106 protein-coding genes and 1 tRNA gene (1 of these 107 only partly in view) are annotated in these 112,209 nt (G+C 69.6%); 54 read left to right on the plus strand and 53 right to left on the minus strand.

Annotated elements, in window-relative coordinates:
* Positions 1-114 precede the first annotated feature (114 nt).
* On the minus strand, positions 115-465 hold the full coding sequence (locus tag ACWDOP_RS21835) for a chorismate mutase (RefSeq protein WP_454201733.1): 351 nt from the start codon (positions 463-465) through the stop codon (positions 115-117).
* Positions 466-795: 330 nt separating this feature from the next.
* On the opposite strand from ACWDOP_RS21835, the gene pcrA reads away from it, so the two are divergent.
* Complete coding sequence (pcrA, locus tag ACWDOP_RS21840) at positions 796-3,222, plus strand: DNA helicase PcrA (protein WP_456346550.1); 2,427 nt, start codon at positions 796-798, stop codon at positions 3,220-3,222.
* Between the two features lie 56 nt (positions 3,223-3,278).
* Here pcrA and ACWDOP_RS21845 read toward each other — a convergent pair whose 3' ends face one another.
* Entirely contained in the window at positions 3,279-4,646 is a 1,368-nt protein-coding gene (locus ACWDOP_RS21845) for a peptidoglycan DD-metalloendopeptidase family protein (RefSeq protein WP_456346551.1), read from the minus strand.
* A gap of 540 nt (positions 4,647-5,186) precedes the next feature.
* On the opposite strand from ACWDOP_RS21845, the gene sucC reads away from it, so the two are divergent.
* From sucC to purH, 6 genes are all read left to right on the plus strand, one after another.
* Positions 5,187-6,353 (plus strand): ADP-forming succinate--CoA ligase subunit beta, encoded by a 1,167-nt coding sequence (gene sucC / locus ACWDOP_RS21850; RefSeq protein WP_456346552.1) that lies wholly within the window; start codon positions 5,187-5,189, stop codon positions 6,351-6,353.
* A gap of 14 nt (positions 6,354-6,367) precedes the next feature.
* Positions 6,368-7,282: a succinate--CoA ligase subunit alpha gene (sucD, locus tag ACWDOP_RS21855; RefSeq protein ID WP_456346553.1), complete on the plus strand. Its 915-nt coding sequence runs from the start codon at positions 6,368-6,370 to the stop codon at positions 7,280-7,282.
* A 196-nt stretch (positions 7,283-7,478) separates the two neighbouring features.
* Positions 7,479-8,477 (plus strand): DUF5336 domain-containing protein, encoded by a 999-nt coding sequence (locus ACWDOP_RS21860; protein ID WP_456346554.1) that lies wholly within the window; start codon positions 7,479-7,481, stop codon positions 8,475-8,477.
* A 163-nt stretch (positions 8,478-8,640) separates the two neighbouring features.
* On the plus strand, positions 8,641-10,206 hold the full coding sequence (locus ACWDOP_RS21865) for a cell division protein PerM (RefSeq protein WP_456346555.1): 1,566 nt from the start codon (positions 8,641-8,643) through the stop codon (positions 10,204-10,206).
* Between the two features lie 49 nt (positions 10,207-10,255).
* Entirely contained in the window at positions 10,256-10,939 is a 684-nt protein-coding gene (purN, locus tag ACWDOP_RS21870; RefSeq protein ID WP_454201843.1) for a phosphoribosylglycinamide formyltransferase, read from the plus strand.
* Positions 10,936-12,519 carry a bifunctional phosphoribosylaminoimidazolecarboxamide formyltransferase/IMP cyclohydrolase gene (gene purH / locus ACWDOP_RS21875; protein WP_456346556.1) on the plus strand — a complete coding sequence of 528 codons (1,584 nt, stop codon included), beginning with the start codon at positions 10,936-10,938 and terminating at the stop codon, positions 12,517-12,519. Before purN ends, purH begins: the two co-directional genes overlap by 4 nt.
* Positions 12,520-12,649: 130 nt before the next feature.
* On the opposite strand, the gene ACWDOP_RS21880 is transcribed toward purH, so the two are convergent.
* On the minus strand, positions 12,650-13,111 hold the full coding sequence (locus ACWDOP_RS21880; protein ID WP_456346557.1) for a hypothetical protein: 462 nt from the start codon (positions 13,109-13,111) through the stop codon (positions 12,650-12,652).
* Between the two features lie 204 nt (positions 13,112-13,315).
* Here ACWDOP_RS21880 and ACWDOP_RS21885 point away from each other — a divergent pair, with 204 nt between their 5' ends.
* Positions 13,316-13,873 (plus strand): LysM peptidoglycan-binding domain-containing protein, encoded by a 558-nt coding sequence (locus ACWDOP_RS21885; protein ID WP_454201742.1) that lies wholly within the window; start codon positions 13,316-13,318, stop codon positions 13,871-13,873.
* Between the two features lie 221 nt (positions 13,874-14,094).
* On the opposite strand, the gene rpsR is transcribed toward ACWDOP_RS21885, so the two are convergent.
* Genes rpsR through rpmB form a run of 4 tightly spaced genes read right to left on the minus strand, consistent with a single transcriptional unit; the run spans position 14,095 to position 15,105 of the window.
* The gene (gene rpsR / locus ACWDOP_RS21890) at positions 14,095-14,349 is read right to left on the minus strand and encodes a 30S ribosomal protein S18 (RefSeq protein WP_454201743.1); all 255 of its coding nucleotides are present in this window, start codon (positions 14,347-14,349) and stop codon (positions 14,095-14,097) included.
* Between the two features lie 31 nt (positions 14,350-14,380).
* Positions 14,381-14,686 (minus strand): 30S ribosomal protein S14, encoded by a 306-nt coding sequence (gene rpsN, locus ACWDOP_RS21895; protein WP_454201744.1) that lies wholly within the window; start codon positions 14,684-14,686, stop codon positions 14,381-14,383.
* Between the two features lies 1 nt (position 14,687).
* Positions 14,688-14,858 (minus strand): 50S ribosomal protein L33, encoded by a 171-nt coding sequence (gene rpmG, locus ACWDOP_RS21900; RefSeq protein WP_454201745.1) that lies wholly within the window; start codon positions 14,856-14,858, stop codon positions 14,688-14,690.
* 10 nt (positions 14,859-14,868) lie between these two features.
* Complete coding sequence (gene rpmB / locus ACWDOP_RS21905; protein ID WP_456346558.1) at positions 14,869-15,105, minus strand: 50S ribosomal protein L28; 237 nt, start codon at positions 15,103-15,105, stop codon at positions 14,869-14,871.
* A gap of 127 nt (positions 15,106-15,232) precedes the next feature.
* Between rpmB and mrf the strand changes: the two genes are divergently transcribed.
* The 3 genes from mrf to rpmF are packed head-to-tail and all read left to right on the plus strand — an operon-like array spanning position 15,233 to position 17,070.
* Complete coding sequence (gene mrf / locus ACWDOP_RS21910) at positions 15,233-16,591, plus strand: ribosome hibernation factor-recruiting GTPase MRF (protein ID WP_456346559.1); 1,359 nt, start codon at positions 15,233-15,235, stop codon at positions 16,589-16,591.
* Between the two features lie 4 nt (positions 16,592-16,595).
* Complete coding sequence (locus ACWDOP_RS21915; protein ID WP_454201748.1) at positions 16,596-16,895, plus strand: type B 50S ribosomal protein L31; 300 nt, start codon at positions 16,596-16,598, stop codon at positions 16,893-16,895.
* A 1-nt stretch (position 16,896) separates the two neighbouring features.
* Complete coding sequence (rpmF, locus tag ACWDOP_RS21920) at positions 16,897-17,070, plus strand: 50S ribosomal protein L32 (protein ID WP_456346560.1); 174 nt, start codon at positions 16,897-16,899, stop codon at positions 17,068-17,070.
* Between the two features lie 235 nt (positions 17,071-17,305).
* Here the strand turns inward: rpmF and ACWDOP_RS21925 are convergent, their stop codons facing one another.
* The 6 genes from ACWDOP_RS21925 to ACWDOP_RS21950 form a co-directional block, all read right to left on the minus strand.
* A complete protein-coding gene (locus ACWDOP_RS21925; RefSeq protein ID WP_454201750.1) occupies positions 17,306-18,325 on the minus strand; it encodes a DUF1906 domain-containing protein in 1,020 nt (339 codons plus the stop codon).
* 126 nt (positions 18,326-18,451) lie between these two features.
* The gene (locus ACWDOP_RS21930; RefSeq protein WP_456346561.1) at positions 18,452-19,270 is read right to left on the minus strand and encodes an MHYT domain-containing protein; all 819 of its coding nucleotides are present in this window, start codon (positions 19,268-19,270) and stop codon (positions 18,452-18,454) included.
* Between the two features lie 39 nt (positions 19,271-19,309).
* Positions 19,310-20,014, minus strand: coding sequence for a GTP-binding protein (locus ACWDOP_RS21935; RefSeq protein WP_454201752.1), 705 nt, complete (start codon positions 20,012-20,014; stop codon positions 19,310-19,312).
* On the minus strand, positions 19,995-20,369 hold the full coding sequence (locus ACWDOP_RS21940; RefSeq protein ID WP_354985268.1) for a DUF742 domain-containing protein: 375 nt from the start codon (positions 20,367-20,369) through the stop codon (positions 19,995-19,997). Before ACWDOP_RS21940 ends, ACWDOP_RS21935 begins: the two co-directional genes overlap by 20 nt.
* Positions 20,370-20,379: 10 nt before the next feature.
* Positions 20,380-20,787 (minus strand): roadblock/LC7 domain-containing protein, encoded by a 408-nt coding sequence (locus ACWDOP_RS21945; protein ID WP_454201753.1) that lies wholly within the window; start codon positions 20,785-20,787, stop codon positions 20,380-20,382.
* Complete coding sequence (locus ACWDOP_RS21950) at positions 20,784-23,876, minus strand: ATP-binding protein (protein ID WP_456346562.1); 3,093 nt, start codon at positions 23,874-23,876, stop codon at positions 20,784-20,786. The genes ACWDOP_RS21945 and ACWDOP_RS21950 overlap by 4 nt, the downstream gene beginning before the upstream one ends.
* 330 nt (positions 23,877-24,206) lie before the next feature.
* Here ACWDOP_RS21950 and ACWDOP_RS21955 point away from each other — a divergent pair, with 330 nt between their 5' ends.
* From ACWDOP_RS21955 to ACWDOP_RS21985, 7 genes are all read left to right on the plus strand, one after another.
* Positions 24,207-24,893, plus strand: a complete 687-nt coding sequence (locus ACWDOP_RS21955; RefSeq protein ID WP_456346563.1) for a response regulator transcription factor — start codon at positions 24,207-24,209, stop codon at positions 24,891-24,893.
* A 74-nt stretch (positions 24,894-24,967) separates the two neighbouring features.
* Entirely contained in the window at positions 24,968-26,359 is a 1,392-nt protein-coding gene (locus ACWDOP_RS21960; RefSeq protein ID WP_454201844.1) for an ATP-binding protein, read from the plus strand.
* A 120-nt stretch (positions 26,360-26,479) separates the two neighbouring features.
* On the plus strand, positions 26,480-28,213 hold the full coding sequence (locus ACWDOP_RS21965; RefSeq protein ID WP_456346564.1) for a trypsin-like peptidase domain-containing protein: 1,734 nt from the start codon (positions 26,480-26,482) through the stop codon (positions 28,211-28,213).
* Between the two features lie 146 nt (positions 28,214-28,359).
* A complete protein-coding gene (locus ACWDOP_RS21970) occupies positions 28,360-28,902 on the plus strand; it encodes a MogA/MoaB family molybdenum cofactor biosynthesis protein (protein ID WP_454201845.1) in 543 nt (180 codons plus the stop codon).
* Complete coding sequence (locus ACWDOP_RS21975; protein ID WP_456346565.1) at positions 28,899-29,114, plus strand: hypothetical protein; 216 nt, start codon at positions 28,899-28,901, stop codon at positions 29,112-29,114. The genes ACWDOP_RS21970 and ACWDOP_RS21975 overlap by 4 nt, the downstream gene beginning before the upstream one ends.
* A gap of 780 nt (positions 29,115-29,894) precedes the next feature.
* Complete coding sequence (locus ACWDOP_RS21980) at positions 29,895-30,575, plus strand: MspA family porin (RefSeq protein WP_456346566.1); 681 nt, start codon at positions 29,895-29,897, stop codon at positions 30,573-30,575.
* Between the two features lie 64 nt (positions 30,576-30,639).
* Complete coding sequence (locus ACWDOP_RS21985) at positions 30,640-31,311, plus strand: MspA family porin (RefSeq protein WP_456346567.1); 672 nt, start codon at positions 30,640-30,642, stop codon at positions 31,309-31,311.
* A gap of 101 nt (positions 31,312-31,412) precedes the next feature.
* Here ACWDOP_RS21985 and mscL read toward each other — a convergent pair whose 3' ends face one another.
* The 4 genes from mscL to ACWDOP_RS22005 form a co-directional block, all read right to left on the minus strand.
* Positions 31,413-31,823 (minus strand): large conductance mechanosensitive channel protein MscL, encoded by a 411-nt coding sequence (gene mscL, locus ACWDOP_RS21990; protein WP_456346568.1) that lies wholly within the window; start codon positions 31,821-31,823, stop codon positions 31,413-31,415.
* A 151-nt stretch (positions 31,824-31,974) separates the two neighbouring features.
* Complete coding sequence (locus ACWDOP_RS21995; protein WP_456346569.1) at positions 31,975-32,634, minus strand: SAF domain-containing protein; 660 nt, start codon at positions 32,632-32,634, stop codon at positions 31,975-31,977.
* A gap of 144 nt (positions 32,635-32,778) precedes the next feature.
* Entirely contained in the window at positions 32,779-33,087 is a 309-nt protein-coding gene (locus ACWDOP_RS22000; RefSeq protein ID WP_456346570.1) for an FmdB family zinc ribbon protein, read from the minus strand.
* A 70-nt stretch (positions 33,088-33,157) separates the two neighbouring features.
* Positions 33,158-33,883 carry a 5-formyltetrahydrofolate cyclo-ligase gene (locus ACWDOP_RS22005; RefSeq protein ID WP_456346646.1) on the minus strand — a complete coding sequence of 242 codons (726 nt, stop codon included), beginning with the start codon at positions 33,881-33,883 and terminating at the stop codon, positions 33,158-33,160.
* 550 nt (positions 33,884-34,433) lie between these two features.
* Between ACWDOP_RS22005 and ACWDOP_RS22010 the strand changes: the two genes are divergently transcribed.
* The 4 genes from ACWDOP_RS22010 (at position 34,434) to sepX (ending at position 38,682) form a co-directional block, all read left to right on the plus strand.
* Entirely contained in the window at positions 34,434-35,372 is a 939-nt protein-coding gene (locus ACWDOP_RS22010) for a UTP--glucose-1-phosphate uridylyltransferase (RefSeq protein WP_454201764.1), read from the plus strand.
* 48 nt (positions 35,373-35,420) lie between these two features.
* A complete protein-coding gene (gene glp, locus ACWDOP_RS22015) occupies positions 35,421-36,680 on the plus strand; it encodes a molybdotransferase-like divisome protein Glp (protein WP_454201765.1) in 1,260 nt (419 codons plus the stop codon).
* 9 nt (positions 36,681-36,689) lie between these two features.
* Positions 36,690-37,340: a GNAT family N-acetyltransferase gene (locus ACWDOP_RS22020; protein WP_456346571.1), complete on the plus strand. Its 651-nt coding sequence runs from the start codon at positions 36,690-36,692 to the stop codon at positions 37,338-37,340.
* 184 nt (positions 37,341-37,524) lie between these two features.
* Positions 37,525-38,682 carry a divisome protein SepX/GlpR gene (gene sepX / locus ACWDOP_RS22025; RefSeq protein WP_454201767.1) on the plus strand — a complete coding sequence of 386 codons (1,158 nt, stop codon included), beginning with the start codon at positions 37,525-37,527 and terminating at the stop codon, positions 38,680-38,682.
* A 276-nt stretch (positions 38,683-38,958) separates the two neighbouring features.
* Here the strand turns inward: sepX and ACWDOP_RS22030 are convergent, their stop codons facing one another.
* Positions 38,959-40,191 carry a hypothetical protein gene (locus tag ACWDOP_RS22030; protein ID WP_456346572.1) on the minus strand — a complete coding sequence of 411 codons (1,233 nt, stop codon included), beginning with the start codon at positions 40,189-40,191 and terminating at the stop codon, positions 38,959-38,961.
* The gene (locus tag ACWDOP_RS22035; RefSeq protein WP_454201769.1) at positions 40,191-40,937 is read right to left on the minus strand and encodes a ParA family protein; all 747 of its coding nucleotides are present in this window, start codon (positions 40,935-40,937) and stop codon (positions 40,191-40,193) included. Before ACWDOP_RS22035 ends, ACWDOP_RS22030 begins: the two co-directional genes overlap by 1 nt.
* Positions 40,938-41,220: 283 nt before the next feature.
* On the opposite strand from ACWDOP_RS22035, the gene ACWDOP_RS22040 reads away from it, so the two are divergent.
* The 4 genes from ACWDOP_RS22040 to ACWDOP_RS22055 all read left to right on the plus strand — a co-directional run bounded on the left by ACWDOP_RS22040 (position 41,221) and on the right by ACWDOP_RS22055 (position 44,787).
* A complete protein-coding gene (locus ACWDOP_RS22040; protein ID WP_456346573.1) occupies positions 41,221-42,165 on the plus strand; it encodes an SMP-30/gluconolactonase/LRE family protein in 945 nt (314 codons plus the stop codon).
* 300 nt (positions 42,166-42,465) lie between these two features.
* On the plus strand, positions 42,466-43,176 hold the full coding sequence (locus ACWDOP_RS22045) for a helix-turn-helix domain-containing protein (RefSeq protein ID WP_456346574.1): 711 nt from the start codon (positions 42,466-42,468) through the stop codon (positions 43,174-43,176).
* Between the two features lie 158 nt (positions 43,177-43,334).
* Complete coding sequence (locus ACWDOP_RS22050; RefSeq protein WP_456346575.1) at positions 43,335-44,201, plus strand: alpha/beta fold hydrolase; 867 nt, start codon at positions 43,335-43,337, stop codon at positions 44,199-44,201.
* Complete coding sequence (locus ACWDOP_RS22055) at positions 44,188-44,787, plus strand: TetR/AcrR family transcriptional regulator (protein ID WP_454201773.1); 600 nt, start codon at positions 44,188-44,190, stop codon at positions 44,785-44,787. The genes ACWDOP_RS22050 and ACWDOP_RS22055 overlap by 14 nt, the downstream gene beginning before the upstream one ends.
* 10 nt (positions 44,788-44,797) lie before the next feature.
* Here ACWDOP_RS22055 and ACWDOP_RS22060 read toward each other — a convergent pair whose 3' ends face one another.
* Positions 44,798-45,673 carry an alpha/beta fold hydrolase gene (locus tag ACWDOP_RS22060; RefSeq protein ID WP_456346576.1) on the minus strand — a complete coding sequence of 292 codons (876 nt, stop codon included), beginning with the start codon at positions 45,671-45,673 and terminating at the stop codon, positions 44,798-44,800.
* A 143-nt stretch (positions 45,674-45,816) separates the two neighbouring features.
* Here ACWDOP_RS22060 and ACWDOP_RS22065 point away from each other — a divergent pair, with 143 nt between their 5' ends.
* From ACWDOP_RS22065 to ACWDOP_RS22075, 3 genes are all read left to right on the plus strand, one after another.
* A complete protein-coding gene (locus tag ACWDOP_RS22065) occupies positions 45,817-46,404 on the plus strand; it encodes a TetR/AcrR family transcriptional regulator (protein ID WP_456346577.1) in 588 nt (195 codons plus the stop codon).
* Complete coding sequence (locus ACWDOP_RS22070) at positions 46,404-47,570, plus strand: NADH:flavin oxidoreductase (protein WP_454201776.1); 1,167 nt, start codon at positions 46,404-46,406, stop codon at positions 47,568-47,570. The genes ACWDOP_RS22065 and ACWDOP_RS22070 overlap by 1 nt, the downstream gene beginning before the upstream one ends.
* An 82-nt stretch (positions 47,571-47,652) precedes the next feature.
* Positions 47,653-48,138 (plus strand): FKBP-type peptidyl-prolyl cis-trans isomerase, encoded by a 486-nt coding sequence (locus tag ACWDOP_RS22075; RefSeq protein WP_454201777.1) that lies wholly within the window; start codon positions 47,653-47,655, stop codon positions 48,136-48,138.
* Between the two features lie 78 nt (positions 48,139-48,216).
* Here the strand turns inward: ACWDOP_RS22075 and ACWDOP_RS22080 are convergent, their stop codons facing one another.
* Both ACWDOP_RS22080 and ACWDOP_RS22085 read right to left on the minus strand, forming a co-directional pair.
* Positions 48,217-48,867: a class I SAM-dependent methyltransferase gene (locus ACWDOP_RS22080; RefSeq protein WP_456346578.1), complete on the minus strand. Its 651-nt coding sequence runs from the start codon at positions 48,865-48,867 to the stop codon at positions 48,217-48,219.
* 47 nt (positions 48,868-48,914) lie between these two features.
* Entirely contained in the window at positions 48,915-49,283 is a 369-nt protein-coding gene (locus tag ACWDOP_RS22085) for a nuclear transport factor 2 family protein (protein ID WP_456346579.1), read from the minus strand.
* Between the two features lie 120 nt (positions 49,284-49,403).
* Between ACWDOP_RS22085 and ACWDOP_RS22090 the strand changes: the two genes are divergently transcribed.
* Entirely contained in the window at positions 49,404-49,586 is a 183-nt protein-coding gene (locus tag ACWDOP_RS22090) for a hypothetical protein (RefSeq protein ID WP_456346580.1), read from the plus strand.
* A 51-nt stretch (positions 49,587-49,637) separates the two neighbouring features.
* Here the strand turns inward: ACWDOP_RS22090 and ACWDOP_RS22095 are convergent, their stop codons facing one another.
* Positions 49,638-50,096, minus strand: coding sequence for a MarR family winged helix-turn-helix transcriptional regulator (locus tag ACWDOP_RS22095; protein ID WP_456346581.1), 459 nt, complete (start codon positions 50,094-50,096; stop codon positions 49,638-49,640).
* Positions 50,097-50,215: 119 nt separating this feature from the next.
* Here ACWDOP_RS22095 and ACWDOP_RS22100 point away from each other — a divergent pair, with 119 nt between their 5' ends.
* Positions 50,216-50,860 (plus strand): nitroreductase family protein, encoded by a 645-nt coding sequence (locus tag ACWDOP_RS22100; protein ID WP_456346582.1) that lies wholly within the window; start codon positions 50,216-50,218, stop codon positions 50,858-50,860.
* A 133-nt stretch (positions 50,861-50,993) separates the two neighbouring features.
* Here ACWDOP_RS22100 and ACWDOP_RS22105 read toward each other — a convergent pair whose 3' ends face one another.
* Both ACWDOP_RS22105 and ACWDOP_RS22110 read right to left on the minus strand, forming a co-directional pair.
* Positions 50,994-52,646, minus strand: coding sequence for a methyltransferase (locus tag ACWDOP_RS22105; RefSeq protein WP_456346583.1), 1,653 nt, complete (start codon positions 52,644-52,646; stop codon positions 50,994-50,996).
* A 43-nt stretch (positions 52,647-52,689) separates the two neighbouring features.
* Entirely contained in the window at positions 52,690-53,874 is a 1,185-nt protein-coding gene (locus tag ACWDOP_RS22110) for a 4-hydroxybenzoate 3-monooxygenase (protein WP_456346584.1), read from the minus strand.
* Positions 53,875-54,105: 231 nt separating this feature from the next.
* On the opposite strand from ACWDOP_RS22110, the gene ACWDOP_RS22115 reads away from it, so the two are divergent.
* Positions 54,106-54,822, plus strand: coding sequence for a hypothetical protein (locus ACWDOP_RS22115; RefSeq protein WP_456346585.1), 717 nt, complete (start codon positions 54,106-54,108; stop codon positions 54,820-54,822).
* A gap of 55 nt (positions 54,823-54,877) precedes the next feature.
* Here the strand turns inward: ACWDOP_RS22115 and ACWDOP_RS22120 are convergent, their stop codons facing one another.
* Entirely contained in the window at positions 54,878-55,549 is a 672-nt protein-coding gene (locus ACWDOP_RS22120) for a DNA alkylation repair protein (RefSeq protein ID WP_456346586.1), read from the minus strand.
* A gap of 169 nt (positions 55,550-55,718) precedes the next feature.
* Between ACWDOP_RS22120 and ACWDOP_RS22125 the strand changes: the two genes are divergently transcribed.
* Positions 55,719-57,254 carry a DUF4185 domain-containing protein gene (locus ACWDOP_RS22125; RefSeq protein WP_456346587.1) on the plus strand — a complete coding sequence of 512 codons (1,536 nt, stop codon included), beginning with the start codon at positions 55,719-55,721 and terminating at the stop codon, positions 57,252-57,254.
* A 12-nt stretch (positions 57,255-57,266) separates the two neighbouring features.
* Here the strand turns inward: ACWDOP_RS22125 and ACWDOP_RS22130 are convergent, their stop codons facing one another.
* The 3 genes from ACWDOP_RS22130 to ACWDOP_RS22140 form a co-directional block, all read right to left on the minus strand.
* Positions 57,267-58,553, minus strand: a complete 1,287-nt coding sequence (locus ACWDOP_RS22130; RefSeq protein ID WP_456346588.1) for an APC family permease — start codon at positions 58,551-58,553, stop codon at positions 57,267-57,269.
* 90 nt (positions 58,554-58,643) lie between these two features.
* Entirely contained in the window at positions 58,644-58,994 is a 351-nt protein-coding gene (locus ACWDOP_RS22135; RefSeq protein WP_456346589.1) for a hypothetical protein, read from the minus strand.
* Between the two features lie 106 nt (positions 58,995-59,100).
* Positions 59,101-59,877 carry a helix-turn-helix transcriptional regulator gene (locus ACWDOP_RS22140; protein ID WP_456346590.1) on the minus strand — a complete coding sequence of 259 codons (777 nt, stop codon included), beginning with the start codon at positions 59,875-59,877 and terminating at the stop codon, positions 59,101-59,103.
* 159 nt (positions 59,878-60,036) lie between these two features.
* Here ACWDOP_RS22140 and ACWDOP_RS22145 point away from each other — a divergent pair, with 159 nt between their 5' ends.
* Entirely contained in the window at positions 60,037-61,296 is a 1,260-nt protein-coding gene (locus ACWDOP_RS22145) for a family 2 encapsulin nanocompartment cargo protein terpene cyclase (protein WP_456346591.1), read from the plus strand.
* A gap of 67 nt (positions 61,297-61,363) precedes the next feature.
* Here the strand turns inward: ACWDOP_RS22145 and ACWDOP_RS22150 are convergent, their stop codons facing one another.
* Positions 61,364-62,533 carry an alanine--tRNA ligase-related protein gene (locus ACWDOP_RS22150; RefSeq protein ID WP_456346592.1) on the minus strand — a complete coding sequence of 390 codons (1,170 nt, stop codon included), beginning with the start codon at positions 62,531-62,533 and terminating at the stop codon, positions 61,364-61,366.
* Between the two features lie 234 nt (positions 62,534-62,767).
* Positions 62,768-64,357, minus strand: a complete 1,590-nt coding sequence (locus ACWDOP_RS22155; RefSeq protein ID WP_454201793.1) for an ArnT family glycosyltransferase — start codon at positions 64,355-64,357, stop codon at positions 62,768-62,770.
* Positions 64,358-65,319: 962 nt separating this feature from the next.
* Between ACWDOP_RS22155 and ACWDOP_RS22160 the strand changes: the two genes are divergently transcribed.
* Positions 65,320-66,249, plus strand: coding sequence for a TIGR03564 family F420-dependent LLM class oxidoreductase (locus tag ACWDOP_RS22160; protein ID WP_456346593.1), 930 nt, complete (start codon positions 65,320-65,322; stop codon positions 66,247-66,249).
* A 334-nt stretch (positions 66,250-66,583) separates the two neighbouring features.
* Here ACWDOP_RS22160 and ACWDOP_RS22165 read toward each other — a convergent pair whose 3' ends face one another.
* Positions 66,584-69,676, minus strand: coding sequence for a BTAD domain-containing putative transcriptional regulator (locus ACWDOP_RS22165; protein WP_456346594.1), 3,093 nt, complete (start codon positions 69,674-69,676; stop codon positions 66,584-66,586).
* 337 nt (positions 69,677-70,013) lie between these two features.
* Here ACWDOP_RS22165 and ACWDOP_RS22170 point away from each other — a divergent pair, with 337 nt between their 5' ends.
* A complete protein-coding gene (locus tag ACWDOP_RS22170) occupies positions 70,014-70,907 on the plus strand; it encodes an NAD(P)-dependent oxidoreductase (protein ID WP_456346595.1) in 894 nt (297 codons plus the stop codon).
* A gap of 126 nt (positions 70,908-71,033) precedes the next feature.
* Positions 71,034-72,344, plus strand: a complete 1,311-nt coding sequence (locus ACWDOP_RS22175; protein WP_456346596.1) for an FAD-binding oxidoreductase — start codon at positions 71,034-71,036, stop codon at positions 72,342-72,344.
* 76 nt (positions 72,345-72,420) lie between these two features.
* On the opposite strand, the gene ACWDOP_RS22180 is transcribed toward ACWDOP_RS22175, so the two are convergent.
* Positions 72,421-72,849, minus strand: coding sequence for a nitroreductase/quinone reductase family protein (locus ACWDOP_RS22180; protein WP_454201799.1), 429 nt, complete (start codon positions 72,847-72,849; stop codon positions 72,421-72,423).
* Positions 72,850-73,164: 315 nt separating this feature from the next.
* On the opposite strand from ACWDOP_RS22180, the gene ACWDOP_RS22185 reads away from it, so the two are divergent.
* Entirely contained in the window at positions 73,165-73,530 is a 366-nt protein-coding gene (locus ACWDOP_RS22185; RefSeq protein WP_456346597.1) for a hypothetical protein, read from the plus strand.
* On the opposite strand, the gene ACWDOP_RS22190 is transcribed toward ACWDOP_RS22185, so the two are convergent.
* From ACWDOP_RS22190 to ACWDOP_RS22200, 3 genes are read right to left on the minus strand one after another with little or no spacing between them, the layout of a single operon-like run.
* On the minus strand, positions 73,508-74,023 hold the full coding sequence (locus ACWDOP_RS22190) for a nuclear transport factor 2 family protein (RefSeq protein WP_456346598.1): 516 nt from the start codon (positions 74,021-74,023) through the stop codon (positions 73,508-73,510). The genes ACWDOP_RS22185 and ACWDOP_RS22190 overlap by 23 nt on opposite strands.
* A gap of 13 nt (positions 74,024-74,036) precedes the next feature.
* Positions 74,037-74,870, minus strand: coding sequence for a TIGR03619 family F420-dependent LLM class oxidoreductase (locus tag ACWDOP_RS22195; RefSeq protein ID WP_456346647.1), 834 nt, complete (start codon positions 74,868-74,870; stop codon positions 74,037-74,039).
* Between the two features lie 2 nt (positions 74,871-74,872).
* On the minus strand, positions 74,873-75,685 hold the full coding sequence (locus tag ACWDOP_RS22200) for an SDR family NAD(P)-dependent oxidoreductase (protein WP_456346599.1): 813 nt from the start codon (positions 75,683-75,685) through the stop codon (positions 74,873-74,875).
* Positions 75,686-75,790: 105 nt separating this feature from the next.
* Here ACWDOP_RS22200 and ACWDOP_RS22205 point away from each other — a divergent pair, with 105 nt between their 5' ends.
* The gene (locus ACWDOP_RS22205; protein ID WP_456346600.1) at positions 75,791-76,408 is read left to right on the plus strand and encodes a TetR family transcriptional regulator; all 618 of its coding nucleotides are present in this window, start codon (positions 75,791-75,793) and stop codon (positions 76,406-76,408) included.
* An 88-nt stretch (positions 76,409-76,496) separates the two neighbouring features.
* Here ACWDOP_RS22205 and ACWDOP_RS22210 read toward each other — a convergent pair.
* The 3 genes from ACWDOP_RS22210 to ACWDOP_RS22220 form a co-directional block, all read right to left on the minus strand.
* Positions 76,497-76,569 (minus strand) — tRNA-Ala (locus ACWDOP_RS22210).
* Positions 76,570-77,748: 1,179 nt separating this feature from the next.
* A complete protein-coding gene (locus tag ACWDOP_RS22215) occupies positions 77,749-78,393 on the minus strand; it encodes a TetR/AcrR family transcriptional regulator (protein ID WP_456346601.1) in 645 nt (214 codons plus the stop codon).
* Between the two features lie 55 nt (positions 78,394-78,448).
* Positions 78,449-79,165: a uracil-DNA glycosylase gene (locus ACWDOP_RS22220; protein WP_456346602.1), complete on the minus strand. Its 717-nt coding sequence runs from the start codon at positions 79,163-79,165 to the stop codon at positions 78,449-78,451.
* Between the two features lie 113 nt (positions 79,166-79,278).
* Here ACWDOP_RS22220 and ACWDOP_RS22225 point away from each other — a divergent pair, with 113 nt between their 5' ends.
* The 7 genes from ACWDOP_RS22225 to ACWDOP_RS22255 all read left to right on the plus strand — a co-directional run bounded on the left by ACWDOP_RS22225 (position 79,279) and on the right by ACWDOP_RS22255 (position 86,925).
* On the plus strand, positions 79,279-79,941 hold the full coding sequence (locus ACWDOP_RS22225) for a trimeric intracellular cation channel family protein (protein WP_454201806.1): 663 nt from the start codon (positions 79,279-79,281) through the stop codon (positions 79,939-79,941).
* Between the two features lie 99 nt (positions 79,942-80,040).
* Complete coding sequence (locus ACWDOP_RS22230; protein ID WP_454201807.1) at positions 80,041-80,484, plus strand: GyrI-like domain-containing protein; 444 nt, start codon at positions 80,041-80,043, stop codon at positions 80,482-80,484.
* Positions 80,481-80,915, plus strand: a complete 435-nt coding sequence (locus tag ACWDOP_RS22235) for an effector binding domain-containing protein (protein ID WP_454201808.1) — start codon at positions 80,481-80,483, stop codon at positions 80,913-80,915. The genes ACWDOP_RS22230 and ACWDOP_RS22235 overlap by 4 nt, the downstream gene beginning before the upstream one ends.
* Before the next feature lie 253 nt (positions 80,916-81,168).
* On the plus strand, positions 81,169-81,924 hold the full coding sequence (locus ACWDOP_RS22240) for a hypothetical protein (protein WP_456346603.1): 756 nt from the start codon (positions 81,169-81,171) through the stop codon (positions 81,922-81,924).
* Positions 81,925-81,926: 2 nt separating this feature from the next.
* The gene (locus ACWDOP_RS22245) at positions 81,927-84,089 is read left to right on the plus strand and encodes an Rv1355c family protein (RefSeq protein ID WP_456346604.1); all 2,163 of its coding nucleotides are present in this window, start codon (positions 81,927-81,929) and stop codon (positions 84,087-84,089) included.
* A 16-nt stretch (positions 84,090-84,105) separates the two neighbouring features.
* On the plus strand, positions 84,106-85,971 hold the full coding sequence (locus ACWDOP_RS22250) for a putative bifunctional diguanylate cyclase/phosphodiesterase (protein ID WP_456346605.1): 1,866 nt from the start codon (positions 84,106-84,108) through the stop codon (positions 85,969-85,971).
* A gap of 102 nt (positions 85,972-86,073) precedes the next feature.
* Complete coding sequence (locus ACWDOP_RS22255; protein WP_456346606.1) at positions 86,074-86,925, plus strand: SDR family oxidoreductase; 852 nt, start codon at positions 86,074-86,076, stop codon at positions 86,923-86,925.
* Here the strand turns inward: ACWDOP_RS22255 and soxR are convergent.
* Entirely contained in the window at positions 86,900-87,433 is a 534-nt protein-coding gene (soxR, locus tag ACWDOP_RS22260; protein WP_456346607.1) for a redox-sensitive transcriptional activator SoxR, read from the minus strand. The genes ACWDOP_RS22255 and soxR overlap by 26 nt on opposite strands.
* 75 nt (positions 87,434-87,508) lie before the next feature.
* Here soxR and arcA point away from each other — a divergent pair, with 75 nt between their 5' ends.
* Together arcA and ACWDOP_RS22270 are read left to right on the plus strand one after the other, a co-directional pair.
* Entirely contained in the window at positions 87,509-88,735 is a 1,227-nt protein-coding gene (arcA, locus tag ACWDOP_RS22265) for an arginine deiminase (protein WP_454201814.1), read from the plus strand.
* A gap of 6 nt (positions 88,736-88,741) precedes the next feature.
* Complete coding sequence (locus ACWDOP_RS22270; protein ID WP_354985214.1) at positions 88,742-89,110, plus strand: GntR family transcriptional regulator; 369 nt, start codon at positions 88,742-88,744, stop codon at positions 89,108-89,110.
* A 54-nt stretch (positions 89,111-89,164) separates the two neighbouring features.
* Here ACWDOP_RS22270 and ACWDOP_RS22275 read toward each other — a convergent pair whose 3' ends face one another.
* Positions 89,165-90,769, minus strand: coding sequence for a dolichyl-phosphate-mannose--protein mannosyltransferase (locus ACWDOP_RS22275; RefSeq protein WP_456346608.1), 1,605 nt, complete (start codon positions 90,767-90,769; stop codon positions 89,165-89,167).
* A 222-nt stretch (positions 90,770-90,991) separates the two neighbouring features.
* Here ACWDOP_RS22275 and rsmI point away from each other — a divergent pair, with 222 nt between their 5' ends.
* Positions 90,992-91,846 carry a 16S rRNA (cytidine(1402)-2'-O)-methyltransferase gene (rsmI, locus tag ACWDOP_RS22280; protein WP_456346609.1) on the plus strand — a complete coding sequence of 285 codons (855 nt, stop codon included), beginning with the start codon at positions 90,992-90,994 and terminating at the stop codon, positions 91,844-91,846.
* A 189-nt stretch (positions 91,847-92,035) separates the two neighbouring features.
* On the opposite strand, the gene ACWDOP_RS22285 is transcribed toward rsmI, so the two are convergent.
* The 7 genes from ACWDOP_RS22285 to ACWDOP_RS22315 all read right to left on the minus strand — a co-directional run bounded on the left by ACWDOP_RS22285 (position 92,036) and on the right by ACWDOP_RS22315 (position 100,786).
* Positions 92,036-94,171, minus strand: coding sequence for an MMPL family transporter (locus tag ACWDOP_RS22285; RefSeq protein ID WP_456346610.1), 2,136 nt, complete (start codon positions 94,169-94,171; stop codon positions 92,036-92,038).
* A 253-nt stretch (positions 94,172-94,424) separates the two neighbouring features.
* Positions 94,425-95,657 carry a peptide synthetase gene (locus ACWDOP_RS22290; RefSeq protein WP_456346611.1) on the minus strand — a complete coding sequence of 411 codons (1,233 nt, stop codon included), beginning with the start codon at positions 95,655-95,657 and terminating at the stop codon, positions 94,425-94,427.
* 34 nt (positions 95,658-95,691) lie between these two features.
* Positions 95,692-96,744 carry an NAD-dependent epimerase/dehydratase family protein gene (locus ACWDOP_RS22295; RefSeq protein WP_456346612.1) on the minus strand — a complete coding sequence of 351 codons (1,053 nt, stop codon included), beginning with the start codon at positions 96,742-96,744 and terminating at the stop codon, positions 95,692-95,694.
* Complete coding sequence (locus ACWDOP_RS22300) at positions 96,741-97,013, minus strand: hypothetical protein (RefSeq protein ID WP_456346613.1); 273 nt, start codon at positions 97,011-97,013, stop codon at positions 96,741-96,743. The genes ACWDOP_RS22295 and ACWDOP_RS22300 overlap by 4 nt, the downstream gene beginning before the upstream one ends.
* The gene (locus ACWDOP_RS22305; protein WP_456346614.1) at positions 97,010-98,824 is read right to left on the minus strand and encodes a fatty acid CoA ligase family protein; all 1,815 of its coding nucleotides are present in this window, start codon (positions 98,822-98,824) and stop codon (positions 97,010-97,012) included. The genes ACWDOP_RS22300 and ACWDOP_RS22305 overlap by 4 nt, the downstream gene beginning before the upstream one ends.
* Positions 98,821-99,732: a hypothetical protein gene (locus ACWDOP_RS22310; protein WP_454201822.1), complete on the minus strand. Its 912-nt coding sequence runs from the start codon at positions 99,730-99,732 to the stop codon at positions 98,821-98,823. Before ACWDOP_RS22310 ends, ACWDOP_RS22305 begins: the two co-directional genes overlap by 4 nt.
* 1 nt (position 99,733) lies before the next feature.
* The gene (locus ACWDOP_RS22315; RefSeq protein ID WP_454201823.1) at positions 99,734-100,786 is read right to left on the minus strand and encodes a 3-oxoacyl-ACP synthase III family protein; all 1,053 of its coding nucleotides are present in this window, start codon (positions 100,784-100,786) and stop codon (positions 99,734-99,736) included.
* 286 nt (positions 100,787-101,072) lie between these two features.
* Here ACWDOP_RS22315 and ACWDOP_RS22320 point away from each other — a divergent pair, with 286 nt between their 5' ends.
* Entirely contained in the window at positions 101,073-102,002 is a 930-nt protein-coding gene (locus tag ACWDOP_RS22320) for an SMP-30/gluconolactonase/LRE family protein (RefSeq protein ID WP_456346615.1), read from the plus strand.
* Between the two features lie 100 nt (positions 102,003-102,102).
* On the opposite strand, the gene metG is transcribed toward ACWDOP_RS22320, so the two are convergent.
* Positions 102,103-103,662, minus strand: a complete 1,560-nt coding sequence (metG, locus tag ACWDOP_RS22325) for a methionine--tRNA ligase (protein WP_456346616.1) — start codon at positions 103,660-103,662, stop codon at positions 102,103-102,105.
* A 68-nt stretch (positions 103,663-103,730) separates the two neighbouring features.
* Here metG and ACWDOP_RS22330 point away from each other — a divergent pair, with 68 nt between their 5' ends.
* Together ACWDOP_RS22330 and ACWDOP_RS22335 are read left to right on the plus strand one after the other, a co-directional pair.
* Positions 103,731-104,558, plus strand: coding sequence for a TatD family hydrolase (locus ACWDOP_RS22330; protein WP_454208917.1), 828 nt, complete (start codon positions 103,731-103,733; stop codon positions 104,556-104,558).
* A 165-nt stretch (positions 104,559-104,723) separates the two neighbouring features.
* The gene (locus tag ACWDOP_RS22335) at positions 104,724-105,851 is read left to right on the plus strand and encodes a transglycosylase family protein (protein WP_456346617.1); all 1,128 of its coding nucleotides are present in this window, start codon (positions 104,724-104,726) and stop codon (positions 105,849-105,851) included.
* A gap of 7 nt (positions 105,852-105,858) precedes the next feature.
* Here the strand turns inward: ACWDOP_RS22335 and ACWDOP_RS22340 are convergent, their stop codons facing one another.
* On the minus strand, positions 105,859-106,623 hold the full coding sequence (locus tag ACWDOP_RS22340; RefSeq protein ID WP_454208967.1) for an SDR family NAD(P)-dependent oxidoreductase: 765 nt from the start codon (positions 106,621-106,623) through the stop codon (positions 105,859-105,861).
* Positions 106,624-106,807: 184 nt separating this feature from the next.
* Between ACWDOP_RS22340 and ACWDOP_RS22345 the strand changes: the two genes are divergently transcribed.
* A complete protein-coding gene (locus ACWDOP_RS22345) occupies positions 106,808-107,968 on the plus strand; it encodes an alpha/beta fold hydrolase (RefSeq protein WP_456346618.1) in 1,161 nt (386 codons plus the stop codon).
* A 156-nt stretch (positions 107,969-108,124) separates the two neighbouring features.
* Positions 108,125-109,015 (plus strand): 16S rRNA (adenine(1518)-N(6)/adenine(1519)-N(6))-dimethyltransferase RsmA, encoded by an 891-nt coding sequence (gene rsmA / locus ACWDOP_RS22350; protein ID WP_456346619.1) that lies wholly within the window; start codon positions 108,125-108,127, stop codon positions 109,013-109,015.
* 33 nt (positions 109,016-109,048) lie between these two features.
* Here the strand turns inward: rsmA and ACWDOP_RS22355 are convergent, their stop codons facing one another.
* From ACWDOP_RS22355 to ACWDOP_RS22365, 3 genes are all read right to left on the minus strand, one after another.
* A complete protein-coding gene (locus ACWDOP_RS22355; protein ID WP_456346620.1) occupies positions 109,049-109,546 on the minus strand; it encodes an LpqN/LpqT family lipoprotein in 498 nt (165 codons plus the stop codon).
* A 209-nt stretch (positions 109,547-109,755) separates the two neighbouring features.
* Entirely contained in the window at positions 109,756-111,996 is a 2,241-nt protein-coding gene (locus tag ACWDOP_RS22360; protein WP_456346621.1) for a heavy metal translocating P-type ATPase, read from the minus strand.
* On the minus strand, positions 111,996-112,209 hold the final stretch of the coding sequence (locus tag ACWDOP_RS22365) for a hypothetical protein (protein ID WP_456346622.1). 656 nt of this gene lie beyond the right edge of the window; only the last 214 of its 870 coding nucleotides appear in the window; its start codon lies beyond the right edge, outside the window — the gene reads right to left on this strand; the stop codon is at positions 111,996-111,998. The genes ACWDOP_RS22360 and ACWDOP_RS22365 overlap by 1 nt, the downstream gene beginning before the upstream one ends.

A 112,209-nucleotide genomic window follows, 5' to 3' on the forward strand; every position in this document is an offset into this window, starting at 1 on the left:
GCCCGCCCGGTTCTGGACTGAGTGGAGCGGGGGAGCGAAGCGGAGGAGCGGAGGGAGGGAAGAACCGGGCCAAAGGGGCCGCGAACCCGCCGTAGCGGAGCGGAGGCAGAGAACTCAGTGGCCGAGGCGGCCTCGGCCGAGGCGGAGCAGGAGCATCGCCAGCGTGTGGCCTTCCTGGCCGAGCTCGCTGAAGCGCTCGAGCACCTTCATCTCGCGCGAGTGCACGAGCTTGGGCCCGCCGTTGGCCATGCGGGTGCGGCCGATGATCCGCGACACTTCGGTGCGGCGTTTGATGGCGGCCAGGATCTCGGCGTCGAGTCTGTCGATTTCCTTGCGCAGCTTGTCGATCTCCGCCTCGGAGGGCAGGGTCCCGGTCGCCTCGAGGTCCTCGGGCAACGCCTCAGCGGGCAGGGCGGCCTCCGCCCCGGTAGCAGGCTCGGATTGTCCCGTCGTCGAGATGCTCATACTTCACTCCTCGTGGTCCAGAACGTCGATCGGTGGGCGGCCCCGACCCGTTACCGATCGGTCCTACAACCAAAAAATCAGACTTATGGGCCTCTATTGTCCCCCCGGCGGCGGGCTCAGTCGCGGGCTGTCACCTGGGCGCCGGTCATGGGTCAGTCTGCCATGTGCCAGGTACAAACCAAAACAGGTTCATTTGTGAATCTCCTGAGTGTTTGTGGGGTTTGTGGGACCGCCCACCGCACCGTGCGAAGACTGCGGACCGGCACTTATCGGACACCTCGGACGCCGGACTGTTCACCTGTCGGTGCCCGCCGGTAGCGTGGATGGGCGATGAAGACGACGGTGGCACAGGACGAGCAGAAGACCGAGCAGTTGCTCGAAGGGCTGAACCCACAACAGCGCGCCGCGGTGACCCACACCGGCTCCCCGTTGCTGATCGTGGCGGGCGCCGGATCCGGAAAAACGGCCGTTCTGACCCGCCGCATCGCCTATCTTCTCGCCGACGGCGCGCGACCCGGCGAAATCCTGGCGATCACCTTCACCAACAAGGCCGCCGCCGAGATGCGCGAACGCGTCACCGGGCTCGTCGGCCCGCGCGCGGCCGGGATGTGGGTGTCCACCTTCCACTCCAGCTGCGTCCGCATCCTGCGCACCCAGGCCGGGCTGGTCGGCGGGCTCAACTCCAACTTCTCGATCTACGACGCCGACGACTCGCGGCGGCTGCTCGCGATGGTCAGCCGGGACTTCGAGATCGACGCCAAGAAGTACACCCCGCGCCTGCTCGCCACCGCGATCTCCAACCTCAAGAACGAGCTCATCGACCCGGACAAGGCCGAGGCCGACGCCGCGGCCGACGACACCGAGCTGCCCAAGCTCGTCGCCCGCGTCTACGGCGAGTACCAGCGCCGGCTGCGCGCGGCCAACGCCCTGGACTTCGACGACCTCATCGGCGAAACGGTCTCGCTGCTGCAGCGGCACCCGCAGGTGGCCGAGTACTACCGGCGGCGCTTCCGGCACATCATGGTCGACGAGTACCAGGACACGAACCACGCGCAGTACGTGCTGGTGCGCGAACTGGTCGGGTACCACCTGCCGAAGGACTCCGAGGACCGCGTGCCGCCCAGCGAGCTGGTCGTGGTCGGCGACGCGGATCAGTCCATCTACGCCTTCCGCGGCGCGACCATCCGCAACATCGAGGAGTTCGAGCGCGATTTCCCCGATGCGGAAACCATTCTGCTGGAACAGAACTACCGCTCCACCCAGCACATCCTGACCGCGGCCAACGCCGTCATCGCGCGCAACGAGAACCGCCGCGAGAAGAAGCTGTGGACCGATCAGGGCGACGGCGATCTGATCGTCGGATACGTCGCGGACAACGAACACGACGAGGCCTCGTTCGTGGCGCGCGAGATCGACCGGCTGGTCGACTCGGGTGACGCCAACTACAACGACGTCGCGGTCTTCTACCGCACCAACAACAACTCCCGCGCGCTGGAAGAGATCTTCATCCGCATGGGACTGCCCTACAAGGTGGTCGGCGGCGTGCGGTTCTACGAGCGCAAGGAGGTCCGCGACATCGTGGCCTACCTGCGCGTGCTGGAGAACCCGGACGACGCGGTGAGCCTGCGCCGGGTGCTCAACACGCCCCGCCGCGGCATCGGCGATCGCGCCGAAGCCTGCGTGGCCGTGCACGCCGAGCAGCGCAACATCGGTTTCGCCCAGGCCCTGCGCGACGCCGCCGACAACAAGGTGGCCCTGCTCAACACCCGCGCCCAGCGCGCCATCGCGGGCTTCCTGGACCTGCTGGACGAGATCCGCGCCGCGGGCGTGCAGGAGAACCTCGACTTCCCCGATGTCGGCAACGTGGTGCAGGCCGTGCTCGACCGCACGGGGTACCGCGCCGAACTCGAGGCGTCCGACGACCCGCAGGACGGCGCGCGACTGGACAACCTGAACGAGTTGGTCAGCGTCGCGCGCGAATTCAGCTCCGAGGCGCGCAACAACGTCGAGGCGTCCATCGCCGAGGGCATCATTCTCGAACCCGCCGAGGGCGAGCCGGAACCGGGTTCACTGGCCGCGTTCCTGGAACGGGTCTCGCTGGTCGCCGACAGCGATCAGATCCCGGACGAGGGCACCGGCGTGGTCACGATGATGACCCTGCACACCGCCAAGGGGCTCGAGTTCCCGGTCGTCTTCGTCACCGGCTGGGAGGACGGCCAGTTCCCGCACATGCGCGCGCTGGGCGATCCGACCGAACTCGCCGAGGAGCGGCGACTGGCGTACGTCGGCATCACCCGCGCCCGCCAGCGGCTGTACCTGTCCCGCGCGGTCATCCGCTCGGGTTGGGGCCAGCCCGTCTCGAACCCGCAATCCCGCTTCCTGGACGAGATTCCGCAGCATCTGCTGGACTGGCAGCGCCTCGAACCCACCCCCTCCCAGTCCCAGCGCGGCCTGCGCCGCCGCGAGGAGAGCTCGGGTTTCGACCGCGACTGGACCAGCCGCGAGAGCTGGAACGAGCCCCGCCCCGGCATCCGCGGCGACCGCCGCCCCGCGCCGTCGAGCACCCCCGCGGGCAAGCGCAACAACACCGGCCTGGTCCTGGCCGTCGGCGACCGCGTCAGCGACGACAAGTACGGCATGGGCAAGGTCGTCGCCGCCGAGGGCTTCGGCTCCCTGGCGACCGTGACGATCGACTTCGGCACCTCCGGCAAGGTCCGCCTGATCCCCCAGTACAGCCGCACCCTCACCAAGCTCTGAAAACGCGAATCGCCCACCCGATCGGATCGGGTGGGCGATTCGGTTGTTTCTGTCCCTCAGTCTCTTTGGACACCCAGGGAGATGCCGCGGGACGCGAGCCACGGCAGGGGGTCGATCTTGTCGGAGCCGTTGAGCCAGACCTCGAAGTGGCAGTGCGGGCCGGTGGAGAAGCCGCGGTTGCCGATCGTGGCGATCTGATCGCCCGCCATGACGCGCTGGCCCTGGGAGACGGTGGCGGTATCGATGTGGCCGTAGATGGTCACGGTGCCGTCGTCGTGCAGCAGGCGAACCCACATGCCGAAACCCGACGCGGGACCGGCCTCGATGACCGTGCCGTCCGCCACCGCGTAGAGCGGCGTGCCGATCGGCGCGGCGATATCGACGCCGGTGTGCTGCACACCCCAGCGCTGACCGAAACCGGAGGTGTAGTTACCCGCGGCGAAGAACTTCGCGAAGATCGGGCGCAGTTTCGCGGCCTCGGCCTCGGCCAGATCCGCGGCGTACTGCGCGCCCTTGGCGAGGATGTCGTTGAACTGATCGAGTCCGGCCGGGGCGCCCGAGGCGAGCACCTGCGGGGAACCGCTGGCCGCCTCGACCAGACCGCCGTCCAGGGTCTCGTTCGAGGAGATCTCCCGAACCTGCGCGGCCGCTTGGTAATCCACGGTTTCCACGGCGGGGGAGGACACCGAGTCCATCCCGGCCTGACCGGCCGCCACGACCGCGCCGGCGGCCACGGCCACCACGGCGGCGCGGCCCTTGAGCGCGGCGGGCGGTGCGGGCAGTCGATGCGCGCCGGCTGCGCGGCGGCGGCCGCCGGAGCGGGTGGGCCGGGCGGCGGCGGAATCGTCTTCGGGCTTTTGCTGATCGACGCGCGCGCCGTCGCCGGAGAATTCGAGCCGGGCGCCGGAGGCGGTGCGGAAGCTGTAGACCGGGCGGTGTTCACCGGAGGGGGCCGGGTCGGCGTCGTCCCAGGCGGACTGCCGCTGCGGGACCCATTCGCCCGCGTCGGGCGCGTTCCAGGTGTCGGCGGGCGCCCCCTGCCAGTCGGAATGCGGTTCGTCCCAGGCGGATTGGTCGGCGGCGCCGGAGTTCCAGGCGGACTGTTCGTCCCAGGCGGCGGCGTTCTCCCAGCGGGGCTGGGCGTTCCACTCCGATTGGGCGGCCTGCCAGGTGGGCTGCGGCTGCCGATCGGCGGGCTCGCCCCAACTCTCGGCGGCGTTCCAGGAGTCGGCGCCGGAGTTCCAGGCGTTCGCACCGGAATTCCAGTCTCCGGCGGGGGCGGCCCAGGACTCCCGGGACCCCCAATCGCCGTGCGAGACCTGCGTGGGGGTGGGCTGTGGCGCCTCGTAAGCGTTGTCGGCGTCCTCGCGGTATCGATGGCCGTGTTTGGCCCGATGGCGCGTGGTGAAGGAATCCGCGCTCATCGGCGCTGGTCCGGGATGTGCCGCGATGCTGACGGAGTGCCTGCGGAGCGGAGCTCTACCTGCGGAGCGCTGTGCTGCGTCAAGCCTGCCGTCCTCCTGTCGTGACCGGGTTGTGACATCGACCGCATCGACGGTAACGAAACGATTGCGGGTCAGCAAGCGATGGACATGGTTCGACGCACCGGTGTGACATTCATCACTCTAGGTGGCGGAATTTCCTCACTGTGCCCGGGGTAACCCAGTGAGCCGCGGCCACTACATTTTGTAGTAGCCGATACCGGTCTCCGGGATTCGCGGGCCCTACCTGGCGGACCGTCAACAAGCTACCGGCGAGTAGCAATTTCGTGCGGTTTTACGGGAGCGGAGACAGCACCGTGACCTGCGCCACTTAGGCTGTATGCGGCTGATTTCGGCTCCGTTCGACTGATTAGAGTCCGACCCGACCCACTGGCCTCGAGCGATCTGCAAGCAGTCGCAAGGGCCGACCGCGGGACGCCAACACAGACGTTGTCACCACAACGCAGACGAGACGGTGAGTACATGGATCTCTTCGAATATCAGGCGAAGGAACTCTTCGTGAAGCACGGAGTGCCTTCGTCGGAGGGCCGCGTCGCGGACACGGCCGAGGAAGCGCGTGCGATCGCCGAAGAAATCGGCAAGCCGGTCATGATCAAGTCCCAGGTCAAGGTCGGCGGCCGCGGCAAGGCCGGTGGCGTGAAGTACGCCGCCACCGCCGACGACGCGTTCACCCACGCGACCAACATCCTGGGCCTGGACATCAAGGGTCACGTCACCAAGAAGGTCCTGGTCGCCGAGGCCAAGGACATCGCGGAGGAGTACTACATCTCCTTCCTGCTCGATCGTTCCAACCGCAGCTACCTGGCCATGTGCTCGGTCGAGGGCGGCATGGAGATCGAAGAGGTCGCCGCGAACACCCCCGAGCGCTTGGCCAAGGTGCCCGTCGACGCCGTCAAGGGCGTCGACCTCGCCTTCGCGCGCTCGATCGCCGAGCAGGGCCACCTGCCCGCCGACGTGCTCGACGCCGCGGCCGTGACCATCCAGAAGCTGTGGGAGGTCTTCATCGGTGAAGACGCCACCCTGGTCGAGGTCAACCCGCTGGTGCGCACCCCCGACAACGAGATCCTGGCCCTGGACGGCAAGGTCACCCTCGACGCGAACGCCGAGTTCCGCCACGCGGACCACGCGGCCTTCGCCGACATCGAGGCCACCGACCCGCTCGAGCTCAAGGCCAAGGAGAACGACCTCAACTACGTCAAGCTCGACGGTGAGGTCGGCATCATCGGCAACGGCGCCGGTCTGGTCATGTCGACCCTGGACGTCGTCGCCTACGCCGGTGAGAACCACAACGGCGTGAAGCCCGCCAACTTCCTCGACATCGGTGGCGGCGCCTCGGCCGCCGTCATGGCCGCCGGTCTCGACGTCATCCTGGGCGACGCCCAGGTCAAGTCCGTGTTCGTGAACGTCTTCGGCGGCATCACCGCCTGTGACGCGGTCGCGAACGGCATCGTGGGCGCGCTGGAGACCCTGGGCGTCGAGGCCAACAAGCCGCTGGTCGTCCGTCTCGACGGCAACAAGGTCGAAGAGGGCCGCAAGATCCTCGCCGACTTCAACCACCCCCTGGTCACCCTCGCCCAGACCATGGACGAAGGCGCCGACAAGGCCGCCGAGCTGGCTGCGGCCAAGTAAGGACACGAACCAACATGTCTATCTTCCTGAACAAGGACAACAAGGTCATCGTCCAGGGCATCACCGGCGGCGAGGGCACCAAGCACACCGCGCTGATGCTGAAGGCGGGCACCAACGTCGTCGGTGGCGTCAACGCCCGTAAGGCCGGCACCACCGTGTCGCACGTCGACGCCGACGGCAACACCGTCGAGCTGCCGGTGTTCGCGACCGTCGCCGAGGCCATCGAGAAGACCGGGGCCGACACCTCGATCGCGTTCGTGCCGCCGGCCTTCTCCAAGGACGCCATCATCGAGGCCATCGACGCGGAGATCCCGCTGCTCGTGGTCATCACCGAGGGCATCCCGGTGCAGGACTCCGCCTACGCGTGGGCCTACAACGTCGAGAAGGGTCAGAAGACCCGGATCATCGGCCCGAACTGCCCCGGCATCATCACCCCGGGTGAGGCGCTGGTCGGCATCACCCCGGCCACCATCGCGGGCAAGGGCCCGATCGGCCTGGTCTCCAAGTCCGGCACCCTGACCTACCAGATGATGTACGAGCTGCGGGACTTCGGTTTCTCCACCGCCATCGGCATCGGCGGCGACCCGGTCATCGGCACCACCCACATCGACGCCATCGAGGCGTTCGAGAAGGATCCCGAGACCAAGCTCATCGTCATGATCGGCGAGATCGGCGGCGACGCCGAGGAGCGCGCGGCGGCCTACATCCAGGCCAACGTCACCAAGCCGGTCGTCGGCTACGTCGCGGGCTTCACCGCCCCCGAGGGCAAGACCATGGGCCACGCCGGCGCCATCGTCTCCGACGGCGCGGGCACCGCGCAGGGCAAGAAGGAGGCCCTCGAGGCCGCCGGTGTGAAGGTCGGCAAGACGCCGTCCGAGACCGCCGCCCTGGCGCGCGAAATCCTGGAGAAGGCGTCCATCACCGCCTGATCCCCGGATCGCACGAAGGCCGCCTTCCCCGCGGGGGAAGGCGGCCTTCGCCGTTCGCGCGCGCTCGCGGCGTCGCCGAATCGGTATGCCGAATCGGGATATTCGCGGCGGGCCGCGCGGCACTACGTGATGACCCCCGACGTCGAGTGCAGTAGCGTCGGTAGGAGTTCGTGAACGACTCGATAGGAGCGACGACATGTCATACCCGACCGGGGGCTCGGGATACAACGGGCCCGCGCCGACGCCTTCCAACGCACCAGGCTACGGCTCGCAGCCCACGGGCGGTCCCGCAGCAGGGTCGAGTACGACGGCGGCTTCGGCCAAGGGCCTGCCTTTCTTTCTGACCGTGGGCGTTGTCGCCCTCGGCGCCATCAACTTCCTGCTCGGCCTGCTGGATTTCGCGAAGGTGGACAAGTCCGCCCTCGCCGATTCCAGTGAGAACGACGCCTTCGGCGGCGGTCTGCTCAGCGCGGGCGGCTCGGCGCCGGTGGCGCTGCTGCTGCTGGCCGCGCTGATCGCCGGTTTCTCGTTGCTGCCCAAGCAGACCAAGCAGACCGGCATCGTCGCCGCGGCGTCGGTGGCGGGTTTCATCACGCTGCTGTTCCAGGTGTTCACGCTGTCGAGCTTCCTGGATCCGGCCGGCGCCGCCTGGGCACTGCTGTTCCTGTCCCTGGTGCAGGCGGTCGTCGCCGTGCTCGCGCTGCTGTTCGAGCTGGGCGTGGTCAAGCCCCCGGCTCCGAAACCGGCTGCGCCGCAGGGCTTCGGCGGGCAGCCCGGCTTCGGCCAGGGCGGCTACGGCCAGCAGGGCTACGGCCAGCAGGGTCAGCAGCCGGGCCAGCAGAGCTACGGCCAGCCCGGCCAGCAGTTCGGCCAGCCCGCGCAGCAGCAGGGTCAGCAGCCGGGCTACGGCACCGGCCCGCAGTACCAGCAGCCGGGGTACTCCCAGCAGCCCGCCGGATACGGCACCGGCTCCCAGCCGACCTACGGCCAGCAGCCGTCGTACGGCCAGCAGCCGGGTCAGCAGAGCTACGGCCAGCCGGGCCAGCAGTTCGGCCAGCCCGCGGGCAGCGCCGACGCCACCCAGCACTTCGGTGGCGCGAATCCGCGTCCGGCGCAGCCGTTCGGCGGCGAGCAGAACGCCGATCCGGCCGCCGACGCCACGCGCGCGTTCCGTCCGGGCCAGGACGACAAGTAGGTCGGTAGCAGTTCGAACGGCCAACGGCCCCCGGGGAAACCCGGGGGCCGTTGCCGTTTCGGCCGATGGACCGACGGAACCACTCGGCGCGCCTGAGTCTTCAGCGTGTCCGAAGCTGCCACGCTGGTTTTCCATGAGTGCTCCGAGAACTACCCTGGCTCGGGTGACCGATGAGGATGTGCGGGCTGTGCCGCGTGGTTCGGTCCGGCCGGGTGGGGGTTTCGGGGGCGGGTTCGGCTCGCTGACCCCCGAACGGGCCAGGGTGCTGTTGATCGTCGCCACGCGGGCTTCGAGCGTGACGCTGCTGATCGTTTTCGGGCTGGTGTTCGGGACGCTGGCGGCCGCGGGGAGCGGCTATTCGGGGGCCTCGGGCGCCATCGCGGCGAGCTGGCTTGCGGTGCATCAGGTTCCGCTGACGATCGGCAAGACCGCGATCGGGCTGTGGCCGCTGCTGCCGACCGGATTCCTGCTGTGGCTGGCCGCGCGCGACTGTGCCGCAGCCGCCGCGCAGTACGCCGATTCGGAGGATCGCGACGGGAACCATTGCACCCCGGTCGATCTGGCCTGGATCGCGGGCGCCGCGGTCGGCGGGCCGCTGCTGATCACCGCGATCTGCCTGGCGGTGGCCGATGACGCGGCGGCCGTGGTGCCGCTGCAACCGCCGAACACGCTGTCCGCGTTCGGCTGGGTGATCGGCCTGCACCTGCTGGCCGTGCTGTTCGGGGTCGGCGCCCGGCACTGGCGCGACTTCGCGGAGCTCGCGCCGATTCCGGTGCCGGACTGGGTGGTTCCGGGCGTCCGCGCGGGATTCCGCGCGGCCTGGCGGCTGGCGGCGGTGGCCGGTGTGGCCGTGCTGGTTTCGTTCCTGGTGCACTTCGCGTCGATCGGCGACACCTACGCGACGGCCGGAAACTTCGTCGGCGTACTGGGTTTGAGCCTGCTGTCGCTGGCGTATCTGCCCAACGCGGTCATCGACACGGTGAGCGTGCTGGTCGGCGGTGAGCTGCGCGTCGGCCCGGGTTCGCTGAGCCTGTTCGGCGTGGAGGGCGCGCCGGTGCCGGCGGTGCCGCTGGCCGCGGCGGTGCCTTCGGGTCCGGCGGCGGGCTGGTGGTTCGCGTTGTTGCTCGCCCCGGCGGCGGTGGCCGTGCTGTGCGGCCTGGATTGTGCTCGCAGCAGCGATGATCGGCCCGGCGCGCCCTGGGCCACGCTCACCGCGGCGGGCGTGGTGGCGGCGCTGTTCACCCTGATCGCCCTGCCCGCCGGTGGTGAACTGGGCACCTTCGGCTGGATCGGCCCGAGCACCGGGGTGTCGGCGGTACTGGTCGCGCTCTGGTTCGCGGCCGGCGGCTTCCTGGGTCTGTTCGGCGCGCGCTGGTTCGCGATCCCGGCGGCGGGCGCCGCGGGCGTCGCGGCCGCCGGTGCCGCGTACGACCCGGTCGCGGACGACGACTACGCGGAGACCGACTACGCGGACGACGACTACGACGACGCCGAGTACGCGGACGACTACTACGAGGACTCCGAGTACGAGGACGATCGCTACGACGACGAGTACGCGGACGACGAGTACTACGACGACTACGAGACCCCGCGCGACACCGACGAGATCGACGGCGAACTCGTCGACGAACCGCTCGCGCTCGACGTCGAATCGCCGGCCGAATCCGAGGAGAACGCCGACATCGTCGACGCGGAAGTGGTAGAGGGAGACCTGCCGGACAAGTCGTAGGTGGGCGGTCGTTAGGCTCTGGGGTGGCGGTCACGCCCCCGCCGTCTCCATTTCCACCCCCGACACAGGGAGTAGTGCGCTGAGTTCCACGCCCGCCCAGCTGCTACCGCCGTCCGCGCCCGCGACCGTCGTCGTGCTCGCCTCCGGCACCGGCTCGCTATTGCGTTCGCTGCTCGAAGCGACCAGGGAGCCGGGGTATCCGGCCCGGATCGTCGCCGTCGGCGTGGATCGCGAATGCGCGGCCGCCGCGCACGCCGAGGAGTTCGACGTCTCCTCGTTCATGGTGGAGCCGGGCGATTTCGAGAATCGCGCGCAGTGGGATCAGGCGCTGACCGAGATCGTGGACGCCTTCCAGCCGGATCTGGTGGTCTCCGCCGGATTCATGCGGATCCTGGGCCCGGCGTTCCTGGCGCGCTTCGGCGGCCGGGTCATCAACACCCACCCCGCGCTGCTGCCGGCGTTCCCGGGCGCGCACGGGGTGCGGGACGCGCTGGCCTACGGGGTCCGGGTCACCGGTTCCACCGTGCACCTGGTCGACGCCGGTGTCGACACCGGCCCGATTCTCGCGCAGGAGCCGGTTCCGGTGCTGCCCTCGGACGACGAGGGTTCCCTGCACGAACGCATCAAGATCGTGGAGCGGCGGCTGCTGGCGGAGGTCGTCGCCGCCGTCGCGAACCGAGGCATTGTCTCCGATGGACGAAAGGCAGTTATCCCAGATGAGGTTCTCCGGTGAGTGAGCGCAAGCCCATCAAGCGGGCTCTCGTGAGCGTCTACGACAAGACCGGCCTGATCGAGCTGGCCACCGGCCTGCATCAGTCCGGCGTGGAGCTGGTCTCGACCGGTTCGACCGCGGGCAAGATCGCCGAGGCCGGTATCCCGGTCACCAAGGTGGAGGACCTGACCGGTTTTCCGGAGACCCTGGACGGCCGGGTCAAGACCCTGCACCCGCGCGTGCACGCGGGCATCCTGGCCGACACCCGCAAGAGCGAGCACGTCGACCAGCTCGCCGAGCTCGGTGTCGAGGCGTTCCAGCTCGTCGTGGTGAACCTGTACCCGTTCACCCAGACCGTGGCCTCGGGCGCGAGCATCGACGAGAGCGTCGAGCAGATCGACATCGGCGGGCCGTCGATGGTGCGCGCCGCCGCCAAGAATCACCCGTCGGTCGCGGTCGTGGTGGACACCGGCGCGTACGACGACGTGCTGAAGGCGGTGCAGGACGGCGGTTTCACCTTCGCGGAGCGAACCGCGCTGGCGGCCAAGGCTTTCCAGCACACCGCGTCCTACGACGTCGCCGTCGCCAGCTGGATGACCAGCGTGGCCGCGCCGTCCGCAGCCGCCGAGGATCCCGAAGCCGAAGCGCCGCAGCGCTTCCCGGAGTGGATCGGCGCGACCTGGACCCGTGACGACGTGCTGCGCTACGGCGAGAACCCGCATCAGGGCGCCGCGGCGTACAGCGCCGAGGCCGGCCCGGAGGGCTTGGCGCAGGCAACGCAGTTGCACGGCAAGGAGATGTCGTTCAACAACTACACCGACGCCGATGCCGCCTGGCGCGCCGCCTTCGATTTCGAGGCGCCCGCGGTGGCGGTCATCAAGCACGCCAACCCGTGCGGTATCGCGGTCGGCGCGGACATCGCCGAGGCGCACCGCCGGGCGCACGCCACCGACCCGGTGAGCGCGTACGGCGGCGTGATCGCGGCCAACCGCGAGGTGAGCGTGGAGATGGCCGAGCAGGTCGCCGAGATCTTCACCGAGGTCATCGTCGCCCCGGCGTACGCGCCCGGTGCGGTGGAAGTGTTGCAGCGCAAGAAGAACGTGCGCGTGCTGGTCGCGACCCCGCCGCAGCGGCAGGGCCCGGAGCTGCGTCCGATCAGCGGCGGCGTGTTGCTGCAGGAGCGCGACGTGCTCGACGCCGAGGGTGACGATCCGGCCAACTGGACCCTGGCGGCCGGCGCTCCCGCCGATGCCGCGACCCTGGCCGATCTCGAATTCGCCTGGCGCGCTTGCCGATCGGTGAAGTCCAACGCGATTCTGCTGGCGAACGACGGCGCGGCCGTCGGTGTGGGCATGGGGCAGGTCAACCGCGTGGACTCCTGCAAGCTGGCGGTGGACCGGGCGGGGGAGCGGGCCGCGGGCTCGGTCGCCGCGTCCGACGCGTTCTTCCCGTTCTCCGACGGCCCGGAGATCCTGGTCGCCGCGGGCGTGCGCGCAATCGTGCAGCCGGGTGGTTCGATTCGCGACAGCGACACCGTCGAACTGTGCAAGGCGGCGGGCGTGACCCTGTACCTGACGGGTGCCCGGCACTTCGCGCACTGAGTTGTTTCCGGCCCCGGGCCGCGCGTAGGCGTAGCGGTCCGGGGTCATTCGAGGCCGGTTGCGGTTCGTCCCGACGAATCCGCAACCGGCTCTTCGTTTTTCGGTGCCCTCCCGAGTCCGGGCGGTGTAACTACTTGACGCTGAGGACCGTTCGATCGCCCACCGGGGACTTCAGCTCGAGCTCCAGGCTGCCGAAGACCATGATCATGGTGCACATCTTGCCGACGGCGTCGGGGCGGGTGCCCGAACGCAAAGCCACAGTGACTGTTTTGTCGGTTTCGGTGGCGGTGGCGTCCACGCCGTAGCACTCGGGCGCGCCGGTCTGGAAGTTCACCGAGATCTTGTTGCCGTCCAGTCGAGTCCAGCTGTCGAACTCCAGGGGGTGCGGGTTCACGATGGCCGGATCGGCGGTGAACGGCCGGCCGATCTGGCCCGGTGACGCCTCGGCCGGGGTGGCCAGGCCGGCGCTGGTCGTGATGCCGGACTGTGGGCTGTCGTCGGCGTTTTCGGTGTTCCCGCAGGCTGCGACGCCGAGGCAGAGCAGCCCGGCGGCTGCGGAGGCGAGGAGGCGGCGTCCCCAATTCCCGTACATGGGCGCCAGCCTAACGGTCCGACCGGTCGGGGCGGATGTGACGGGGTGGCGAATATCCAGCGACAGTGAGCCAAATTATCCGATGACTCGGCGCGTATTCTCTGCGCGGTTCGTCGGGATAGCAGTAGCCTCGATGGCAGATGTGCGAATGCACTTACGCGCCATCGACTTATCTCATGATCTCCCCTCCCGAAAGGACATGCCGTGGGCGACGCATTGAAAGTTGGCGAAGAACTTGGTCTCGGTCAGTCGCTCAAAGGCGGCGCGTACTCGCTGACCCTGCAAGAAGACGGCAACCTGGTGCTGACCGAGCCGGACGGCAACGTCGTCTGGGCCGCGGGCACCAACGGCAAGGGCGTCAAGCGCGCGGCGCTGCAGGACGACGGCAACTTCGTGCTCTACAAGGACGACGGCGCCGAATGGTCCACCGAGACCAACGGCAAGTCCGTGGACCGCCTGGTGGTGCAGCCCGACCGCAACGTCGTGCTCTACGGCTCCGAGGGCGCCGTCTGGTCCACCGGCACCAACACCGACAACCCGATCGTCGTCGAAGAGGAGACGGTGGCCGCCGCGGTCGACGCCCCGCCGCCGGCCGAGGCCCCGCCCGCCGCCCGCACCCACACCGTCGCCCCCGGCGAGACCCTGTGGGCCATCGCCGAGCAGTACTACGGCGACGGCAACCGCTACGGCGACATCGCCGCCGCCAGCGGCGTCGACAACCCGGACCTCATCCACCCCGGCCAGGTCCTGACCATCCCGTAAGGCGCACGCCCCACGGATATCCCGATGGCCCCGGTGCTCTCGCACCGGGGCCATCGCGCGATCCGGGCGGCCTGTCGCGCACTCGCGGTGTGGCACAGCCCATCCGCCTCGCACCAGCGCCTGTACCAGGGGCGCAGCCCACCTCTTCCTCATACACAGTGCCCCTGATGCGAATGCATCAGGGGCACTTGGTATTTCCCCTCCGAGGGGATGAGCCGGTCCTACCGGCTCGTGAACGGCAGCAACGCCATTTCGCGTGCGTTCTTCACCGCGATGGCGACCTGCCGCTGCTGCTGCGGGGTCAACCCCGTCACGCGGCGGCTGCGGATCTTGCCGCGGTCGGAGATGAACGTGCGGAGCAGGTTCACGTCCTTGTAGTCGACGTATTCCACGCCCGCGGCGATGAGGGGATTCTTCTTGGGCTTGCGGCCCTGTTCTGCGCGGGCCTTCTTCGAGGGTGCTCGCTTCACTGCCATGTCAGCGGTTCCTTCTCACGAGATCTTCGGTTTACCAGCTCGATTTGCGTACACCGGGCAGTTCACCCCGGTGAGCCATCTCTCGCACTCGAATTCGCGAGAGACCGAACTTCCGAAGGTGGCCACGCGGGCGTCCGTCCGCGGCGTCCCGATTGCGCAAGCGTACCGGACTGGCATCGCGCGGCAGCCGGCCCAGGGCGGACTGCGCCGCCGCCTTCTCCTCCGGCGAGAAGGAGGGCTTGCGGATGATCTCCTTGAGCTCCGCGCGGCGCTCGGCGTAGCGTGCGACGATCTCCCGGCGCACTTCGTTTTTCATGATCTTCGACTTCTTGGCCATGTCAGCGGTCCTCGCGGAAGTCGACGTGCCTGCGCACGACGGGGTCGTACTTGCGCAGCACCATGCGGTCGGGGTCGTTGCGCCGGTTCTTGCGGGTGACGTAGGTGTACCCGGTCCCGGCCGTGGACTTGAGCTTGATGATGGGCCGGAGTTCGGTCGATTTCGATGCCATCTGGTTCCTCTCAGATCTTCTGGCCCGCGGCGCGCAGCCGGGCCACGACCGCCTCGATGCCGTCGCGGTCGATGGTCTTGATGCCCTTGGCCGAGACGGTCAGCGTGACGCGCCGGCCCTCGCTGGGCAGGAAGTAGGTCTTGCGCTGGATGTTGGGATCCCAGCGCCGGCTGGTTCGCACGTGTGAGTGCGAGACGGACTTGCCGAAGCCCGGCTTACGCCCGGTGACCTGGCAGATGGCCGACATGGTCGCTCCCTTCGCGTCATACTGCCCCGGTTCTACATGCAGATGACAATCGTTTTCGACAACGGATCTATTCCAATGTACGCTGAGCCCTCGGTAAATGAAAATCGTTGTCGAAAGGGGTACGGCGGTGTCAGACACCGGTGCCATCAGCGGCCACCACAACCAGCTCGAGCGCGACCGCCGCACGCCCGTGCTCGTTCTCGCGGGACTGCCCGGCCGCGCCGCGGACGGGGTGCAGCGTGCGGCCGGGGCGCTGGGCGCCGAGCCCGGCACCATCGTGGTCCGCCACGACCTGAGCGAACTGCACGAGGGCGTCGTGCGCCGCATCGTCCGGTTGAACGGCCGCGAGGACATCTCGGTGCTCGAACTCGCGCACGGCTGCGTCTCGTGCACGCTGCGCATGGACCTGCTGCCGTATCTGTGTCAGCTCGCGACCCGCGATTCGGTCCGCCGCATCGTGCTCGCGCTGGATCCGGCCTTCGAGGCCGAGGCGGTGTGCCAGGCCATCCGGCACGTCGTGGTCAGCGACATCGTGGGCCGGGTAGACGGCCCGGCCGGGCGCAACGTGCGCATCGAGTCGGTACTCACCTGCCTGGACGCGGCGGACTGGCTCGCCGACGCCACCGGCGACGAGACCCTGGCCGAACGCGGGCACGCCACCGCCGACGACGATCGAACCATGGCGCAGCTCGCCGTCGGCCAGGTCGAATTCGCCGACGCCCTGCTGGCTTTCGACGGCGGAGTGGATCCGGTGGACCGGCTGCGCACCGCCGCGGTACTGGCCCGCCTGGCCCCGATGGCGCCGGTGAGCTGGCTGCCCGAGCCCGCGGCGCTGGACGCCGGCCCGTCCTCGGGCATGCTGCGCGCCGACGCCCTTTACGGCCTGCTGGACCGCGTTCCGGCCACCGCGCGCCGCGGCCACGGCTTCGACCCGCACACCTCGCTGCTGCGCGGTGAGCCGCCGCTGGAACCGGACTGCGGGGTGGAGCTGCTCGAATTCGCCACCGACCGCCCCTTCCACCCCGAACGGCTGCACACGGCCATCGACGTCCTGCTGGAGGGCGTGGTGAGCGCGCGCGGCCGGGTGTGGCTCGCGACCCAGCCGGAGGAAGTGGTCTGGCTGGAGTCCGCGGGCGGCGGCCTGCGGGTCGGCGGCGCGGGAAAGTGGCTGGCCGCCATGACATCCGAGGAAATCGAACAGGTCGATCCGGAGCGCCGCATCATGGCCTCGATGCGCTGGCACGAGCACTTCGGCGACCGGCACACCGCGCTGGTGATCCTGGTGCACGACGCGGACGCCGAGGAGATCCGGCACGCCCTGCACTGGGCGCTGGTCGACGAGGACGAGCTGCGCCAGGTGCGGTTCGCGCCCGAGCGGGTCGCGGCCTGGGAAGACCCGTTCGGTGATCAGCACGAGGAGCCGTGCGACACAACCAGATCCACGCCGGTCTCCGGCGACGGCGGTTCCCGCCAGAACGAAAGGTGATGTGATGAAAGCAGGAATCCACCCCGACTACCATCCGGTGGTCTTCGAGGACTCGGGCACCGGAAAGCGTTTCATCACGCGTTCCACCGCCACCTCCGATCGCACTGTGGAGTGGGAGGACGGGCAGACCTACCCGCTGATCGTGGTCGACGTGACCGCCGATTCGCATCCGTTCTGGACCGGCGCGCAGCGCCTGCTCGACACCGCGGGCCGGGTCGAGAAGTTCGAGCGCCGGTTCGGTAAGCGGGTGCGCGGCGGCGGCGCCGGGAACCCGGCCGCCGCGGGCGCCGGAAAGGAGAGCTGACATGGCGGTTCCGAAGCGGCGGATGTCGCGATCCAATACCCGCAGCCGGCGTTCGCAGTGGAAGGCCACCGCGCCGGATCTGGTGCCGGTCACCGTTGCCGGTGTGGTGCACCGGGTTCCGCGCCGGTTGGTGCGTGCGGTGACGCTCGGGCTGGTGGATCCCCGCGAGCTCTGACACCGCGCCGGCATCGGTGTCCCGGGCCGGACTTTGTGCGAGAGGATCTAAAAAGTCTTCTCAAAGTTGTGAATCCGTGCTGTTGCGACGGTATTCTCATGGCCGAGGGCGGGTTCTTCTGGTGACAGAAGAACCCGCTCATCGCCACTTTCGGGGCAGTCGAACCCCTTGCGCGCCGGAGAATTACCGGCAAACCAGCCAATTCGACTGATAATTACCGACATCCGGCACACTCTCAGTCGATCGGCCCGGGGCCGGCCGCAATTCGATCCTTCGAATCGTCACTTTGTCTGTTCTGTCCGCTTTGTGGGCTATCGCCCCACCCCGGCAGCGGCAGATCCGGCAGCAATTGCTCGAGCCGGGCCAACTGTTCGGCCACCGCGGTCGCCGGTCCCTCCAGGAGGGAGAACGGGAACGGCCAGTGATGCCCGGAGATCCGCGCGACCTCCTCGGAGAGGTCGGCGGTGGTGGCTTCCAGTTCGCTGATCTCGGTGCGTAATTCGTCGATCAGGGTGAGCGCGGCGGCCAGGGCGTCGACCAGTGTGCGGTGATTGCCCTGCGCGTCGTCGCCCAGTTGCGGCCAGCCCGCCAGCCCGGGCCCGCGCAACTGGGTCTGGATGTCGCGCAGAATTTGGTCCTGTTCGGGCGTCAAGTCCTGTTCCTCCTGTTCGAAGTCCCACTGGCCGAAATCGATTCGGTCGGTCTCGTTCACATCGCACTGCACGCCGTTGACGTAGACCTGCTCGCCGGTCTGCAACAGCTGCGCCCGCGGCTCGCGATTGCTGCCCGACCAGGCCACCGTCTGCCACGCCCAGTCCGCGACCCCGGCGTCCAGGGCCCTGGTCACGGGCCAATAGCCGCCGTAGATACCGACATTCGTGCTGCCGAGCACGGTCGCCGCGCCCTCGAGGTAGGCGTTGATCTGCCCCTGCTGCTGCGGTGTCGCGTCGAAATCGGCGGAGAAGTAGATGGGCCGATCCGTGCGCCCGCCGCAGCGCAGCACCTGCGCCAGCGCGGTCCGCGCGTCGGTGACGCCGGCGCCGTAGCCGTCCAGCATGCGCGCGGCCGTGGTCTCCCAGTTCGAGACGATCGAGACACCGTGTGCGCGTAGATCTTCGGCCTCGGCGGGGGTGAGCAGTTTGCCCGGCAGCGAGGCTCCGCCGCTGGAGAGATAGCGGACGACGAAATCGAACCCGGCGGCGCGAATCGCGCTCGCCCCGGGCCGACCCGCGGCGTAATCCAGCCCGAAACGCATGACACTCATCGTAATTCGGGCGTCGCGCCGGGGCACGGCAATCCCGAAGTCCGTCCCGGACCCGGAAACGAGTCGGGCCGGGTCGCTGTCGGCGACCCGGCCCGGAAGTGCTCGTGCGGCACGCGATCAGTGCGGCAGCACGCTGCGCGGTCCCGACTGGCGCGAGGCCACCGCCAGCGACGGGCTGTGCGCGAGATCCTGATCCGTCGGAGCGGACTGCTGCCTGGCCTCACGCCGATCGGGCGCGACCAGGATCGCGGTGATCGGAATGGCCAGTGACAGTGAGCCGATGATGAAGAACGGTACGAAGAAGTTGAACAGCTCGTCGCCGTCGGGCATGACGGCCGACCCGTCCAGGTGCGCGGTCAATCCGGTCAGCCCGGCGTAGTGCATACCGGTCACCATGATCGCGTAGGCCAGCGATCCGGCCAGCAGCACCGGCACCGACTGCGCCCACAGCATGAACCACAGCAGCAGTCCGGACATGAGCGCCGCGATGACGTACACCGCGATGATCGACACCAGCCCGCGGTCGATGGTGCCGCGAATCCGGATCGCCGACAGCAACAGCAGGTGCACGGTCCCGAGCCCGGCGGCCATGACCAGCGCGCCGACCGCGATGCGCCACCAGCTCAGGGTCTTACCCGCGATGATCAGCGCCGCGAACACCACGAAACCGGACAGCGCCGAGAACAGCGTCGTCAGGGTGGTGTCGTAGCGGATCTGGCCACCCTTGACCTCGAAGCCGAGCATGGAGACGAAGACCGACAGCGCCACGCCGACGCCGCCGATGGAGCTGGCCGCGACGAACAGCCACACCAGGCGGAACCGCGCGGTCACCGATTTGGTGGACTGGCGAATACACGCCAGGCCACAGGCGGCACCGGCGACCGACACGATCAGTGTCAGGCCGATCACCCAGTAGCCCATAGAGAAATAGATCACCCTGAACCCCTGCTTTCGTGTCTCTCCGCGCGCTGATCGCTAGCCGCGGCGAGCAGTTTCGCGTTGCGCCGCCATCAATCGTTCGATGGCGTACTCGGTGACGGCGGCCAGTGATCGCCGGACCTCGCCCGGGTCGCGGGCGTCGATGTCGACGATCGGCACGCCCTCGCGGACGCTGAGCGCCTCGCGCAGTTCGGCGACCGGGAAACGCGGGGCGTCGGGGAAGCGGTTCACCGCGATGAGGAACGGCAGCGATTTGGCCTCGAAGAAGTCGACCGCCGCGAAGCTGTCCTCGATCCGGCGGGTGTCGACCAGCACCACCGCGCCGATGGCGCCCTTGATGAGGTCGTCCCACATGAACCAGAAGCGGCGCTGCCCGGGCGTGCCGAACAGGTAGAGCACCAGGTTGCCGGGCAGGATGATGCGCCCGAAATCCATGGCCACCGTGGTGGTTTCCTTGCCGGGCGTGGCGGCGAGATCGTCCACGCCGTCGGACACGGCGGTCACCATGGCCTCGGTGCGTAGCGGCACGATCTCGGAGACCGCGCCGACGAAGGTGGTCTTGCCCGCGCCGAAACCGCCCGCGACCACGATCTTGGTCGAGGCGACGGTCCGGAACTCCTCGCCCGGGCGGGGCGGATACTGCTGCGCTACAGCCTGGTTCGCTCCCGGGAACTGTGGTCCGCCAGTGGGGTACTGGGGCGCACCGCCGTAGCTCCCGCCGTCAAAGGGCGCGGAGTCCATGCAGGGTCCTCTCCATCAAAGATCGGCGCTCGTCGTAGGTCGCCTGGTCGCTCAGAGTCGAATGCACGCGAAGGGTCCCGGCGACGACGAGATCGCCGATCACGACCCGGATCATGCCCAATGGCCGCTGCAGGTGTGCCGCGATCTCGGCTACCGAGAGCCGGGCCGTGCCCAACCGCAGGATCTCGGTCCGGATGTCACCGGCGGGCCAATCGAAATGGGCGGTGAAGGACAGTGTTTCCACGACCGCCTCGAGCGGCAGATCAACCGCCGGCTCGGTGCGGCCGGAGGTCAATGCGTACGGGCGGACCCGGCTGGTGGGCCGGGCGCCGCCGCCCCCGTTTGAAATTGTCATGGTCGACCCATCACGCAGTGCGGGCCGTGGCCTGCACCACGGATCCGACCCGGTCCACCAGCAGTGCCATCTCGTAGCCGATGCGGCCGATGTCATGCTGCTTGTTCGCCAGTACCGCGAGATGCGAGCCGTTGCCGACGCTCATGACGAGCAGGTAGCCGCGCTGCATCTCCACGATGGACTGCATGACCTTGCCGCCGTCGAACAGCTGTGCCGCACCGGCGGACAGGCTGGCCAGACCGGCGGTGACGGCCGCGAGCTGCTCGCCGCGATCGGCGGGCAGATGCGGGCTGGTGGCCTGCAGCAGACCGTCGGCCGAGACCAGGACGGCGTGCGAGACGCCCGGCACCTCTCGGGTGAAGCGGGTGACCAGCCAGTTCAGATTCTCATCGGTCTGGGTGCGCTGGGTGTCGGTCATGCATGCCCTCCGTCGTTGTACTGCGAGTCGGCTCGCCCGGAGCGGACGCCGCTGAGATGCCTGGTCAGGCTGTTGCGGATCTCGTCGGGGTTACGCGCGCCGCCCTCGTCCTCCTGCGCCGCGGCGCCGGGCACGAGCTGTGCGCCGGGCCGCCGGATCGGCAGACCACCCTGGGTCTTGGAGCTGCTGGTGGGATTGGCCGCTTCCTCGGCCGCGGCCCAGCCCGCGTCGGCGTTGGACGTCCAGTCGGTACTCACCGGTGACTGCCCACCCGCCGCGGGCTCGACCAGCCATTCCGACACCATGCGCTGGTAGATCGGACTGCCGCCGCCGTTGCCCGCACCGGCGTTGCCGATGGGTTTGCGGTCCGTGACGGGGTTACCCGCGGTGAGGTTGCTCGCGCCCGGGTTCGTGACCGTGTTCGCACCATTGCCGCCTGCTCCGACGCTGTTCGCGCCATTGCCGTTGGATCCGTTGCTCTTTCCGTTGGCGCCGTTCGTACCGGCGCCGTTGCCGATAACCGCGCCGCTGTTGCCGTTCGTGCCGTTGGCGCCCGCGGCGTTGCCGCCGCCTGCGCCGGCGCCGGCGGTGGCGCCGGGCCCGGCGGGAGCGGGCTCGGGCGCGTTGCCGAACGCGCTGTAGTCGCTGGTGAAGAAGTTGCCGTCACCGGCCGCGGAACCGCCGCCGAAACCGCCGCTGCCGCCGCCGAAGCCGTTGCCGGGCGCACCGAAACCGTTGGCGTCCCGCGAGACCGGCGCTACCGGTTCGGGCCGCGAGACCGGCGCGACGGGCTCGGGCCGCTGTGGCGCCTCGGGCGTCGCGGGCGCTTCGCCCCAGAAATCGACCCCGCGGGCCTGCGGCGCGACCGGCTCGGGCCGCTGTTCGGCGAAGGCGTCGGAGAAGCCGTCCCGCGACTGGTCGGCGGGGAAGCCGCCGCCGAAGACCGGCTGTTCACCGGTGTCGACGCCGGGTGTACGGCGTTGCGGCAGACCGGTACTGGTGACCCCGAACCGTGCGGGCGGATCGGCGGGCGGATTCGGTACCGGCGTGAGCCGCGGCGGCGTGATGACCGGCTGCGGGCCCGAGATCGGCGCGAACGGCGTGGCCGGCGCCAGCGGCGGCACCGGGGTGAGCGCCGCCGGCGCCATGGTCAGCGGCGCGCCGTGCTGCGGCGCCACCGGCAGCGCGGCGGTCACCGGGAACTGCCCGGTGTCGGTGCCGTTGTTGCGCTCGGGCGCGGGCGAGACCAGGGTGCCCGGCAGGTGCACGCTGGCGGTGATGCCCGGCTGCTGCACCATGGCCGAGGTCCGGCGCAGGCTCACGGTGATGTTGTGGCGCTTGGCCAGGCGGCCCACCACGAACAGGCCCATGCGGCGTGCGGTCTCGACGTTGACCTCGCCGCCGGAGGCGAGGCGATCGTTGATGGACTGCAGGTCTTCGGCATTCATTCCGAGGCCCCGGTCGGTGATCTCGATGAGGTAGCCCCCGTCCACGGCGCGTGCCACCGAGACCGCCACGGGCGTGGACGGCGGCGAATACCGCAGTGCGTTGTCGATGAGCTCGGCGAGCAGATGTTCGATGTCGACCGCGGGTTCGCCCGCGACGATGCCGTCGGGCACGGTGCCGATCTCGACGCGCTGGTAGTCCTCCACCTGGGAGACCGAGGACCACAGCATGTCCGAGAGCGGAACCGGCGCGAGATGCCCGCGGCGCAGCGCGGTTCCGGCCAGCACGAGCAGGTTGTCACCGTTGCGGCGCATGCGCGTCGCGAGGTGGTCGAGGCGGAACAGGCTCTGCAGCCGTTCGGAGTCGTCCTCGTCGCGTTCGAGTTCCTCGATCAGGCTGAGCTGCTGCTCGACCAGCGATTGGCTGCGCCGCGAGAGGGTTTCGAACATGTTGCCGATCTGCAGGCGCAGTCGCGCCTGCTCGGCGGCCAGGTGCAGCGCCTGGGTGTGGATGTCGTCGACGGCTCGGGCGAGCTGGCCGATCTCCTCGGTGGTGTGCACGTCGACCGGGGTGATCTCGGGGATCGCGCCGCCCGAGCGCACCACGTCGAGCTCGGCGGGCAGGTCGATGTGCGCGACCTGCAGGGCGTCGCGGCGCAGGCGGCGCACGGGGACGACCAGGGTGCGCGCGACCACGAGGGCCAGGGCCAGACCCGCGAGCAGCATGCCGATGACGATCGAGGTATCGCGCAACACGGTGTTGCGGGCTTCGGTGGTCAGCTCGGCGAGCTTGGTGGTCAGGGCCGTGCCGATCGCGTCGGTCTCCTTCTCGTACGCCGCGATACTCGTGGCGATGGAGGCCTGCATGGGCGGGAGACTGGCGGGATCCGGTGCGCCGGAGGCGAGAATGCCGATGCGCGCGCCGGCGGCGTCCTTGAGCGTGGCGTAGTTCTGCGCCTCGGCGGGCAGGATGCCCTTGTACACCTCGATCATGGTGATCTCGGCGCCGATCGCGGTGAGCAGCCGGATCTTCATCGCCGGGTTGGTGTCGATGGTGGGATCGATGAGCAGCGTGCGTTCCTGCGTGAGCAGGCGGGTCGAGGTCATGACCGTACCCATTTGCAGGAACAGCTGCTGCACGCGCAGATCGCTGAGCGACTGCGAATTGGTCAGCGCGGTCTGCACCTTGGCCGAGACCGCGCCCGCCTGTTCGGCGATCGTGGCGACCGAGCCGCTGCGCAGGCTGTTGCGCATCGTCTTGCCGATGGCGATGGACTCGGTGAGTCCCTGGATGACGTCGGCCTCGACCTTGGAGGAGCGCAGCAACGTCTCGAGGTCGGTGACGGTCTGATCGAACCGCACGGTCGCGGTGTCCAGTGCCGCGTCGCGGTCGGGGTTACCCCAACCGGAGATGGCCGAAATCGCGAGCTCCTGTGTGGCGCTCTCGAACTTGACTGTGGGTCCCATGACGGCAGCCTGCTCGGAACCGGCGGCCAGGTTGCTGATCGTCTGCAGCTCCGAGTTGATGCGCAGGACCGCGAAGGTCGACGCGAGCAACACCGGGAGCACCAATACGATGCCGACCTTGCGTGTGACGGGCCAGTTGGACAGGCTGAATTGCCAGGACCGGGGTGTCGCTTCCATCCCGCTTCCGTCGCCTCCGCTTTCAAGAGTTGACCCCGGGTCGTATGCGGTTGTACGGCGTTGGGGCCTGAACCCGCGCAGAACCAACTAGAGGTCTTTTTGTACGGCCTGCAACATACCGCGTGAGCTGGGTATCGGCAATTCGAGCAACTCGCTGTACATGCCTCCGAATGCAGCCGCGCGCAACGTCTTTCGCATTCCGAAATGAGCGGGTAGGGTGGCCGCGCGTAAGCTGTTTCTAAAAATCGCTGGTCACCCGCTCGGGTCGTCCGGCGTGTCGAAGGCGGCCTTCTCAGTCGCCTCTCAGTCGCTGTGGGCAGACTGGACCCCATGCGCATTCTGGTAGTCGACGACGACCGCGCGGTCCGGGAATCGCTACGTCGTTCATTGACCTTCAACGGCTACACCGTCGATCTCGCCGTCGACGGTCTCGACGCCCTCGAGAAGACCGCCGGCCAGCGACCCGACGCTCTGGTCCTGGACGTGATGATGCCCCGCATGGACGGCCTCGAGGTGTGCCGCCGGCTGCGCAGCACGGGTGACGATCTGCCGATTCTCGTACTCACGGCACGGGATTCGGTTTCCGAACGGGTCGCGGGCCTGGACGCCGGCGCCGACGACTATCTGCCCAAGCCGTTCGCGCTCGAGGAATTGCTCGCGCGTTTGCGCGCGCTGCTGCGCCGCACCACGGTCGACAATTCCGAGGCCTCGGAGATGATGAGCTTCGCGGATCTGTCCCTGGATCCGGTGACCCGCGAAGTGTTGCGCGGTGATCGGCAGATCAGCCTGACGCGCACCGAATTCTCGCTGCTGGAAATGCTGATGGCCAATCCGCGCCGGGTGCTCACCCGCAGTCGCATTCTGGAAGAGGTGTGGGGCTACGACTTTCCGACCTCCGGCAACGCGCTCGAGGTGTACATCGGGTATCTGCGCCGCAAGACCGAAGCCGAGGGTGAGCCACGACTCATCCACACCGTGCGCGGCGTCGGGTACGTGCTGCGCGAGACCCCGCCGTAGGAGCCGGACCCGTGGCTAGATCAGTGCCGCGGCGGCCCGTGGTCGCCGGACTCGCACAGCGGCCGGACGCCGACATGCGCCCACCGACCCCGCTCACGCGGTCGGTGTCGCTGCGCTGGCGCGTCACGCTGCTGGCCGCGTCCGTGGTGGCCGTCGCCGTCGCCTTCACCTCCATCGCCGCCTACGCGATGGTGGCCCGTTCGCTGTACGCCGATGTGGATTCGCAGCTGCGCGCCCGCGCGTCGCTGATGATCGACAACAACTTCGACAGCCTCGGCTTCCAGTCGATCGTGCTGGCGGGGCTGTACTCCAGCGACGTCGGGGTGGCCCTGATCTTCCCGGACCTCTCGCCCTACGTGCCGCCGCAGACCACCAATCCGCCCGTGGGCAGCCAGGAATTGGCGGTCGCGCGCGGGGAGATCGGGTTCTCGCTGCGCACCGTCGACAATCAGCGGGTGCTGGCGCGGCGCACGCATTCCGGCTCCACCCTGGTCGTGTCGCAGCGCCTGCAGCCCACCCGCGAGGTGCTCGACCGGCTGGCGTGGCTGCTGTTCGTGGTCGGCGGCTGCGGGGTCATGCTCGCGGCCGCGGCCGGAACCGCGGTGGGCCGCACCGGATTGCGCCCCATCGCCCGGCTCACCGCGGCCACCGAACGCGTGGCCCGAACCGACGACCTCACCCCGATTCCGGTGACCGGTGACGACGAACTCGCCAGACTCACCGAGAGTTTCAACACCATGCTGCGCGCGCTGGCCGAATCCCGGGAGCGCCAGCGACGGCTGGTGGCCGACGCGGGCCACGAGCTCAAGACCCCGCTCACCTCGCTGCGCACCAATATGGAACTGCTCATCGCCTCCTCCCGCCCGGGCGCGCCGCGCATCCCGGACGAGGACATGGCCGAACTGCGCTCGGACGTCATGGCCCAGATCGAGGAGCTGTCCACCCTGGTGGGCGACCTGGTCGACCTGGCCCGCGAGGACGCCCCCGACACCGTCTACGAACAGGTCGACATCGGCGAGGTGGTGGAGCGCGCGCTGGAGCGGGCCCGGCGGCGGCGCAGCGGCATCGAATTCGACGCCCAGCTGCGGCCCTGGTTCGTCTACGGCCACGAGGCCGGACTCGAACGCGCCATCCTCAACGTGCTCGACAACGCCGCCAAATGGAGCCCGGCGGGCAGCAGCGTGCAGGTGGCCATGCGCGAGAACGGCCGCGGCCTGCTCGAGCTCACCGTCGACGACGCCGGCTCCGGCATTCCGCCGAACGAGCGCGAACTGGTCTTCGAGCGCTTCTACCGCACCACCGCCTCGCGGTCGATGCCCGGCTCCGGCCTGGGCCTGGCCATCGTGAAACAGGTGGTCACCAAGCACGGCGGCACCATCACGATCGACACGTCCGAGCGCGGCGGCGCCCTGATCCGTATCGTCCTACCCGGAGAAAGCGCACCGTTCGTGGGTACCGAAACCTAGCTCGCCACCGCGCCCGGGTCACGCCCGGCGGAAAGCTCCGGAAAAAGCAAGCACGGTCTCAGTCCGCTCTCAGTCGTCACCGCCAGGCTTGGCTACGAGACTCGAGGAGAAACGAGAAACATGACCGAGGATTCGAAGGACCCGCGGGGCAACGAGCCCACCCCCGGCGCCGACGCCGTGTCCACCCCCGGCGGCCAGGCTGTGCCGAACCCCGGCGGCCACGCCGTGCCGAACCCCGGCGCTCCGGCCGCGCACGATCCCGCCGGGCCCGCCGCGTCGCACGCCGATCGCGCCGGCGAGCAGGCGTCCTCGGTTCCCGGCGCCCCCGCGCCCGGTCCCGGTGGCTTCGCCCCGCCGCGCGATCCCTACGCCCGTCCCGTCGAGGGCGGATACGACCGTCCGCAGCCGGGTTTCGGCCCCGGCGCGCACGGCGGTGCGGCTCCCGGCTTCCCAGGCGCGCCCGGCAACCCGGGAACCGTTGCGGGACATACGGGTTCGTTCGCGGCCTTTCCGAACGGCCCGCGCGCCGGGCAGCAGTACACCGGCGCCGGTTACGCCGCCGCGGCGAACGGGCCTGCGACCGAACAACTTCCGGCGGGCGGATACGGCCCGGCGTATGCGGCGTCGGGGGCCGGATACGCCGCGGCCGGATCGCACACCGAGCAGCACTTCGGCGGTCCGGGCGGCCCGATCGGCCCCGGTGCTCCCGGACAGCCCGGCGGGTATCCGGGCGGCCCGGCGCCGAAGAAGTCGATGCGCACCGGCCTGGTCGCCGGCGCGGTCGCGCTGGCGCTGTTCAGCGGCGGCATCGGCGGCGCGGTCGGCGCCCTGGCCACCCGTGCGGACGACGGCGGCACCACGATCACCAACGCGCTGGACGCCCCGCGCCAGGTGAACGAGGTGGCCAACGCCCCGGCCGGTTCGGTGCAGGCGGTCGCGCAGAAGGTGCTGCCCAGCGTCGTCATGATCCGGGTCGCGGGCAATCAGGCCGAGGGCGAGGGCTCGGGTGTCGTGCTCTCCACCGACGGCAAGATCCTCACCAACAACCACGTCGTGAGCGGCGCGGGTCCCAACGCGCGCATGGAGGTCGCCTTCAGCGACGGCAGCACCGCGCCCGCGACGCTGATCGGCGCGGATCCGGTCTCGGATCTGGCGGTCATCAAGGTCACCGACAAGAAGGGCCTGGTGCCCATCGAGCTGGGCGCCTCGTCGAACCTGCAGGTCGGTCAGTCCGTGGTGGCGATCGGTTCGCCGCTCGGCCTGGCGGGCACGGTGACCACCGGTATCGTCTCCGCGCTCAATCGCCCGGTGTCCACCAGCGGCGAGGCCAGCTCGCAGGGCGCGGTCATCAACGCCGTGCAGACCGACGCGGCCATCAACCCCGGCAACTCCGGCGGCGCGCTGGTCGACATGAACGGCAAGCTGATCGGTATCAACACCGCGATCGCCACCCTGGGCGTCTCGGAGTCGGCCGGCGGCCAAAGTGGTTCCATCGGACTCGGTTTCGCCATTCCGGTCGATCAGGCCCGGCGGGTGGCCGACGAGCTGATCAAGAACGGCCGGGCCACCTACGCGCAGATCGGCGTGAAGGTGCGCGGCCAGGACGACGTCAACGGCGCCCGGGTGCTCGAGGTGACCCCGGACGGCCCGGCGGCCAAGGCGGGCCTGCCCAACGGCGCCATCGTCACCAAACTCGATGACCAGGTGATCGATTCGGGCAACGCGCTCATCGCGGCGGTGCGCTCGCACCGGCCCGGCGACAAGGTCGAGGTGACCTACACCGACGAGCAGGGCAACAACCAGAAGACAGTCGAGCTCACCCTCGGCGAAGCAGCTGCGGAGGGCGGCCGATGATGCGACGTACAGGCGGCAGGAAATCCACCCCGGCGATCCGGGTCACCCCGGACGGCAAGTGGGAGGTGTTGTCCGCCAATGGCGCAGTGCTCGATCGGGTGACGGTGCTCGAGGGCTTCGAGGGCGCGGCGCTCCTCGAAGGTGAGATGAACAAGACCGAGGCGATGTCCGCCCGGGGCGCTACGGTGAGCAGCATGGAAATCGATGCCGCTGTTGCGGGCCGTGCTCTTGTCGTGGTCGTCGACGACCGAACCGCACACGGCGGGGTGGATTCGCTGGGTCCGCTGGTGACCGAACTACTCACCGAGGCCGGGTTCCTGGTCGACGCCTCGGTCTCGGTGCAGGCCGACGAGGTCGAAATCCGCAACGCGCTCAACACGGCCGTGATCGGCGGCGTCGATCTGGTGATCTCGGTCGGCGGCACGGGCATGTCGCCCCGCGATGTGACCCCCGAGGCCACCGAGGAGGTGCTGGACCGGGTGCTGCCCGGTATCAGCGAGGCCCTGCGCGCCTCGGGCCTGGCCTCGGGCTCGCTGGACGCGGGTCTCTCGCGCGGGCTGGCCGGCGTCTCGGGCAGCACGCTGGTGGTGAACCTGCCGGGTTCGCGGGCCGCGATCCGCGACGGCATGGCCACCCTGGGCCCGCTCGCGAGCCGGGTCATCGACGAACTCTCCGGTTTGGCGGAATGAGTTCGACGTCCGACAGCAATACCGACGAACCCCGCCCGGCCGCGCGCCCGGCGGGGTCTCGCCGTGTGACGGCGGCCGATCGCGAGAAGCTGGCTCGTGTTTTCGGTGACGCGCTCCCCGCGACCACCAACGACGAACGCACGCCCGAACCGGAATCCGGTTCCTCCGGCGACGATTGGCTGCGTGCGCAGGTTCCCCCGCATCACGGGTAATTCATTTTTCGCATAACTCTCGCCATTGGAGTTCGAGAGCACATCGCTATCGAGTTCGCTCGCGACGGAGTGCGCGCGTAATTCCGTCTTCGCTGCTCGGTGGCTCGAATCACGGTGTCCGTGATTCATTCCCGGATTCGCATGTCCGAATCTTATTGCCATTCGGTTGCTGTTGTGGCTATCGTCTCGCGACGGTTGAGAAAGTCACCTGTCCAGCAGGTTCCATGCGGCTGCTCGGTTTTTGCTGGATTCGCCGTGTGTGCGGGTGACGCAACCCTTTTCGGCCCCGGTCGGTCCGTACGACGGGCATCGGAGCCGCTGCCTCCGCAGCACTCGGCCCGGCGTCGGCCGGGCAGGGTCCGGCTGAGCTGTCCCCCGGCAGGGCGGCGCAGGCGTCGGCCTGGCCGCGCCGGTCGGCGCCGTGGTGGTGGCCACCGTGATCGCCGCGGTCACCCTCCGGGGACAGCCCTTCCGGCCTCGGCTGATTCATCCCGGCAAGCGGAACCCGAAGGGGTCCGGCGTGTTTAGCGCCGGGCCCCTTTTGCTATTCATAGCCTTCTCGACATATGAGCGGGAAGTCCTGCACGTCGCACCGGATCCTCTTCTCTCACACCTCAAAGGACACGCCGGTGATGTAAAGTGCCCTGCGTCGCATCACATTAAGAATTTGTTAGCAGTAACACAGCGGCAACAATGTGGCGACAAACTTACCTGGGTTCGCGAGGACCCAATTCAGCCTCGGTGGTCGAGGCTGACGCTAGAAACCTGATGAGGGGAAGTATGAGCGAGAACCGGACCAACGGTCTTCGTCGCGGTGCCCGTATTGCGGGTGCAGGCGCGGCGGCGGCCGTGGCCATGGGACTTTTTTCCACTGGCGCCGCAAATGCCGATACCTTCGTACCGTTGCCGGACGGTCAGAAGGTCGCTCCGAGTGGAGCTGTCACCATCACCCGTACGGGCGAGCGCGCCATCATTTCGCCGTCGCTGTCCGCCAATGGCGCGGGCCGCGTCGTGTGGGTCAGCGGCAATGCGACCGCCGAAGTCCTCGAGACGCCCGAGGGTGAAGTCGGCCCGAACAATGGCCCCGCCAACGGGAATGGGTCGAACAACTCTTCCACGCACGGCGCATCGCAGCTGAGCACCGGTTACATCGTCGGCTGCCAGGTCAGCATCGGCGAGGACGCCATCTCCGCGGGCGTGTCCGCCGGCGTCTCGCTGAGCGACGGCTCCGTCGGTGGATCCATCGGCATCAACCTCGGCCCGGGCGAGGTCAAGTTCGTCCAGATCGATTACAAGGACATCCTCAAGGCGGGCACCTACTCCGTCGAGTACCAGGATGCCGAGATCGGTATCGAGGGTTGCGCGGGTTACGCCCAGGCGCGGTCGTACACCGTCGTCGAGATCATCGGCGACCACTACTCGAAGACCACCCTCTACGGTCAGCCGTTCAGCCTCGGCTGATAGTGGTCCTCCCCGCCAAATACTTTCTCGCGCAAGCGAACTCATACCCTGAGGGAAAAAGAGCATGAACCTCCGTAAGACCGTGGCACGGATGGCCGCGACCGGCGCTGTCGCGACCGCCGCCCTGGGCCTTTTCTCCACCGGCGCCGCCAACGCCGATACCTTTGTGCCGCTGCCGGGCGGCGAAATCATCAAGACCCTGTCCGACGGCACCGTCGTCACCGTGAAGCTGGTCGGCGAGTCCGCCAACATCTCCGGTTCGATGGGCGCCACCCCGCTGCACCGCAACGCCTGGGTGTCGGCGTCGGCGCAGGTCGAGATCTCCGGTAACAACACCGATGTCGGCGGAAAGATCTTCCCCGGCTACCAGGTCGGTTGCCAGGTGAACATCGCCGGTGGCGGTGTGAGCGGCGACGCGTCGGCCGGTGTGACCTGGGAAGACGGCAGCCCGAGCGCGTCCGGTGGCGGCGGCGGCAACCTGACCCTGGGCCCCGGCCAGGCGAAGTCCTTCTACATCCTGGACATCGAAGAGGCCGACGACTTCGGTTCCGAGTCGCACAAGGTCCGCAACAAGTTCAGCGGTTCGAACGGTTCGGTCACCTGGGCCGACTCGACCATCGGCCTCAGCGGTTGCGGTGGCTACGCCCAGGCGCGTGCCTTCGTGAGCGTCGAGATCGAGACCGAGAACGTGGTCACCTGGATCACCCTGTGGGGCCAGCCCTTCAGCCTCGGCTGATCGGTCACCTCTGATCCGAGTTTCTGAGCTGAACGGGCCCGGCGCATTCGCGCCGGGCCCGTTCGCCGTCTCGGGGAGAATTCGAGAATGCTTGCCGATACTCAGATTTCGTGCTTGCCGTGACCCGGTCCGCCCGCGCGATCCTCGGCGAGCAGATCCCGAATCTGCTGCAGCAGTTCGATTTCGGTGAGCGCGGTTTCGGTATTGCCCCAGCGTGCCTTGGCCCGGGTGGCCGGAACGACCAGCACGAAGTACAACAGCGTCGCGATGATGAGGAAGTTGAGCGCCGCGGTGATGATGGGCCCGATGGCCACGAACGTCGCCGGTTTGTCGGCGATCAATTGGAATCCGAGGCCCATCGGGTTGGTGCCGCCGAACACCGCCAGCAGCGGATTGATCACGCCCTCGCTGAATGCGGTGACGATCGCGACGAATGCGGTGCCGAGCACCACCGCTACCGCCAGGTCGACGACATTGCCGCGAAGCAGAAACTCCTTGAAACCCTTGAGCATTGCCGATAACTCCTCTGCGTGATGGGCGCGTTGCGGCGGCCCGGTTAGCGAGTGTCGGACGGCTGGTCCGGGTGATACGGATGGGGTATTGCGGTATCGGAATGCTAGTTCACCGGGCGTCCGGGGCACCGGAGGCGACGAACCAGGCGGGTCAGCGCACGACGACGGTGAGCGCGGTACGCAGCGAGGCCGCGGCGATGACGGTGGCATAGCGGGCGTCCAGGGCCACCAGCACCAGTGGCTCGTCGCGCCCGCGCTGGGTCGATTCGACGGCGGTGGCGCCGCCGGACACCAGCACCACCGCGGCGTCCGAGGCCAGCAACCGTGCGGGCCGCCCGGCGCCGCCGGTCTCCTCCGCCGCCACCACGTCGACCCGGTCACCGGGGCGCAGCACCTCGGCAACGCCGTTGTCCGCCAGGCGAATCGGAACGATGCGGGCATCGGGGGAGCGGGCGGCCACCGCGGCCAGCCGGGGCCCGATCACCCGGAGGTCGGTGAGGATCTCGCCCGTCGTGACCCCGCCGCCGAGGGCGGATCCCACGATGGCGTCCGGGTCGCGCACCGCGCCCGCCGGTAACCCGGCCGGATCGCGCGGAGCCCGCCGGATGTCGGTCGCGGCGAGGACGTGACCGGGCGGGAGTTCGCGCGCGGCCACCACGACCTCGGTGTGCCGCCCGCCGGGATCGGCCCGGAGGGCGAGCGCGGCGGCCAGTGTGAGCAGGGCCACGGCGGCGATCCGGCGCAGCAGCACCCCGTCCGCCCAGAGCGGCAGCCAGAGATTGTCGGCCCATCCCGCGCGCCATCGATGCATGGGGGAGAGCCTAGGAGCGGCCTGAGCCGTCGCGGACCGGCGAAGGGCCCGCTGTGGATAACCGCGGGCCTGTGGAAAACCCTGTCCCGGAACCAGAAATCCCCGGCCGTCAGGAGCCGGGGATTCGGGAGAACGTGGCGTGGATCAGGCCGCGGAGGTGCTCGACGGCGTGGTGCTGCCGGTGCTGGTGCTCGCTGGCGCGCTGGGGGTGCTCGGCGCGCTCGCGCCGCTGTCACCGGAGGTCGAGGGCTTGGCCGGCTCGCTCGAGGTGGTGCCGTTGCGGCTGTCGGTGCGGTAGAAGCCGCTGCCCTTGAAGACGATGCCGACGGAGTTGAAGAGCTTGCGCAGCTTGCCGTTGCAGCGATCGCAGGTGGTCAGCGCGTCATCGGAGAAGGACTGCACGATGTCGAACTTGTTGTCGCACTCGGTGCACGCATACGAGTAAGTAGGCATCGCAAATCCTCCACGGTCTCCGTCGGTCTAGCACTCTACAGACGACAGTGCCAACACTGCCAATCGGGTGTCAATTCCCATTCGTGTCGCCCAGCCGCCGCAGCCCGCCGGACGGCGTGAGCGCCCAGCCCATGCGGTGGTCGTGCGCCTCTTCGGGGAGTTCGGCGACCACCTCGTCGTCGCGCACGACGGCCACGAGTCGCACGCCGGCCCGGCACGCGCCGAGGCTCCGATCGTAGTAACCGGCCCCCCGCCCCAGCCGCACCCCGCGCCGGTCCACCGCGACCGCGGGCACGAGCACCACCCGCGCCCGCTCGATCCCGCCGGTGACGATCGCCCCGCTCGGCTCCCGCAGTCCGAACCGCCCCCGCCGCAACGCCTCTCCCCCCGTGTATTCCGCCCACGCCAACGCCCCTGGCTCCCCGGTGACCGGCAACAACACCCGGGCCCCGCCGGCTCGCAACGCGTCCAGCATCGCCACCGACCCCGGCTCGCCGCCCACCGGAACGTACGCGCAGATCCACAAATCATCGGACTCCGCACCGTTGCCGACGATGGCGCGGCCGGTCGGCGCCGGTGGGATGGATGTGCTCGCAGCTGTATTCCGGGCCGGGTCCTGCGGCTCGGATGCGGCCGGCGCCCCAACCGGCTCACTCGCGCCCCGGGACGCCAGCTCGAGCACCGCGTCCATACTCGCGGCGAGCCCGGCGGCTTCCCGGTCCCGTTCGCCCGCCGGCACCCGCCCCCGCCGCCCGAGGATCTCCGCCCGCCACTCTTTCTTTCCCCACGCCCGCACGTCCACGCCCCCACGATAGGCCCGCCCCGCACACGCCTCCGCCTGCCACCGAGTCGTGTGTCACACACCCGTTCCGGGTGCCCCGGCGTCCGGATCGGGTGGAGTGGATGCCTGCTCGACGGTCGTCGGAGGGGACTCCGGGGCGTGGGTGGCGGCGGTCGAGTGAGCGCCTCGGCATTCCGGTCAATTGGCACGGCTCCGCGTGCGCGGGCATCCGGCGGGAGGCTGGTGCCGAATCCCTTTCGGCTGCGCGCGAATGAAATCGGCTGGGAGAGAACTTCTTTCCCGGGTGATGCGTGGGGTGTTCGCGTATTTCGGCGGGGTGTGCGGCGCGGGGGCGGTCCGGTTCGGGGCGGTCGTCCGGGTGCGGCCGGGAGCCCCTCGCGTATCTCGACTGTGTCATTTTGCACGGTTTGTGTCATCGTCCAGCGGTTATCGCATGACAAAGGCGTTCGGTGGGCTCGGTTGCTCCGGGACCCTTAGGCTCTCGTGGATATCGGGACGGTTCGTGGCCGCCCCGATGGGTGAGACGGATGGATAGGGTGAGTTCATGACGGCTATTGGCAGCGGGGCACAGGCGTGCTTCCGCACCGCGGTGGTGCCCGCGGCGGGGCTCGGTACGCGATTCCTGCCGGCGACCAAGACGGTGCCCAAGGAGCTGCTTCCCGTGGTGGACACCCCGGGCATCGAATTGGTCGCCGCGGAGGCCGCCGATTCCGGCGCCAACCGCCTGGTGATCGTGACTTCGCCCGGAAAAGACGGCGTGGTAGCGCATTTCGTCGAGGACCTGGTGCTGGAGGGCACGCTCGAGGAGCGCGGCAAGTTCCATCTGCTGGAGAAGGTGCGCAAGGCCCCCGGCCTGCTGGACGTGACCTCGGTGGTGCAGGAGGAGCCGCTCGGGCTGGGTCACGCGGTGGCGCAGGCGGAATCGGCGCTGGACGCGGACGAGGACGCCGTCGCGGTCCTGCTCCCGGACGACCTGGTGCTGCCCAGCGGCGTGCTCACGGTCATGGCCCGCGTGCGCCGGACCTACGGCGGCTCGGTGCTGTGCGCGATCGACGTCCCCAAGGATCAGGTCAGCGCGTACGGCGTCTTCGACGTGGAGCAGCTGCCCGGCGCGCCCGCCGATGTGCTCAAGGTCAACGGCATGGTGGAGAAGCCCGCCCTGGACGAGGCGCCCTCGACCTATGCCGCGGCCGGTCGATACCTGTTGGATCGGGCCATCTTCGACGCGCTGCGCCGGATCACCCCGGGCGCGGGCGGCGAACTGCAGCTCACCGACGCCATCGCGTTGCTGATCTCGGAGGGCCACCCCGTTCACGTCGTGGTGCACCGTGGGTCGCGGCACGATCTGGGCAACCCGGGCGGTTATCTTCGTGCAGCGGTCGATTTCGCTTTGGAACGCGAGGAATACGGTCCGGCGCTGCGGGAGTGGCTCGAGCATCGGCTCGGACCGGGCTGGAATCCGCAGCTCACCTCGTACGAGTGACATTGGCGGGGACGGTGTGGGCAGTGCGCGAGACCAGGGAAGGGCGGCATGCGCTCGGTTGAGGATCAGCAGATCAAGGTGACGGCCGCGGCCGTCGCCCCCCGGCCCGTCCGAGTCGCGATCTCGGAGGCCCAGGGCCTGCTGTGCGCCGAGGACGTGGTCACCGAGCGTCCGCTGCCCGGATTCGACCAGGCCGCCATCGACGGTTACGCGGTCCGCAGCGTGGATGTGGCCGCCGCCGGCGCGGACATTCGCGGCGAGGACGGCGAGCCCGTCGACCTGGTACTGCCCGTGGTCGGTGAGGTCGCCGCCGGTTCGCGCCAGCCGATTCGGCTGCAGCCGCGCCAGACCGTGCGCGTGGACACCGGCGCCCCGCTGCCCACCCTCGCCGATGCCGTTCTGCCCCTGGACTTCACCGACGGCGGCCGCGCCAAGGTGAAGGTGTACGAGCCGGTGCGCTCGGGTGATTACGTGCGCCGCATCGGTGACGACGTGCAGCCCGGCGATCTCGCGGTGCGCGCGGGCACCATCATCGGCCCGGCCCAGGTCGGGCTGCTCGCCGCGGTCGGCCGCGACAAGGTGCTGGTGCATCCGCGCCCGCGGCTGTCCGTGCTCTCGGTCGGCGGCGAACTGGTCGACATCGATCGCACGCCGGGGCCGGGTCAGGTCTACGACGTGAACTCCTACGCGCTGGCCGCCGCCGCGCGGGACGCGGGCGCGGATGTGAACCGGGTCGGCATCGTCAGCGGTGACGCCAAGCGTTTGCGCGATGTGGTGGAGGGGCAGCTCGTTCGCTCGGAGGTCGTGGTGATCGCGGGTGCGGTCGGCGGCTGGGCCTCGGAGCAGGTGCGCGAGGCGCTGGAGGGCCTGGGCGAGCTGGAGATCACCCGCGTCGCCATGCACCCGGGATCGGTGCAGGGCTTCGGCCTGCTCGGCCGCGACGAGGTGCCCACCTTCCTGCTGCCGTCCAATCCCGTTGGCGCGCTTGTGGTTTTCGAGGTCATGGTGCGTCCGCTGATCCGCATCGCGCTCGGCCGCCGCCAGCCCATGCGGCGGGTGGTCCGGGCGCGCACGATCCTGCCGATCGCCTCCATTCCCGGTCGCCGGGGCTATCTGCGCGCGCAGCTGATGCGTGACGAGCAGACCGGTGACTACCTGGTGCAGCCGCTCGGCGGTCCCAACGGCGCCTCCTCGCATCTGCTGGCCACCATGGCCGAGGCCAACAGCCTGATCGTGATCGATCCGGATGTCACCGAGGTGCGCACCGGTGACGAGGTTCGGGTCGCTTTCCTCGCGCAGCGAGGCTGAGGCGTGGACATGAACGTCTTCCGGGCCACCCAGCATCCGGGCTGGCCCGCGCATCTGGGCCCGGTGCGGGTGGCCGCGGGTCAGGTGACGCTGCGGCCCATCCGGTTACGCGACGCCGCCTCGTGGTCCCGTATCCGCACCCGGGACCGCGAGTACCTGGAGCAGTGGGAGCCGACCGGCCGCGGGGCGTGGGAGGCGCGCAATCACGCCGGGAACTGGCCGTCGCTGTGGTCGAGCCTGAAGGCCGAAGCCCGTCGGGGCGCGATGATTCCGCTGGTCATCGAGGTCAATGGCACCTTCGCCGGCCAGTTGACGATCGGCAATATCGTGCGCGGCGCGCTGCGTTCGGCCTGGATCGGCTACTGGGTCGCCAAGGATCTGAGTGGCCAGGGCGTGGCGACCGCCGCGCTGGCGCTGGGGCTCGATCACTGTTTCAGCGAGGTGGGGCTGCACCGGGTCGAGGCGACCGTGCGCCCGGAAAACCTTGCCAGCCAGGCGGTATTGCGCAACGTGGGCTTCCGCGAGGAGGGACTGCTCTCGCGCTACCTCGACGTGGACGGCGGCTGGCGTGATCACCTGCTGGTCGCGATGACCGTCGAGGAGGTCTCGGGCACCGTGGTGGACAGGCTGATTCGCGCGGGGCGGGTCGCTCAGCAGTAGCTCGCGGTTGCGTACGGCCCCTAACTTGTGTGACTACTGTGGCGGGTGTTGACGGCGCGCCTGCGGGCCATTCCTGAGGTGTCGAATTAGCCTACGGACGTCGGTGGTGCGCCCTCGCATCGTCGATGAGTGCCACGGTGCACGTCGAAGGGACAATGAGCCAGGCGGGGACGGAGGTGAGCGCATGCCGAATTCGATCTTGTGGATCGGTCTGGTCGTGCTCTGGATTTTCGTCGTTTTCCCCATGCTGACCTCCCGGCATCCGCGCATTCGCCAGCACACCGACGCCGCGCTGTCGACGCGGGTGCTGCATCGCGGGGATGCCAAGCCCCGCACCAGAAAAGGTCCGGCCACCGGACACGAGACCGATCCGGACTACGTACCGGTTCGCAGGAAGCATCACCACAGCGATGATCCGGAGGATCGGATGACCAGATCGGACGACAGCACCACAGCTGGATCGGACGACGAGGATTTCGACACCGACCGTGACTCGGCGACAGCGGTGACAGCGCCGAGTGGCGATGCCGTCGAAAAGCCCGCATCCGAGCAGGATCCGGCAGACAATGACCTCGACGCCGCGGAGCAGGAGCACCCGCGCGCCGAAAACGAGCACGAGACAGCGGAATCCGAGGACGTGGCCGCCGAATTCGACGACCGGGACGAGTACGCGGACGAGCGCGCCCCCGAGGCGGGCGACGAGTCCGAGTACGACGACGTGGAGCCCCGGCCGCGTGGTCGCGCCGACACCATGCGCACCCGGGCCGAGACCGCGCGGTCCCGGGTGCCCGCGCTCCGCGATCCCGACCCCGAGCCCGACCGGGACGAATCCGATTCCGACGACCCGGATTTCGTGCCCTCCCGGCGCGGGCGCGGCGGCTACGACCCCGAGGCCGACGCGATCGCCCGCGCGGCGCGCTACACCTTCCGCCAGCGCGCGGTCCTCGGCCTGCTGCTCGCCACCCTGGCGCTCGCGGCGGCCGGCCTGGCCGTCTCCTCGAGCCTGTGGGGCCTGGCCGGTCTGTCCGGCGCCGTCCTGGTGGCCTACCTGGCCTACCTGCGCCGCCAGGTTCGGATCGAGGAGGACATCCGCAGGCGCCGCATGTCCCGCCTGGACCGCTCCCGCGACCAGGACGACGAGGAGGAGTTCGACCGCGAGCCCGAACGCCCCCGCCCCGACCGCGATACGACCCGCACCCAGCTCCGCCGCGCGGTCCTGGTCGAACCCGATGACGAGGATCCCGTCTTCGAGAACCTCGAGCTCTTCGACGCCGCCACCGCCCGCGCGGTCCGCGCCCGCGCCTCCGGCAACCGCGTCCGCCACGCCGCCGTAGGCGAGTAACCGAACTCCGGCCCGGCCCCGGTTGGCACCAGCCAACCGGGGCCGGGCTGTGTTGGGGGTCGTGTGGACACCCTCCGGGCCGTATTCGGATCGGGGTCGATACGTATGCGGACCTGTCAGGTAGTCTGAGAAGATAGCAATGAAAACTGTTGTGGCACAATAGATTTCGGCTAGGCTAATCTTAGGGGCATCGGCCTGCTGATTCAGGCGTCTCAACCTCGTCCGTGACATGAGCAAGGGCTCGGCCGTAGCCGAGCCCTTGCTCATGGTAATTCGCTAGTTCTGTTCCGCGGCGGTCGCGGCATCGCGCTCGGCCGCGGGGATCTGCTGCTCGATCAACTCGGCCAGGCCGCGGAGTTTGGCGGCGAAGTCGCGGGCGGCCAGGGGATCCCGGCTCGAACCCTTGACCAGGCGGCGGGTGAGGACCGCCAGGCGGGACTCGGCGGTGCTGAAGACGTTCGCGTTGCGCGGGGGCAGGCCGATCGGATCGCCGCGCAGCCAGGCCCGCAGGCGCTCGACGGCCTCGGCCTCGTCGTAGTGGGCGGGCAGCACGGTCAGGGCCTCGCGGAGCTTGTTGGCGGTGACCTTCATATCCGCGGCGAGGGTGGTGTACACCGTGACCGCCGCGTCCTCGCCGTGCGCGGCGGCGATCGGCAGCAGCTCGCGGATCTGGCCCTCGTTGATGGACGGCGCCACCGGGTGCAGCCGGGCCGCCAGCGGCCACGCGCGAATCAGCTTGTGCGCGTAGGAGCGCTGCATGTCCCAGCGCTTCTCCACGTAGTCGTCGAAGTTGGCGTGGGCGGCCCGGTAGAGCCGCCCGTCCCGCACGATCTGCAGGGCGCGGCCCGCGGTCCAGAACGCCACCCGCAGCGCGTCGATGGAGCTTTCGCAGACCTCGAGCTGCGCGAGCTCGTCACTGCTGAGCGGCCCCTCGCCGGCCTCGGGTAGCTCCATGGTGAGCACGCTCGCGTCCGCGGGCTCGCGGGCGGCGTCGCCGGTGGGTGCGGCAACCGGGGCCGGCGCTGCGTCGGCTGCCGCCTCGGTGGCCGCGGCGTCCCGGGTCTCGACCGGCGGCGTCGCCGGTCGCGGCGCCGGCCGGCTGCGCGGTCCGACGACGATGTCCGACGCGATCGTCGACGCGGCGACCCGGTCCTCTAGCACGGGCCGTCGCGAATGCGCCCGGGCCGCGGCGGGTTTGCCGGCCGCGCCCGATTCCGTTCCGCGCGCCGCGGCGGTTTTCGCCGGCTGCGCCGCGGCGACCTTGCCCGTGTGCGGTGTGACTGTTGTCGCCGGCTGCGGTGTGGCCGTTTTCGCCTGTTGCGCGGCGGCCGGTTCCACCGGCCGCGCCGGAATCGGTTCCATCGGCCGCGTCGCGCCGCTCATCCCGCGCCACTGCGCGTCGCGCAGCGGGGAGACCGGCGGGGTGTGCTCGGCTTCGTCCGAGAGCGGGTTGCGAGCCGGGACGGCGATCCCGCCGCCGATGGTGCTCTTGCGTCGCTGGGGTGGCATCAGGCGGAAACCTCCAGTGCGGTCCGGTTGTTCAGGTCGTCGGTCAGGTACGGCGCGATCAGTTCGTCGCCGACCTGCCGGTACTCGCCGAGATCGGCGAGCGGGTTCTCCGCGCCGTCGCCGACCTCACCGTCGGCGGCCTCGCGATACCACTTCCACGCGCTGACACAGGATTCGAAGACGTCGTACCCCGCGCCCTCGAGATTGCCCCGCTGCGTGCGGTATTCGGTGGAGACGTTGACGCCGTTCTTCATGGTCACCGGGACCTTGGTCATGAGCACCCGGACCCGAATCGCGCGATCGTTGCCCGCGGCCGCCTCCTCGGCGGCCTTGTAGGTGCTGGGCACGCGCTTGACCTCGGAGGGGCTCACGCTGGTGATCAGCACCAGTTCATCGGTCTCGGGCACCGCGGCCTTGAAGATCTCGGCGGATTCCCCGCCGGCGTCCACGATGATGACGTCGTATTTCGAGGAGTTGTCGGTAATGCAGTCATCGACGTGCCGCGACGGAAAAGCGATGAGTTCGAACGGAACGGTGATGTTCTCCTTACGCAGCCGCCGGTACCAGGAGTATCCGGTCTGACTCAACGGGTCCGCGTCGATCACCAGCACCCGAAGTTCGTACACCGTCGCGAAATAGGCGGCCAGAAAGAAGGCCGAGGTGGTTTTGCCGACGCCACCCTTGAGATTTCCCAGGGTCACCACGAGGGGCTCGGGAAGGGCGGGCCGCACAATGGATTCGGTCATGAAAGATCCTCCGGTCCATGGGGAGGGCATGTGTGTACAGCGGTCGCACCGTGCGTGTTTCAGTCTCACACGCTGGTGTTTCACCAGCCGTGGACGCGCCCGGGGTTCGCCGAATTGGCACGAAAAACGACTGTGTCCAATTGGATACAGTTCCGATTCCACGAATTGGCCCGGGCCGCAGAGCGGCATCCGCCCACCGTGCCCGCGCGATGGCAGACTGTTCCGAGTCAGCCGATATTCCACTCCCTGTCTCACTCCGTCCGGAACGATTCCGAGGTGCGAAATGACCAATTGGCAATCAATGGCGATGGCGGTCGCGACGCTCGCCTGCGCGGGTGTTTCGGTGGCCGCGGCGCCCGCCCAGGCCGCACCGGTCTGCCCGGGTGCGGGACAGCCCACGTTCACCGTGGCGAATGTGGGCGGTGCGCTCGAAGGGCTCACGGTCGATGCCCGCGGCCGGGCGTTCACCACCGATCTGGTGACCGGCCGGGTGTTTCGCATCGACGCCCCGGGCGCGCCCGCGGTGCCGATCGCCACGGTGCCCAGCGGTGGCGCGGGTGCGCTGGCCTGGACCCCGGACGGGCGGCTGCTCGTCGGCTACGGCGCGGACGCCCGCGTGGTGGCCGGTGACAGCCTGCGGCACGCGGGCATCGTGACGGTCGATCCCGATACCGGCGCAACGGCCCCGTACGCCGCCGGTCTGAGCGCGGCCAACGGCATGGATGTCTCCGCGGACGGAATCGTGTACGCCACCAACGATTTCGCGACCCTGGTGGGCCGGGTCTATCCGGACGGCGTGGTGCAGCCGGATTGGGCCGTGCTGGCCAGCGCCAACGGCGCGGTGCTGAGCGCCGATGACCAGTTCCTCTATGTCTCGCGGACTTTCGCGGCGCCCGGCGTCAGTCGCATTCCGGTCGCGGCGCCCTGGGCCCCGCAGTCGCTGCTGGATCTGGGTGGAGCCGACTACTTCGCGGCGCCGGACGGGCTGACCCTGGACGCCGCTGATCGGCCGGTGGTGCCGCTCAATCCCGCGGGTCAGGTGGTACGGATCGACGCACCCGGTCAGTTCTGTGTCCTGGGCACGGGCGGTGCGCTGACCAGCGTGGTGAGCTACGGCCGTGGCGACCAAGGGTTCTCGGCCGGGCGGCTGTTCGGCGCGACCTTCACGGGCGTGATCTACGAGATTCCCGGCGGGTTCGATCCCGGCGCCCGGACCGCGACACCGTAGCGGAGTGGACCTCGGGCCGGGACCGTCGCGTCCCGGCCCGTCGTATGTTCAGTAGAGATCGAACGCTACTTTGCATTCGCAACCGGGACAATCGCGTAATGCGCACGAAAAGCGGATAACACGAGGGTAATACGAGTGTAAGGTGACGGTCCGGTTCAGCCCCCTACGCACGAGGCCGCGCTTGTGTTGCAATAGGAAGGGCGGTTTCGACGAGCTTGCCCGACGGGCTCCCCCCCGGGTGCGGTACGGCGGTGCCGAGCGTTTCCGCCAGCGGCCGCAACTGATGAAGGAGGTGTCCCGATGCCCGGAGGACGACTCACCCCGGACGACCGTCGGCGTATCGCAACGGGTTTGACGCAGGGGCTCGGCTACGCGGAGATCGCGCGCCGGCTCGGCCGCCCCACCTCCACGGTCAGCCGGGAGGTGACGCGCAACGGCGGGCCGGGCCACTATCGCGCCGATCTGGCGCACGCCGCCACCGTCGTCCGTTCCCGCCGCCGCGTGATCCGCCCCAAGCCGGTCGACAAGCCCGCCGGCGCCGATGAGTACGGCCGCGATCCGGACGTGGTCGCGGACTTCCGGGATCGTTTCGCCGAGCTGTTCGTCCGCTCGGGGATTCCCAAAATGGCTGCCGCCGTGCTGGCCTGCCTCTACGCGGCGGACTCGGGCAGCGTCACCGCCGCCGAGCTGGTCCGCCGGCTCCGGGTGAGTCCCGCGACGATCTCCGCCGCGGTCGGCGATCTGGAGGGCCGGGAACTCATTCGCCGCGAACGTGACCCCGGCTCCCGTCGCGATCGCTACGTCATCGACGAATCCGGCTGGTATCGAGCCACTCTCGCCGCGGTGCGGGCCAACGAGCAGCTCGCCGCGACCGCGCGGGCCGGGGCGGGGACGCTGGGCGCGGAGACGCCGGCCGGGTCCAGGCTGCTCGGCATGGGGGAGTACCTGGAGAAGGTCGGGCTGGACATCACCCGAGCGGCCGAACGCTGGCGGGTCGAACTCACCCGCTGAATCGCGCGTATGTCCTCGTGGAGCGTCGGCCGATACCCCCTTCCTTTCGGCCGGCGCTCCATTTTTCTGCCCGAGCTCCATGTCGCGCGCGTCGGCCATAGACATACATACGGTATGTATGTAAAAGTTGTCGGGTACCGACGCATTGGAGACGAACCATGGCAACCAGTACATCCCTCGGACCCGCCCGCGAGATCGACCTGCCCGGCGGCCGGATCCGCTACCACGACACCGGCGACGGGCCGCCGGTCGTATTCGTGCACGGCCTGCTCGTCAACGCCGATCTGTGGCGCAAGGTCGTGCCCGCCGTCGCGGCCGCCGGTCACCGGTGCCTGGCGCCGGACCTGCCCTTCGGATCGCACGAGATCCCGCTGCCCGCTGCCGATCTCACACCCACTGGAATCGCGGATCTGATCGCCGCCTTCCTCGAACGGCTCGACCTCACCGACGTGACGATCGTGGCCAACGACACCGGCGGCGCCATCACCCAGGTACTGCTGACGCGTGATCGCTCGCGGATCGGCCGGGTCGTGCTGGCCGCGGTGGACACCTACGCGAACTTCCCGCCGCAGCCGTTCAAGGGGCTGCCGTATCTGGCGCGGGTGCCCGGCTCGATCCGCCCGCTCACCGAGGCGCTGCGGTGGCGGGCGCTGCATCGGCTGCCGCTGGTGCTGGGCTGGGTATCGAAACGACCCGTGCCGCCGGAGATCGCCGATTCCTACCTGCTGCCCAGCCGGCGTTCCGCGGGCATCCGCCGGGATCTGCGCCGGGTCCTGCGGACGCTGAACAAGAGCTACACCCTGGCCGCGGCGGCCCGCTTCGCGGAGGTGAAGCTGCCGGTGCTGCTGGTCTGGGCGCGTGAGGACAAGCTCTTCCCGCTCGCCGACGCCGAACGCCTGGTCCGCGACCTGCCCGATGCCACCCTCACGGTGATCGACGACTCCTACACCTTCCTGCCCGAGGACCAGCCCGAGTTGCTCACCAGGTCGATTCTGGAGTTCACTCGGCTACATGCCACGTCGTAGCCAGGAGGATCGCTCGCGCGCCACCCGGGCCGCGCTCGAGGAGGCCGGTCGCCGGCTCTTCACCGAGCGCGGCTTCGCGCATACCTCGGGCGCGGATCTGGTCGCGGCCGCCGGCGTCACCCGGGGTGCGCTGCACCATCACTACGGGGACAAGCGCGGACTGTTCCTGGCGGTGCTGGAGCAGATCGAGACCGAGGCCATGGCCGAGATCGAAACCGCCATGGCGGCGGGCGATCCCGCGGACGTACTGGGCGGCATGGCCGTCGGCGTCGGCCTGTTCATGGAGATCTGCACCCGGCCCGCCATGGTGCGGATAGCGCTCATCGACGCCCCGACCGTGCTCGGCTGGCAGGGGTGGCGCGAGTTCGAGAACGCGCACGGGCTCGGGCTGATCACCACCCAGCTCGAACGCGCCCGGGAGACCGGGCTCGTCGGCGACGTGCCCGTGCAGGTGCTGGCGCAACTGCTGCTCAGCGCGCTGAGCGAGGCGTCGCTGATCGTCGCCCACGCGGCCGACCCGGACACCGCGCGGGCGCAGGCCCAGCACTCGATCATGCTGTTGATCGCGGGAATCCTGCGCACCTGACCGCGGCGGGTCAGCTCCGCGCGTGCTTGCTCAGGAACTCGTGGGCTGCGTCGAACACCGCGGCCGGCGCCTCCAATTGCGGCCAGTGGCCGATGTTCTCGAGACTCACCACGTCCGGATTCGGGATCACCTCGCGGTAGCGGGCGGCCATGTGCGCCCCCGAATTGGGATCGAGCGGGCCGTTGATCAGCCGCAGCGGGGCCTCGGTCGCCAGCAGCGCCGAGACCCAGCGATCGCGGAATCGCTTGCGCTCGGCGATGAATCGGCCGACCAGGTGCGAGACGAAGCGCCCGCGGTTGTAGTACAGCACCTGCAGCATGGCCCGCATGTCGTCGTCGGTGGGCTTGGTGTCCGGGCCGAACATCTCGCGGGTCGCCGCGGTGACGATGGAGTCGGTCATGAGCGGGCCGAGGACGTAACCCAGCGGTGAGGTGAGCAGTCGCTGCACCAATCGGGGGCGGTAGACCTCGACGAACAGTCCGCCGTTGAGGAAGACCACCGCGTCGAGGGCCGGCACCGGGGCCTGCTCGGTGCGCCGGGCCAGGAGTTCCTGCGCCACACTGACTCCCAGGTCGTGCGCGAGCAGCAGGGTGTGATCGACGCCCAGGTGCGCGAGCAGGGCGTCGTGCATGTCGGCGTGTTCCAGGACGCTGTACTCGTGCCGAATCGGCTTGTCCGAGAAGCCCATTCCCAGCATGTCCGGTGCGATGACGTCGTAGTGCGCGGTCAGCTCCGGCCAGATGCGGTGCCAGTCGTAGGAGTTGTACGGGTAGCCGTGCACCAGGAGCAGGGTGGGACCGCTGCCCTCCCGGATGTAGAAGATCCGGTGACCGGCGTGCTCGAAATACGTGCCGCGCTCGATCCAGTCCACGAGTTCGGGTCTCATACGCGATCTCCTGCCGCACTGCGAAGTGTCGAATGCCCCGATCCTGCCCGATCCGAGGTCGGCACCGCGAGGGCGCGGATGCCGCCGCCCATTTTCAATCAGTGATTGAACCGTCGATTGAAACGTGTTCTACTAACCGGGTGGTGCGAGTGAACGATGATCTGTCCACGCGGCAGAAACTGCTGGCCGTCGCCGAGCGGCTGCTGCTGGAATCCGGCTACGACGCGGTGTCCGTGCGGGCGGTGAACGCCGCCGCGGGCATGAATCCGGCCTCGGTGCACTACCACTTCGGCTCCAAGGAGGCGCTGGTCGCCGCCCTGCTCGAGGATCGGCTCGCGCCGATCTGGCGGCAGCAGCTCGACGCGGTGAGCGAACGCCGGGCGCGCGGCTGGATGCCCGCGATCGCGGAACTGGTGGACGTGGTGGTGGATCCGCTGGCCGAGCTCGCCGCCGATCCGGTCGGGCGGCTGCGACTGCATCTGCTGGCGCGGGTGGTGCTCGGTGGTCGCGAACAGGCGTGGAGCGCCAAATGGTTCGCGCTCGAACCGTGGGCCGACCTGCTCTGCGCCATCCGCCCCGAACTCTCCGAACGCGCCGCCGCGGGGCGCTGGGGCCTGGCCTTCACGCTGGTCCTCGAGTACTTCGGCGATCCGCTCTCGGTCGCGCCGCGCACGCGCCAGGTTCCCGTGGACACCTTGAAATCCTTTGTAGTGGCAGGACTTACACACTGATGACAGAGCTCTTCGCACCCGCCCGGCTGGGCCCGGTGCTGCTGCCCAACCGCATCATCAAGGCCGCGACCTTCGAGGGCGCCACCCCGCACGCGCTGGTCACCCCCGAACTCATCGACTTCCACGTCCGGCACGCGCGCGGCGGCGTCGGCATGACCACGGTCGCCTACTGTGCGGTGCTCCCGGAGGGCCGCACGGACCGGCATCAGATCTGGATGCGGCCCGAAGCCGTTGCGGGCCTGCGCGAATTGACCGACGCCGTCCACGAGGCGGGGGCCGCGGTGTCGGCGCAGCTCGGTCACGCCGGGCCGGTCGCCAACGCCGCCTCGAATCGCCTGCCCGCCTACGCGCCGCACCGCATCCCGAGTCCGCTCGGGATGCGCCTGATGCGCCGCGCCGACGCCGCCGACCTGCGGCGGGTGGTCGCCGCCCACGCCGACGCGGCGCTGCTGGCGATCGAGGCCGGATTCGACGCGGTGGAAATACATTTCGGGCACAACTACCTGGTGAGCTCGTTCCTGAGCCCGCGCCTGAATCGCCGGCGCGACGAGTACGGCGGGTCCATCGCCAATCGGGCGCGCCTCGCGCTGGATATCGCCCGCGCGGTGCGCGACGCGGTGGGTGATCGCATCGCGGTGACCGCCAAGCTCGGGATGGACGACGGCGTGCCCGGTGGCTTCGGCCTCGACGACGCCGTGCAGGTGGCGCAGTGGCTCGAGGCGGACGGCAGCGTCGACGCCCTGGAGCTGACCGCGGGCAGTTCCCTGCTCAACCCCATGTACATCTTCACCGGCGAGGCGCCGCGCCGGGAGTTCGCGGCCGCCTTCCCGCCGCCGATGAGCTGGGGTCTGCGCCTGGCGGGCAGGCAGTTCCTGCGCGAGTACCCCTTCCGGGAGGCGTACCTGCTGGACCGCGCCCGCCGCGTACGGGCCGAGACCCGGCTCCCGCTCATCCTGCTCGGCGGCATCACGCGCCGCGAGACGATGGAAAGCGCTCTCGCCGAGGGCTTCTCGTTCGTGGCGATGGCCCGCGCCCTGCTGCGCGAGCCTGATCTCCCCGCCCGCCTGCGCGCCGAGCCGGGGACCCCGTCCCTGTGCATCCACTGCAACAAATGCATGCCGACCATCTATTCGGGCACCCATTGTTTTCTGGCGGCCCAGCCCTGATGGCGACGGCCGGGCGGGCGGGGGATCGGGAACGGCGATAGATTGGCTCGTTCCGGTTTCCTATGCGAAAGGGGTCACTCCCATGTCGATCGCCGCCAACAAGGTCGTGTCCATCGAGTACACCCTGACCGATGACGAGGGCGAGGTCATCGACACGTCCGTCGGGGACGCGCCCCTGGAGTACCTGCACGGCGCGGAGAACATCGTGCCCGGACTCGAGCGCGCGCTCGAGGGCAAGGCCAGCGGGGACGAGGTGAAGGTCGTCGTGGAGCCGGAGGACGGCTACGGGGAGTACCTGGCCGAGCTGGTGAGCACCGTGGACCGCAGTGCCATCGAGGGCGTGGACGAGATCGAGGTCGGCATGGAACTCGCCGCCGAGTCGCCGGACGGGGAGATGGAGATCCTCACCGTGCGCGAAGTGTCCGGTGACGAGGTGACCCTCGACGCCAACCACCCGCTGGCCGGCCAGCGCCTGACCTTCCAGGTCCGCGTGGTCGACATCCGCGACGCCAGCGCCGACGAGCTCGCCCACGGCCACCCGCACGGGGACGACGACCACCACCACTGATCGATCCGGGCAGCCCGGCGGGATGTCCGGTATGCCGACGCGTCCTCCGGCGGGCCCCGCGTCTCGAAGGCGGGCGTCTCAGAGGCGGCGGGCGCGCGCCAGCCACGCGGACAGATCCACCCGGCCGTCGCGCTGTTCCAGGTGTGCGGCGGCCTCGGCGACCCCGGGCGTGACCCGGCCGCGATAGCGCGCGGGACTCAGGTCCTCCAATTCCCAGCCCGCGCCGAAGGATTCGCGGATGACCGCCGCGCCGATGCGCGGGCCGAAGCCCGGTTCGGCGTCCGACAGCGCGAGGACGTGTACCAGCCCGCCCGGGCGGCACACGGCGTGCAGGGCGGCCACGTATTCCGCCCGCGCCTCGGGCTCGGTGCCGAACACGTGGAACAGCGCGCTGTCGACGACGGTGTCGAACACCCCCGCCTCCCCGGCCGCGCCGCCCAGGCGCAACGCGTCGGCGACCTCGAAACGCGCCCCGGGCACGCCCTGTTCGGCCGCGTTGCGCCGGGCCCATTCCACCGCGCTCGGTGCGAGGTCGATGCCGAGCACGTCGTATCCGAGCCGGGTCAGCAGGATGGTGTGCTCCCCGGCCCCGGTCCCCGGGTCGAGCACCCTGCCCTTGATCAGCCCCGTCCGCTCCAGCTCGACGATCGCGGGCTGCGGTTCGCCGATGATCCACGGCGCGGTGTCGGTGTCGTACGCGGAGTTCCAGAATTCGGCAGAACGAGTCATGGCTCCACCATCGCCCCTGAACCACGGTTGAGGTCAACCCCCGCGGGTCAGAGCGGGCCGAAGAAACCGATCACCCGCGCGATGCGTCCCTCGGTGTCCACCTCGACGAGATCCAGGCTGTTCGGCAGGCGCGTGCCGTCGGCTTCGACCACGCGCCAGGCGAATCGGGCGAAGCCGTGGTGTTCGTCGACCCGGCTCGTGCGGATGACGATCGCGCCCGGCCGGTGCGCCAGGATCGAATCGATATGGGCCAGTAGCTCTTCGATGCCGGTGACGTGCACCCTGGGGTCGGTGTAGGTGCCGCCCGCGGCCCACACCGTCTCCAGGATCTTGCGCCGCCGCGCCGGGTCCGGGTCGCTCCACGCGGTGCAGTAGTCGTCCACCAGCTGTTCGAGAGTTGAAGCGGGCTCGCTCATTTCGACATCCTCGCGATACTCGATGGTTCCCCTCCCAGTGTCCCACTCGCGCCTTGACCTGAACATATATTCAGGTTCTAGGTTCGTGATCAGCACCTGCGGAACCCGAAGGAGAGTGTCATGACCACGCACGCGGATCGGCGGCTGTGGATCACCGAGTCCGGCGATCGGGCCCGGGCCGACATCAGCGCCCACGCCCCGGCCGTCCGCGCGGCCATCCACGAGGGCATCGACGACGCCGATTACGTTGCCGCGCTGCAGGTCCTGCACCGCATGATCCGCAACGCCGGCGGCACCGTCTGATCCGCCACCGGCGGCCGGCACCCCGGTCGCCGGCGCGGCCGCGCGAATTGCTCAGGCGGGGAACAGGATTTTGGCCAGCAGCCCGGTCAGTGTCGCGCGCTCGGCGGGGGAGAGCGCGGCGAAGGTCTCGTCCAGGAAGGCCGGAACCGACCGCTCGGCGGCGGCGAGCGCGCGGCGGCCCGGGTCGGTGATCGTCACGGCGTAGGCGCGCCGATCGAACGGATCGCGTTCGCGCCGAACGTAACCGGACTGCTCCAGGCTGTCGGCGATGCCGACCATGACGCTGCGGTCGATCCGCAGCTCGGCACTCAGGGTCTGCTGGGAGGCGGGTCCGGCGGCGGCGAGCATTTTGAGCACCAGGTGCCCGCCCACCCCCAGGTCGTTGTCCGCGGCGGCGGTTTCGGCGGCCCGCGCGACCAGTGCGGAAGCGCGGCACAGTGCGATATCCGGCCGCTCCGTCACCAGTTCGGGCAGGTACGGGGTGCGCGCTGGGGTATCGGTCCTGGCCATGGTCGCAGTCTAGTCGAATGATCTGTGCGCAGATCATTTGACGGCAGACGATCTGCCCTCGTATCGTGCATATCGTCTTGATGCAGATGATTTGTTGGCAGATGAATATGAGGCATGCGATGTCGTTGCACCTGTCCGCCGATGAGGTCCTGTCCACCACCCGCGCGGTGCGCCGCCGGCTCGACTTCACCCGCCCCGTTCCGCGCGCGGTGATCGAGGAGTGCGTCGATATCGCGACCCAGGCCCCGACCGGCCGCAATCGCCAGCGCTGGCACTTCCTGGTGGTCACCGACCGGGAGCAGCGGGCCGCGGTGGCCGACATCTACCGCAGGGCGGTGCGCGTCGCCGAGGGAATGCCGCTGACCGCCCGCGACCTGGAACGCATGAACGCGCACGGCTCGTGGCCCCGGATCGCCGAGGGCGTGGACCACCTCTATCGGAACATCCATCGGGTGCCCGCCATCGTGATCCCCGCTGTCGAAGGCCGCACCGACCGCGCGTCGGTGACCGAGCAGGCCGGGACCTGGGGATCCATCCTGCCCGCGGTCTGGAGCTTCATGCTCGCCGCCCGCGCCCGCGGCCTCGGCACCGTCTGGACCACCGCGCAGGCGCCGCTGGAACGGGAACTCGCACGAGTGCTCGGCGTCGATCACGACCGGATCATGCTCGCGGCCTTCATCCCGCTGGCCTACACCGTCGGCACCGATTTCCGTCCCGCGCAGCGCGTTTCCCGCGCCGAGGTGCTGCACTGGAATACCTGGTGACACTCCGCGGCATCCGTCGAACGCGTTGCGGCACTGCGGCGTCACCGATAACCACCCCGGAAAGCAACAATGCCCCCGACCGGAAACCGGTGGGAGCATCGCTGTCACGGCAATTCGAGGTGAAACGTGGTGATCAGGCGAAGCGAGTGTGCCTTACGCGCATCAGCGCGAAGCCCAGTGGCAACTCGTCGCAGGCGGTGATCTCCAATCCGGCCGCGCCCAGCAGTTCCCGGAACTGCGTCGTGGTGCGTTCGCGGCCGCCGACATTGCAGAGCATGTGCAGATCCCAGGCCGGCACCAGCGACCGTGAATCATCTTCGGGCAGCAGCCTTTCGATGATGTACAGCTGCGCGTGGGCGGACATCGCCGCGGCGCAGCGGCGCAGGATCTCGTGGCACTGCGCGTCGGCCCAATCGTGCAGCACCCGCGAGAGCAGGTAGATGTCGCCTCCCGGCGGTACCTCGGTGCCGAAGAAATCACCCGCGACCAGATCGCAGCGGTCGGCGACCTCCGCCCGCTCGAAGGTGACGCGCGCGCGGTCGAGCGTGCTCTCGCGTTCGAAAAGCACCGCGCGCAGTTCGGGATTCACGGTGAGCACCCGCGCGAGCAGCTCGCCGTTGCCGCCGCCCACGTCGACCACCGTGTGCGTGCCCTCGGTGTCGATCAGGTGCCCGACCCGGCCGAAGATCGCCGCGCTGGCGGCCATCGCGCCGTCGAACAGCGCCGCCCGCTCGCTGTCGGCGGCGAAGTACTCGAAATGATGCAGCCCGAAATGCTCGTCGAACGCGGTCCGCCCGGTGCGCACCGCGAAGTCGAGCGCCCCGAACGATTCGTAGAACGCCCCGCCGTACAACCGCGCCAGCGCGTGCAGCGAATGTTCCCGTTCATTCGCCAGCAGCGCACCGGTATCGGTGAGCGCGAACCCCGGCCCGGCGGTCTCGACGACCTCGAGATCGCGCAGGTACCGCAGGAGACGGCCGAGCGCGTCGGAGTCGGTGCCGGTCAGGGCGGCCAATTCGGTGACGGGGAGCCCGGGTGCGGCGGCGAGCCGGTCCGCGATGCCGAGTTCGGCGGTGACCGCCAGCGCCTGGGTGGTCCACGCCCCGGTCAGCAGGCGCAGCAGTCGATGACCCGACTCGGCCGTCTCGCCGAGGTGGGTGGCGAGCACCTCCGGATGCGGCCCCTCGACATGTAATTCGAGCCGTCGGTAGGACTGCTCGCGCCCGCTCGTACCCGCGAAGTACAGAATCGTCGCGTCCTCGTGCGGGTTGTAGCCGCCGCCGTCCGAGCGCAGCTTGCCGCGACCGGTCAGCAGGGCGCGCAGGCCGTTGAGCGTGATGTCGTCGATGCGGCCGGTCGCCAGTGCGAGGTGCGATTCGGCGGCCTCGGCCCGCTCGGCCGCCGCCACCTGATCGTGCTCGCCCATGAGCACGAAAACCTCTATCTCGCAGGGATGTCCGTCGGCCGCGGTGATCTCGGCCCGCACGATGCGGACCGGCAGCCGGTCGTCCCGGACGCCGTGCCGCACGGCTAGTCTGCGCCGCACCACGGTGCTGGGCCCGTCCGCGATCGGGACGAGCCCGTGCGCGGCGAACAGCTCATCGAGTTCTTCCGCGTCCCCGGGGAAAACGAGAACCGCCGTATGGGCGAATCTGCAATGTCCCGCCACCGCAGCGTGTTCGGCCGCGCTGAGTTCGGGAAGCATTTCGGCCAGTACCGCGGCGGTGTCGTGGGTTCTGACGAATCGCACAGCGGCGCCGAAGCGTTCGCTGTCGGTCGAATCCATCCGGGACGGTACTGCCAGCGAACGGGTCACACATCCTCCTGTGTCACATGCCGACGTAGTTCTCCGCGAAGAAATCCTGATGTGTTCTCGAGCCGGCCAGGCTGTGCAGCCGGGCCCGTTGCAGCTCGCGCTCGAAAGCGGGATTGGGCCCGGTGGGCGGATGCAGCAGTCCGATCATCCAGTGCGAGAACTCGTGCGCCCGCCGGATACGCGGCACGCAATCGTCCGAATAGCGTTGCAGCGCCGAATCATCGGCCGCGCGCAGCGCCGAGATCAGGGCCCGCGCCAGGGTTCGGGCGCCCAAGATCGCGAGATTGGCGCCCTTGGCGGCGGACGGGCTGATCGAGGAGGCCGCGTCGCCCACCAGGAACAGTCGCCCCTGCTGGATGGGATCAAGGATCTCCGAGCGCAGTCGGACCAGCCCCCGCTCGATGATCGGCCCTTCGCGCAGGGCCCCGTAGCGCTGCGCGCCCAGCCGGGTGGACAGCGACTCCCAGATGCGTTGCTCACTCCACTGATTCGGCTCCTCGTCCGGTGCGCACTGCAGGTAGTAGCGGGTGATCTCGGGGCTGCGCGGCATGTGGCCGGCGAAGCCGTCGGGGTGCACGCCGTAGATGACGGTGTCCGAAGAGGGCGGCGCCTCGGCCAGCAGGGCGAGCCAGGTGATGCCGTACTCGCAGGTGGACCGGGGTGTGGTCAGGGTGGCGCGGGCGAGCCCGCGCGCACCGTCGCAGCCCGCGAGATAGCGCGCGGCGAAGTGCTGTTCGCCGTCGGCGGCCGAGCGCGCTCGCACTCGCGGCCGATCCCCGTCGTGGTCGAGAATCGCCTCGGCGGTCGTGTCGCAACGCAGTTCTCCACCGCGTCGCAGATATTCTGCTACCAGATCGGTGACAAGATGCTGTTGCGGATACACCGTGTGCACCTCCCGTCGTCCGAGTTGCCCGTAGGCCAGCTCGAAACGATCGGTCGGGCTGCGGAATTCGCAGGTCTCATGGGTGCGCCCGCGCGCCCGGAGGCCGGAGTCCAGACCGTGGGCGCCCAGCACCGCGACACTGGCGGGCGCCAGGAACCCGGCCCGCGCCCGCTGCTCGATGTGCGTCCGGCTGCCCCGCTCCAGGATCACGGTGGTGACTCCGGCGGCCTGCAGGATATTGCCGAGAACCAGACCGGCCGGCCCGGCGCCGAGGATGAGGACCTCGGTCGTGTGATCGCTCCGCCCCACAGACATGGGATCGGAGCCTAGATCAACTTGTGCCGTGGAGAGGTGCTGTGTCGTGCCGCGTGTCGCGGCGCGATTCCGCCCGCCTACCTGCGAAGAATCCCGACCGCACGGTTCGTGGTGCTGACCGGCGGGGCTGTTCCGGACCGGCGTCGGCAGCGGCGCAATACACTTCGAATGTTCTCGTTTCGTTCAGGCATGCGCCATGTCTCGACCCTCTCGAGAGGGGTAACGACCGAAATGATCACCACCCGATTCGCCGCCGCGTTCGCGGCCGTCGTCACACTCACCGCGGGTCTGCTCGTAGCGGGCTCGGAGACCGCCGCCGCGTACGGCCCGGCCTCGTGCGCGCCGGGAGATCCGCTGCGGCCCACCGCCGAACTGTTCGGCACCTGGAACACCGACACCATCACCGACCCCGCCGATCCTCGGATGAACGACCCTCTCACCCAGTTCGAGGTGGAGGTGAACCTCACCGCCGCAATGGAACTCGGTCTCACGGTGCACTCCGAACCCGTCGACGGCGTGTTCTGGTCGCAGGAATCGCGGGGCATCACCTACGAACCCGCCCGCCGGTTCGAGCTGGCGTGCACCGGGCGCGACAACCTGTGCTGGATCGCCGACGACCTGAAGGTGCGCTACCGGCAGGAAGCGGTGCTCGGCATCGAGTTCCTGCCCGCCGATCACGAACGCGCGGACGGCTTCCTGGTCCGGGTGCCGGGCGTGGACACGGCGCGATTTTACGACGCGCTGCTCGCCGATCCGGTGGCGCGCGAACGACTCGGCGGCGGTTCCGTCACCGAGGACGGCACGCTCATCCTGGTCGCGGATCGAAGCGATCTCGAGGTGGCGCGCTCGCTCGTCGAAAGCCTGGGCGCGCAGTGGGATTCGGATGCCGTGCGGTACGGCGACCGCCAGCTCGTCACCGGCTACTGCTTCCCCGGCGTCTACTTCTGACCGCGCCGCGCGGGCCGGGGATCACCCCCGGCCCGCGGGAATACCCTGTCCGCCTTTATTTTCCGTCCTTGCGCCGCACCATCTCCGCGATCCAGCTGGGCGCGAACGGCGAGGTGCAGTTCGGCGGGGTCGGGTAGTCCTTCAGCACTTCCAGTCGCTCGCCGATGTCGATCGCGCGCGTTCGCAGCTCCGGGCACTCGATCCCGATCTGCGCCAGGCAGTGGTTCATGGCCCACTGCAGGCGCTCCGGCGCGTCCTTCATCTCCGCCTCGATGACGTCGAGCAGCACCGGGAGATCCAGTCCCTCGGGCCGTTTCGCCACCCGCTCGACCGTGAGGGCCCAGCCCGCGCTCGCCACGATCGGGTCCGGATCGGCGAGCCAGGCCACCCGCAGGTCCTCCGCGTGCGGGCTCTTCTGCACCACGTAGCTCACCAGCCACCCGTGGACCTTGGGCGTCCGCGCCGCGCGCAGCATGGCGTCCAGTTCGTCGCGATCGAACGCCTTCGGCCGGGAGATCAGGATGCTCAGCAGCCGCGCCGCGCCGTCGCCGGTGGCCCACAGCTCGCGGGCCAGCTCCGGCTGGGTCTTCAGGCGTTTGGCGACCGCCCGGAGCTTGGTCAGATTCACGCCGTGATCGTCACCGTGGCGTTCGTTGACCGCCCGGACCTTGGGTTCGTCGAGCGCTCGCAACTCGGCCATGAGCTCGTCCACCGTCGCCTCGGGCATCACGGGCCTCCTGTTCGTCGTGCGCGGACGGGTTCAGCCTACGAGCCACCGCCGGTGACCCGGGTCCACGCCCGCCGGGCCCACGAGAATGGGGGCCTGTCCGCGCTGACGATTCGCGGTCGTCTGGATACAGTGATGCGGTTTGATCTGGATGAGGAGAAGCGCGCCCATGGGATTCCGGCCCCGCCGATTGCTGTCGCGTCCTGAAATCATCGCGGCGCTGTCGCTCTCCGGCGTACTCACCCTGGGCGCGGTCCTGGTGCCGCCCGCGACGGCCGCTCCGACCCGGCCGTGGGCCCCGCCGCCCGTGAACGAGTGCGGCGAAACCGGATTCGACCCCCTCGCCCGGCAGCCGGAGCCGGGATCGGTGCAGCCGGCGCCGGACATCAAGATCCCGGTCCCGGTGCCGCAGCTGGTCCCGGTGCAGATTCCGGGCCCGAAACCCGATGCCACCCGCATCGATTCGGTGGCGCTGCCCTCGGATCCGTGCGCCGACCCGTGCCCGGACGTCCGATCCGAGGCCCCCGCGAACCCGGCCGTCGACCCCGGCAGCGGGAGCGGGGCGAGTCTGCCCCGCGTGGAGATTCAGCCCGATCCCGAGCCCATCCCCATTCCGATTCCCGGCGGGGAGGGGCCCGAACCGCAGGCCCCGCCCGTCGCCGACCGGCAGCCGGACGCCCCCGCGCCCGCGGCGGCGCCGGTGGCCGCACCACAGGTGGAGTCCGTGCGGCTGGTCAGCCAGGTCACCGGGCACGGGTCGCCCAACCGCACCGATACGCGCTGGTCGGTGGACGGCACCGATCTCGGCCTGATGTGGGAGACCCGGCCCGGCCAGGTCGCCGTCGTGTTCGGCGACACGTTCGGCGAGGGCTGGAAGCCGACCGGCGCGGGCACCGACCAGCAGGACTGGCGCAGCAACGTCATCGGCTACAGCAGCAACACGGACCTGTCCAACGGCCTGATCCTGGACGATTTCGTCCAGGACAGCCGCTGCCACGCGACCGAGATCCTGGACAGTCGCAAGATCAAGAACTTCGAGCACACCACGATCCCCACCTCGGGCTTCGCCGTCGGCGATCGCCAGTACCTCACGTACATGTCGATCAGTCGCTGGAGCAAGATCCCCGGCATGTGGTGGACCAACCACGGCGGTATCGCCTGGTCCGACGACAACGGCCGCACCTGGACCAAGTCGCAATGGGCGCGCTGGGACAACCTCTTCGGCGCGGGCCGCTTCCAGGTGGCGACGATGGTGCCGCACGGCGACTACGTCTACATGTTCGGCACGCCCAACGGCCGCTTCGGCACGATCGGTCTCGGCCGGGTCCCCGCGGATCAGGTACTGAACAAGTCCGCCTACCAGTACTGGATCGGCGACACCTGGGTCGCCGCCGACGGCGCGAACGAGTTGCTCGCCACCCCACTGGTTTCCGGCACCGCCAGCGAGCTGTCCATCCGCTACGACCGCGAGTCCGCGCAATGGCAGATGGTCTACCTGGACTCGGCGACCCAGCACATAGTCCTGCGCACCGCCGCCGAGCCCCAGGGCGCCTGGTCGAACCCGGTCCCCCTGCTGAGCACCGAGGACTACCCGACCGCCTACGGCGGTTTCCTGCACCCCTGGTCGACCGCGAAGGACCTCTACTTCACGATGTCCGCCTGGAACAGCTACAACGTCTACCTGATGCACGCGACCCTGAAGTGACGCGGGCGGTACCTAGTCGATGCGAGTAGATCTGCCGCGGTGCAGTAGTTTTCGGACCGCGTAGGCCAGTGCGCCGAGGGCGACCACCGCGGCGCCGGACAGGACCGCGGGGGTGGGGAGGGTGCAGGCCAGGGCCAGGCAGCCCAGGAGGCCGAGGGCGGGAACGGCTCGGGGCGGGCGGTTCTCGGCGCGGGTGAGGGTCCAGGCGGCAGCGTTGGCCACGGCGTAGTAGAGGAGGACGCCGAAGCTCGAGAAGCCGATCGCGGTGCGGAGGTCGACGGTCGCGGCGGCCACGGCCACCAGCAGGCCCACCGCCAGCTCGGCCCGGTGGGGGACCGCGAACCGGGGGTGGACCGCGGCCAGGGAGTGGGGGAGGAAGCGGTCGCGGGCCATGGCCAGGGTCGTGCGGGAGACGCCGAGGATCAGGGCCAGGAGGGTGCCGAGGGCGGCCAGGACCGCGCCGGCCCGTACGACCGGGGCCAGCCAGGACGTGCCCGCGGCGTGCACCACGTCGGTCAGCGGGGCGGTCGCGGCCGAAAGGCCCTGCGGGCCCAGCACACTCAGGGCGGCGACGATCACCAAGGTGTACACCCCCAGTGTGATGCCCAGGGCCAGGGGCACGGCCCGGGGGATCGTCCGGGCCGGATCGCGAACCTCCTCGCCGAGCGTGGCTATGCGGGCGTATCCGGCGAAGGCGAAGAACAGCAGGCCCGCCGCCTGCAGGACGCCGAGGAGGGTCGTGCCGGAACCGGCGGCCGGACGCCCGGGGTCCACCGCGCCGGCGGCGAACGCCGTCACCACCACCGCGGCCAGGACCGCCAGCACGACCGCCACGATGATCCGGGCCGCCAGCGCCGACTTCTCGACCCCGCGATAGTTCAGCGCCGTCAGCGCGAGCACCGCGGCGACCGCGACCGGGTGCGCGTGGTCCGGCCAGGCGTAGGCGCCGACCGTCAGGGCCATCGCCGCGCAGGACGCGGTCTTGCCGACCACGAAACACCAGCCGGCCAGGTATCCCCAGAACTCGCCGAGCCGCTCGCGCCCGTACACGTACGCCCCGCCCGAGACCGGGTACCGGGCCGCCAGCCGCGCCGACGAGGTGGCGTTGCAGTAGGCCACCACCGCCGCGATCGCGAGCCCGAGCAGCAGCCCCGAGCCCGCGGCCCGCGCCGCCGGCCCCAGCGCGGCGAAGATGCCCGCCCCGATCATGGAGCCGAGTCCGATGACGACCGCGTCGGTCAGTCCGAGGCTGCGGCGCAGTTCGCCGCGCGCGGGCGGCGGTGCGGTACCGGGAACCATGTCACGAGTCTCGCCGACTCCGGCCACCCGCGCGCGACGAGTCGGGCCCCCGCCCGGGATGTCCCGGTCGGGGGCCTGTTCGACTGTTCGCTAGGGCGTGAGCCGCACGGTCCACAGACCGTTGCAGCCCGGCATCGCCCGCCAGTGCGGATCCCAGAACCAGGTCTTCTCGCCCGGCGCGACGATCGTCCACGAGCCGTCCGGCGACAGCAGCGGCGCGCCGCCCGGCCCGTCGGTCGGCGTGATCGGCACGTCGGTGCCGACCCACATCGGGCCGATCGACGGATAGTCGAACGCCACCTCCACCTCGTAGCCGAGCCGATTGTCCACCGACAGACAGGTATTCGGCTGCGCGTGCGCGGCTCCCGCCCCCGCGACGACCCCTACCGCGGCGACGGCGACCGCCGACAACGCGATCGCCGAACGTGCAATGAGTTTCACGATTCCCCCGTGATTAGAACTGATCTCGCGGTTGACGCGAGATGTACTGCGGCGCAAGTATTCCTGACCCGTCGTCGGCGTCGCAACCGAGAATCGCCCCCGCGATTCAGGGCGGGCCCGCGTCCCCCAGGTCGAAACGGATTCCGGCGCGCAGCATCGTGGTGGCCGACAGCCCGATCAGATCCCGGAAGGTCTCGCTGAAGTGCGATGGCGTCGCGAAGCCGGCGTCGATGGCGGACCGGGTGAGATCGGCGCCGGTGATCGCGCCGCGCACGGCCCGGGCCATGCGATTCCAGCGCTGATACCCGCGGAAACTGGTGCCGTACTGTTCGGCGAACAGCCGCAGGAAGTGCGTGGTGGACAGTCCGAGTTCCGCGGCGACCCGGTCGGCGCGGAAGGTGCGGGCCGGGTCGGCCCGAATCGCGGCCGCCACCACCTCGATGCGCGGATCGGCGGGTGTGGGCGCACCCGCGATCGCCAGCGCGTAGATGTGCTCGGGCACGGGCCGCTCGGCGGCGCACAGCCGGATCAGTTCCCGCTCGCGACGGTGCGACAGTCCGAACGGCCCTGCGGCGCCGGTCATCTCGTCGGCGATGGCTCCGGCCGGAATCCCCGCGGGCTCGACGAACAGCGCCAGGATCCAGCCCGCGGTGGCCACGATGCGGTGCGGTGTGCGCGCGGGGGCGAACGAGCTGCGGGTGTGGATCACCCCCTGTGCACCGGTGTGCAATTCCAGCGGCGCGTCCAATCCGATGCTCAGCATGGCGACGGCGGGCGCGTGCGGGTCCACCCCGAGATCCGGTCCTATGTATCCGATATGCCCGGGTCTCATCCACGCCGTCGGCGTGCGCGCCGCGGCGCCGGCAACCGGTTCGATCCGCACTCCCGCCAGGGTAGCGCCACCCCGCCCGGCCGTGGCGACGCACGGGCATCTGCTCCGCGTCCGAGCAAAACGCCCACGCGGCGCGGCCCGAGGTCCGATAGTCGAGGTGCCACTACCAACGCTTTGCCACCTGATGATCCGCACGGCGGGAGAAGCACGATGACAAGCCTTGATAATGCCCGGACCGGTGAGAGCGCGCCCGAGGCGGGCGCGGCGCCGGATCTGCTCGGGGAGATCCCACCCGGAATCCTGAACGGGCCCAGCGGGCTCGGCACACAACTCGCCCGGCGCTTCTCGCCGCGGCCGCCGGGTGCGGACCCGGACCCGGAATCACCAACCGGCACAGCGACTTCCGGAGATCACTGCGCACCCGGTGCGCAACGCCTGGGCGAGAGCGCTTTTCGCGTACCCCTGCGCCGGCTCACCGCCGATGTCGAACCGTATCGCCTGGTCGAGTGGGGCGACGGATCCGGCCCGCCGCTGTACTGCGCACCGGTCGCGCGGATCGACGACCGCCTCGCCGCGGAGGTGGACGACCGCCTCGCCGCGTGGGCGGCGTCGATCGGCTGCACCGAGGACGAGGTCGGCAAGCTGCGCAGCACCGGATACGGGCGGCTGGTCACCATGACCCACACCGATTCCGAGGATCCGGACCGGCTGCTGGTCGCCGCGCAGATGAACACCGCGTGGTGGATGGCAGACGACTACTACGCCGACGATTCGGCGCTCGGCGCGGAACCGACCCGGCTCCCGCAGCGCCTCACCCTGGCCATGGCGGCCCTGGATCCGGTCCCGGACGCGGGGGAGTTCAGCACACCCCTGAACGAAGTGCTGCGCGAGGACAAGGTGCTGCGCGCCTTCGGTTCCGCGGTCGCCCATCTGCGCAAACACGCCACCGCCGACCAGGTGCAGCGCGCCTGCTACGCCACGTTCTCGATGTTCGTGTCCTGGACCGCCTACGCCGCGTGGCGGCACACGGGCCAATCACCCACGGCCTGGGAGTATCTCGCGGCCCGCCAGCACGACAGCTTCTACACCTCGATGACCCTGATCGACCCGGTCGCGGGCTACGAACTGCCGGCCCACCTGTTCTACGACGAGCGGGTCCGGCGCGCCGCCTTCCAGGCCGGGACGATCGCCGTCCTGGTGAACGACCTGATGTCGGTGAAGAAGGACGCCGCCGACGAGAATCCCGTCTGCAACATGGTCCTGCAGATAGCCGCCGACCGCGCCTGTTCGGTGGCCGAGGCGGTGGCGGCGACGGTGGACCTGCACAACCGGATGGTCCGCGACTTCGAGGCCGGGCACCTCGCCCTGCGCGCGGTCCCGTCCCCGGAGCTCCAGCTCTTCCTGCACGGTGTGCGCAACTGGATGGGCGGCTCCTTCGAGTGGCACAACACCAACCCCCGCTACCGGTGAGCCGGCCCGAGTTCCCCACGGCTCGGCCGCGGGGAACTCGTCCGCCGGGCGACGTTGTCCCCGAGGTCTATTCGCCGATCAGATAGCCGATCAGATCCCGGGGCAAACCGTGCGTGTCGTACAGGAAGTGGTAGTCGTCCTCGGTCAGCTCACCGCCGAAACGACCGCGGGACAGCACTTTCCGCCCCCGATCCAGCAGCCGCTCGAACCCGCGCTGCTCGTCGAGCAGCAGTCCGCGCACCTCCTCGGGCCGCATCGACTGCCCGAAATGATCCAGGGTGCCGCCGATCAGCTCGATCGGCAGATCGCCGAGCGAGCGCGTCGGGTCATCGCGCCGCAGCGTGGTGAGGGTGCGGCGCAGCAGCCTGCGCAGTACATGACCCCGGCGGGTGGGGGAGGGGACCACCCCGTCGCCGAGGATGACGACGGTGGAACGCAGATGGTCCGAGAGCAGCCGCAGCGACCGCTCGTCCAGCGTTCCCCAGATCCGTGGCAGCGTCGTCATCCACGGCTGGAAGAGGTCTGTCTCGTAGACCGATCGGCTGTTGCCCAGCACCCGTACCAGGCGCTCCAGCCCGAGCCCGGTATCGACGCCCGGCCGGCCCAGCGGCTCCAGACTGCCGTCCGAGTGCTCGACGTAGCGCATCATGACGTGATTCCAGACCTCCACCCAGCGGTCGTCCGTGGTCGGCGTGCCCCGCGGTGACCCCTCTCCCGTCCAGAGGAAGAACTCCGAGTCCGGTCCGCACAGCCCGGTCGGCCCGGACCACCAGTTCTCGTGCGTGGTCGGTTCCACCGGCAGGCCGAGTTCGCCCCAGGTGTCCCAGGATTCGCGATCGGGCCCGACCCGATCGTCACCGCCGAACACCGTGACGTGCATGCGCCCGGGATCGATGCCGAACCCGTCGCGCAGCAGCTCCAGCCCCCAGCGCAGGCTCTGCGAGCCGCCGTAGTCGCCGAGCGACCACGAACCCAGCATCTCGAAGACGGTCAGATGCGTGTCGTCGCCGACCTCGTCGAGATCGGTGGTGCGCAGGCACCGTTGCAGATTGGTCAGCCGGCGGCCCAGCGGATGCGGGCGCCCGCGCAGATAGGGGGTGAGCGGATGCATGCCCGAGGTGGTGAACAGCACCGGATCGCCCGGCGGCGGCACCAGCGAATCACCCGGCGTGTACCGGTGTCCGCGCTCGCGGAAGAAGTCGAGGAAGGTTCGGACCGTCTGTTCCGTGGTCGTCATGGTGGTTGCTCCATCGAGGCGAAGGCAACCGGAAACGACCCGAAGACCATGGACGGCAGGCATACCGGCGGCGGACCGTGTCCGGTCGCGCGGCGGGAAGAATCAGGTCAGACAGCCGCGACCGGCGAGCGGAGAGCTCGCGCGGCGGCGTTGGTGCTGCGTTGATCGACCTGCATGGCCACACCGTAGCAATGACCGTATGCACGGGACGATCGAATTTTTCGGAGGCGGGCCTCAGCGCACGGGGCGGGTGGTGGCGTTGGGGTCCTGCCAGTGGCCCAGATCGAAGTAGAGGGTGGTCATCGTGTTCCACATCGACGACCACGGCTGCTTCGGCCCGCTGCACTTCCAGACCGCGACCATGCGGTCGATGCCGGGAATGCCCATGGGGTCGTCGTGTTCCGCGACGCGCTCGACCTGATCGAACCGCGCGCGCAGATCGGCCTCGGCGGTGTTGAGCCCGAAGTAGATCACGGTCGTCGCCGAGTCCGGCGGTGGGCCGAAGAAGCCGAAACCCCGGCTGGGACTGTAGACGTCGGGCAGATCGTGCTTGCCGCCGAACTCCTCGACGGCCCCGGCCTGCCAGTAGCCCTGCGAGACGATGACCGCGGTGTCCTTCTCCTGCGGGGTCAGCGTGTCGTAACCGTCGGCGACGGTGTCCACCAGCGTCGTCCAGTTCGTGGTGCCGAACAGGCCCGACCGCACGCCCAGGTCGATGGCGTCCTCGGTCTGGGTGCGCCACGACGGCGGCAGCGGCAGCATGGTCAGGGCGAGCACGTAGGTCAGCACCGAGAACGCGACGATCGGCACCAGCAGCACGTTCATCCATCGCCTGCGGTCGAACTGCCACAGCGCGACCGCGCCGATCGCGAACATCGCGGGGAAGAACCCGGTCGGGTAGTAGGGCCGTCCGTGCGTGGCGATCACGAAGGTCGTCATGATCACCAGCGCCACCACGACGAAGCGGTAGGGCCGCAGGGACTCCTGCTTCCACACGCCCCACAGCGCGAAGCCGATCAGGACCGAGCCGAGCATGCCGGCCAGCGCCAGCCACTGCGGCATGAAGCCCAGCGGGCCGAAGCCGGTGGCATCCTGCTCCGCGCCGATGATCGAACCCATGGCCAGCTGCGGCCAGTTGTTCTGCGACTGCCAGTACAGGATCGGCACCAGGGACGCGGCCAGGATCGCGGTGGCGCCCCACAGCGCGGGGCGGCGCAGGATCTCGCGCGGGCCGCACAGGATCACGCCCAGGCCCAGGCAGCCCCACACCAGCGGAACCATCCACTTGACCTGCATGTCCAGTGCGGCAACCAGTCCGGCGGCCACGATCAGCCAATCCTGGCGGACGCGCACCCAGCGAATGAACAGCCAGGTGATCACGGCGGTGAGGGTGGCGTCGAAGGCGAACGTGCTCAGCGCGACCTGGGTGGTGATCAGGCTGGTGGTCGCGTAGGTGAAGGCCGCGGCGAGCTGGACGCGGCGGTTACCCCGCAGCTCGTAGGCGATGAGGGCAGAGACGATGATCGCCCCGACGCACATCACGACCGCCGGGAAGCGCAGCGCGATCGTCGATCCCGGCGCGGCCAGATCCGCGAGCCAGGCGAAGAACGGCACCACCACGCCCTGATCGGCGTAGGTGTAGTCGAGCCGGCGGCCGGCCGAGAGGAAGTAGAGCTCGTCGCCGAAGAAGTCGTAGCGGCCCGCCGTCACGGTCAGCACCACCGCGGAGAGCGTCGCGACGAGCGCGACCTCGCGGAATGCGAACCGCGGGTGGGGAGCCGGAATTGCTTCCGGCTCGGTATGAACCGCAAGTACGGCTGTCATGTACTTCCCCTTGCAACTTTCCGATCGACGCGCTCGACGTCACCTGTGCAGGTGGCGTCACCCTCTGTTCGCTGGTGAACCGATTCCTCCCGGCAGCGAACAATCTAAGCGCTCGGCGCTCGCGGTCCTGTCGGATTGCGCAGTTTTGCGAAACGTTAGTGCTTATCACTAGGGTGCGCAAATGCTCCGGAGGTAACGGCAATAGCGGATTGCTTTCAATTGGTAGCGAAACCCGGGCCGATCAATGTGACCGGGGTCATGAGTAGCGTCCGAGATCAATGCCTCTGCTAAATTCCGCCCTGATCAGCAATGATTTGGCAATGTGCGCCGCCGGCGCGGCGGTGGCCCGAATACGGCTGGTGGACAGGATGAATCGCCCCGTGGGGTGTGGTGAAGAACGCACTCGGACACCCGCGTGCCCGCTCGGCGGCAACCCCTGGAAGATTCAAGCCCAGGAAACCGGGAATCCCCCTACTCGCCAGTATCTATTCACCTCCGGGGAATTGCGTGTACCGCATTGCCGGAGCGATGAGGAACCGACCGTTCCTGTTCCGTGATCTGCAAGGTTTCAGCCCGAGCCCAAGGTTTTGGGGGCTTGCTCGATCAATTGCCGCGCAAATGCGGGCAAGGCGAATTCGGCGACGGTCTTATCTTCAACGGGTCGCCGCGAGTGAGAAGAGAAGCGGATCAACGCACTTGGCGGACTCGAACGTACACGCCGCTACCGCGCCACCGGCGCACCGGCCGATACGGTGACCGATACGGCCGTCACCCCGCCCCGCGCATCGCCGATGGCCCCCACCCGTTGTCCGTCCTGCCGAGATCATCCGCGGCCACTCCCACGACGGCGGATTCCCTCCGAACCTACGGGAGAGCCCCGACATCTCCAAAACCATTGAGTTCACGGTGATTTCATCCCCCCTCCGGCGGAACAGCACGGCGCGCAACCCTGTTCCCCGGGTATGACTCTCGGAATCGCACTCGCCGCCACCGACGCGGACAACTACGTGGACGCCATCGTGGCCCGATCCAGAACGGTGCGCGAACTCGGCGTCGGCGCGGTCTGGTTCGGCCAGCGCATGGACTACGACTCGCCCGCGCTGGCCGCGATCGTCGGCCGCGAGGTGCCCGGCCTGCAGGTCGGCACCTCGGCCATCCCGGTCATCGGACGCCATCCGTTGATCGTGTCCGCGCAGGCCCAGACCGCGCAGGCCGCTACGCACGGGCGCTACCACCTGGGTCTCGCGGTGGGCTCGACGCTGGTGTCCGGCGCCTTCGGCGCCCCGTTCGACCGTCCCATCGCCCTGCTGCGCGAGTTCCTGACCGCCCTCACCCGTCTGCTCGACAACGACCCGGCCGGCTTCGTCGGCGAATCACTCACCGCCACACCGTCGTTGCCGACCGCCGTCCCCGGTGCCGCCCCGCGGGTCCCGGTGCTGGTCGCGGCCATGGGCCCGCAGGCCCTGCGCGTCACCGGCGAACTGGCCGACGGCATCCTCCCGTACCTGGCCGGACCCAGGACCCTGGCCGAGCACATCGTCCCGGCCCTCGCCCGGAGCGCGGCGAAACCCCAGCGGGTGGTTGCCTTCGTGCCGGCCGTCGTCACCGCCGATCCCGAGGGTGTCCGAGCCGCCGCGATCGACAAACTTTCCTTCTACGAACAGGTTCCGTCCTACCGCCGGGTGATCGAACTGGAAGGCGCTTCTCGCGCAGCCGAGCTCGCCCTCATCGGCGACGAGGAGACGGTCGCCGCCGGAATCCAGCGCTACTACGACGCGGGCGCGACCGAGGTGGTACTCACGAGCACCGATCTCGGCACCCCCGAGGACGAACGCCGCACCTGGGCCCTGGCGGGCAGTCTCACCGCCGATCGCGCCCCGGCCACGGCGTAGATCGCTGGGACCTCGGCCGATGTGGCGGATTGTCGAAGGGCCCGCGAACCACCGGCGAGGTCATCGTCTCCTGTCGTCGAGCAGTGGACGGGCGGCTGTCGAGCTGCCGTCGATCGGTATGCGGCTGATCCGACGGCAGCACGGGAGGTTCTGCCGCCTGGAGCGTGGGCACCGGTCGGGCCGTGTTCCAGGTGGCCTCCGTGCCGCCGCGCAGCTGAGCATGGTCTTGGACTATCACCGTGATCCTCACGTCCACATAGGATTTCGGCCCACACAGGATTTCGCGACGTTGACGAACACGGCCGCCGATCGCTTCCTTCGAGCGGCCGAGCTGTCAGACGCCGGGGATGTCATCACCGTCGATGGCGAACTCGGCGGCAAAACGGGTGTCGCCCAGCGTCTTACGGATACGGTCCGTGATGCGGTCGACATCGGTGCGCTCGGCCTCGGGGAGCGGCGCGCCCACCGACTTGCGTGCCCGGGCCGCCGTGCCGAGGAGGCGGGCCGCGAGTTCGGGGCGGCCCGCGAGGGCGTGTGCCCCGGCGAGACCCTCCAGCGCGAGGGCGACGGCCCGGGGATCCGCGCCGGCGCGGGCGACCGCGAGCCCCCGGCGGTGCCGCGCGAGCGCCGCCGTCGCGTCGCCGAGTTGTTCGGCGAGAAAACCCGATTCGGCGAGCAGCAGCGCCGGTCCGGGGCCGAACTCGACCGCGCGGTGCCAGGCCAGGGTTCGATCCAGGAGCTCGGCGGCGAGTTCGGCATCGCCGGAGCGGCGCGCCCCCAGGGCGAGTCCGATATCGGCGTGCACCTCACCCGCGGTGTAGCCGTGCTCGGTGGCGAGGGCGCGGGCCTCGCGGTGGAGTTCGGCGGCTCGGGCGAAGTCGCCGGTCAGCAGGGCGACCCGGCCCAGGCCGGTGATGCGGTCCGCGGCGTCGGAGGAGAAGCCGAGCTCCCGGGCCAGGCGCAGGCCCTCGCGGTGCAGTTCCGTTGCGGTCGCGTAGTTTCCGGCGATGCTCGCCAGTGCCGCGAGCGGATAGGTGGTCCGCAGCCTGCCCCAATCATCGCCGAGTTCGATGAACAGGGCGTGCGCCCGTTCCGCTCGATCGCGAGCGGCCACCAGGTCGCCGCGCAGCAGCGACTGGGTTGATCCGGTGCTCAGCGCGGCGGCGACGGTCCATCGGTCCCCGGCCGCCCGGGCGGTCCGCAGCGCGCGGTCGATCCTCGTCTCGCTGCGGGCGAGGTTCACGCCGGACTCGAGCAGCGCGTGGCCGAAGAACCATTCCGCGCGGGCGTCGGCGGCCTCCGGCGGCGCGGACGGGGCGGCGACGGGCCGTTCGCCTTCCGTGCCGGTCAGCACAGCGAATCCGTTGTGCCAGTGCGTGATCCGGTTGTGCAGCGTGGAGTCGGCGGTAGCGTCGCTCGTCCGCAGCACTTCGGCGAGCATGCGCCGGGCCTCCCGCAGTCTACCGCGCAGGAACCAGTACCAGGTCGAATCGAGGGCCAGCGCGAGCGCGGCGCCGGGCTCACCGTGCCGGACTGCGAACTCCAGCGCCGCAAGGAGATCGGCGTTCTCGGGATCGCGGCGGGCAGCCCAGGTCCGCTGCCCGGGCCCGTGCAGCTCGGGGTCGGACCGCGCGGCCAGATCGGCGTGGTAGGCCAGATGCCGCCGCCGGAGCACCTCCGCGCCGCCCGCCTCGTCGAGGCGGGTACGGGCATAGGCCGCAATGGATTCGGGCAGCCGATACCGCGGCCCGTCGGTGACGACGACCGAGGAATCCACCAGGCGGATCAGCGCGCCCAGCACATCCAGGTCCCGATCGCAGACCGCCTCGGCCGCGTCGAGCGTGCAGCCGTCGGCGAAGACCGCGAGAGTGCGCAGCACCGCGCGCTCGTCCGGGCCCAGCAGCTCCCAACTCCAGTCGATCATGGCCCAGAGGCTGCGCTGGCGTTGTGGCACAGCGCGATTGCCGCCGGACAGCAGCCGGAATCTGTCGTCCAGGCGGTCGAGCAGGGCATCGACACCCAGGGCGCGCACGCGCGTGGCGGCCAGTTCCAGCGCGAGCGGAACGCGGTCCAGGCGACGGCAGATCGCCGCGATGGTCTCCGCGTGCGCGGGGGTGGCGGTGAATCCCGGTGCGGCGGCGGTGGCGCGGAGGATGAACAGCCGCTCGGCATCGGCCTGCGACAGCGGCGGCACGGTCCACACGGCTTCGCCCGCCAGCCCGAGTGGTTCGCGGCTCGTGGCCAGGATTCGCAGCCCGGGCGCGGCGGTCAGCAGGAGACGTGTTGCCGCGGCCGCGGATTCGATGACGTGCTCGCAGTTGTCCAGGATCAGCAGCAGGTTTCGCGGGCGCAGGGCCTCTTCCAGGCCCGCCGGTCCCTCCTCCCGGAGGCCCAGTGCCGCACCGATCTGTTCGAGGACGTCGGCGGATCCGGCGAGGCCGACCAGGTGCACCCCGTCGGGGTGATCCTCGGTCGTGAGCCGGGCGATCTCCTGTGCCAGACGGGTTTTGCCGACGCCGCCGAGGCCGGTCAGCGTCACCAGCCGGTGCCGGCCGAGGAGTTCGAGCACGGCGGGCAGCGCGTCCCGCCTGCCGATGAGATCGGTGAGCGGTGCGCCGAGTGAGGTCGTCGGCGGGGACAGCGCCGGACCCGGTGGCCGCGAGCCCGCCGGTGCGGCGCGCAGGGACTCGTCGTGGGACAGGATCGCCCGGTGCAGGCCGGTCAGTTCCGGTCCGGGATCCACGCCCAACTCCTCGGCCAGCAGATTCCGCACCTCGGTGTAGACGGCGAGCGCCTCGGACTGCCGCCCCGCCCGGTACAGGGCGGTGATCTGCAAGGCGCGCAAGCGCTCTCGCAGCGGATGGCGGCCCGCGAGGTCGCCGAGCTCGGCCACGAGGGCGTGGTGCTCGCCCAGCTCCAGGCGGGTCTCGGCCAGCAGCTCCGCGGCCGCCAGGTGCTGCTCGGTCAACCGCGCGGTCGCCGCCCGCGCGAAATCCGGATCGCCGATCCCGGTGAACGGCTCGCCCCGCCACAACCCCAGCGCCCGGGCCAGCAGATCGGCCCGGGCCCGCGGATCCGATGCCCGGGCGGCGGCCTCGGTCAGCTCGCGGAACTGCCCGGCGTCCACGTCCGCCGGGCCGACCCGCAACAGGTACCCCGGTGCGGCGGACTCGACCAGCTGCTCGGCCCCCGGCTCCGCGGCTCCCAGCGCCCGCCGCAACCGCGAGACCTTGGTCTGCAGCGCGCCGTTCGCGTGCCGCGGCAGCCGCTCACCCCACAGCCCGTCGATCAGCCGATCCGCCGACACCGGCCGCCCCGCCTCGATCAACAGCGCGGCCAGCAGCGCCCGGACCTTCGCCTCCGGGATCTCGACGTCGAGCCCCGCGGCGGTCCGGGCGGTGACGGGCCCCAGCACCGAGAAGTACATGCGGGCACGGTAGCCGGACAATTCCGGCGTACCGGTCCCGCCTCCGTAGATGTGCCGCTGACCGGCGGGCGGGGTCGCCCGGGATGCCGACTTTGCGGGTGCGGACGGCCCGGGGTTCCGACTGGCCGGGCTGCCGACCGATCGCGTCGCGGTGCCGAACCACGGGCGGATCGCCCAACTCGGCACGCTGCTCGACTGTGTCGCTCACCCTCGGTCTTCCCGAACCCCGCGTTTCCCGGCCGACAGCGGACCGACAGGGTTCCGACAGCGCCCGCGGGCACGGTGAGAACACGGCGCCGCACCACCCGGTTCGGCGGCAGTAGCAGAGGAGCCCGTCATGTCGTTCGAGAACACCACCGAGCAGTCCGCCGTCACGGTGATCGGCCTGGGCCAGTTGGGAACCCGCGTCGCGCAGGCGTTCCTAGCCGCCGGGTTCGCGACCACGGTGTGGAACCGCTCCGCCGGGAAGGCCGACGCCCTCGTCACCCAGGGCGCGAGCCGCGCGGCCACCCTCGACGCGGCCGTCACCGCCGCACCGCTGGTCGTCGTGGTCCTGCCCGACTACGCCACCGTGCACGACCTGCTCGGCCCGGTGGCCGAGCGACTGCGGGGCCGCACCCTGGTGAACCTGACCTCGGGCACGTCCCCGGAAGCCCTCGACGCCGCGGCCTGGGCGGCGGAGCACGAGATCGCCTACCTCGACGCCGCCGCCATGAGCGGCACCCGCCTGATCGGCCGCCCCGACGCCCTGTTCCTCTTCGGCGGCCCGCGCCCGGCCTTCGACACCCACGAAGCGGTGCTGGCGAGCCTGGGCAATGCTGTACACCTCGGCGCGGACCCGGCCCTGACCCCGCTCTACGACACCGCCCTGTTCGGCCAGATCTGGGGCGCGCTCGCCGGTTTCTACCACTCGCTGGCGCTGGTCGGCACCGCCGGCGTCGACCCGACCGTCTTCGCCGACGTCGCCACCACCCACCTGTCCGCGTTCGTCATTCCCCTGATCACCGAACACGCCCGCCAGGCGCGCGACGGTGTATTCCTCGCCGACGACGGCACCGTCGACATCCACCGGGCGGCCATGGAACACCTCATCCACACCAGTGCGGCGCAGGGGATCGGCACGCAGGTTCCCACCCTCTTCCGATCGCTGCTGTCCGGGGCGGCGGCCGCGGGTCACGGTGACGGCGGCGTCGCCACGGTGGTCGAGACGATTGCCGCGGGCGCCCGCTGAACTCGCTCGCGCCGGTCGCCCCGCTGCTCACCGCCGGTTTCGCCACCCGTGTCACACTTGCCCGCCGTACGTCGTCAACTCTGCGAAACCGATTACGGCAGCGGCCGAGTGAGCGAGGACAGAGCAATGGGTATCGAAGATCTGCGCGGTGTGACTCGCGGCGGCGTGCTGCTGCCCGGCGACCCGGGGTTCGAGGCGGCGGCGCGGCCGTGGAATGTGGCGGTGGCACAGCCGGTGTCGGCGGTCGTCACCGTCGCCGACGCCCAGGACGTGGCGGACGTGGTGAAATTCGCGGGCGGCGCCGGCCGCCAGGTGGTCACGCAGACCACCGGGCACGGCGCGACCGGCGGGATCGAGGACGCGATCCTGCTGCGCACCGCCGCCCTGGATCACATCGAGATCGACGCCGAGCGCGGGGTGGCGCGCGTCGGCGCCGGCGTGCAGTGGGGTGCGGTGCAGGCCGCGGCCGCCGCGCACGGACTGACCGGACTCGCCGGGAGCAATCCCGTTGTCGGCGTTCCCGGTTACACCCTCGGTGGCGGCTTCGGCTGGTTCGCCCGCAAGTACGGCTGGGCCTCGGACGCGGTGCGCGCCTTCGAGATCGCCGACGCCGCGGGCGGGCGGGCCCGGATCACCGCCGACTCGGACCCCGACCTGTTCTGGGCATTGCGCGGCGGCGGCGGCGATTTCGCGATCGTCACCGAGATCGAGTTCGATCTCTTCCCGGTTCCGGAGATCTACGGCGGCCGCGTCATGTGGTCCGCGGACAACACCGCCGCGGCCTTCGACCTGTTCACCGAACTCACCACCGACGCGCCCGCCGAACTCTCGGTGTGGTTGCAGCGCTACCAGATTCCCGGCGCGGCACCCACCGTCGCTATCGACTTCGCCTACCTCGGCGACCCCGCCGAGGGCCGCGAGCTCACCCGGCGACTCGACTCGCTCGACGGTGTCATCGCCGATACCCGCGGCGCGCTCACCCCCGCGCAGATCGGCCGGATCACCGCCGAGCCCACCGATCCGAGCCCCTCCCTCTCGCGCGGCGAACTCCTCACCGACCTCGGCGACGCGGTGGTCGAGACCCTCGTGGCCGCGCCCACGGCGCCGCTGCTCAATATCCAGATCCGCGGTCTGGGTGGCGCTCTCACCCATTCGGGACCCGACGACGGCGCGCGCGGTCCCATCGCCGAGCCCTACGCCCTCTACCTCCTGGGCCTGGGACTCCCGCATCTGCTCGACGACATCCGCACCCGGTTCGCCGAGATCACCGACGCCCTCGGCGATCACATCACCGGCGCCAAGCCCTACACCTTCCTGGCCCCCGGCGAATCCGCCGCCGCGGCCTTCACCCCCGAGACGCTCGCCCGCCTCCGGCAGATCAAGCGAGCACGCGATCCCCACAACGTGATTCGCGCGAACTTCCCGGTCAACGACTGACTGATCCGGTTCCGCAGCGCACCGCCCCGCCGGCGAAACATCCGGCGGGGCGGTGCTTCTCGCGCGTCGCTCCGGCTCAGGCGCGGCGCAGCGCCAGCACCGGAATGGTCCGGATGCCCGCGGTCTTCTCCTCGTACCCCGCGAAACCCGGGTAGCGGCGGGCCTGTTCGGCGTAGATGCGGTCCCGATCCGCCCCCGTGATCTCGGTGACGGCGACCGGGTAGCGCTCGGTCCCGACCTCCACCTCCCCGGTGCCCGCGGTGGTGAGGTTGTAGTACCAGTCCGGGTTGGTCGGCGCCCCGGCCTTGGACGCGAAGACATAGATGACCGCGTCGTCGTCCGCGTCGGCCAGATACATCATGGGGCTCACCAGTTCTCGCCCGGACTTACGCCCGCGGTTGTGGACCAGCACCATGGGCGCCCCCTGGAAAGGCCCGCCCACCCGGCCCTGGTTCTCCCGGAATTCGGCAATGATTTCGCTGTTCCAGTCACGAGGTTCGCTCATGCCACGGATTCTTCCGGCGCGCTGGGCTTCGCGCACGGATCTCTCGGCGCCTCGGGGTCGCACGGCGTTTCCGGTTCCGGTTGAACCCGCCGCGCCCGCACACCGTAGTTCCCAGAGAGCCGGACATCTGCGCTCCGGCCACCAGCACCGCTCGCGGACCCTCCCGCGTCCGGTCCGGAAACCCGGTCACCCACGGCGGACCAGCGCGAACCCGCCCCGGCCGAGCCGGTTCGTCGTCCCCGAATCGACTGCCGCGGAATAGTTCTCGGCAGCGGTGACGGGAGGATCGCCGCACCACGGAGGGGAGTTCGAGTCATGAACAGCGCACAACCGGTGATCCTGACCTGCTTCTACGCCACCATGGCGGCGTTGAACGGGTATCTGGTCGTCCAGATCCTCCGCCGCGCGGTTCCGCCGAATCCCGCGCCACCCGATCGGCCCCTCGACCTGTCGTCTCCCGTGGACTGGGGTACCGCTCAGCGCTGGATCGTCCCCTACCGCCTGACGGCGGCCGGGCTCTACCTCGCCGCCATCGCGTTCGTTCTCGGGTCCTTGCTCACCGGCACGGCCCGGGACGGCTCGGCGCTCCTCGCGCTGGCACCGGTCGTGGCGGATCTGATCCTTTACGCATCGTCCTATCTGGTGGTGCGCGCGCGGCTCAACTCGCGCCGTCGCCGCTAGCGGAATCCGTTGACGCCGGGCCGATTCGGGATGCGGTGAGCAGCGCGCGGGCCGTGGCGGATCCGTCCAGCACCCGGGTCACACGCTCGGTGATCCGCCAGCCTTCGGGCGTGCGGGCGAGCCGAAACCGGTTGGCGCCGGCCCGCCACACGAAGAACTCACCGTCGCGGTGCCGGATCAGGAGCGATTCGCAGACGGCCGCGGCGACGTCGCCGTCCAGGGTGACCGTCGCCGGTCCGAGGAAATGCGCCGACCCGGTCGCGATCAGCGATTGGTGGGCGGCCGAATCGACCATGGCGCGCACATCGTCCCGGCTCCGCATATGCCAGCCCTCGACGTCGTATTCGCCGTCCTCGGTCCACAGCGCGGCGACCGGCTCGGCGACCCCGGCGTCCACGAGCGGACCGTAGGAGGCGATAAGTCGCGTGATGGCCAGTTCGTCCTCGAGCCGCGACAGGCGACTCTCGAGCGCGGCCAGACGTGCTTCGTTCATGAGAGTCCTTCTGCTACAGGAGATGACGGTCGACGAGCGCGCGTAGCGCGGCGAGCTGCTCGCAGTAGTGCCCGGCGTCGGTCGCGCGCACCGAACAGGTCAGATGGGTGGCGCCCACCTCGCGCAGCGCCGTCATCCGGCGCAGCGAATCCACCTCGTCGCCTTGGGGATCCAGCGGAGCGCCCGGTGCGAGCACGAGGTCGAAATCCGGCGGCACCGTGACCGTGGCCAGCAGATCCGCGATCTGTTCGGCTCGCAGCCCGAACGGCACCCACCCGGTACCCAGGGTCACCGCCCGGCGCAGGGACCGGCGGGTGCGCCCGCCCACCCAGATCGGCACCGTGGTGCGTACGGCGTGGGGTTCGAGCACGAAGTCCTCGACCTCGTGCCGCCCCCAGGCCCGCCGCAGCCGCGTCAGCGCCGCGTCGCCCAGGGCGCCGCGGTCTTCCCAGGCCGCACCGAGCAGCGCGAATTCCTCGGTGAGCGAGCCGACGCCGACACCGAGCACCACCCGGCCGCCGCTGAGCCGGTCGAGCGTGCCGTAGCTCTTGGCCAGCGCCAGCGGATGGTGGTAGCCGAGCACGAGTACCGAGGTGGCCAGCCTGATCCGGCGGGTGTGTGCCGCCAGGTAGGACAGGGTGGCGAGCGGATCCCAGTAGGTCGCTCCCCGCACCGCGGCGGCCGCAGCGGGCACGCCGACGTGGTCGGAGCAGGTGAGGTGGTCGAAGCCGAGTTCGTCCGCGGCCCTGGCGATCCGGGTCAGTTCCTCGGGTCCGGCCGTGCGCTCCCAGGGCGACGCGATCCCGGGCACCTGGACGACAATGGGAGTCGAGAGCCCGAGTTGCAATGTCATCGTTTCACCTGCTCCGGCAAGCCCATGAGCCGGCGCATGCCCCGGTCGGCACGGGCCACCGCCGCCGCCCGATTTGGGTCGTTGCGTGACGCGGCTCCCGCCTCGTTTCCGGGCATGATGTGCACTGGTCCGTGGCCCAGCCGCGAAAGTCCTTCGCGCGCCGCATCATCGGGTTCCGAAACAGTCATCCCGGGTGCGTCGAAGTTGAGTCCGACCCGTTCCATGGCGGGCGTGCGGGTCACGCCCAGCACCAGTTCCAGTACGTCCACCCCGAACTCGCCGAGTTCGAGCCACAGGCTTTCGGTGAAGATCCGCCCGAACGCCTTCGCGCCGCCGTACACGGCGTGATGGCGCGAGCCCAGATATCCGGCCAGCGACCCGACCCGCAGAATCCCGCCCCGGCCGCGCGCTTTCATGGCGCCGCCGAAGTGGTGGATCAGTGCGAGCGGGACGGTGATGTTCAGATCTATGACCCGTTGGAACTCGGCCGGGTCCCCGTCCACGAACGGCGCGCTGTGGGTGTTCGCCCCCGCGTTGAGCACGAGCAGCCCGACTTCCAGGCCGGCGGCCGCGGCGATGATCTCTCCGACCGCACCGTCCGCCGTCAGATCGAGTGCGAGCGTGCGCACTTCGACCCCCAGCGCACGGCATTCCGCGGCCGTCGCCGCGAGCGGCTCGGCCCGCCGCGCGACCAGCAGCAGCGCGATGCCGGAGGCCGCGAGCTCCATCGCGAACGATCGGCCGACCCCTTCCGATCCGCCGGTGACGACCGCCCACGGCCCATAACGCCGCGAATCCACCTCGTGCATCGTGACTTCCTCACCTGTGAGTTCGAACCGGGCCGCCTCCAGTTCTACAAACTTCCGCCCGAAAAAACTAGAGTCAATTCTAGTTATTGGGCATAGGGTGGACCGATGCCCCGCATCCCCGACCCCCGCACCCCGGGCCGCGTCTCGACGGTCCGGCAGGTCGAGCGCCGGCGCGCGATCCTGCGCGCGGCCGCCCGACTGGGTGCGGAACACGGCCTCGAACGGGTCCAGATGAGCGAGGTAGCCCAGTCCGCAGGCGTAGCCCTCGGCACCCTGTACCGCTATTACCCATCGAAGAGTCACCTGTTCGCGGCGGTGCTGGAGGGCGCGGTCGACGACCTGCCGCAGCCGTCCCCCGTTCCCGGCGATCCGGTCGGCGGCGCGACCGAGTTTCTGGCTCACGCGGTCGGCGAACTCCTCCGCCGCCCTCGCCTGGCCCGCGCGATGCTGGTGTCGATGAACGCGGTCCGCGCGGAAGACCTTGCCCCCCAACCGGATCCCGCCGCCCCGCCCCCCGCCGCCGACCCCGCGATGCCCGCCCGCATCCTCGCCGCAGCCGGCAAGACCGACCCGACCGACGAGGACCGCCGCCTGGCCCGCCTCCTGGAACAGTGCGTCTACGGCATCCTGACCTGGGCCGTAGCCGGTCGCCTCACCGCCGAACAGGCCCGCTCGGACACCCGCAGGGCGTGCGAGCTCCTGCTGGCGCCCTGGCAGCGGTGATCGCCGCACAGCCGCGAAACGTCTCGGGATTACCCCCGGTACCGAAATGACAAGAGCCGCAGATCAATGATCTGCGGCTCTCATGGAGTGGAGCTAAGGGGAATCGAACCCCTGACCTTCTCGATGCGAACGAGACGCGCTACCAACTGCGCTATAGCCCCAGCCGCTCACCGTTTCCGGCTTGCGAGGGGAAACTTTAGCAGGTCGGTCGGCCGGTCAACGAATCGGCTGGTTACGGGTAGTTTCCGGCCCGGGCGACGCGGTAGGCCGCGCGTGTCCGGCCCGGTCTCCACTACCTCGGATCGCGGCGGCGGAGTCGGGGCCGCAGACGGGTCGAGCCGCCGCGCGCGGGGACCTTCGTCGCGATGCCCGCGCCGCGGAGCCCGGGTGCTCGGCCCGTGCCGAGCGTCTCGGTTCGGAGTGGTGTGCGGGCGCTTGCATCCGCCCGGCCCGCGCGTTCGGCCAGCGCACTCCGCCCGCCGCCCGACCCGTACCACGGCTGTGGGTTTCGCGATCATCAACAGCTCGACGCCGAGAACAATTCGTACCTCGATCGGGTGGTGGCGCAGCAGGAAGTACTCGAGGAGAGTCTGCGGTCGCGCCGCGGCCGGGGCGCCGAGGGGACTCCTTCGAGCAGGTTGAACATGACTCCGCACTCGGGTTGGCGCGCTTTCTCGGATCGGGTGTCGTGTGTTCATGGGCGAGCGTCCGGGACCGGGCAGGTATAGCCCCGTGAGATTCGAGTGCCGTGGCCGGCGGGTGGTTCGGAGCGCGGGCAGGCCGAGCGCCGGGCGAGTTGGTGGTTCGGATCGAGTGCGAGCCGAGTGCCGTAGCGAGACGGGCGATAGGGATCGCGGGTGCGGGTGGCGGGGGCGTGCCCGTGGGTGCGGCTTTCGGAAATCGGGGTGAGCCAATGGCGTGAATGAGTCAGGTGCGGGCCGGACCGTGCGGTTAATTCGGTGGGCGTCGTTGGGGATGGGTGTGGATAAGTGTGGAGAGTTTCGGGAGGGGGTGGAAATGGTTCGGGCTCAGGTGATTCCGGGGGCAAATGGGGGCGAATGGAAACTGGTCGGTCTGGGTTGTCCGGATGGGTTCGGCTGGGGGAGTGGCCGATTGCGTTGCGGGGGCGAGTCGGTCGATCGGTGCGCGGGGCGATACGGGGGTTGGAATTCGTTCGGGGCGTTTAGAACTGCCGTGTGTCCGGCGGTTCGAAGCATGCATCGCGGAGCGTGCGGATTGCGGGCGTGTGGGGGCGTCCCGAGATATCGCAGTGGGGGGTGAAAGTGAAATATCCGAATTTCAGGGGCTTGGCGTTCGAGAGCCGGTGTGCTGGGCGCGATCTAGTGTGCGATCGGCTCGGTGTACGACTCCAGGACGCGCAGGAACAGGTCCAGGCGATAGGCGCGTAGCTCGGCGCTGTCCGGCTCGAGCAGGCACTGCACCAGCGTGCCGTCGTGGACCGCGATCAGGGCGCGGCCCAGGGCGGCCGGATCGGTGACCCGGCGGCCCGCGCGTTCTAACAGAGTACCGACCACCGGGGTCAGGGCGGCGCTGATGGCGGCCTCGCGGGCGACCATCAGCCGGCGCAGCGGCGGGGTGCGCAGGGCGTGCGCGGTGAACTCCGAGGTGATGCGAAACCACTTGTCGTCCACTGGAACCGCGTCGAGCACGTGTTCCATCACCGCGCGCGGGTCGGTGACCGCCAGGTCCGCGTCCAGCACCGCTCGGACCTGGTCGAGCATAGCCGCGGAGCGCTGCTCCCACATCGCCAGGAACAGCTCCTCGAGGGAGGTGAAATTGGAGTAGAAGGCCCCGCGGGTGAAGCCGGCGCGCTCACAGATCTGCTCGACCGTGCACCGGCCGAGCCCGTCGTCGGCGAAGGCGTCGAAGGCCGCGTCCAGCAGCCGCTGACGGGTCTGCGATCGCCGCCGCTTCGTCGGCGCTGTGGTCTCCGCGCCCCCCGGCGCACTATCGGCCCTGCTCACGACCGCATCGTACCGGTGCGCCACGCCCGGTGAACGAGGGCCGGAGCTCAGCGCGTCACGACCCGGCGGCCCGGCCCGCGTCGCGTGCCGCGGTCAGCACCTCCTCGAGCATCGCGGGCGTGAGCCGCCCCGTGAAGGTGTTCTGCTGACTCGGGTGATAGCACCCGAACAGGTGCACCGGCGCCCGGTCCGGCCGGGCGCCGCCCAGCTCGTAGTGCACGGCGTGCCCGAATCGAGGCTTGGGTTTCGGTACCGCCCAGCCGGATTCGGTCAGCGCTGGCAGCAGCGCCTGCCAGCCCCACCCGCCCAGCACGACGATCGAGCGCAGCGTGGGAGCGAGCAGGCCCAGCTCGGTGACCAGCCAGTGCCGGCAGCTGTCGCGTTCGCCGGGCGTCGGCTTGTTGTCCGGCGGCGCGCAGTGCACCGGCGCGGTGACCCGGGTGCCGAGCAGTCGCAGACCGTCGCCGGGATGGGTGCTGGTGGGCTGGTTGCTCATTCCGGCCGCGTACATCGCCGCGATGAGCACGTCGCCCGCGCGATCCCCGGTGAACATGCGCCCGGTCCGATTGCCCCCGTGCGCCGCCGGAGCCAGGCCGACGACCAGCACCTCGGCATCGTCCGGGCCGAGGCCGGGAACCGGTTTCCCCCAGTAATTCTCGTCACGGAAGGCCGCGCGTTTCTCCCGCGCCACCAGCTCCCGCCACGCGACCAGACGCGGGCAGGCACGACACGCCGTGAGCCGGTTGTCCAGCTCGGCAATTGTGTGGCACACGAGAGTGACCCAAGCACATCCGCGTTCCGACCGGGCCGCAGCCCTCCGGCGTGGCGAAGATGGATACTGTTAGCCGGTAGCGGGGTGTTTGCGACAGGAAGGATCCGGGTCGGATGGCGGATATCGGCGACCTCGGCAACGCCGTCGGCGAGGCCCAGACGATCGGAAACCTGCTGGGCGTGTTCGCATTCGGAGTGTCGGGCGCGCTGCTGGCGGTGCGCCGGAACTTCGACGTGGTCGGCATCCTCGTCCTGGCCGTATGCACCGCCACCGGCGGCGGCATCCTGCGGGACCTGATCATCGGCCGGACGCCGCCCGCGGCGTTCGTGCACCTGAGCTACGGCGCCACCGCGCTACTGGCCGCGGCGGTCATCTTCTTCTGGCATCCACCGCGCCGGCTGATCCGCAAGCCCCTGCTGATCACCGACGCCGTCGGGCTCGGCCTGTTCTGCGTGACCGGCACCGTCACCGCCTTCGAGGCCGGGCTCTCGGCCACCGCGTCCGCGGCGCTGGGCGTGGTCACGGCGGTCGGCGGCGGCGTGATCCGGGACGTGCTCGCCGGCGTCACCCCCAGCGTCCTCAGCGACGGCGAGTTGTACGCGGTGCCCGCGCTGCTCGGCTCGGTCGCGACCGCGCTGCTGCTGCACTACGGCCAATACACGTCCTGGACAGGCGGTTTGGCGGGGGTGGGTGCGGTGACCCTGCGGCTGCTGGCATTGTGGCGGCACTGGCGCGCACCACTGGCCCGCCCGCATCGCCGTCGCGAGGCGGCGTGAGCGGGGCGGTCGTGTCGCCCGAGTACCCCGACCGTGGTTGATAGCATGGCGAAAGTTGGCCGCCGGGCTGTGCATCACACCCAGAGAGAGTTCCTACCAATGCGGTTTGAGATCGTCGAACGGGACGAGACGTGGGTCGCCGGGCTGCCGGTGCGCAGCCCCAAACGGGCCCTCGGCGAACTGCGCGATTCCGATCTCGAGGTGGCCTGGGCCGCGGTGCTGCACCAGGAACTCGGCGGCCCGCTGGCCTCGGCGTACATCGACTACGCGGCCGATCTGAACACCTACAACACCCAGATCGTCGGCTACCAGTGCGACTCGTTCGACGAGGTCACCCGCGGTCACATCGTGGCCCGGCTGCCGCGCGGCACCTACGCCCGCTTCTCCTCGGTCGGCAGTTTCCCGCAGGTCATGACGGATCTGTGGACGCAGATCGCCTTCGCCGAGGAGCACAAGTACATCCGGCGCACCCATACCGGCGATTTCGAGACCTACCCGCACGCGTACAAGATCGAGCTGTACCTGGCGGTGGAGCCCTCGTGACCTATTCCATAGTGGTTCGGCCCGGCGGCGTGTACGGCGGGCTCGTGGTGCCGCGGGTGCGGCCGTCGTTCAAGGTCAGCAACAGCGACCTCATCGAGTTCCTGCGCGATCGGTTGCGCGATCGTGATGGTGATCCTCGTCCCCTCGCCACGGTCTACGTGCCCGATCCGGCCGGGAATTACAACGTTGTCGTCGCCTACGAGTACCGCACGGCCGACGACGCGCCCGCCGGCGATGTCCTGATCCGGGTGCCCAAGGGCGTGTACGCCCGATTCCAGCCCAACGGCGACTATCACGACCCCGCCGAGGACGTATGGGCGCAGGTAGACGACGCGACGGCGTCCGCGGAGATCACCCGCGCCTACCGCGAGGAGATCGAGATCTGGTCCGGCCCCGCCGAGTTGGAGCTCTTCATCTCCATCCTGATCTGATTGCTGATTGTTAGCTAATTGAGAACCAACCGGTCTTGTCATTGGGTTACATGACTGATAGCAATGGTTTGACCAGGGGTGATTTCTAGACGTCCATTCGGGTTTCGGGAGATTTGCCGGACGTCTGGACAATTTCTTGCGGCTGGCGGATACTCCCTAGGTGCCTGTACCGGGTGCGGTTGATACATGACCGTATCGGTCAGGGGCTCGGTAGTAGCGCGGGGGCCCGCGCAGCAACGGAGTAGGGAACTGTATGGCTGTGGAAGTAGTCGCAGTCGTCCCGTCGGATTTGGGCGATGAGGACTTGCTGCGATTCCAGGATGCGTCCTCGGGGTGCACCTTCTGGATAGGTACACCGCAGGCGCATCCCGGGCTGTGGCGCCGGAACATGGCGGGTGCGCTGCGCGCATACCGTCGCTATGGAGTCGAAGCCGCACTCGATTACGACAAAACTGCCGATGGTCGTTCCAGTGCGCTGTTCGTCACCGCAATCGACGCTTTCGGTGAAGTGGTCGCGGGCCTGCGAGTTCAGGGCCCTTACACCCATGTGGACGAGGTCAACGCGCTTTCCGCCTGGTCCGGACATCCCGGAGAAACCGCACTGCGTAAACGGGTTGCCGATCGGATACCGCAAGGTGTCGTCGAGGTGAAAGCTGTGTGGGCGGACCGGGCCCTGGATCGCGCGCAGCGCCGGGCGCTCGGCGCGGCCCTGGACCGGTGCGTTGTGCACGTCACCAACCTGCTGGACGCTCGGTACGGCTTCGTCACAGCCGGCGAGCACGCCGCGTCGGGTTATCGCACCAGCGGGGCGCGCTCGGACTGGTGGATTCCGGCGGTACCGTTTCCCGACCAGCGTTATCGGACTATTCCACTGTGGTGGGACATGGAGTCCTACCGGTCAGTAGCTGATGAGTCGCAGCTTGCCCTGATCGATGCGGAACACATAGCCCTGTCGGCCGGCGGTGACGCACTGACGGCCGATCTGTCCGGTATCGGAGGAACCGCCTAAATATGAATCCCGACAATGCCGCGGTTGTCTCCTATCGACCGCAGTTTTTCGATGAATCCGATGCCGTGGACGCGCACCGGCTCGCCGAATTGCGTGCCGATTCCGGCATCGAATTCATCGACTTACGGGATTCGCTCCGCGTCGAATTCTCCGAATTGGTAGCACCGCCCGAATTGTCGGAAGGGCCGGAAGCGGATCGCTGGGTTTTCTATCCCTGGCGTAATTCGGTGATCGGCCTACCCGGGCCGGAATTGCTACGCACGGTTCGATTGGATCGCAACCGCAACAAACTGACGCGCGCCGAACAACAAACGCTCGTGAAACAGACGATCGGAGTGGTCGGCCAAAGCGTCGGACACGCGATTGCGCATACGCTCGCCATGGAAGGTAGCTGCGGCCGCATCAAACTGGCCGACTTCGACACCATCGAGCTGGCGAACCTGAACCGAATTCCCGGCTCGCTCTTCGACATCGGCGTGAACAAGTCCGTGGTGACCGCGCGCAGGATTGCTGAGATCGATCCCTACCTGCCGGTCGAGGTCTTCACCGACGGACTGACCGACGCCAACGTCGACGACTTCTTCCGGGGTCTCACCATCGTGGTCGAGGAGTGCGACTCGCTCGATATCAAGCTCGCGGTCCGCGAAGCCGCACGGCGCTACGAGATTCCGCTGCTGATGGAGACCAGCGACCGCGGCCTGCTCGACATCGAGCGCTACGACCTCGAACCCACGCGCGAGCCCTTTCACGGTCTGCTCGGCGGCGTCGGCCGATCGGATCTGCGCGGACTCACCACGCGCGAGAAGGCGCCCTACGTGGTGCGCATTCTCGACGCCTTCGGGCTCTCGGATCGATTCGCCGCCAGCCTCGTCGAAATCGACCAAACCCTGGACAGCTGGCCGCAACTCGCGGGCGACGTGCAACTCGGCGGCGCGACGGTGGCCGCGGCCGTCCGGCGCATCGGACTCGGCGGCGCGCTGCCCTCGGGCCGCACCCGGGTGGATCTGAGCACGAGCCTGGACGCGATCGCCGAACCCCCGCCGGTGGCCGAGCTGACCTGGCCCGAACAGCCCGCCCTCACCGTGCCGCGGACCGATGTGGACGCCGTGCTCGCGTGCGCCCAGCTCGCGCCCTCCGGCGGCAACGTGCAGCCCTGGAAGCTGCGCCGCGAGCCCGCGGCCGTGGTCATCGAACTCGATCCGGCCCGCTCCTCGGGCATGGACATCGGCTACCGCGGCAGCGCGGTCGCCGTCGGCGCGGCGCTGTACAACGCGCGGGCCGCGGCCGCGGCCCGCGGACTGCTCGGCGAATCGGAACTGCGCACCGGCGCGCCCGGGCGGCACAGCATCGATCGCGCGCCGCTGACCGCCGTGCTGCACTTCAGCGACTGGAGCGAACCGGAGCTGGCCCGCGCGTACCCGGACCTGCTGACCCGCGTCACCAATCGGAACCTGGGTACCGGCGAACCGGTCGATCCGGGCGTACTGCACCAGCTGGCGACCACCGCCGCGAAAGCCGACGGCGGCCTGCGCTGGATCTCGGACGCGGACGACCTGGAGACCGCCGCCGTCCTGCTGGCCGCCTCGGACCAGTACCGCTACCTGACCCCGGTCCTGCACGCGGAGATGTTCTCCGAACTCCGCTGGCCCGCCGACGACCTGCGCACGGGCCTGGACCTGCGCACCATGGAACTGGCCCCCGACGAGTTCGCCAAGCTCGACATCGCGCGCCGCGCCGATGTGATGGATCGAATTCGGGAATGGAACGGCGGTGTCGCGCTGGGCGAGCCGACCCTCGATCGGGTGCGCTCGGCCTCGGCCCTGGCCGCGGTCACCTTCCCCACGCCATCCCTGGGTGATCCGGCCGAATTGATCGCCTACGCCCGCGCCGGGGAGACCCTGCAGCGGGTCTGGATCGAGGCGCAGCGACACGGGCTGACGGTGCAACCGGTGTCACCGGTGTTCCTGTTCGCCCGACAAACCGAGGATCTACGCACGGTTTCCCCGGAGTTCGCCGATACACTAACGTCACTTCAAGGCCGTTTCCTGGACCTGTTGGGAGTGCCCGAGCACGAGACCGTGGCGTTGGTACTTCGCCTGAGCTATGCGGCGGAGGTCACGGCCCGGAGCCGGCGGCTCCCGATACCGGGTGCGGAAAGCCGCTGATGGGATCGGAGACAAGGTGCCTCGGCAGACGCTCGACTCACTGGTAACGCAGGTTGCCTCCGAGTTGATGGGTGTCGACGCCACCACGATGGTGGCGGCGAGTGAGCGGGTGCTGTCCTGGCTTGTCACTCATTTCGATGTCGACTTCAGCTACCTACGGCACACCGATCGGGAGCGCCGCGCCTCCATCCTGATCGCGGAGTGGCCGCGACGCGCCGTGAACATCGATCCGGATCCGCTGCGCGTCACCTACTTCGAGAGCGCGGACTCGGTGTTCGCCCGGCTCGAACACGCCACCGAGCCGCTGATCGTGCGGCCCATTCCCGAGCACGCGGACTATCAGCAGACCATCCACCTGTCCTCGGGCATCCCGCAGGTGTCCATGGCCGCGGTGCCGCTGGTCTCGCGGGACGAGTCGACCGGCGTGCTCGGTTTCGTCAAAGAGGGCGATCGCGAGTGGAGCACGCGAGAGCTCAATGTGCTCAAGGCGATCGCCGCGCTCTTCGCCCAGTTGCAGGCGCGCGTGGTGGCCGAGGAGCGGCTGCGCTACATCGCGATGCACGACGATCTGACCGGGCTGGCCAATCGCCGGGCGCTGCTCGAGCACATGGAGGACAGGCTGCGCGCGGGTAGTCCCGGGCCGGTGGCGGCGTTCTTCCTGGATCTGGATCGGCTCAAGGCGCTCAACGACTTCCTGGGTCACACCGCCGGGGACAACTTCATCCGCACGCTGGCCACGCGGTTACGCGATCACCTCGATCGCGGCGACATGATCGCCCGCCTGGGCGGCGACGAGTTCGTCATCGTCCCGGCCAAGCCGATGGACGCCGTGGCCGCCGATCTCGAGGCCACCCGGATACAGCAGCTCATCGCGCGCCGGGTCACCGTCGGCGGGGAGACCGTCAGCCGGGGCGCGAGTGTCGGTGTGGCCGTGGGTATTCCGGGTGAGACCACCGTCGCGGACGTGCTGCGCCGCGCCGATCACGCGCTGTTGTCGGCCAAGTCCAGCGGCGGCAACGGCGTCGCGGTGTTCACCGACGCCATGCGCGCGCAGTTCGAGCTGCAGGACGACGTGGAGCTCAACCTGCGCGGCGCGGTCTCGGACGGCTCGCTGCTGCTGCACTATCAGCCCGAGGTGGACCTGCGCACCGGCCGGGTGGTGGCCCTCGAAGCGCTGGTGCGCTGGCAGCATCCCACCCGCGGGCTGCTGCCCCCGGGCGCGTTCGTCGGCGTCGCCGAGGCCACCAACCTCGCGGGTGAACTGGGGCGCTGGGTGATTCGCTCGGCGTGCGAGCAGTTCGCGCAGTGGCGCAAGCACGGTCTGGCCTCGAACGTGGTCATCCGCATCAACGTGTCGCCGGTGCAGCTGGTGAGCCTGGACTTCGTGGAGACCATGGAGGGCATCCTGCGGCGCTTCGGCATCGACGGCAGCTCGGTCTGCCTGGAGATCACCGAACACGTGGTGGTGCAGGATCTGGCGCGTACCCAGGTCACCCTGCGCGGGCTCAAGCGGATGGGCGTGCAGATCGCCATCGACGACTTCGGCACCGGGTACTCCTCGCTCTCGCATCTCAAGGCGCTGCCGGTGGACGCGGTCAAGATCGACCGCGGTTTCGTGCAGCGGCTCGGCGCCAGCGCCGACGATCTGGCCATCGTCAAATCCATTGTGGGACTGGCCGGTTCCTTCGGTCTCGGAGTGGTCGGCGAAGGGGTGGAGACCACCGTCGCCGCCCGGACCCTGGTGGCGCTGGGATGCTATCGGGCACAGGGCTTCCTGATCGCGCGGCCGATGCCGGCCGACGAGGTCGCCGAGCATCTGGCGGCCGGGCGGATCGCGCTCGACCTGGATCTTCCGGGTTCCGGCCACCCCGGCACGCCCTAGAAATTGGGGGCGCGCTCCGGGCGCCGATGCTCGCGGGAGCGCGCTACCGCGTAGTAGCGTGCGGGATAACAGGGGCAATCCATCGAGGGATGTGGGAACGGCGTGCGTGATCGAAGCTTCAGCGGCAAGAAGACTCTGATTACCGGGGCCGCCAGCGGCATCGGCCGGGCAACGGCCACCGCGGCCGCGAGCCGGGGGGCGCGGCTGGTGCTCACCGATGTGAACGCCGAGGGCCTCGATTCGACCGTGGCGCTCATCCGCGCGCAGGGCGGCGTCGTGGAGTACGCGCAGGCCCTGGACGTCAGCGACTACGACGCGGTCACCGCCTTCGCGGGGCAGGTGCACGAGCACATCGGCGACGCGCTGGACGTGGTCATGAACGTCGCGGGCGTCTCGGTCTGGGGGACCGTGGAGAACCTCGAGCACAAGCACTGGAAGCGCATGGTGGACGTGAACCTCATGGGCCCCATCCACGTGATCGAGAACTTCGTGCCGCCCATGGTCGCGGCCGGTCGGGGCGGGTCGCTGGTCAACGTGTCCTCGGCGGCCGGGCTGCTGGCGCTGCCCTGGCACGCGGCGTACAGCGCGAGCAAGTTCGGCCTGCGCGGGGTCTCGGACGTGCTGCGGTTCGATCTGGAGCGGCACGACATCTCCGTGCACCTGGTGGTGCCGGGCGCGGTGGACACCCCGCTGGTGCACAGCGTCGACATCGTCGGCGTCGACCGTGAGGATCCGCGAATTCAGGCGTGGATCGGTCGTTTTCGCCGGCACGCCAAATCGCCGGAGGAAGTCGCGAAGTCGATTCTGCGCGGGGTCGAGAAGAACCGCTACCTGGTGCACACCCAGTTCGACATCCGCTTCGGCTACTGGTGGGCGCGCAAGTTCGCCTGGCCGTACGAGTTCGTCATGCGCAAGGCGAACAGCCTGTTCACGACGTTTCTGCCACGGGGCTGACGCAGCCCGCCTGCCGGTCGTCGGCGACGCAGGACTCGCTCGCGGGTTCGTTCACGTGCACGTCCAGCACGCGCGCGCCCGGGCCGTCCGCGCCCATGTGGTCGTGCGCGTTGACGATCTTGCAGGTGCCCAGTGACAGACAGCCGCAGCCGATGCAGCCGGTGAGGCTGTCGCGCAGGCGAATCAGCTGTTCGATGCGCTCGTCGAGATCGCTGCGCCAGGCGGTGGACAGCGCCTCCCAGTCGCGGCGGGTGGGGGTGCGGCCGTCGGGCAGGCGGTCCAGCGCGCCGCGGATCTCCCCGAGCGGAATTCCGACACGCTGTGAGATGCGGATGAAGGCCAGCCGGCGCAGGGTTTCCCGGGGGTAGCGGCGCTGGTTGCCGCTGGTTCGACGGGCTGTGATCAAACCCTCACGTTCGTAGAAATGCAAGGCGGACACCGCAACTCCGGCGCGTTGTGCCAGCTGGCCCGGTGTCAACTCCTTCGCCTGCCACGGGGTGGTCTGCATAGCTGAAGGTTAGTGGAGGTTTTTACCGGCGTCGAATTGCATGCCATCTCTGTCCCGGGCAACTACCGTCAGATCATGGGAATCAAGGCTGCGCCCCCGGCGCGACCGCTTTCCGTGACCTCGGAGGTCGGCGCGCTGCACACGGTGCTCCTGCATCGACCCGGCGACGAGCTGCGCCGCCTCACCCCGCGCAACAACGACCAACTGCTCTTCGACGCCATCCCCTGGGTGGAGCGGGCGCAGCAGGAGCACGACACCTTCGCCGAGGTGTTGCGCGGGCGCGGCGTCGAGGTGTTGCTGCTGGCCGACCTGCTGACCCAGACCCTCGGCGTCAGCGGCGCCGCGCGCATCCAGGGCATCTCCGGGGCCGTCGACGCGCGCCGGCTCGGGCACGCGCTGGCCGACGAACTGGCCGCCTACCTGCGCACGGTGCCCGCGCCGGAGCTCGCGCAGCTCCTGATGTCCGGGATGACCTTCGACGAACTGCCGTTCGGGAACACCACCTCGCTGGTGCGGCGCATGCACCACGGGCACGATTTCGTCATCGATCCGCTGCCGAACCTGCTGTTCACCCGCGATTCCTCGTTCTGGGTCGGGCGGCGGGTCGCGATCACCTCCCTCGCGCTGCCCGCGCGGGCGCGCGAGACGTCGCTGACCGATCTCATCTACGCCTTCCACCCCCGCTTCCTCGGGGTGCGCCGAGCCTACGAATCGCATACCGCGCCCATCGAGGGCGGCGACGTGCTGCTGCTGGCCAAGGGCGTGGTCGCGGTGGGGGTGGGCGAGCGCACCACCCCGGCGGGCGCGGAAGCGCTGGCGCGCAGTCTCTTCGAGGACGATCTGGCCCATACCGTGCTGGTGGTGCCGATCGCCCAGACCCGGGCCACCATGCACCTGGACACCGTCTGCACCATGGTCGACGTGGACGCGGTGGTCATGTACCCGGCGGTCCAGGATTCGCTGTGCGCGTTCACCATTCGCAAGGAGGCGGACGGGTCGGTGAACATGCTGGGCCCGGATCCCTTCCTGCCCGCCGCCGCGAAGGCCATGGGCATCGCGAAACTGCGCGTCATCGACACCGGTCTCGACGGGGTCACCGCCGAGCGCGAACAATGGGACGACGGCAACAACACCCTCGCCCTGGCGCCCGGCGTGGTGATCGCCTACGAACGCAACGAGATGACCAACGCTCGCCTGGTCGACGCCGGCATCGAAGTGCTGCCCATACCGGGATCCGAACTGGGCTCCGGCCGGGGCGGACCTCGGTGCCTGTCCTGCCCGCTGTCGCGTGACGAGGTGTGAGAAGACATGCTCGACATACCGGTCGACCACCATTCGACGGTTCCGCCGTACGAGCAACTGCGCCAGGGCATCGTGGCCCGGGTGCGATCCGGGGAACTGGCAGCCGGGACCAAGATACCGACGGTCCGCGCGCTGGCGGCGCACCTGAAGCTGGCCCCCAACACGGTGGCGCGTGCCTACCGCGAGCTGGAACAGGACGGTGTGCTCGAAACCCGGGGCAGGCTGGGCTCTTTCATCGCGTCCTCGGGTGATCCGACCCGCGATGTCGCCGGCCGGGCGGCGACCGAGTACGTGGCGGTCATCCGCAGGCTCGGGCTCGACGACGAGGCCGCGGTGCGGTACCTGCGCGCCGCGCTGGGGGAGAGCCGGGGGTAGCGCGCGCCGATCGGCCGGCGGCGTATCGGGCCGCGGCGGCCGACGGACCGCGGGTCAGCGCCAGCTGTCCAGCCAGAGCCGGTCGTGCCAGTCGGCCGGCGTGATCGGCATGCCGGTGAGAATCGGCCACAGCCAGATGAAGTTCGCGATCACCAGCGCCAGATAGATGCACACCAGCAGCAGCCCGAGACCCTGGCGTTCACTGGGCGGGGTGAACTGCTGCCAGTGCGGCGAGCCGGAGAGCTTGCGCCCGCTCGCCGGGGCGTGCCCGAGGATGTCGCCCAGCGCCAGTGCCACGCCCATCACCAGGAAGGGCGCCAGCGGCAGCGCGTAGAAGAAGTACATCTGCCGGTCCAGGGTCAGGAACCAGGGCAGCAGGCCCGCGCCGTAGCCGACGAGGATCGCGCCGTAGCGCCAGTCGCGGCGCACGATGCTGCGCCACAGCGCCCAGGCGAGCATGGGCAGGGCCACCCACCACAGCGCGGGCGTGCCGATCAGCATGACGGCCTTCACGCATTGCGATGCGTCGCAACCGGTCACGTTGGTGTCGGCGTAGTAGTAGAGCATGGGGCGCAGGCCCATGGGCCAGGTCCACGGCTTGGACTCCCACGGGTGGTGGTTGCCCGCGGAGTTGGTGAGCTCCTTGTGGAAGGTCAGTACCTCGCCGCCGTAGAACCACAGTGACCGCAGCGCCGCGGGCACCCAGGAGAACATGCCGTCGTTGCCGACGCGGACCCCGACCGCGTACCGGTCGTAGCCGGACTCGTTGGCGAACCAGGCCCAGAAGGTCATGAGGTACACCGTGATCGGCACGATGGCCAGGGCGTAGAAGGCCGGTCCGAGATCGCGGACCGCGGTGCCCGCCCAGGGGCGTCGGACCCGGTAGCCGCGGCGCGCGGACAGGTCGAACGCCAGGCTGAGGGCCGCGAAGGCGACCACGAAGTAGATGCCGGACCATTTGGTGCCGCAGGCGAGCCCGAGCAGGACGCCCGCGCCGAACCGCCACCAGCGCACGCCGAACCGCGGCCCGTAGTCGCTGTCGTCCAAGCGGCCCTCGGCGGCGACCAGGGCGATGCGCGCGCGTATCTCGTCGCGGTCGACGATGATGCAGCCGAAGGCCGCGACCACGAACACCGTCTGGAAGATGTCGAGCATGCCCAGGCGCGAGGAGACGAAGGTGACGCCGTCGACGATGAGCAGGATGCCCGCGAACGCCCCGATCAGGGTGGACCGGGTCATGCGCCGGGTAATGCGAATCACCAAGAGCACCAGGATGGTTCCGCACACCGCGGCGGTGAAGCGCCAGCCCCAGCCGTTGTAGCCGAAGATGGCCTCGCCGATGGCGATCATCTGTTTGCCGACCGGCGGGTGCACGACCAGGCCGTAGCCGGGATTGTCCTCGGTGCCGCCGCCGGTCAGCACCTGCCAGCCCTGCGGGGCGTAGTGCTTCTCGTCGAAGACCGGGGTCTTGGCGTCGGTGGGGTAGCCCAGCATGATGAAGCGGGTCAGCGCGGCCACCGTGGTCAGCACGATGGTGACCACCCAGCCGCGGGCCCAGTCGGTGGGCCCGTATTCGGCTGACGGTCGTAGTGGCGCGGGACTCGACAACGCCACCTCCGCCTCACTCGCTGGCGGTCGCGCCTCGGTCACCTGGGTCACGCCCCCGATGTTATGCGGTCGACACCCGGCCGGTCGCGCCCCGGTGAGTCCGGCGGTGCGCCGGCACGGGCGGTTCGCCGCACGCCGACGGTCGATCGCCGCGGTGGCGCACGGCCGCCCGGGCGGTGCGGCCGCCCGCCGTATGCTGGGCGAGCGCCGCGATTCGGGCGCTGCCCGCCGCCGTTCGCGTGGCGGCCCAGGACATCGACGAACGGGAGTGCGATGAGTGCCGAGCCGATCCGAGCCGGACGGCTGGTGCTCGCCGCCACGCCCATGGGCGACATCGGTGACGCCTCGCAGCGGCTGCGGGACGCGCTGGGCTCCGCGGAGATCGTCGCCGCCGAGGACACCCGCCGGACGCGGTCGCTGGCCAAGGCACTGGAGGTGGAGATCACCGGGCGGGTGGTCAGCTTCTACGACCACGTCGAGACCGCGCGCATCCCGATGCTGCTCGAGGAGATCGAGTCCGGTCGCACGGTGCTGCTGGTGACCGACGCGGGCATGCCGTCGGTGAGCGACCCCGGCTACCGCATGGTCGCGGCGTGCGTGGAGCGCGACCTGCCCATCACCTGTCTGCCCGGCCCGTCGGCGGTGACCACCGCGCTGGCGCTGTCCGGGCTGCCGGTGGAGCGCTTCTGCTTCGACGGTTTCGCCCCGCGCAAGTCCGGCCAGCGCAAGGAGTGGCTGCGCACCCTGGCGACGGAGTCCCGCGCCTGCGCCTTCTTCGAGGCCCCGCACCGCCTGGCCGACTGCCTGGCCGACGCGGTGGAGGTGCTCGGCCCCGAGCGGCGCGGCGCGGTCTGCCGCGAGCTCACCAAGACCTACGAGGAGGTCGTGCGCGGCACCCTGGCCGAGCTGGCGGCCTGGGCGGTCGAGGGCGCGCGCGGCGAGATCACGGTGGTTCTGGAAGGCGCGCAACCGGTTTCGATAGACCCGGCCGACCTGGTGGACCGCGTGGAGGCCCTGGCCGCCGCCGGCCTGCGCCTCAAGGACGCCTGCGCCGAGGTGTCGCAAAGCACGGGCACCGCCCGCAAGGCGCTGTACGACGCGGTTCTGGCGGCGCGCACGGCCGAATAACCGGTCAGCGCTTGCGGGCGCGGGCCTGTTTGGTCAGTTCGGTGATTCGGTCGGGGCGTTTCCCGCCGTTCAACTCGGCCACGAGTTCATCCGGGCACAGCTCGTAGAGGTCGCCCCACCAGCGGCGAATCTTGTTGTCCCAGATCCGGTATCCGCCGGGGACGCCGCGTGAGACGAAGCGGCGGCCGATCAGACTGCCCTGGACTCTTCGGTTTTCACGAGCGGCTGTACCTCCGTGCTGCGCGGGGCGGGGCGGAACGGGGTCCACCAGTTGGCCGGGCCCATCAGTTTCACCAGCGCGGGGACCAGCAGCATGCGGACCAGGGTCGCGTCGATGACCAGGGCGATCACCATGCCGAGGCCCAGGAAGCGCATCGGGGTCAGGGGGGAGATCGTGAACGCGCCGGTGATCAGCACCAGAAGTGTTGCGGCGGCGGTGATCACGCGCGCCGTCTGGACCGTGCCGACCCGTACCGCTTCCTCGGTGTCCGCCCCGGCGTCGTGCGCCTCCACCATGCGCGAGAGCAGGAAGACCTCGTAGTCGGTGGACAGGCCGAACACCACCGCGATGATCAGCACCAGCATCCCTGCCGACAGCGGCCCGGGACTGACGCGCAGCGCGTCGGCCAGGTGACCCTGATCGAAGATCCAGGTCAGCACGCCGAACGTGGCCGCGAGACTCAGGAACGCCATGAGCACCGCCTTGACCGGCAGCACCACCGAGCGGAAGGCCAGCGCCAGCATCAGCAGCGTCACGCCGACCATGACCACCAGCATGAGCGGGAGTTTGGAGAGCACGGCGGTGACGCTGTCCGCGGTCACCGCGCTCTCGCCGCCGACCTGGAGTTCCGCGCCGTCGAGGTGAATGTCCCGAATGGCTTTCACGGTGTCCTGGGCGGCGGGGGAGCGGTCGGGCGCGGCCAGCGCGGTATGGATGATCGCAGCGTCCTCGCGGATGCCCAGCGACAGCGCCTGGCGCACACCGGGAACCGTGCTCAGCTCGCGCAGCGCGGCGCTGATGGTCGCCGGAGTGGGTGTCCCGCCGCCGGTGTCGCGCAGCAGCACGGTCGCGCCGCTGTTCGCGGCGGGGAAGTTCGCCGCCAATTCCTCGACCGCCGCGCGGGTTTCGTTGCCCTCGGGCAGCGCGGTGTGGTCGATGTCGCCCAGGCGCACGCTGGTCAGCGGCGCGGCCAGCACGAGCAGCAGCGCGCCCACCGCGATGGCGACGGTGCCGGGACGGCGCATGACGGCGGTGACGACCCGCCCCCAGAAGCGCTGCGCGCGTGCCTCGGCATGCTCGAAAGCGTCGGCGCGCCAACTCCATTTGCCCACGCGCGAGCCGAGCAGCACCAGGATCGCGGGCAGCACGGTCAGCGAGAGCAGTGCGGCCAGGGCGACCGCCGCCATGGCCCCGAATCCGAGCGAGCGCAGCACCGCCTGCGGGAAGACGAAGGTGCCGGCGAACGCGCACATGAGCAGCAGCGCCGAGAACAGCACCGTGCGTCCGGCGGTCTGCAGGGTTCTGGTCAGCGCCTCGGGGACGGACCGCCCCGCCGCCAGTTCCTCGCGGAAGCGGCTGACCACGAAAAGCCCGTAGTCGATGGCCAATCCGAGTCCGAGCAGCGACACCACGTTCATGGCGAAGATGCTGACCTCGGTGAACCGGGCGATGAGCCCCACCGCGCCCAGCGCGCCGATGACGGCCAGCGTGCCGACCAGCACCGGCAGCAACGCGGCCACCACGCCGCCGAAGACCAGCACCAGCACGATGGCGGTGAGCGGGATCGAAATGGATTCGGCGATCACGAGATCGCGGCGCGACTGGTTGCTGATGGTGTCCGCGAGCGCGCTGTATCCGGTCAGCTGCGTCTCCACCCCCGGCACCCGAAGATGTTCGGCGATATCGGGATACACCGCGATGCGCCGGTTGTCGTCGCCGGCCGCGAACACCGCGGCCACCGCCTGCCGCCCGTCGGGCGAGCGCAGGTACTGCTGCCGCGTGCTGTTCCAATAGGTTTCGACCGGCCGATCCAGCAGCGCCGGGTCGATGCGTCCCACCGATTCCAGCACCCGCGGCCCGATGTCGGCCAGCGTCTGCCCCTCGGGCGCGGTGTAGATGGCGAGGATGTCCGGGTTCTGCGGCCCGAGCTGCTCTTTCACCCAGCGATCCACCGCGCTGGATTCGCTCGCCGGGTCACTGAATCCCGCCGCGCTGACCTTGTCGGCCAGCCCGGTCGCGAAGAGCCCGCACGCGAGCGCGAACAGCACGCCCGCCGCCAGGACCGTCTTCGGCCACGAAACCACCAGCCGCGCCCAGGTGTTCATCGGTTCACAACTCCGTTTCGATGGTGCCGAGATTCGTGACCGCCCGTGCGCCTGCCGCCTCGCACCGGAATCATGGTGTCGCCGTTGTGTTTCAGGCCGAACCGGGCAGAGGTCGCCGGGCGTCCGGCAACGGGTTCCCAGGCGACGGAGGCCGTCAGAAATACCGCCGATGTGCGGGCCGCCGTCGAGAGCGGGGACCCGGCTGCCCGGAGTACCCCGCCCGCGGCCGCTCTCAGCACCCGGCGGATTCCGGTCATCGCCCGGCGGTCCCCGTCGCGTCGGTTCCAGGGGCGACGGTCCGGGATTGCGCCGAATCCGCCGGTGTCAGTTCGCTTTCCAGGGTGCGCACGATCCGGTCCAGCAGCGCGTCCAGGCGATCGGGGATGCCCTTGCCGCTGCGCACCGAGACCGTCAGCTCGGTACGCCCGCCGCCCTCGGTCAGACCCATGAGGATCGGCATGGCCACGCTGTGCTGGGGCAGCACCCGGACCGAGGTGGGCGCGAAGCCCGGTACCGCCAGCGCGTCCAGGTCGTAGCGGCCCATGTGGGAGACGGTGGCGGAAGCCAGATTCCGGCCCAGGCGCGCGCCCATCCAGTTGAGCGAGCGCGCCAGCGCCCGGCCCGCGGCGGGCGGGAGCTTGGTCAGCCCGGTGTTGTCCATCTGGTTGAGTTCGCGGCCCTCGTCGAGCCCGGCGCGCTTCTCGGCGTTGAGCTGTTTCCAGTCGGTGCCGGGCCGCGCGTCCAGGAACAGGGGCAGCGCCAGATTGCCGGTCGACCGCAGCGCCGGATCGTGGCGGCGCAGATCGACCGGAATCATGATGCGCGAGAGCGGCCCGCCCTCGTCCGCGAGAATGGCCGCGACCCGCATGAGCGCACCCGCACCCGCGGCGTTGATCGTGCGGTGCCGCAACAGGTGCCGGTGCTCGCCCGGAAGCTGGCGGCCGCGCCCGAGGGCGGAGCCGAAGCGCGGCACCATGAGCGCGGGCTTGCCCGGCGCGCCCACCTTGGCCACGAGTTCGGCGTCGGCCACCGGATCGGCCGCGCCGACGGGCTCCTGCCCGCGCAGCACGCGCAGGATGTCGGTGGCCCACATGACCATGCCCATGCCGTCCATGACGCCGTGGAACACCCGGAACACGATGGTCACCGGGTCGGCGGTCAGCAGCAGCACCTCGGTGGTGGACTCCGGTGTCGGCCCGATCGGGCTGGTGAGCACCGGATCCGCCTCCAGCGCCGGGAACTGCAGCGCGTGCCGCACCTCGCGCACGGTCGGCGCGACCCCGCTGTCCACCCAGTACGAGCCGTCGCGCACCAGGCGCGCACCGGGATTGGCGGCCGAGGCGATGGCGACCGCGCGCCGCAGCCGTTCGGCGTCGAGCGTGCCCTCGCCCTCGATGGCGAGCTGCATGAGGAACGGCGGCGCGAGATCCCGCATGGGGAAATAGATGAGTTCGGTGGGAGAGATGGGCCGGCGGAAGGTGCTCATAACTGCCTCTGCTGCGCGCGGACCGCCGGGATGGTTACCGTAGGTCCTTGGTCAATTCGGTGACGCCGCCCTGGGTTTCGAGCCAGGCCAGGAATTCGGCCAGCCCGGTCTCGCGGTCGACGACCGCCCGGTACTCGAAATCCGCGGCGGCGGCGCCGGTGTCGTAGGTCGCGGTGCGGGTCATGAGCGCCACCACGTAGCGCGACAGCGGCGGTGACCAGCGGGTGGCGACGTAGGGGATGCGCCAGATGGTGTCGATGACGGCGACGACCGCGCCGAGCACCTTGGGATTGGGCTGCCGGCTGGGCCGTTCGTAGCCCAGGCCCTCGGCGACCTCGCCCAGGAAGCCCCACACGTCGGTCTGCTCGGCGTCGGCGATGAAATACGCCTTGCCGCCGACCTTTTCCGAGGCGGCAGCCTTGACCGCGGCGTCGGCGATGTTGTCGACGTGGCACAGCGAGGCGTACACCTGCTTGCCGTAGGACAGGTCCGGCAGCGATCCGGTGGCCGCGCGGCTCAGCAGCCGCACGATCGGGCCGGACCGGTCGCCCGCGCCCCAGATGGCCCGGGGCCGCAGTGCGGAGGTGGTGAAACCCGGTGCGTCGGCGGCCAATACGGCGCGTTCGGCGGCGGCCTTGGTCTCGGAGTAAAGGTTCAGATACCGGCTCGGGTAGGGCACCGACTCGTCGATGTTCACCTGGTCGCCGCCGTCGCGATCCATGAGCGCGCTGGGGCTGGAGATGAAGACGAAGCGGCTCGCCCCGTTGCGCCGGGCGCTCGCGAGCAAATGTTCGGTGGCCGTGAGGTTCTCGGCCACGAACTGGGCGCGGGTGCCGCGCTCGTCGACGCGGGCGGCGCTGTGGAAGACCGCGTCGACGCCCTGCGTGGCGCGATCGAGCGACGCCGGATCGGTGAGGTCGCCGGTGACGATCTCCACCTGATCGATGACCGCGTCCAGATCGCGCAGATTGCTGGTGGGCCGGGCCAGCACGGCGACCCGGTAGCCGCCGTCGGCGAGCAGGCGGCGCACGATGGCGCCGCCCAGGAAGCCGGAGGCCCCGGTGACCAGTGCCTTCTTGGTGCTCATCGGGCCGCCTCCTGCGTCTTCCACCAGGTGAGGCCGAAGATCTGGGTCATGATCGCGGTCTCGGCCGGGGAGTGGCCGCTGCCCGCGGTGGCGCGCAGCGCGGACGGGATCTGCGCCGCGTGCACCACGATGCTCAGGAAGGCGTCGATCCAGAAGATCGCCCGCAGCAGCCGATTGGCCGGCGCGCGCCCGGTGCCGGCGGCGAACACCCCCGCGAACAGGTACAGCCAGCCCAGAATCGGAATCGCCCGCAGTAGGGTCACCTTCATCGTCCCTTGTCCTCTCCGAGCTGCTCGGTTGCCCAGACGGCCAGCTGCTCGCGGCCGATCTTGGCATTGTGGCGGATGTCCACGGGGAACTTCGGGTGGAACAGGAAGTCCCGCACGGGCGCGGTGACCTCGAACGCGGCGGCGCGATCGCGCAGTTCGGCCGTCAGGCTCAGCGGGTTCGCGCCGGTCTCGGTCTCCACGCAGAGCACGGGCCGCTGCGCGCCGCACGGGCCGACCCCGACCAGCGCGGTCCGGGCGACGCCGGGCAGGGTGTTGAACACCTGCTCGACCTGCACGCTGAACATGGGTCCCGCGGCGGTGTGCACGCGCTGGGACTTGCGCCCGCAGAACCAGATCCGGCCCTCGTCGTCGATCCACGCGAGATCGCCGGTGCGGTGCCAGACCACGCCGTCCTCGACGATCTTGCCCGCGCGGTTGGCCGCGTGCGGCCAGTAGTAGCGAGTGCTGACGTTCGGGCCGGCGACCACGAGTTCGCCGATGCCCCGGGTCGCGACCAGCTCGGCCTCGCGGGCCAGCGCGTCGGACCAGTTCGGCAGCGGATCGTCGGTGATGGCGACCAGCCGCGCGCGCACGTTCTCGGCGGGGCGCCCGATACAGGTGCCCTCACCTCGATGCGCCCGTTCTACGAGACCGCCGAGCAGTTCCCGGGATTCGATGGTCGACATCGGCAGGGCCTCGGTCGAACCGTAGCCCGCGTGCACCTCCGCGTCGGGGCTCAGCACCTCGCGCAGACCGGCGATGCACCAGTCCGGGACGGGTGCGCCGCCGGAGTAGATGCTGTGCAGCGTGGGGATTTTCACCCCGGTCGATTCCAGGTGCCGCAGCAGCGGGATCAGGACGGCGGGGGAGGCGAACATCGTCCGCACCCCGAACCGGTTGATCGCGTCCACCACGTGCGCCGGGTCGGTCGAGCCGACCTGGCTCGGGATCAGCGGCGGCAGTACGCATCTGGAGCCGAGCAGCATGTCCAGGATGCCGACCAGCGGCAGGGTGATGAGCGAGGTGCCCGGTGCGACGCGCGCGCGGGCGGCGTCGACCTGGTCGACCATGGCCGAGAGGTTCCCGTGCGTCATCTCCACGGCCTTGGCCGGTCCGGTGCTGCCGGTGGTGAAGGCGATGAGCAGCAGCTCGTCCGCGGGCGCGGGCGTGCGCTCGACCGCGGTGTAGGCGGTGGGCAGCGAGGCCGAGCCGCGCTCCCAGGCCGCGCGTACGCCGGCGAGCTGGGCGCGCACGGCCCGGACGCGCGCCCGGGCCGCGTCGCCACGACCGGTCGCGGGCGCCGGTGCGGCCCCCGCCGCCACGGCCGCGGGTCCGCCCCAGCTCTGCAGGGTCTCCCCGCCCCAGAACCAGCGCGGCCCCACGGTGATCGGGACCCGGATGCCCCGGAAGTACCGGCGGAACAGCACGCGGGCCGCGTGCGCCTGCGGAATGCCGATGAAGGCCTCCGCGTCCGCCGCGCGCAGGCAGTTGAGCATCTTGCGCAGGCCCATACCCGGGTCGATGACCACGGGGACCGCGCCGATCTTCAAGAGCCCGAACATGATCGCGTACAACTCGGGGCTCGGCAGGACCAGCACGATGGTGCGAGTGCCCCGGCCCACCCCGGCGGCGACGAGGTGCGCCGCGATGGAGTCGGACCACTCGTCGAGTTCGCGATAGGTCAGGTGCCGGTACTCCGGGAGTCCCGAAGTCGCCGTGCCCGCCGGGAAGATCACGACTTCCCGGTCGGGCGCAGCGGCCGCGACCGCGCGGAAGCGGTCGATGGCCTGCCAGTAGGTAGCGGTTGTCACGCCGCGGCTCCGACGGCGGCGGGGAGCCGGTAGAGCACCGCCGCGGCCGAGGGGCCCGCGCCGGCGGCCACGAACAGCACGTGGGTGAACGCGTCCAGCGAATCGTCCTGCGCCGCCAGGTCGTACGCGAGGGTCAGGGCCGCGGTGTGCGGATCGCCCTGCGAAAGATCCGGCAGCAGTACCGCGTTGGGCGCGATGCCCAGCTCCGCCGCCAGCCGCTCGCCGAAACCGGCGGCCGGGGTGGAGGCGATGAGCGCGGTGCGGGCCTGGTCCGGCTCGCCGTCGGACAGCGCCAGCCGCGCGGCGTCGGCGGCCACGGCCAGCAGCCGGTCCTCGGCGCCGGGCTCGCGCACCACGGTCATGAGGTCGCGGCCCCCGGTGCCCATGGTCGCCACGTCCACGTAGGACTCGATGACCGGCGTTCCGGTGCCCGCGACGGTGTGCACGCGGCCGAAGCCCTCGGGCTCGTCGGTGCGCTCCAGCAACAATGCGGCACCGGTCGTGGCGTAGGGGAATTCCGCGTCCGCGGTACCGCGCTTGGTCGAGGGGTGGGTGTCCCCGGAGACCACGAGAACGTGCTCGGCGCTACCGGTTTCCAGGATCGACTGAGCCACCTGCACCGCGTTGAGCGCGCCGACGCCCGCGTTCATGAGATCGAAGGAGAACGAACGCGGGTCGTCCTTCACGTAGTCGAGCCCGATTCCGGCGGCCTTCTGAATCAGCGCGGACACCGCGGGTTCCACGGTGTTCGAGTCGCGGAAGATGCCGGCGTTGATCAGCACGCCGACCTGTTCGGGGCGAACCCCGGCCCGCTCCATGGACTGGCGCGCGGCCTGCCCGCTGAGCTCCACGATGCTGAAAGTGTCTCCGGCCCGGCTGGTTCCGGTGGATTTGATGCGCACGCCCATGTCAGACCTTCAGGGATGAAATCGTGGTGGACAGGAAGCCCCCGACGACGCCGGAGGCGGCGGGGACCATCAGGATCTTCGAGCCGGCCGGGATGGCCTCCTGGCTCAGCTGATCGTGGAGCACGATGAAGTGCGAAGTGGTGGAGGTGTTTCCGTACTTCTCGATCACGTTCAGGTCCGGCGGCATGGGGCTGCCGAACTCGCGCTCGGCGATGGCGTTCATGAAGGGGATCGCGCCCGCGCCGAACTGGTGATGGATCATGTAGTCGAAGTTCTCCTCGGCGAAGGTGTTGCCCTGCCGCTCGAGGTGGTTGCGCTGCGAATCGGTCCAGAGCAGGAAGCGCGACTCGTTGTGCATCTTGCGGTTGTCGGTGTAGAGCGCGACGCCCTGCGACTTCTCGCTCGGCATGCCCAGGCACAGGTGCGAGAACTCCGAGGCGGTCATCAGCTCGATGTAGTGGATCTTGTCGTTGTCGTCGACGGCTTCGTCCAGTACCACGGCCGCGCCCGAATCGCCCACCGTAAGTGACGCGAATTGCAGATCGTATTTCTCGGTGATTTCGGTGACAGCGGTTTCCGCGATGGGGGTGATGGCCTCGCCGCTCACCACCATTCCGCGGCGGATGGCACCCGAGCGAATCATGCGATCCAGAATGTAGGTGCCGGTCATCATTCCCGCGCACGCATTCGAGAGATCGAACGAAATAGTGTCTTCGCGAGCGCCGAGTTCGCGCGCGATGGAACCGGCGAAGGACGGCTCCATATACATCTTGGTGCCGTCCTTGCTACGCGTGATCGAGGTCGAGATGATCACGTCCAGGTCGGTGGCGGCGTACTGTGACCTGGAAAGACAGTCCTGCGCCGCGTTCATCGCGAGCGTGAAGGAGTCTTCGGTGTTCTCCGGGCTGGTGTCGCGGAATCGTCGTTCCTGAACGCCCGTGATTCTTTCGAGATCGAATGGAGGGGCCTGCTTCAATTGCGCGACCAGCTCTTCTGTGGTGACGCGTTTCGACGGCAGATAAGCGCCGATCGACTCGAATCGAGAATGCGGCACAGGGACTCCTGAAAGTGCGAAGAAAAGCAACCTGAATCAGTGACGGATTGAGGCTACCCGACGGTAATGACGCGAGCGACCGATCCGTTTGCCCGATGCTGTCTGGGACACCGCCCCCGTCGGCCATCTGCGCCGGTGAGAACATAGATACCGAATGGTTCGCTGTGAGGGACTTCACCTGATCACCCGTCCGACGAAAAATGTAACTGACAGTTACATCTATGACGTAACGAAACTGTCTGAGCGGCACTGGATTTCGAAAGTCGGCTCCGGTTAGGTTGGGCGCATGCACTTTGCGAAGGGCCTCGTGAGCGGGGTGGTCACCGCTCAATCCATAGCCTTGCTGACCTTCGGGGCGAATGGAATCGCCACTGCCGCAAACGAAGTCGGAGGCTGTACGGTCCGCTCCGCGGCCACGGTCGCGAGCGGCTTCGGCGTCCTGGAGAACCTGGCATTCGACGGGACCGGCGGTCTGCTGCTCTCGGAGACCTCGTTCGGCGGTGCCGGCGGCGGGCTGGTTCGCCTGACGCCGGACGGTAGCCGCGTCACCGTCGCCCCCGTCGAAACGCCGGGTGGCCTGGTGGTGTCCGGCGGCATCGCGTACGTGAACACCGGGAATACCTTCGCCAGTGGCGTCTCGGACACCCCCGACGGCGCGATCGTCGCCGTCGATCTGGCCACCGGGGCCGTTCACACGGCCGTCACCGGCCTGCGCATGCCCAACGGCCTGGCGCAGCTACCGGACGGCGGCTTCGTGGTCAGCCGCGACGTCGGCGCGAACACGACCCTCACCCGGGTCGCGGCCGACGGCTCCGGCGCGCACACCCTGGCGCCGGAGCTGACCTCCACCAACGGGCTGGCCTACGATCCCGCGCGCCGAAAGCTGTTCGTCTCCACGACCTTCGACGCCGACACGGTCATCGCCGCGGTGGACATCGACCGTCCGGACGCCGCTCCCGCCCGCATCGTCCTGCCCGGGTTCGGGCCGCTGAACTCGGCCGACGACATGACCGTCGGGCCGGACGGCGCGGTGTACGTGGCGCTCAACACCGCGGGCAAGGTGGTGCGCGTCGACCCGGACGCCGGGACCCACTGCACGATCGCCGAGGGCCTGCCCTTCATCACCTCGGTGCGCTTCGGCGCCGGACCCGGCTGGGATTCGACGTCGTTGTACGCCACCGGTTTCCTGGGCGCGGTGACCCGCCTGACGGTCTGAGGCGCGCCCGGGCACCCCGGGCAACGCCGCGCACACCCCCGCGCGAACGGCGGCCCCGCGTCCGGAGATCGGACACGGGGCCGCCGCCGTGAATTTCTCGTTAAGCCTTGGGCTCCACGAACTTCGGGAACACGACCGCCGGCTCGGGCAGCGCCAGGCCGGGGGTCAGCGGGGTGGCGATGGCCGCGAAATCGCGATCGGTCTGGCCGAGCAGATCCAGGATCCGGCCGGCCGCGCCCGGAATCACCGGCTGCACCAGCAGGGTCACGATGCGCAGCACCTCCATGGTCACGTAGAGGATGGTGCCCTCGCGCGCGACGTCCTCCGGGGTGCCCGACTTGGCCAGCGTCCACGGGGCCTGCGCGGAGAAGTAGCGGTTGGTCTCACCGAGGGTCAGCCACAGCTGCTCGAGGCCCAGATGGATGAGCTGCTGGTCGAATTCGGCGCGCACCTTCTCCAACAGGCCGTTCGCACGCTCGAGCAGTGCTTTGTCCTCATCGGTGAAGTCGCCGGGAGCCGGGACCACGCCGCCGAAATCGCGCAGCACCATCTTCAGGCAGCGCTGGGCGAGGTTGCCGTACTCGTTGGCCAGATCGGTGTTGATGCGGCCGACGATGCCCTCGTGGCTGTACGAGCCGTCCTGCCCGTAGGAGATCTCGCGCAGCAGGAAGAAGCGCACGGCGTCCAGGCCGTAGGTGTCCACCAGTTCCATCGGATCGACCACGTTGCCGGTCGACTTCGACATCTTCTCGCCCCTGTTGTACAGGAACCCGTGCGCGAAAACGCGTTTCGGCAGGGCGATGTCGGCCGACATCAGGAACGCGGGCCAGTAGATGGCGTGGAAGCGCGTGATGTCCTTGCCGATGATGTGCACGTCGGCGGGCCAGAACTTGCGGAAACGCTCGGACTCGACGTCCGGGTAACCCGCGCCGGTGAGGTAGTTGGTGAGCGCGTCCATCCACACGTACATCACGTGCGCCGGATCGCCGGGCACCGGAACGCCCCAGTCGAAGGTGGTGCGCGAGATGGACAGATCCTTCAGGCCCGACTTCACGTACGAGACGATCTCGTTGCGGCGGGTCGCGGGCGCGAGGAACTCGGGGTCCTGCTCGAACAGCTCGAGCAGCCGGTCCTGGTACGCGGACAGGCGGAAGAAGTAGTTCGACTCCTCGGTCCACTCGACCGGTGTCCGGCTCTCGGTGGACACGCGGGTGCCGTCCTCGAGGACGGTGGTCTCGTCCTCGGCGTAGAACGCCTCGTCACGCACGGAGTACCAGCCCGCGTAGGTGTCGAGGTAGATGTCGCCGTTGGCCGCGATCTTCTCCCAGAGCGCGATGGACGCGGCGTGATGATCGGCGTCCGTGGTGCGAATGAACCGGTCGTAGGAGACATCCAGGGCCTTGTCCAGGCGTTCGAAGACGTCGGAGTTGCGCGCGGCGTACTCCTGCTCCGGAACGCCGGCGGCCTTGGCCGCCTGCTGCACCTTCTGCCCGTGCTCGTCGGTGCCGGTCATGAAGAACACATCGAAACCGTCCAGCCGCTTGAAGCGGGCCAGGGCATCGGTGGAGATGTATTCGTAGGCGTGACCCATGTGCGGTGCACCGTTGGGGTACGCAATGGCCGTGGTCACGTAGAAGGCGGGGCGATCGGATGCACTCATGGTGGTGACTACTCTAATCTGCGTGCCTGCTGCCACTCGCGTGAATATCCCCGTCGCCGGTGTCGACCATGCGTAACACCCGACCGGCCCCCGAACCGCCCCAGCCGCTGTTCCCGCTCATCGACGCGCATACGCATCTGGACGCCTGCGGTGCGACGGACGCGGAATCGGTTGCCGCGATTGTGGATCGGGCCGAGGCCGCGGGTGTGCGCGAAGTGGTGACCATCGCCGACGATCTCGACGCCGCGCGTTTCGCGGTCCGGGCGGCGAACTGGGACAGGCGGGTATACGCGGCCGTCGCGCTGCATCCGACCCGGGCGAACGCGCTGGACGAGGCGGCCAAGGCCGAACTCGAGGCGCTGGCCGCGGACCCGCGGGTGGTCGCGGTGGGGGAGACCGGGCTCGACTACTACTGGCCCGGCAAGCTCGACGGGTGCGCGGACATCGAGACGCAGGTGGAGGGTTTCCGCTGGCACATCGACCTCGCCAAGCGGCTGGGCAAACCGCTCATGATCCACAACCGCGAAGCCGATCATGATTTGCTCACCGTGCTGCTGGACGAGGGCGCGCCGGAAACGGTGATCTTCCACTGCTTCTCCTCCGACGCCAATATGGCCATGGCGTGCGTGGACGAGGGCTACGTGCTGAGTTTCTCCGGCACGGTGAGTTTCAAGAACGCCCATGAATTGCGGGAGGCGGCGAAAGTCGTTCCGGACGCACAGATTCTGGTCGAAACGGACGCGCCGTTTCTGACCCCGCATCCGTTCCGCGGCGCACCGAACGAGTCGTACATGCTGCCCTATACCGTGCGCGCGCTCGCGGAAGTACGGGAACAGGATCCGCAGACCCTGGCCAAGATCACCACCGCCAATGCCAGGCGGGTCTACGGCATCTGACCGTCCGATTCGCGAGGTGTGGCCTCGCTCACTATGATTGGGCCGCGCCGTGATCCACCTGCGGCGCTATATGACTTCGTAATATTCGCAACCGCGGGTCACCGCGTTTCCATTGTCAATTCCCCCGGCCCTCGTTATCGTACTGTGACCATGCCGAGACTATCGATGAAGCCACTGACGAAGATCAATTCGTCGCGATCGCCGCTGCTGTACGGCGCCATCGCGGCGATGCTCGTCACGCTCATCGTCGGTGCGGGCGTGGCGATCGTGAACAAGAAGACGGTCACCGTGGTGGTGGACGGCATGTCCATCACCCAGCACACCATGTACGGCGATGTGCGCGGCGTGCTCAAGGACGCGGGCTACGGGATCAGCGGTCGCGACGACGTATCCCCTTCCGCCGGTGCGAAGATCAGCGATGGCGGGACCATCACGCTGAATCGCGCGCGCGAGGTCGCCATGATCGTGGACGGCCGCCCGTCCAAGGCGTGGACGACCGCGCTCACCGTGGCCGAGGCCATCGTGAAGCTGAATCTGCCCGGCGACGTGTACACCTCGCCCGCGCGCCCCTCCCCGCTGCCGCTCGAGGGCGCCTCGCTGCTGATCACCAACCCGCGCACCGTGGAACTGTCCGACAACGGCGGCGCGCCCGGCCTGGTGCGCCTGGCCGCGCCGACGGTCGGGAAGCTGCTCGAGGAGCAGGGCCGCCCGCTGGTCGATCAGGATTCGGTCGTGCCGGGCCCGGACACCACGCTCACCGACGGCATGAAGATCGTGGTCACGCGCAAGTACGTCGAAAAGCGCACCGAGCGGCTGCCTTTGGAGCCCGAAGAGAACATCATCGAGGATCCGACCCTCAATCAGAGCCGGACGGTCGTGGAGAACCCGGGCGTACCCGGTACCCAGGACGTCACTTTCGCGGTCTCGATCGTGAACGGCCATGAGGCCGCGAAGGATCCGGTCACCCACACGGTCATCGTGGCCGCCGCGCCCAAGACCGTCCGCAAGGGCACCAAGCCCGGCACCGAGGTACCCGAGGTCCGCGACGGCCACACCTGGGATGCCCTGGCCAAGTGTGAGTCCAACGGCAACTGGGCCATCAACACCGGCAACGGCTACTACGGCGGCATCCAGTTCGACGCCAACACCTGGGCCCGCCAGGGCGGCCTCCGCTACGCCCCCCGCGCGGATCTCGCGACCCGCGAGGAGCAGATCGCGATCGCCGAGGTGACTCGCGCCCGCCAGGGCTGGGGCGCCTGGCCCGCCTGCACCAGCCGCCTCGGCATCAGCTGACACGCACCTACATCAGTGCGCCGCCGTCCACGCGGATCTCGGTGCCGGTGATGTAGCGCCCGTCGTCGGAGGCCACCATCGCCACCGCGCCCGCCACATCCTCGGGCTTGCCGAGCATGCCGCCCTCGATCCAGCCGGGGAGGCGGGCCAGCAGGCTCCAGTCGGCGTCGGCGGGCAGGTCGAGGCCGGCGGTCAGTCCGGTCCCGATCCCGCCCGGGACGATGTTCACCGCGCGCAGACCCTGTTTCACGTATTCCAGGGCGATGGCGTGGGTGAAGGCGTTGACGCCCGCCTTGGAGGCGGCGTACGCCGACATGTAGGGCACCGAGCCGAACGCCGAGGTGGAGGAGAAGTTCACCACCACGCCGCGCTGGGTCTCGATGAGGTGCGGCAGGGCCTGCTGGGTCACCAGGAAGGTGCCGGTGAGGTTCACCGCGAGCACCGTGTTCCAGATGTCCAGGGGCAGTTCGTGGGTGTGCCCGGCGCGCATGATGCCCGCCGCGTTCACCAGAACGTCCAGCCCGCCGAGGAATTCGACGGCCGCGGCCACGGTGGCGCTCACCGATTCCGGATTCGCGACGTCCAGGGTCAGCGTGCGCAGCCGTGCGCGCTGCTCCTCGGTCGCGGCCTCGACGGTGGTCTTCAGACCCTCGTCGTTGATATCCGCCGCGACCAGCTGTGCGCCCTCGGAGAGCAGGCGCAGGGCGATGCCCTGGCCGATGCCCGAACCGGCTCCCGTGACAAGTACTCGACGTCCGTCGTATCTACGCAACATGACGGGAAATTAGAACAAGTTTCACTTCGCGTCAATGGTCGGCGGTACCGATGACCGGTCGATTTGTCCTGAATTCAAGTGCGGACGCCGCTCATAGAGTTCTCTTAATCGTGTGACCAGTTTCAATGGCTAAGCTTTCCGGCGCGCGACACACGCGACAGAACCAGCTGATGGAGGTTTCATGCGGTTGTTCGATTGGCGTATCCGAGTTGCCACCGCGGCGGCGGTGGTGGCGAGCGGCCTGCTCGCCCTGCCCGCGGCGCCCGCACAGGCGGCGGCGAGCGGCTCGCTGATCGATGTCACCGCCCAGGCTCCCGGCTGGCGCGGACTCGCCCACGGCTACGCGGTGAACTACTGGACCGAACGCTCCAACGGCGCTCCGGTCCAGGCCAGCGGCGCGCTGATCCTGCCCGACGGCCCGGCCCCCGAGGGTGGCTGGCCGATCATGGCCTACGACCACGGCACCTCCGGCCTCGGCCCGAACTGCGGCGGCCAGAGCGGCACCACCCGGGTCGCGCGCCCCAAGGAAGACCAGTTCCTGAACTACCTGGTGTCCAAGGGCTTCGCCGTCGTCGCACCGGATTATCTGGGGCTCGGCGGTTTCGACACCGGCCCGCACCCGTATCTCGAACTGCGCAGCGAGGCGACCGCCACCATCGACCTGGTGCAGGCCGCGCGCGCTGCCCGGCCCGAACTCTCGCGCACCTGGTCGGTGATCGGGTTCTCCCAGGGCGGCCACGCGGCGCTCGGCGCGGCGCACCTGCAGTCCACGCGCGCACCGGAATTGGACTTCCGCGGCACCATCGCCGTCGACCCGGCCTCGGATGTGGAGAAGTTCGTCCCGCTGGCCGGACCGTACGTGCCGGACATCCCCGGCGACAACGGCAACGCCGTGGACACCTTCATCGTCAGCATGCTGGTCGGCCTGCGCGAGACCCGCCCGGATCTGGATATGGACAGCTACCTCACCCCGCGCGGCCGCGAGGTCTTCGATCAGGCGGGCAGCCTCTGCTTCATGGACATCATGAAGATCACCAACGGCCTCTCCGTCGGAGATCTGCTCGCCCGCCCGCTCGCCGACCCGCGCTTCCGCGCCGCGATCACCGACTACATGGCGGTGCCGGTCAACGGTTACGACGAGCCGATCCTGCTGCTGCTCAACCTGACCGACGTCACCGTGCCCTCCCCGCTGCATGTCGCCCTCGCCGGCCAGTTCGCCGCCAACGGCGTCGACTTCACGACGGTGACGGGCACCGGCAGCCACACCGAACTCAATCCGCAGATGTGGGCCGCGATCGACGCCTTCATCGGCCGCGTGCTCGCCACCCCCGTCCAGGCCTGAGCCGCCGGGCCCGGCCGGTGCGGCGACGGCGGTCATCGATCGCCGAGTCACGCACCGTGCCGGCCGCGGTGGAGACGGGGCTCACCGACCTTCCGGGCGCGCTCGGCGCCGGGGTGTCGGGGCGGTGACCGGGCCCGGGTTGATAGGTTTCCCAGGGTGTCCGAACCAGAGAACGCCGGTCGAGGAGAAGCCGCCCTGCTCGGGCCCGCCGAAGTGCGGGTGCTCGCGGAGCGATTCGGGGTGCGCCCGACCAAGCAGCTCGGACAGAACTTCGTCCACGACGCCAACACCGTGCGCCGCATCGTCGCCGCGGGCAGCGTGGGCCGTGACGACGTGGTGCTCGAGGTCGGCCCCGGTCTCGGTTCGCTGACCCTGGGCCTGCTCGACGCCGCCGATCGCGTCATCGCGGTGGAGATCGACCCGAACCTCGCCGAGCATCTGCCGCAGACGGTCAAGGATCGCGCGCCGACCCTCGCCGACCGGCTCACCGTCGTGCAGGCGGACGCGCTGCGGGTGCAGGCCGCGGATCTGCCGGCCGCCCCGACCGCCCTGGTCGCGAACCTGCCCTACAACGTCGCCGTGCCCGTGCTGCTGCACCTGCTGGCCGAATTGCCCAGCATTCGAACGACTCTCGTGATGGTGCAGCTCGAGGTCGCCGACCGGCTCGCCGCCGTGCCCGGCGGCCGTATCTACGGCGTGCCGAGCGTGAAAGCCGGTTTCTTCGGCACCGTGAAGCGCGCGGGAACCGTTGGCCGCCAGATCTTCTGGCCGGTGCCGCAGGTCGAATCCGGACTGGTGCGCATCGACCGCTTCACCGAATCGCCCTGGCCCATGGACGAATCGCATCGCAGGCGCGTCTACGAGGTCGTCGACGCCGCCTTCGCGCAGCGCCGCAAGACGCTGCGCGCGGCCCTGGCGGGCTGGGCGGGTTCCCCGGTCGAGGCCGAAAGGCGCCTGGTGGCAGCGGGAATCGCGCCCACCGCCCGCGGCGAGACCCTGGACACCGCCGCGTTCGTCCGGCTCGCGGAGCAGGTCCCGCCGCAGTGAGCGGGTGCCGCGCCGCCTATCCGGGTGCGTGCGTCAGACGGCGACCCGCAGGCTGCCGATGGTGGCCGGGTCGATCCCCGGGCCGTCGGCGCGGGCGGTGAAGGTGGCCTGCACCAGGTACTCGTAGGTGCCCACGGCCACCAGCACGTAGCGGGTGTGCACCCACAGGCCGAGCTGCTCCACCGCGTAGGTGCCGGTCACCGAGGCCGACGGATAGCCCTGGTAGTCACCGATTTCCGCGCCGAGCTCCTGCCACTGCGGCAGCTGGCGGGCATCGGAGAACGAGCACTCCAGCAGTTCGGCGGCGTTGACCGGCTTGGACAGCCTGCCGAGCAGCAGCACCACGTTGTCGGCCCAGCCGTCCTCCGGCGGGAGCGTCCACACCCCGTAGGCGCCCGGGAACATGGCCGTGTCGACGGTGAGCCAGCCCTCGGGCACGGAGATCGAGATCTCCGGCGCCCCGGCTTCTCCCACGGCCACCGGGGTGATCTGAACATCCCCGCCGACCAAATACTCGGCAATCGTCGTCACGAAACGCGCTCCTCGGCATCACGGGCGAGGCGGTCCCCACCGCGGTCGCAGCCATTGAACACCAGCGCGCCCGCGGGTGACCACCCACCCGGCGGAATCCGGCCACCGCCCACCGGCCCGAAACCCCGGCGCATGCGAAAGGGCCGTCCGGATCAGGTGATCCGAACGGCCCCGTGCGGTGGGCGGTCTCGACCGCTGCCCAATCCGGCTCAGCCCTCGAACCGGCGCAGTCGCAGACTGTTGCTGACCACGAACACACTGGACAGCGCCATGGCCGCGCCGGCGAGCATGGGATTGAGCAGTCCCGCCGCCGCCAGCGGGATCGCCGCCACGTTGTAGCCGAAGGCCCAGAACAGGTTGCCCTTGATCGTGCGCAGCGTGGCCCGCGACAGCTTGATCGCGGTCGGCACCGAGCGCAGATCGTCGCGCACCAGCGTCAGATCGGCGGCCTGGATGGCCACGTCGGTGCCGGTGCCCATGGCCAGGCCCAGATCGGCCTGGGCGAGGGCGGCCGCGTCGTTGACGCCGTCGCCGACCATGGCGACCACCTTGCCCTGCTCCTGCAGTCGCTTGACCACGTCGAGCTTGTCGCTGGGCAGCACCTCGGCGATCACCTCGTCGATGCCGACCTGATCGGCGACGGTCCGCGCGGTGGCGGCGTTGTCGCCGGTCAGCAGCACGGGGGTGAGCCCGAGCGCCCGCATCTCCGAGATCGCCTGCGCGCTGGTGGGTTTGACGGCGTCGGCGATGACGAGCACGCCGCGGGCCTCCCCGTCCCAGGCCACCGCGATGGCGGTCTTGCCCTGCTGTTCGGCCTCGGTCTTGGCCTCGGCCAGCGCCTTCGGCAGCGTGATGGACCAGTCCGCGAGCAATTCGGTGCGCCCGATGACGACCGCGCGCTCGGCGACCAGGCCCTGCACACCCTTGCCGCCGTGGCTGACGAACTGCTCGACCGGTTCCAGCGCGAGCGTCCGCTCGGCCGCCCCGCTCACCACGGCCTTGGCCACCGGGTGCTCGGAGCCGTGCTCCACCGCCGCCGCGACCGCCAGCAGTTCCGCCGCGTCCACGCCGTCCGCCGGGATCACCCGATCCAGGGACATGCGCCCGGTGGTGACGGTGCCGGTCTTGTCCAGCACCACGGTGTCGATGCGCCGGGTCGACTCCAGCACCTGCGGACCCTTGATCAGAATCCCCAGCTGCGCACCGCGACCCGTGCCCACCAGCAGTGCGGTCGGCGTGGCCAGGCCCAGGGCGCACGGGCAGGCGATGATCAGCACGGCCACCGCCGCGCCGAACGCGGTCGAGACCGCGGCGCCGGTGCCGAGCCAGAAACCCAGTGCGGCGACGGAGATCCCGATGACGATGGGCACGAACACCCCGGCCACCCGATCGGCGAGCCGCTGCACGGGCGCCTTGCCGTTCTGCGCGTCCTCCACCAGCGACGCCATCTGTGCCAGTTGGGTGTCGGCCCCGACCCGGGTGGCGCGCACGGTCAGCAGACCGCCCGCGTTCACCGTCGCGCCGACGACCTGATCGCCGGGCCCGACCTCGACCGGCACGGACTCGCCGGTCAGCATGCTCATGTCGAGCGCCGAATTGCCGTGCACCACCGTGCCGTCGGTGGCGACCTTCTCGCCCGGGCGCACCCGGAACTCGTCGCCGACGCGCAATTCGCCGACCGGGATCCGGATTTCGGCGCCGTCGCGCAGCACCGCCACATCCTTGGCCCCGAGTTCGAGCAGTGCCCGCAGCGCCGAGCCCGCCTTCTCCTTGGACCGGGTCTCGAAGTAGCGGCCCGCCAGAATCGCGGTGATGAGCGTGGCCGCGACCTCGAAGTACAGCGCCGAGGACGAGTCACCGCGGGCGATGGTCAGGGTGAAGGGGTGCGTCATGCCCGCCATGCCGGCGTCGCCGAAGAACAGCGCGTACACCGACCAGCCGAACGCGGCCGCGGTGCCCAGCGAGATGAGCGTATCCATCGTCGCCGCACCGTGTTTGGCGTTGACCCAGGCCGCGCGGTGGAACTGCGCGCCGCCCCACACCACGATGGGCGCGGTGAGTGTCAGCGAGAGCCACTGCCAGTTGGTGAACTGCAGCGCGGGAATCATGGCCATCGCGACCACGGGGATGGCCAGCGCCAGGCTCACCAGCAGCCGATGGCGCAGCTGCTGGGTCGCGGTCGGCGCCGAATCGGCTTCCGGGGCATCGGGTTTCACCGGTTCCGGGCTGTGCACGGCGGCGGTGTAGCCGGTGTCCTCGACCTTGGCGATGAGGTCGTCGGCCGTCACCGAATCCGGGAAGCTGACCTTGGCCTTCTCGGTGGCGTAGTTGACCGTCGCGGTGACGCCGTCGATTCTGTTGAGCTTCTTCTCGATTCGGGACGCGCAGGAGGCGCAGGTCATACCACCGATCTCGAGTTCGATCGACCGTGCGGGTGCCGGTGCGCTCATCAGTGACCTCCTCCGTGTTGCGCGGGCCCGTCCGAGGTGGACGCGGCCGGTGCCGTCTTCGTGGTGAACTCCGCGGTGTGCACCGAGCCGTTGTGTGAGAAGTCCAGGTACAGGCGGTATTCGCCGTCGCTGGGCGCCTGGGCGTGGAACGACACGTCCGGTCCGGGCGGTGTCTTGCCGACCTGGCCCTGCGGGTGCACGTGCAGGTAGGCG

The sequence above is a fragment of the Nocardia sp. NPDC003693 genome (assembly GCF_053981095.1).

What these genes read in the sequence shown, in the direction of transcription:
- ACWDOP_RS22055 (WP_454201773.1), top strand. Translation starts at nt 44,188, where the DNA reads ATGCCACGTCGTAGCCAGGAGGATCGCTCGCGCGCCACCCGGGCCGCG.
- ACWDOP_RS22170 (WP_456346595.1), top strand. Translation starts at nt 70,014, where the DNA reads ATGTCGTTCGAGAACACCACCGAGCAGTCCGCCGTCACGGTGATCGGC.
- ACWDOP_RS21995 (WP_456346569.1), bottom strand. Translation starts at nt 32,634, where the DNA reads ATGCATCGATGGCGCGCGGGATGGGCCGACAATCTCTGGCTGCCGCTC.
- ACWDOP_RS21950 (WP_456346562.1), bottom strand. Translation starts at nt 23,876, where the DNA reads ATGGAAGCGACACCCCGGTCCTGGCAATTCAGCCTGTCCAACTGGCCC.
- ACWDOP_RS22165 (WP_456346594.1), bottom strand. Translation starts at nt 69,676, where the DNA reads ATGTACTTCTCGGTGCTGGGGCCCGTCACCGCCCGGACCGCCGCGGGG.
- ACWDOP_RS21970 (WP_454201845.1), top strand. Translation starts at nt 28,360, where the DNA reads ATGAACAAGACCGAGGCGATGTCCGCCCGGGGCGCTACGGTGAGCAGC.
- ACWDOP_RS22070 (WP_454201776.1), top strand. Translation starts at nt 46,404, where the DNA reads ATGACAGAGCTCTTCGCACCCGCCCGGCTGGGCCCGGTGCTGCTGCCC.
- ACWDOP_RS22110 (WP_456346584.1), bottom strand. Translation starts at nt 53,874, where the DNA reads ATGTCTGTGGGGCGGAGCGATCACACGACCGAGGTCCTCATCCTCGGC.
- ACWDOP_RS21925 (WP_454201750.1), bottom strand. Translation starts at nt 18,325, where the DNA reads ATGCGTTTCGGGCTGGATTACGCCGCGGGTCGGCCCGGGGCGAGCGCG.
- ACWDOP_RS21845 (WP_456346551.1), bottom strand. Translation starts at nt 4,646, where the DNA reads ATGAGCGCGGATTCCTTCACCACGCGCCATCGGGCCAAACACGGCCAT.
- ACWDOP_RS21985 (WP_456346567.1), top strand. Translation starts at nt 30,640, where the DNA reads ATGAACCTCCGTAAGACCGTGGCACGGATGGCCGCGACCGGCGCTGTC.
- ACWDOP_RS22185 (WP_456346597.1), top strand. Translation starts at nt 73,165, where the DNA reads ATGAACAGCGCACAACCGGTGATCCTGACCTGCTTCTACGCCACCATG.
- rpsN (WP_454201744.1), bottom strand. Translation starts at nt 14,686, where the DNA reads ATGGCCAAGAAGTCGAAGATCATGAAAAACGAAGTGCGCCGGGAGATC.
- ACWDOP_RS22160 (WP_456346593.1), top strand. Translation starts at nt 65,320, where the DNA reads ATGACTCTCGGAATCGCACTCGCCGCCACCGACGCGGACAACTACGTG.
- ACWDOP_RS22045 (WP_456346574.1), top strand. Translation starts at nt 42,466, where the DNA reads ATGCCCGGAGGACGACTCACCCCGGACGACCGTCGGCGTATCGCAACG.
- ACWDOP_RS22120 (WP_456346586.1), bottom strand. Translation starts at nt 55,549, where the DNA reads ATGCCCGAGGCGACGGTGGACGAGCTCATGGCCGAGTTGCGAGCGCTC.
- ACWDOP_RS22240 (WP_456346603.1), top strand. Translation starts at nt 81,169, where the DNA reads ATGGCTGTGGAAGTAGTCGCAGTCGTCCCGTCGGATTTGGGCGATGAG.
- ACWDOP_RS21955 (WP_456346563.1), top strand. Translation starts at nt 24,207, where the DNA reads ATGCGCATTCTGGTAGTCGACGACGACCGCGCGGTCCGGGAATCGCTA.
- ACWDOP_RS21860 (WP_456346554.1), top strand. Translation starts at nt 7,479, where the DNA reads ATGTCATACCCGACCGGGGGCTCGGGATACAACGGGCCCGCGCCGACG.
- ACWDOP_RS22245 (WP_456346604.1), top strand. Translation starts at nt 81,927, where the DNA reads ATGAATCCCGACAATGCCGCGGTTGTCTCCTATCGACCGCAGTTTTTC.
- sucC (WP_456346552.1), top strand. Translation starts at nt 5,187, where the DNA reads ATGGATCTCTTCGAATATCAGGCGAAGGAACTCTTCGTGAAGCACGGA.
- ACWDOP_RS22150 (WP_456346592.1), bottom strand. Translation starts at nt 62,533, where the DNA reads ATGACGACCACGGAACAGACGGTCCGAACCTTCCTCGACTTCTTCCGC.
- ACWDOP_RS22345 (WP_456346618.1), top strand. Translation starts at nt 106,808, where the DNA reads ATGCGGTTGTTCGATTGGCGTATCCGAGTTGCCACCGCGGCGGCGGTG.
- ACWDOP_RS22100 (WP_456346582.1), top strand. Translation starts at nt 50,216, where the DNA reads ATGTCGTTGCACCTGTCCGCCGATGAGGTCCTGTCCACCACCCGCGCG.
- ACWDOP_RS22330 (WP_454208917.1), top strand. Translation starts at nt 103,731, where the DNA reads ATGCGTAACACCCGACCGGCCCCCGAACCGCCCCAGCCGCTGTTCCCG.
- ACWDOP_RS22105 (WP_456346583.1), bottom strand. Translation starts at nt 52,646, where the DNA reads ATGGATTCGACCGACAGCGAACGCTTCGGCGCCGCTGTGCGATTCGTC.
- arcA (WP_454201814.1), top strand. Translation starts at nt 87,509, where the DNA reads ATGGGAATCAAGGCTGCGCCCCCGGCGCGACCGCTTTCCGTGACCTCG.
- ACWDOP_RS22085 (WP_456346579.1), bottom strand. Translation starts at nt 49,283, where the DNA reads ATGAGCGAGCCCGCTTCAACTCTCGAACAGCTGGTGGACGACTACTGC.
- rpsR (WP_454201743.1), bottom strand. Translation starts at nt 14,349, where the DNA reads ATGGCAGTGAAGCGAGCACCCTCGAAGAAGGCCCGCGCAGAACAGGGC.
- ACWDOP_RS22035 (WP_454201769.1), bottom strand. Translation starts at nt 40,937, where the DNA reads ATGACCGAATCCATTGTGCGGCCCGCCCTTCCCGAGCCCCTCGTGGTG.
- ACWDOP_RS21945 (WP_454201753.1), bottom strand. Translation starts at nt 20,787, where the DNA reads ATGACCGACACCCAGCGCACCCAGACCGATGAGAATCTGAACTGGCTG.
- ACWDOP_RS21835 (WP_454201733.1), bottom strand. Translation starts at nt 465, where the DNA reads ATGAGCATCTCGACGACGGGACAATCCGAGCCTGCTACCGGGGCGGAG.
- ACWDOP_RS21980 (WP_456346566.1), top strand. Translation starts at nt 29,895, where the DNA reads ATGAGCGAGAACCGGACCAACGGTCTTCGTCGCGGTGCCCGTATTGCG.
- rpmB (WP_456346558.1), bottom strand. Translation starts at nt 15,105, where the DNA reads ATGTCGGCCATCTGCCAGGTCACCGGGCGTAAGCCGGGCTTCGGCAAG.
- ACWDOP_RS22190 (WP_456346598.1), bottom strand. Translation starts at nt 74,023, where the DNA reads ATGAACGAAGCACGTCTGGCCGCGCTCGAGAGTCGCCTGTCGCGGCTC.
- rsmI (WP_456346609.1), top strand. Translation starts at nt 90,992, where the DNA reads ATGAGTGCCGAGCCGATCCGAGCCGGACGGCTGGTGCTCGCCGCCACG.
- ACWDOP_RS22290 (WP_456346611.1), bottom strand. Translation starts at nt 95,657, where the DNA reads ATGAGCACCTTCCGCCGGCCCATCTCTCCCACCGAACTCATCTATTTC.
- ACWDOP_RS22040 (WP_456346573.1), top strand. Translation starts at nt 41,221, where the DNA reads ATGACCAATTGGCAATCAATGGCGATGGCGGTCGCGACGCTCGCCTGC.
- sucD (WP_456346553.1), top strand. Translation starts at nt 6,368, where the DNA reads ATGTCTATCTTCCTGAACAAGGACAACAAGGTCATCGTCCAGGGCATC.
- ACWDOP_RS21965 (WP_456346564.1), top strand. Translation starts at nt 26,480, where the DNA reads ATGACCGAGGATTCGAAGGACCCGCGGGGCAACGAGCCCACCCCCGGC.
- ACWDOP_RS22270 (WP_354985214.1), top strand. Translation starts at nt 88,742, where the DNA reads ATGCTCGACATACCGGTCGACCACCATTCGACGGTTCCGCCGTACGAG.
- ACWDOP_RS22295 (WP_456346612.1), bottom strand. Translation starts at nt 96,744, where the DNA reads ATGAGCACCAAGAAGGCACTGGTCACCGGGGCCTCCGGCTTCCTGGGC.
- metG (WP_456346616.1), bottom strand. Translation starts at nt 103,662, where the DNA reads ATGAGTGCATCCGATCGCCCCGCCTTCTACGTGACCACGGCCATTGCG.
- ACWDOP_RS22020 (WP_456346571.1), top strand. Translation starts at nt 36,690, where the DNA reads ATGAACGTCTTCCGGGCCACCCAGCATCCGGGCTGGCCCGCGCATCTG.
- ACWDOP_RS21880 (WP_456346557.1), bottom strand. Translation starts at nt 13,111, where the DNA reads ATGTACGGGAATTGGGGACGCCGCCTCCTCGCCTCCGCAGCCGCCGGG.
- ACWDOP_RS22285 (WP_456346610.1), bottom strand. Translation starts at nt 94,171, where the DNA reads ATGAACACCTGGGCGCGGCTGGTGGTTTCGTGGCCGAAGACGGTCCTG.
- rpmF (WP_456346560.1), top strand. Translation starts at nt 16,897, where the DNA reads ATGGCGGTTCCGAAGCGGCGGATGTCGCGATCCAATACCCGCAGCCGG.
- ACWDOP_RS22050 (WP_456346575.1), top strand. Translation starts at nt 43,335, where the DNA reads ATGGCAACCAGTACATCCCTCGGACCCGCCCGCGAGATCGACCTGCCC.
- ACWDOP_RS22080 (WP_456346578.1), bottom strand. Translation starts at nt 48,867, where the DNA reads ATGACTCGTTCTGCCGAATTCTGGAACTCCGCGTACGACACCGACACC.
- ACWDOP_RS22115 (WP_456346585.1), top strand. Translation starts at nt 54,106, where the DNA reads ATGATCACCACCCGATTCGCCGCCGCGTTCGCGGCCGTCGTCACACTC.
- ACWDOP_RS22060 (WP_456346576.1), bottom strand. Translation starts at nt 45,673, where the DNA reads ATGAGACCCGAACTCGTGGACTGGATCGAGCGCGGCACGTATTTCGAG.
- pcrA (WP_456346550.1), top strand. Translation starts at nt 796, where the DNA reads ATGAAGACGACGGTGGCACAGGACGAGCAGAAGACCGAGCAGTTGCTC.
- ACWDOP_RS22180 (WP_454201799.1), bottom strand. Translation starts at nt 72,849, where the DNA reads ATGAGCGAACCTCGTGACTGGAACAGCGAAATCATTGCCGAATTCCGG.
- soxR (WP_456346607.1), bottom strand. Translation starts at nt 87,433, where the DNA reads ATGCAGACCACCCCGTGGCAGGCGAAGGAGTTGACACCGGGCCAGCTG.
- sepX (WP_454201767.1), top strand. Translation starts at nt 37,525, where the DNA reads ATGCCGAATTCGATCTTGTGGATCGGTCTGGTCGTGCTCTGGATTTTC.
- ACWDOP_RS22225 (WP_454201806.1), top strand. Translation starts at nt 79,279, where the DNA reads ATGGCGGATATCGGCGACCTCGGCAACGCCGTCGGCGAGGCCCAGACG.
- ACWDOP_RS22300 (WP_456346613.1), bottom strand. Translation starts at nt 97,013, where the DNA reads ATGAAGGTGACCCTACTGCGGGCGATTCCGATTCTGGGCTGGCTGTAC.
- ACWDOP_RS21975 (WP_456346565.1), top strand. Translation starts at nt 28,899, where the DNA reads ATGAGTTCGACGTCCGACAGCAATACCGACGAACCCCGCCCGGCCGCG.
- rpmG (WP_454201745.1), bottom strand. Translation starts at nt 14,858, where the DNA reads ATGGCATCGAAATCGACCGAACTCCGGCCCATCATCAAGCTCAAGTCC.
- glp (WP_454201765.1), top strand. Translation starts at nt 35,421, where the DNA reads ATGCGCTCGGTTGAGGATCAGCAGATCAAGGTGACGGCCGCGGCCGTC.
- ACWDOP_RS21960 (WP_454201844.1), top strand. Translation starts at nt 24,968, where the DNA reads ATGCGCCCACCGACCCCGCTCACGCGGTCGGTGTCGCTGCGCTGGCGC.
- ACWDOP_RS22155 (WP_454201793.1), bottom strand. Translation starts at nt 64,357, where the DNA reads ATGACAGCCGTACTTGCGGTTCATACCGAGCCGGAAGCAATTCCGGCT.
- ACWDOP_RS22205 (WP_456346600.1), top strand. Translation starts at nt 75,791, where the DNA reads ATGCCCCGCATCCCCGACCCCCGCACCCCGGGCCGCGTCTCGACGGTC.
- ACWDOP_RS22090 (WP_456346580.1), top strand. Translation starts at nt 49,404, where the DNA reads ATGACCACGCACGCGGATCGGCGGCTGTGGATCACCGAGTCCGGCGAT.
- ACWDOP_RS22310 (WP_454201822.1), bottom strand. Translation starts at nt 99,732, where the DNA reads ATGGGCGTGCGCATCAAATCCACCGGAACCAGCCGGGCCGGAGACACT.
- ACWDOP_RS22000 (WP_456346570.1), bottom strand. Translation starts at nt 33,087, where the DNA reads ATGCCTACTTACTCGTATGCGTGCACCGAGTGCGACAACAAGTTCGAC.
- ACWDOP_RS21935 (WP_454201752.1), bottom strand. Translation starts at nt 20,014, where the DNA reads ATGGACTCCGCGCCCTTTGACGGCGGGAGCTACGGCGGTGCGCCCCAG.
- ACWDOP_RS22145 (WP_456346591.1), top strand. Translation starts at nt 60,037, where the DNA reads ATGACAAGCCTTGATAATGCCCGGACCGGTGAGAGCGCGCCCGAGGCG.
- ACWDOP_RS21940 (WP_354985268.1), bottom strand. Translation starts at nt 20,369, where the DNA reads ATGACAATTTCAAACGGGGGCGGCGGCGCCCGGCCCACCAGCCGGGTC.
- ACWDOP_RS22095 (WP_456346581.1), bottom strand. Translation starts at nt 50,096, where the DNA reads ATGGCCAGGACCGATACCCCAGCGCGCACCCCGTACCTGCCCGAACTG.
- ACWDOP_RS22075 (WP_454201777.1), top strand. Translation starts at nt 47,653, where the DNA reads ATGTCGATCGCCGCCAACAAGGTCGTGTCCATCGAGTACACCCTGACC.
- ACWDOP_RS21915 (WP_454201748.1), top strand. Translation starts at nt 16,596, where the DNA reads ATGAAAGCAGGAATCCACCCCGACTACCATCCGGTGGTCTTCGAGGAC.
- ACWDOP_RS22200 (WP_456346599.1), bottom strand. Translation starts at nt 75,685, where the DNA reads ATGCACGAGGTGGATTCGCGGCGTTATGGGCCGTGGGCGGTCGTCACC.
- ACWDOP_RS22335 (WP_456346617.1), top strand. Translation starts at nt 104,724, where the DNA reads ATGAAGCCACTGACGAAGATCAATTCGTCGCGATCGCCGCTGCTGTAC.
- mscL (WP_456346568.1), bottom strand. Translation starts at nt 31,823, where the DNA reads ATGCTCAAGGGTTTCAAGGAGTTTCTGCTTCGCGGCAATGTCGTCGAC.
- ACWDOP_RS22010 (WP_454201764.1), top strand. Translation starts at nt 34,434, where the DNA reads ATGACGGCTATTGGCAGCGGGGCACAGGCGTGCTTCCGCACCGCGGTG.
- ACWDOP_RS22030 (WP_456346572.1), bottom strand. Translation starts at nt 40,191, where the DNA reads ATGCCACCCCAGCGACGCAAGAGCACCATCGGCGGCGGGATCGCCGTC.
- ACWDOP_RS22175 (WP_456346596.1), top strand. Translation starts at nt 71,034, where the DNA reads ATGGGTATCGAAGATCTGCGCGGTGTGACTCGCGGCGGCGTGCTGCTG.
- ACWDOP_RS22125 (WP_456346587.1), top strand. Translation starts at nt 55,719, where the DNA reads ATGGGATTCCGGCCCCGCCGATTGCTGTCGCGTCCTGAAATCATCGCG.
- ACWDOP_RS22360 (WP_456346621.1), bottom strand. Translation starts at nt 111,996, where the DNA reads ATGAGCGCACCGGCACCCGCACGGTCGATCGAACTCGAGATCGGTGGT.
- ACWDOP_RS22230 (WP_454201807.1), top strand. Translation starts at nt 80,041, where the DNA reads ATGCGGTTTGAGATCGTCGAACGGGACGAGACGTGGGTCGCCGGGCTG.
- ACWDOP_RS22320 (WP_456346615.1), top strand. Translation starts at nt 101,073, where the DNA reads ATGCACTTTGCGAAGGGCCTCGTGAGCGGGGTGGTCACCGCTCAATCC.
- ACWDOP_RS22130 (WP_456346588.1), bottom strand. Translation starts at nt 58,553, where the DNA reads ATGGTTCCCGGTACCGCACCGCCGCCCGCGCGCGGCGAACTGCGCCGC.